The sequence below is a fragment of the Micromonospora violae genome, from assembly GCF_004217135.1.
Classification (GTDB): domain Bacteria; phylum Actinomycetota; class Actinomycetes; order Mycobacteriales; family Micromonosporaceae; genus Micromonospora; species Micromonospora violae.
The window spans coordinates 2,916,973-3,032,315 of record NZ_SHKK01000001.1 but is presented as its reverse complement, the minus strand read 5'-3'; the positions used below and the strand labels follow the sequence as shown (position 1 = coordinate 3,032,315).

General features: G+C 70.3%; 57 protein-coding genes (2 of these 57 only partly in view). 41 read left to right on the top strand and 16 right to left on the bottom strand.

All coding sequences use genetic code 11. From position 1 onward, the window contains the following. A protein-coding gene (locus tag EV382_RS33105) for a DUF3159 domain-containing protein (protein ID WP_208758399.1) crosses the window boundary here: on the top strand, positions 1 to 41 show its final stretch. Its footprint begins 355 nt before the window's first position; the window shows 41 of its 396 coding nt (coding positions 356-396); the start codon falls outside the window, past its left edge; it ends in the stop codon at positions 39 to 41. A 100-nt stretch (positions 42 to 141) separates the two neighbouring features. On the opposite strand, the gene EV382_RS13365 is transcribed toward EV382_RS33105, so the two are convergent. Next, positions 142 to 2,421, bottom strand: a complete 2,280-nt coding sequence (locus EV382_RS13365) for a glycoside hydrolase family 44 protein (protein ID WP_244236665.1) — start codon at positions 2,419 to 2,421, stop codon at positions 142 to 144. A gap of 589 nt (positions 2,422 to 3,010) precedes the next feature. Here EV382_RS13365 and EV382_RS13360 point away from each other — a divergent pair. The 7 genes from EV382_RS13360 (at position 3,011) to EV382_RS33100 (ending at position 17,188) form a co-directional block, all read left to right on the top strand. Beyond that, the gene (locus EV382_RS13360; RefSeq protein ID WP_130401954.1) at positions 3,011 to 5,992 is read left to right on the top strand and encodes an AAA family ATPase; all 2,982 of its coding nucleotides are present in this window, start codon (positions 3,011 to 3,013) and stop codon (positions 5,990 to 5,992) included. Between the two features lie 151 nt (positions 5,993 to 6,143). After that, positions 6,144 to 7,193, top strand: coding sequence for a hypothetical protein (locus EV382_RS13355; RefSeq protein WP_130401952.1), 1,050 nt, complete (start codon positions 6,144 to 6,146; stop codon positions 7,191 to 7,193). Between the two features lie 138 nt (positions 7,194 to 7,331). Beyond that, entirely contained in the window at positions 7,332 to 9,608 is a 2,277-nt protein-coding gene (locus EV382_RS13350; RefSeq protein WP_130401950.1) for a TOMM precursor leader peptide-binding protein, read from the top strand. Between the two features lie 73 nt (positions 9,609 to 9,681). Further along, positions 9,682 to 11,145 (top strand): SagB/ThcOx family dehydrogenase, encoded by a 1,464-nt coding sequence (locus EV382_RS13345; protein ID WP_130401948.1) that lies wholly within the window; start codon positions 9,682 to 9,684, stop codon positions 11,143 to 11,145. Next, positions 11,142 to 11,951 (top strand): HlyD family efflux transporter periplasmic adaptor subunit, encoded by an 810-nt coding sequence (locus EV382_RS13340; protein ID WP_124773590.1) that lies wholly within the window; start codon positions 11,142 to 11,144, stop codon positions 11,949 to 11,951. The genes EV382_RS13345 and EV382_RS13340 overlap by 4 nt, the downstream gene beginning before the upstream one ends. Beyond that, positions 11,948 to 14,131, top strand: a complete 2,184-nt coding sequence (locus EV382_RS13335) for an NHLP family bacteriocin export ABC transporter peptidase/permease/ATPase subunit (protein ID WP_130401946.1) — start codon at positions 11,948 to 11,950, stop codon at positions 14,129 to 14,131. The genes EV382_RS13340 and EV382_RS13335 overlap by 4 nt, the downstream gene beginning before the upstream one ends. 24 nt (positions 14,132 to 14,155) lie before the next feature. Beyond that, positions 14,156 to 17,188, top strand: a complete 3,033-nt coding sequence (locus EV382_RS33100) for an ATP-binding cassette domain-containing protein (RefSeq protein WP_208758398.1) — start codon at positions 14,156 to 14,158, stop codon at positions 17,186 to 17,188. Positions 17,189 to 17,195: 7 nt separating this feature from the next. Here the strand turns inward: EV382_RS33100 and EV382_RS13325 are convergent, their stop codons facing one another. Beyond that, positions 17,196 to 17,975 carry a MerR family transcriptional regulator gene (locus EV382_RS13325; RefSeq protein WP_130401944.1) on the bottom strand — a complete coding sequence of 260 codons (780 nt, stop codon included), beginning with the start codon at positions 17,973 to 17,975 and terminating at the stop codon, positions 17,196 to 17,198. A gap of 324 nt (positions 17,976 to 18,299) precedes the next feature. Here EV382_RS13325 and EV382_RS13320 point away from each other — a divergent pair, with 324 nt between their 5' ends. From EV382_RS13320 to EV382_RS13295, 6 genes are all read left to right on the top strand, one after another. Then, positions 18,300 to 18,662, top strand: coding sequence for a hypothetical protein (locus EV382_RS13320; protein WP_130401942.1), 363 nt, complete (start codon positions 18,300 to 18,302; stop codon positions 18,660 to 18,662). Between the two features lie 146 nt (positions 18,663 to 18,808). After that, positions 18,809 to 19,183 (top strand): class IIb bacteriocin, lactobin A/cerein 7B family, encoded by a 375-nt coding sequence (locus tag EV382_RS13315; RefSeq protein WP_030328340.1) that lies wholly within the window; start codon positions 18,809 to 18,811, stop codon positions 19,181 to 19,183. Between the two features lie 27 nt (positions 19,184 to 19,210). Further along, positions 19,211 to 20,377, top strand: a complete 1,167-nt coding sequence (locus EV382_RS13310) for a YcaO-like family protein (protein WP_130401940.1) — start codon at positions 19,211 to 19,213, stop codon at positions 20,375 to 20,377. Beyond that, positions 20,370 to 21,767: a TfuA-like protein gene (locus EV382_RS13305; protein ID WP_130401938.1), complete on the top strand. Its 1,398-nt coding sequence runs from the start codon at positions 20,370 to 20,372 to the stop codon at positions 21,765 to 21,767. The genes EV382_RS13310 and EV382_RS13305 overlap by 8 nt, the downstream gene beginning before the upstream one ends. A 10-nt stretch (positions 21,768 to 21,777) precedes the next feature. Further along, the gene (locus EV382_RS13300) at positions 21,778 to 23,904 is read left to right on the top strand and encodes a B12-binding domain-containing radical SAM protein (RefSeq protein WP_130401936.1); all 2,127 of its coding nucleotides are present in this window, start codon (positions 21,778 to 21,780) and stop codon (positions 23,902 to 23,904) included. Between the two features lie 365 nt (positions 23,905 to 24,269). Then, on the top strand, positions 24,270 to 24,632 hold the full coding sequence (locus tag EV382_RS13295) for an STAS domain-containing protein (RefSeq protein WP_244236663.1): 363 nt from the start codon (positions 24,270 to 24,272) through the stop codon (positions 24,630 to 24,632). Here the strand turns inward: EV382_RS13295 and EV382_RS13290 are convergent, their stop codons facing one another. Together EV382_RS13290 and EV382_RS13285 are read right to left on the bottom strand one after the other, a co-directional pair. Further along, a complete protein-coding gene (locus EV382_RS13290; RefSeq protein WP_244236662.1) occupies positions 24,633 to 25,856 on the bottom strand; it encodes a PP2C family protein-serine/threonine phosphatase in 1,224 nt (407 codons plus the stop codon). Positions 25,857 to 25,959: 103 nt separating this feature from the next. Continuing rightward, entirely contained in the window at positions 25,960 to 26,427 is a 468-nt protein-coding gene (locus EV382_RS13285; RefSeq protein WP_130401932.1) for a MarR family winged helix-turn-helix transcriptional regulator, read from the bottom strand. A gap of 113 nt (positions 26,428 to 26,540) precedes the next feature. Between EV382_RS13285 and EV382_RS13280 the strand changes: the two genes are divergently transcribed. Then, entirely contained in the window at positions 26,541 to 27,617 is a 1,077-nt protein-coding gene (locus tag EV382_RS13280; protein ID WP_130408771.1) for an epoxide hydrolase family protein, read from the top strand. Between the two features lie 75 nt (positions 27,618 to 27,692). Here EV382_RS13280 and EV382_RS13275 read toward each other — a convergent pair whose 3' ends face one another. From EV382_RS13275 to EV382_RS13255, 5 genes are all read right to left on the bottom strand, one after another. Next, the gene (locus EV382_RS13275) at positions 27,693 to 30,905 is read right to left on the bottom strand and encodes a fascin domain-containing protein (protein WP_244236661.1); all 3,213 of its coding nucleotides are present in this window, start codon (positions 30,903 to 30,905) and stop codon (positions 27,693 to 27,695) included. Positions 30,906 to 31,019: 114 nt separating this feature from the next. Continuing rightward, a complete protein-coding gene (locus EV382_RS33095) occupies positions 31,020 to 33,197 on the bottom strand; it encodes a DUF5010 domain-containing protein (RefSeq protein ID WP_130401930.1) in 2,178 nt (725 codons plus the stop codon). Positions 33,198 to 33,330: 133 nt separating this feature from the next. Further along, a complete protein-coding gene (gene poxB, locus EV382_RS13265; RefSeq protein WP_130401928.1) occupies positions 33,331 to 35,067 on the bottom strand; it encodes a ubiquinone-dependent pyruvate dehydrogenase in 1,737 nt (578 codons plus the stop codon). A 77-nt stretch (positions 35,068 to 35,144) separates the two neighbouring features. Further along, positions 35,145 to 36,227, bottom strand: coding sequence for a DUF3533 domain-containing protein (locus EV382_RS13260; protein WP_130401926.1), 1,083 nt, complete (start codon positions 36,225 to 36,227; stop codon positions 35,145 to 35,147). A gap of 152 nt (positions 36,228 to 36,379) precedes the next feature. Continuing rightward, the gene (locus tag EV382_RS13255; RefSeq protein ID WP_130401925.1) at positions 36,380 to 37,177 is read right to left on the bottom strand and encodes an acetoacetate decarboxylase family protein; all 798 of its coding nucleotides are present in this window, start codon (positions 37,175 to 37,177) and stop codon (positions 36,380 to 36,382) included. 372 nt (positions 37,178 to 37,549) lie between these two features. On the opposite strand from EV382_RS13255, the gene EV382_RS13250 reads away from it, so the two are divergent. Continuing rightward, positions 37,550 to 38,488, top strand: coding sequence for an SDR family NAD(P)-dependent oxidoreductase (locus EV382_RS13250; RefSeq protein WP_130401923.1), 939 nt, complete (start codon positions 37,550 to 37,552; stop codon positions 38,486 to 38,488). A gap of 280 nt (positions 38,489 to 38,768) precedes the next feature. Next, on the top strand, positions 38,769 to 41,555 hold the full coding sequence (locus tag EV382_RS13240; RefSeq protein WP_130401919.1) for a helix-turn-helix transcriptional regulator: 2,787 nt from the start codon (positions 38,769 to 38,771) through the stop codon (positions 41,553 to 41,555). Between the two features lie 42 nt (positions 41,556 to 41,597). Here the strand turns inward: EV382_RS13240 and EV382_RS33800 are convergent, their stop codons facing one another. The 3 genes from EV382_RS33800 to EV382_RS13225 form a co-directional block, all read right to left on the bottom strand. After that, complete coding sequence (locus EV382_RS33800) at positions 41,598 to 45,131, bottom strand: right-handed parallel beta-helix repeat-containing protein (RefSeq protein WP_130401917.1); 3,534 nt, start codon at positions 45,129 to 45,131, stop codon at positions 41,598 to 41,600. Between the two features lie 78 nt (positions 45,132 to 45,209). Continuing rightward, on the bottom strand, positions 45,210 to 46,151 hold the full coding sequence (locus EV382_RS13230; RefSeq protein ID WP_130401915.1) for an RICIN domain-containing protein: 942 nt from the start codon (positions 46,149 to 46,151) through the stop codon (positions 45,210 to 45,212). Then, positions 46,148 to 47,605 (bottom strand): hypothetical protein, encoded by a 1,458-nt coding sequence (locus EV382_RS13225; RefSeq protein WP_130401913.1) that lies wholly within the window; start codon positions 47,603 to 47,605, stop codon positions 46,148 to 46,150. The genes EV382_RS13230 and EV382_RS13225 overlap by 4 nt, the downstream gene beginning before the upstream one ends. Before the next feature lie 652 nt (positions 47,606 to 48,257). On the opposite strand from EV382_RS13225, the gene EV382_RS13220 reads away from it, so the two are divergent. The 5 genes from EV382_RS13220 to EV382_RS13200 all read left to right on the top strand — a co-directional run bounded on the left by EV382_RS13220 (position 48,258) and on the right by EV382_RS13200 (position 58,575). Beyond that, positions 48,258 to 51,629, top strand: a complete 3,372-nt coding sequence (locus tag EV382_RS13220; RefSeq protein ID WP_130401911.1) for a S8 family serine peptidase — start codon at positions 48,258 to 48,260, stop codon at positions 51,627 to 51,629. 258 nt (positions 51,630 to 51,887) lie between these two features. Continuing rightward, entirely contained in the window at positions 51,888 to 56,255 is a 4,368-nt protein-coding gene (locus tag EV382_RS13215; RefSeq protein ID WP_130401909.1) for a S8 family serine peptidase, read from the top strand. A gap of 169 nt (positions 56,256 to 56,424) precedes the next feature. Next, a complete protein-coding gene (locus EV382_RS13210) occupies positions 56,425 to 57,243 on the top strand; it encodes an oxygenase MpaB family protein (protein WP_130401907.1) in 819 nt (272 codons plus the stop codon). 281 nt (positions 57,244 to 57,524) lie between these two features. Next, entirely contained in the window at positions 57,525 to 58,106 is a 582-nt protein-coding gene (locus EV382_RS13205; RefSeq protein WP_244236660.1) for a sigma-70 family RNA polymerase sigma factor, read from the top strand. Between the two features lie 136 nt (positions 58,107 to 58,242). Continuing rightward, positions 58,243 to 58,575, top strand: coding sequence for an anti-sigma factor family protein (locus tag EV382_RS13200; RefSeq protein ID WP_130401905.1), 333 nt, complete (start codon positions 58,243 to 58,245; stop codon positions 58,573 to 58,575). Positions 58,576 to 58,644: 69 nt separating this feature from the next. Here EV382_RS13200 and EV382_RS13195 read toward each other — a convergent pair whose 3' ends face one another. Continuing rightward, the gene (locus EV382_RS13195; protein ID WP_165435779.1) at positions 58,645 to 60,504 is read right to left on the bottom strand and encodes a ricin-type beta-trefoil lectin domain protein; all 1,860 of its coding nucleotides are present in this window, start codon (positions 60,502 to 60,504) and stop codon (positions 58,645 to 58,647) included. Positions 60,505 to 60,713: 209 nt separating this feature from the next. Between EV382_RS13195 and EV382_RS13190 the strand changes: the two genes are divergently transcribed. From EV382_RS13190 to EV382_RS13180, 3 genes are all read left to right on the top strand, one after another. After that, on the top strand, positions 60,714 to 62,162 hold the full coding sequence (locus EV382_RS13190; protein ID WP_130401901.1) for a hypothetical protein: 1,449 nt from the start codon (positions 60,714 to 60,716) through the stop codon (positions 62,160 to 62,162). A gap of 162 nt (positions 62,163 to 62,324) precedes the next feature. Further along, entirely contained in the window at positions 62,325 to 64,091 is a 1,767-nt protein-coding gene (locus EV382_RS13185; RefSeq protein WP_130401899.1) for a S8 family serine peptidase, read from the top strand. Then, on the top strand, positions 64,088 to 65,326 hold the full coding sequence (locus EV382_RS13180) for a S8 family serine peptidase (RefSeq protein WP_130401897.1): 1,239 nt from the start codon (positions 64,088 to 64,090) through the stop codon (positions 65,324 to 65,326). Before EV382_RS13185 ends, EV382_RS13180 begins: the two co-directional genes overlap by 4 nt. 61 nt (positions 65,327 to 65,387) lie before the next feature. Here the strand turns inward: EV382_RS13180 and eccCa are convergent, their stop codons facing one another. Continuing rightward, positions 65,388 to 69,410, bottom strand: coding sequence for a type VII secretion protein EccCa (gene eccCa, locus EV382_RS13175; protein ID WP_130401895.1), 4,023 nt, complete (start codon positions 69,408 to 69,410; stop codon positions 65,388 to 65,390). A gap of 181 nt (positions 69,411 to 69,591) precedes the next feature. On the opposite strand from eccCa, the gene eccD reads away from it, so the two are divergent. The 9 genes from eccD to EV382_RS13130 all read left to right on the top strand — a co-directional run bounded on the left by eccD (position 69,592) and on the right by EV382_RS13130 (position 101,968). Next, positions 69,592 to 70,986, top strand: coding sequence for a type VII secretion integral membrane protein EccD (gene eccD, locus EV382_RS13170; protein ID WP_244236944.1), 1,395 nt, complete (start codon positions 69,592 to 69,594; stop codon positions 70,984 to 70,986). Between the two features lie 3 nt (positions 70,987 to 70,989). Continuing rightward, complete coding sequence (gene eccB / locus EV382_RS13165) at positions 70,990 to 72,390, top strand: type VII secretion protein EccB (protein WP_130401891.1); 1,401 nt, start codon at positions 70,990 to 70,992, stop codon at positions 72,388 to 72,390. 142 nt (positions 72,391 to 72,532) lie between these two features. Next, positions 72,533 to 72,781 (top strand): hypothetical protein, encoded by a 249-nt coding sequence (locus EV382_RS13160; RefSeq protein ID WP_130401889.1) that lies wholly within the window; start codon positions 72,533 to 72,535, stop codon positions 72,779 to 72,781. 55 nt (positions 72,782 to 72,836) lie between these two features. After that, a complete protein-coding gene (locus tag EV382_RS13155) occupies positions 72,837 to 73,121 on the top strand; it encodes a WXG100 family type VII secretion target (protein ID WP_130401887.1) in 285 nt (94 codons plus the stop codon). A 114-nt stretch (positions 73,122 to 73,235) separates the two neighbouring features. Continuing rightward, positions 73,236 to 73,676, top strand: a complete 441-nt coding sequence (locus tag EV382_RS13150; protein WP_130401885.1) for a hypothetical protein — start codon at positions 73,236 to 73,238, stop codon at positions 73,674 to 73,676. Between the two features lie 136 nt (positions 73,677 to 73,812). Then, positions 73,813 to 75,873 carry a hypothetical protein gene (locus tag EV382_RS13145; RefSeq protein ID WP_130401883.1) on the top strand — a complete coding sequence of 687 codons (2,061 nt, stop codon included), beginning with the start codon at positions 73,813 to 73,815 and terminating at the stop codon, positions 75,871 to 75,873. A gap of 16 nt (positions 75,874 to 75,889) precedes the next feature. Next, positions 75,890 to 76,321, top strand: a complete 432-nt coding sequence (locus EV382_RS13140; RefSeq protein WP_130401881.1) for a YbaB/EbfC family nucleoid-associated protein — start codon at positions 75,890 to 75,892, stop codon at positions 76,319 to 76,321. Continuing rightward, positions 76,321 to 76,653, top strand: coding sequence for a hypothetical protein (locus EV382_RS13135; RefSeq protein ID WP_130401879.1), 333 nt, complete (start codon positions 76,321 to 76,323; stop codon positions 76,651 to 76,653). Before EV382_RS13140 ends, EV382_RS13135 begins: the two co-directional genes overlap by 1 nt. 82 nt (positions 76,654 to 76,735) lie before the next feature. Beyond that, positions 76,736 to 101,968 carry a toxin glutamine deamidase domain-containing protein gene (locus tag EV382_RS13130; protein ID WP_130401877.1) on the top strand — a complete coding sequence of 8,411 codons (25,233 nt, stop codon included), beginning with the start codon at positions 76,736 to 76,738 and terminating at the stop codon, positions 101,966 to 101,968. Positions 101,969 to 102,019: 51 nt separating this feature from the next. On the opposite strand, the gene EV382_RS13125 is transcribed toward EV382_RS13130, so the two are convergent. Together EV382_RS13125 and EV382_RS13120 are read right to left on the bottom strand one after the other, a co-directional pair. Continuing rightward, a complete protein-coding gene (locus tag EV382_RS13125; RefSeq protein ID WP_130401875.1) occupies positions 102,020 to 102,718 on the bottom strand; it encodes a response regulator transcription factor in 699 nt (232 codons plus the stop codon). Beyond that, positions 102,715 to 103,521, bottom strand: a complete 807-nt coding sequence (locus EV382_RS13120; protein WP_130401873.1) for a sensor histidine kinase — start codon at positions 103,519 to 103,521, stop codon at positions 102,715 to 102,717. The genes EV382_RS13125 and EV382_RS13120 overlap by 4 nt, the downstream gene beginning before the upstream one ends. Positions 103,522 to 103,712: 191 nt before the next feature. Between EV382_RS13120 and EV382_RS13115 the strand changes: the two genes are divergently transcribed. The 7 genes from EV382_RS13115 to EV382_RS13085 form a co-directional block, all read left to right on the top strand. Continuing rightward, positions 103,713 to 104,780, top strand: coding sequence for an ABC transporter substrate-binding protein (locus EV382_RS13115; RefSeq protein WP_208758396.1), 1,068 nt, complete (start codon positions 103,713 to 103,715; stop codon positions 104,778 to 104,780). Continuing rightward, positions 104,777 to 106,522, top strand: coding sequence for an ABC transporter permease (locus EV382_RS13110; RefSeq protein ID WP_130401871.1), 1,746 nt, complete (start codon positions 104,777 to 104,779; stop codon positions 106,520 to 106,522). Before EV382_RS13115 ends, EV382_RS13110 begins: the two co-directional genes overlap by 4 nt. Then, positions 106,519 to 107,667: an ABC transporter ATP-binding protein gene (locus tag EV382_RS13105; protein WP_130401869.1), complete on the top strand. Its 1,149-nt coding sequence runs from the start codon at positions 106,519 to 106,521 to the stop codon at positions 107,665 to 107,667. The genes EV382_RS13110 and EV382_RS13105 overlap by 4 nt, the downstream gene beginning before the upstream one ends. Positions 107,668 to 107,803: 136 nt before the next feature. Further along, the gene (locus EV382_RS13100) at positions 107,804 to 108,961 is read left to right on the top strand and encodes a hypothetical protein (RefSeq protein WP_130401867.1); all 1,158 of its coding nucleotides are present in this window, start codon (positions 107,804 to 107,806) and stop codon (positions 108,959 to 108,961) included. A gap of 171 nt (positions 108,962 to 109,132) precedes the next feature. Next, on the top strand, positions 109,133 to 111,532 hold the full coding sequence (locus EV382_RS13095) for a hypothetical protein (protein ID WP_130401865.1): 2,400 nt from the start codon (positions 109,133 to 109,135) through the stop codon (positions 111,530 to 111,532). Then, positions 111,529 to 114,825 (top strand): right-handed parallel beta-helix repeat-containing protein, encoded by a 3,297-nt coding sequence (locus EV382_RS13090; protein ID WP_130401863.1) that lies wholly within the window; start codon positions 111,529 to 111,531, stop codon positions 114,823 to 114,825. The genes EV382_RS13095 and EV382_RS13090 overlap by 4 nt, the downstream gene beginning before the upstream one ends. Positions 114,826 to 115,000: 175 nt before the next feature. Continuing rightward, a protein-coding gene (locus tag EV382_RS13085; RefSeq protein WP_244236659.1) for a sigma-70 family RNA polymerase sigma factor crosses the window boundary here: on the top strand, positions 115,001 to 115,343 show its 5' portion. The gene runs 239 nt beyond the window's last position; the window shows 343 of its 582 coding nt (coding positions 1-343); the start codon lies at positions 115,001 to 115,003; its stop codon lies off the right edge, out of view.

The window sequence follows — 115,343 nt, the reverse complement described above, 5'->3', positions numbered from 1 at the left end:
GTCGCGCGGATTATCGCCTCGACTACTGCCGGGACCACTGACGCCCGTGCTCTGCCCGAGAGCGAGGGGGGTCCGGGGTGCCGCGGCACCTCGGACCCCTGAAGCTGCTCCGCCGCTGGGACGGAGCAGGGGTCACTCAGGTCACCCGCAGCGTTGACCGTTGAGGGTGAAGGACGTTGGCGCCGGATTGGTGCCGCTCCACGTGCCGTTGAAGCCGATGCTGGTGGACGCGCCGGGAGTGAGTTTGCCGTTCCAGCTCATGCTGTCCGCGGTGACGCTCGTTCCGTTCTGTTTCCAGGTAGCCGACCAGCCCTGGGCGACCTTCTGGCCGGCGGTGGGGAAGTCGAAGGCGAGCTTCCAGCCGTCGATCGCGGTGGTGCCGGTGTTCTTGACCGTCACGGTCGCGGTGAAGCCCCCCGGCCAACTGTTCGCCGTGTAGCCGACCGTGCAGCCGACGGTCGGGGCGGTGGGCGCGGTCCGCACGGTCAGGCCGGGCGAGGCCGCCGAGACGTTGCCCGCCGCGTCGCGGGCGGTCACCACGAAGGTGTACGGAGTGTCCGGCGTCAACCCCGTCACGGTGTACGTGGTGCCGGTGGCGCTGCCCACCTTCACGGTGCCGGTGGCGTCGACGCGGTGCACGTCGTAGCCGGTGACGGCGGTGTCGTCGGTGGACGGCGTCCAGGTCAGCGCGACGCTGTCGCCGGTGATCGTGCCGGCGGTCGGCTTGCCCGGGGCGGTCGGCGCCTGGGTGTCACCGGGCGTGGTGTCGCGCGGCAGCACCAGGTGGGTGATCGAGTTGGCTGGGAAGGTGGTCGTGAGGCCGCTGGCGCTCACCGGAAGGTCTGCCTCCCGGACGACGCCGGTGAGGTCCGCACCGCTGTAACGGTAGACCTGAGCGGTGCTGGCGGAAGCGCCGGTGAGGGCGATCGGGCTGGTCAGGTCGTCGCCGGTCTTGTTCACGACGACCAGGGTGAGGGCCTTGTCGGCGCTCCGCTCAGCGGCGTACACGGCCAGTTTTCCCTGGTCGGCGCTGGTCGCCTGGACGGAGGTCTCGCCGAACGCGCCGCCCTGGCCGTCGTAGTTGCGGTAGATACGGAAGGCGTTCGCCACCGGCTGGTCGGCCGTCGGTGCGGTCCAGAGGGTGGCCAGGTCGAGCCCTTCGCGGCCGAAGATGCCGAGCACGTCAGCGTGGGCGAGCGCGCCGTTGAGCGACCCGAATCCGCCCCAGTTGTACTCGGTCATCGCGATCTTCGTGCCCGGGTAGTGCTGGTCGACCAGCTCGCGCATGCGCGGGATGAACCGGACCGGGCTGTTGATCCAGCTCTCGTCCACGTAGGTCGGGTCCCACAGTTGGCGGGTCGAGCGCAGTCGCAGTGCCTGGGTGGCGGCGTCGCCGGCCGCTTCGCCGAGCACGCCGGACTGCTGCGGGTAGAGGTGGACGTCGAAGTAGTCGAGGATGCGGGTGCCGTGCTGCTGCTCGTACTCGCGCATCCGGTCCAGGTACCACGGGCCGAGGTCCTGGCCGCCGTGCGCGGCCTTGTCCGGCGGGTTCGACCAGCATCCGGTGCGCGAGCAGGTGTCCTGGTCGAGGCCCGAGAAGATGATCGAGTTGAGGCCCCAGCCGACCGGACCGAGCGTCTTCGCGCCGGGGTCGGCGGCCTTGATCGCGGCGGCGTACTCGTAGGTGCGGTCGCGGAGCTCGTCATAGCCCAGCCCGGTGGGGCGGACGTCGCGGTGGGTGGCGTGCCACAGGTCCGGCTCGTTGTCCAGGTTGTAGAACTGGACCCCGCCGTCGGCGGCAGCACCGAACTGCCCCTTGAGGTGGTTGACGAAGTCCGTGGCGTACTCCGGACCGACGGCGACGCTGGTGTCCTCCGGATCGTTGCCGGTGACCGGTGACCCGTCCGGCTTCACGCCGTTGCCGCAGTCCGGTGCCCAGGTGTCGGTGGACTGCTGCGGGCCGTACTTGGCGACGCTGAAGCCACACGCCCGCGACCGGTCCTTGGCGATCCAGCCGAGCATTGGCATCGTCATGACCGTGGCGGCGCCGGTGGCCTTGTTCTGCTGCACGAACCGGTCGCTCTCCGAGCCCTCGGGGAGGTCGTCCGGGTTCGGGTTGTCGTTGGGGATGTTCTCGAAGAACCAGTCCGACGCGCGGTTGGTGGTGTCGGCACGGAAGTTGTAACGGGTGGTGGCGTTGCCGCCGTAGCGGTGCACGGGCAGCCGCAGGTCGCGGGCGAGGGCCTCGTCGGCGAAGTTCATGCCGTAGACGTACGGGCTGATCTGGTGGCGGGCGGCGGTGGTGTCGACGGCCAGCGCGGGGCCGGTCGCGGCCAGGGCGGGTTCCGGCAGGGCCAGACCACCGAGGGCCGTGGCGAGCACGACCGGGAGTAGAGCTGTGGTGGTGGGACGCACGAGCATTCCTTTCACATAGGAGCTCGCCGATGGGAGCGCTTCCACAGGGTTGCGCTTTCCTGGCTACGAGTCAACCGGAGCGCGACCCGACCCTCAGCAGGTGCCACGGCTGCCGGCTACCTGTTCCGTCGCCCCCGTTTCCGTCAACTGGATGCGCCGCTGACCTTTCTCGGGTCGCCTCTTATGTGCTCGTCGCATGCATGTTGCTGTTGGCATGTTGAAGATTGGCGGCGGGCGGCCAATTCGAGGTGCTACTCCAGTCATTTGTCACCGTGGGAACGACCGCCGACGGCTCGATGAGGTGGGATGAGCGTCAGAGTTGGAGGTTGAGGTACTGATATGGCCGCTTCGGGTGATTCACTACAGGCGGCCATGATCGTGGCGATATCAGATTAGGCGCGGCCTTCCGGTGAATGTCGAGTCCCTGGCCGTAGCCCGACAGGCCCGGCAGCGGCTCGAGGTTGTTGCTGCCTGCCTAGGCCGAGGGGGTGGCATCCGATTTATGGGCATCATTCCACGATTCTGGTTGCCGGTCCTTTTCTGCGAGTTGCGGTGCGATGCCGGAAAGAACCTGCATCTCGGCTCTAATCGTTGAATGAGGATTGGTCGCAACGTATGTTTCGACACTTGGCGACGCTCCGGTATAGTGCGACCAATTCCCCTTGAGTGTGGCGGAAGGCGTCTGGTCTGTGTGATGACACCTGGGCTGGAAAGAGCACCATCGAGCCCGCGCTTCGTCGGGCGACGAGAACAGTTGGCCCGTATCGGGAGAGCCCAGGCCACCGTGCTGAACCGTGGCTGGCAAATGGTGTGCGAGGTGGTCGGGGAGCCCGGCATCGGAAAGACCTGGTTTGTCCGCGAGGCCCTGGAGCGGTGCGCCCCCACCGTCCCCTGGGCCTTCGGGACCTGCTCGCCCGATGAGCGAGGAGTCCCCTTTCATGTCTTTCGACACGCCTTCACGCAGGGGCGGACACCCCGGCGTGTGGTGCGTGCCGGACGGCCCACTGAAAAGAGCTGGGCGGAGTCCGTCGCCGCGGCACCAGCGGCGCCGGCGCGGGTATCGGACGCCCGGCGGTTTCGGACCTACCAGTTGGCCCGCCGGCTGATCGGCGTGGCGGCCCGGGACGGTCTCGTGCTGGTCCTCGACGACCTGCACTGGGCGGATGCCTCCTCGACCGGCCTGATCGCCCACCTCCTGCGGTACCCGGTGCGCGCCCCGCTGCTGCTCGTGCTCGTCTACCGCCCGCGGCAGATGGCGACCCCGATGCCGTTCGGGCCACCGGATCCGCCCGATGGGCACACCAACACGCAACCGACGTCACACGACCGGGTCGAACTTCGCCCGCTCAGCCTCGCCGAGGTCGCGCTCCTGCACCCTCAGACCGACCAGGTGGAGCTGCGCGCCCGGTACGACCTGACCGGCGGCAACCCCGGTTACCTGGCGGTGCTGCCGAACGGACCTACCCCGAGTGGGTCGGACCCGACCGGTGAGGCACACGGCGCCCGGCTGTCCGACGCGGCGGTGGCCGTGCTGCGCCGCGAATGGGCGGACCGGCCCCCCGTCGAGCTGGCCTGCCTGCGGGCCGGGGCGATCGTCGACGCACCCTTCACCGCGGATCTGCTCGCCGAGGTCGCGCAGGTCCCGGTGTCACTGGCGGTCGAGGCCGGTTGGCGGTTGGCCCGGCTTGACCTGATCCGCCGCGTACCCGGCACCGGGCGGTTCGCCTTCCGGCATCCGGTACTGCGGATGGCGGTCGCTCAGGACACCGACCCGGCGTGGCAGGTGCAGGCGTGCGCGCGGGCGCTCACCGCGCTTGTCGACCTGGGCGCGCCACCTGCGGATCGGGCCCGCTACGCGGAGCGCCTGCTCGCCCTGCCGAACGGCGGCTGGGTCGACCGCTGCGTCAACGTGCTCTGCCGGGCCGCGCAGGAGGTCCGGTGTGAGACGCCGGACCTGGCCATCCGTTGGCTGCGGCTGGCGCTGCGTGCGCTGCGGCCCACAGCCGGGCTGGCGCAACGTCGCCAGGACGTGTCGCTCGCGCTGGCGCAGATCACCGGGGAGGCGGGGGATCTGGCCGAGAGCAGGGCCCTGCTGCAGGAGATCGTGCCGCTGTTCCCCGCCGACCCGCAGGGGCGGCGGGTGCAGGTGGTGGCTCTCTGGGCGCGCGTGGAACGTCTGCTCGGCAACTACGCGGAGGCGGCGGCCATCAGCCGACGGGAGTTGGCCGCCCTGCCAGCCGGTGCCGGCCCCGCCGACGGCTACCGACTCGCCACTGAGATCGGCGTCGCCGGCATCCTGGCCGGCCACCCCGTGACCGAACTGCCCGACGTCCTCAACGGAGATCGTGGCGGCTCCGACGCGGACCGGGCCAGCCTGCTGGCCGTCCGCGGTCTGGCCGCCGCGCTCGACGGCGTCCTCGACGACGCCCGGGGTCTGCTCGATGCCGGCGCCCGGATCGTCGACTCGCTGCCCGACCGGGACGTGCGGGACCACCCCGACTGCCTCACCGCACTCGGCCTGAGCGAGTTGTACCTCGAACGGCAGGCCGACGCCGTGCGACACCTCGACCGGGGGTTGACGCTCGTCCGCGCCGCGCACCGCGACGACGGACTGTGCCAGTTGCTGCTCGGTCGTAGTCAGGTGGCCTACCAGTGCGGGCAGCTGAACACCGCCATCGGATTGGCGACCGAGGCGGGCATCGTCGCTCGACGGATCGGCAGTCACCACCTGCTGAGCTTCGCCCTGGCGTTCGAGGCGGAGGCGACTGCGTGGCGTGGTGGCCTTCGGGACGACGAGCGGGCGGTGGCGCTGGCCCGCAGCGCCGTCGGAATCGCCACCGACCTCGCCACCTGGTGCGGTCGTACCGCCGCGACGGCGCTGGCGACCGGGGCGCTGCTGTCGGGTGATCCGGCGACCTGCACCGAGCTGGTGCTCTCCGCTGGCGGGGACAGCAGACTCAGTCGTCTCCAGGCGTCCCTGCGGCCCCGGTGGTACGAGCTGCTCTGCGCCGCCGCGCTCGCCGCCGGCGATGTGGCTGACGCCGAGCGGCAGGCGCGGCTGGCGATGGCCGAGGCGGATCAGGTTGGTCTGCCCGGGCAACGGGGCTTCGCCGAGTCGGCGTACGGCGAGGTGCTGCTCGCCTGCGGCGAGGTCGGGGCAGCGCTGCCGCACCTGGAGGCGGCGGCCGGCCTGTTCCGCGCCAGCGGGATGGTGCTGCGGCGCAGTCTTGCGCTGGCCTCCCTGGCCCGGGCGGCGGACGCCGCCGACCAGACCGCTGTGTCGGCGCGGGCCCGCCGCCGGGCGCTGGAACTGGCCGCCTGGTGCGGAACGGAACGGGTCGGCCTGCGACTGGCCCGTCCGGTCGGCCCGCGCGAGGTCGCCGCCCTCACCGACCGGGAGTGGCACATCGCGCGGCTGGCAGCGACCGGGGCCACCAGCCGACTGATCGGCCGGCAGCTGAACATCAGCCCTCGCACGGTGGAGGCGCACCTGACCCGCATCTACCGTAAAGCGGGCGTCGCCTCCCGATCGGGTCTGGTCGCCTGGGTCGCCCGGGTCGATGACACTGATCGGTGACGACGATTCAGGCCGGATGGCGTCGTTCGGTGCAACGCCGACAGGCCGCGCAGCACGAGCCCGCGCCGCCACCGTCCTGGCCGGACAGCCGCTCACATACTCGACTGCATCCGGCGCGATTCCCGTGGGCCGGTGGTGGATGGAGGACGAGATGCTGCGCAGAAGGTCCGTCAGGAGCCCGCGTACCCTCGCCGTGCCGGTGCCGGTGCCGGTGCCGGTGCCGGTGCCGGCGCTGCCGTTCGCCGCCGCCACGCTGGCGCTGCTCGTGCTGACTGGCTGCGGTGGCGAGCCGGTGGACGCGGCGACCCCGGCGCCCCACGGTTCGGCCGCGTTCGGTCGGGACCGGGCCGCGCTGGTGCTCACCGCCTTCGACCAGGCCGACTCGGCCGCCTCGGTGGCCGGTGACGTCGAGGCGCTGCGGGCCCAGGAGGTTTCGCCCTCGCTGGACCTCAGCATCGCCGCAATCCGTCGGGCCGAGTACAACCAGCGTCCACAGCCGTCCTTCCAGCACATCAACCCGGTCTTCGCGGTGCCGCCTGGTGAACCGTCCTGTTTCCTCGCCACCGCCACTCTCCGGCTGACCGGATCGGAGCTGGCACCCACCGACGTCAGCCAGTTCGTGCGCGGCGCCGACGGCCAGTGGAAGCTCAGCCACAACGTCCAGGTGACCCAACCTTCGCTGGTGGTGGCCAGGAGCATCGACGGGCAGGCGGCCACCGCCGGCGGCACCGCCCTGGACGAGACCAGCCGCCGTGCCCTTGCCGCCGAGGTGTTCGCCCGCAGCATCGGGTCCACGACGGGCAACCGGTCCCTCGTCACGTCGAGCCCGCTGCTCGACGGCCAGTTCGCCGGCGGTTGGGAGGTCTATGGGCAGCAGCTCTCCGGTGTCGGCGCGGCCGTGCAGCGGACGATGGACAAGGCGGAATGGTCCGACTGCGCGGTCGCGGTGCCCACCGGCACGCTCACCTTTCTGACGATCCACGCCACCGACACCCTGCGCCCGGCGCCGGGCGGCCCCGCCACCGTCCGACTGGAGCCACAGAGCCCGGACCTGATCGCCACCGGTCACCGCACGGCGGCCACCGGAAAGTCGATCCGGGTCACCCGGGTGGAGACCTTCGTGCTGCTCGTGCCGGCGCAGACCGTCGGCGCATCGGTGCTGGGGCTCAACGACACCGCCCTGACCGTCACCGTCGACTGACCCCTGCCGCGCAGCTTCCACGGCGACGGCAGAAACCCATGGCATCCCTCGGATCGGGGCGCACCGGACCGCGACGATGGCAGCAGCCGTGATCAGGGCGGGACCCGTCGGTCCGGCCACCAGGCTCGGGAGGAACCCATGTGGCGTCCGCGCTTCCGAACGGACTACGTGCCGGTGCGGCTGCCTGACGGCCCGCTGGTGGTGTTGGGGGAGACCCGCAGCCTCCTCATCGACGACCCGGTCGCCGCGGACCTGGCCGACCAGCTCGACGGGGACGCGTCGCTGGCCGACGTGGTAGCTCGGCTGGCCACCCGACACCCGGTCGCCGCCGTCGCCGCGGCCCTCGCCCGGCTGCGCGACCACGGTCTTCTGGTGTCCGGCCCGGCGCACACCTCGGCAGCCGAAGCCGCAGGCTGGGACGCCCGGGGTGTCCCGCCCGACGCCGGCCGCCGGTGGATGGCCGGGGGGCCGGTCACCATCGTGGACCTCGGCGCGCCCCGGGTGGTCGAGACCGCCGACGCGCTGCGCGCCCTCGGGCTCACCCCGACAGTGGTCGGGCCGGACGCACCGGACCCCGGCCCGGCCACCGCCCAGGTGCTGGTGCTGCCGTCGTCGATGCTCGACCCTCGGCTGGCGCTGATCAACGACCGGCAGCTCGCCGCCGGTCGCGCGTGGACCCTGGCCCGGCCACACGGCAACGTCGTCTTCCTCGGCCCCCACCTCGTGCCGGGCCGCACCGGCTGCTGGGCCTGCCTGCGGCAACGTTGGCAGGAGAACGAACAGGTGAACGCCTTCCTCGACGGGCAGGACCTGGCCGCTCCGCTGCCCCAGCCCGGCCGCGCGGTCCTGCCCGGACTCGCCACCATGGTCGCCGGGCTGCTCGCCGCCGAGCTCGCCGTGCTCGCCGTCCGCGGCGCGTCGCCCCGACTCACCGGGCGGCTGGTCGCCCTGGACACCCGGGACCTGAGCACCGAGAGCCACCAACTGGTACGCCAGCCGCAGTGCCCCGCCTGCGGCGACCCGGACCTCGTCCGCAAGGCCGAGCCACGGATCGACCTGCCACCGAGCGGCACCCAACCCAGTCGGGCCGGGGACGCCCGCACCAGGGAACCCGCCGAGGCGTACGCCGCGCTCGCCCACCACGTCAGCCGGTACCTGGGTGTGGTGAGCAGGCTGACCTCCCTGGAGGCGACCGACAACGGGGTCACCCACACCTACTCGGCCGGGCACAACTTCGCCCAGCCCCGCCAGCTCGCCGCATTGCGCCGCAATCTGCGCGGGCAGAGCGGCGGCAAGGGCCGGACCGACCTGCAGGCCCGGATGAGCGCGGTCGGGGAGGCGGTGGAGCGCTACTGCGGGGTGTGGCGTGGCGACCGCCCGGTGCACCGGGCGTCCTACCAGCAGTTGGGCCCGGAGCGCGCGGTGCACCTGCGTGAGCTGCTGCTGTTCTCGGAACGCCAGTACGCCGACCGGGACCGGCTCAACCGCGACCTGGGCCACCTGCACCGCATTCCCCACCCACTGCCCGACGAGGTGGAGCTGGACTGGACCACGGGTTGGTCGCTGACCCGGGAGACACCGCGCGAGCTGCCCGCCGCGCACTGCTGGTATGGGCATCCGGAGCTGACCGGGCTGGCAGTGTCCTCGGCCGACTCGAACGGCTGCGCGGCCGGCAACACCCTGTCCGAGGCGATCCTGCAAGGCTTCTGCGAACTCGTGGAGCGCGACAGCGTGGCCCTGTGGTGGTACCACCGATCCCGGATACCTGGCGTGGAGCTCGCCTCGTTCGCCGACCCGTGGATGGCCGCCTGCGTCGACCACCACGCCACCGCGCTGCGCCGCGAACTGTGGGCCCTCGACCTGACCGCCGACCTGGGCGTACCCACGTTCGCCGCGGTGTCCCGTCGGGTCGACGGCGGGCCGGAGGACGTCCTGGTCGGCTTCGGCGCGCACCTGGACGCGCGGGTCGCGCTGACCCGGGCGCTCACCGAGGTGAATCAGTTCCTGCCCGCCGTCGCCGGGCCCGCCTCCACCCGCAACCGGTACGGCGTCGACGACCCGGACACCGCGCGCTGGTTCGGCACCGTGCGGGTGGCCGACCAGCAGTGGCTGGCCCCGGATCCCAGCCGGCCGCCACGTACCGTGGCGGACCACCCGGCACTGACCACCGGCGACGTCGGGGATGACGTGCGTCGATGCGTACGTCGGGCGGAGCGTGCTGGCCTGGAGGTGATCGTCGTCGACCAGTCCCGTCCGGATGTCGACCTGGCGGTGGTGAAAGTCGTCGTGCCGGGACTGCGGCACTTCTGGCGCCGGCTCGGTCCCGGCCGGCTGTGGGACGTGCCGGCTCACCTCGGCCGCAGCCCGTTGGCCGTCGACGAGACGTCGGCCAACCCGCTGAACGTCTTCTTCTAGCCGGCGATCCCGGAACCGTGGGAAGGATGTGGGGGATGACCACCGTGGTGGACCCGGCCGGTCGGCGACCGTCGTGAGCGGCTCCGTCGGCGGTCCGCCGATTCAGGAGTCGTACCGGCTGCGCCGTGACGCGGAGCTGCGGCTCGGTGAGGACGGCGCGCTGACGCTGCGGCAGACCCGCTTCCAGCTCACCCTGGAGCAGCCGGGCATGGGCCGGCGGGCGCTGCTGCTGCGGCTCGCCGCCGACTGGGTCAACGACGTCGAGGTCGGTCGGCTGATCAGCGGCCTGGAGGGGGAGAACCGGGTGTTGCCCGCGCAGTTGCTGCTGCGCCGGCTGCTCGCCCACTCCTGGCTGGAGCGCCGCGTCCAGGTCGACGATCGGCCACTGCTCGACCTGGTGCCCACCGGCCTGGGCCGGGGCAGTCTGCCGGAGACTCGCCTGCACACCCCCGGGGTCCGCTACCGGCTCTCCCGCTTCGCCACCCTTCAGCACGAACGGGGCATGCTGGTGGCCGCGTCGCCGCTGAGCACCCTCGTCGTCGGGTGCGCCGACGCCGCCCTCGGTGCGGTGCTGGCCGCCGCCGTGCCGGGCGTCGGACCCGACGCGGTGGCCCGCACCCTCGGCGTGCCGCTGGACGTCGCCGGACGGGTGCTCGACGAGCTGGCCACCGCCCGGGTCCTGGTCACCGACGCCGAGTTCGAGGCGGAGTGCGACGAGGCGCCGCTGGCCTACTGGTCGCCGGAGGAGTTGCGGCTGCACCACCGCTCCCGCGCCGGCCGGCACGCGCTGCCGGTGGGCGGCACCTACCGGATGCGGGAGCGCTTCGCCCCCCAACCGCTGCGCCGCCCGTACGACGGGAGCCGGGCGGTCGAACTGCCACTGCCGGACCTGGCGCCGATCGCCAAGGCGGACCCCTCGTTCAGCCAGGTCGTCGCGGACCGGCGCAGCGTGCGCGACCACGACGACGCGGCGCCGCTGCCCCTGGACCGGCTGGCGGAATTCCTCTACCGGTCGCAGCACACCACCGCCGTCGGCGAGGCCGGCGGGCAGGAGGTCGGCCACCGGCCCTACCCGGGCGGCGGCGGCGTCTACGAGCTGGAGATTTATCCACTGGTCGCGCGCTGCGCCGGGCTCGATCCGGGGCTCTACCACTACGACCCGGTCGGGCACCGGCTGGAGCCGGTCGCCGCCTGGGGAGCGGCCGCCGACCGGCTGCTGGCGTACGCCCGGGCGTCCGGCGCGCTACCTCGGCCGCCGCAGACGGTCCTGGTGGTCACCGCCCGGGTCCAGCGGCTCATGTGGAAGTACGAAGGGATGAGCTACGCCATGATTCTCAAGGACGCGGGTGTGCTGACCCAGCAGATGTACCTTGTGGCCACCGCCATGGGGTTGGCACCGTGTGCACTCGGAGCCGGGGACTCCCAGGCCTTCGCCGAGCTGTCCGGGCTCGACCCGCTGGTCGAGCCGAGCGTGGCCGACTTCCTGCTCGGCTCGTGCCGAGCCACCGGCCCGGACGCGGCGCGGAGCCGGCCATGAAGTTCCGACGGCAGGCGCTGCGCCAGTTGGAGGCGCCCGAGCAACTGGACCGGGCGGTCCGGCTGACCACCGTGCCGAACTGGCTGGCCACCACCGCGCTGGTCATCGTCGTGGTCGCCGCGGGGGTCTGGTCGGTGCGTACGGTGGTGCCCCGGACCGTCGAGGCGGCCGGGGTGCTGATCCACTCGAACGGGATCTCCGCGCTCGACGCGCTCGACGCCGGTCAGGTCACCAAGGTGTGGGCGTCACCGCACCAGCGGGTGCCGAAGGGCATGCCCCTCTACAGCCTGCGCACCACGGACGGCAAGGTGCGGGTGGAGACCGCGCCGGGTGACGCGTACGTCGTCGCCTGGCTGGTCTCGGAAGGTGAGATCGTCACCCCGGGGACACACCTGGCCGACCTGGAACGGCTCGACACCGCAGGCGACGCGTTGCAGGCCGTCGTCTACGCGCCCGCCGTCGCCGCCCCACTGCTGCAACCCGGCGTGTCCGTCGAGGTGGCCGCCGCCGCCGCGCCGCGCAACGTGTTCGGCACCCTGGCCGGCCAGGTCACCACGGTCGGCGCCTTCCCGGAGACCGAGGCCTCGCTGCGCGCCTTCCTGGGCACCGGGCCGGACGTCCGGCGGCTGCTCGCCCGGGGCAGCGTGGTGCGGGTGACGGTGGCCCTGGAGCCCGACCCGGCCGCCCCGGGCGGTCTGCGCTGGACCAAGTCCCCGCCGCCGTTCCAGCTCAACTCGGCCAGCGAGGTCACCGCGTGGTTCACAGTGGACCGGGAACACCCGATCGACTGGTTGCTGCGGCGATGAGCGCGCCGACGACCGCCGCCAGCGCAGCGCCGGAGCTGCCCAGGATCCGGCGTCGACGGGTCCGTACCCCCACCCTGATCCAGATGGAGGCGGTGGAGTGCGGTGCCGCCGCGTTGGGCATCCTGCTCGCGCACCACGGTCGGCACGTGCCCCTGGAGGAGCTGCGCCGGGTGTGCGGCGTCAGCCGGGACGGCTCCACCGCGGCCACCGTGCTCAAGGGTGCCCGCCGGTACGGGATGGTGGCCAAGGGTTTCCAGATGGACCTGGCCGGCCTGGCCACCGTGGCGCTGCCGGCGGTGCTGTTCTGGCGGTTCGAGCACTTCGTGGTGCTGGAAGGGCTCGGCCGTAAGGTCTTCATCAACGATCCGGCCACCGGTCCCCGCGCGGTGAGCTGGGAGGAGTTCGACGGCGCCTTCACCGGCATCGTGCTCACCATGGAGCCCGGCCCCGAGTTCCGACCCGGCGGCACCCGCTACCGGCTGGTGCGGGCGCTGGCCGAGCGGTGGCGCGGCCCGGGTTCGGCGATCGCGCAGATGTTGCTGCTCGGCCTGCTGATCGCCGTGGTCGGTCTGACCATCCCGGTGATGGCCAAGGTCTTCGTCGACCGGGTGCTGCTGCAGGAGGATCGGGCCGCGTTCGCCGGCCTGGTGGCGGCGGTGGCGGTGGCCACCGTGCTGACCTTCCTGGCCAGCCTGCTTCAGCAACGCCTGACCGTACGCGCGGAGACGGCGCTCGCCCTCTCCAGCGCCGCCCGGTTCTTCCGACATCTGCTGCGGCTGCCGCCGACCTTCTTCGACCAGCGGCAGGCCGCCGACCTCAGCCAGCGGGTCCGGGGCAACGAGGTGGTCGCCGAGGTGCTCACCCGCCGGACGGCCACCACTGTGGTGGACACCGGCCTGGTGCTGGCGTACGGGGCTCTGCTCTGCCAGTACGACCTGCTGCTCGGGCTGTGCGCGGTGGTCCTCGCCGGGCTGAACGTCAGCGTGCTGCGCTATGTCGCGTCGACCCGGTCCACCGCTGTCGCCGGCCTTCAGGCAGATCGCAGCAAGTTGGTGACGACCGTCTACACCACGGTTCAGATGATCGAGACGGTGAAGGCCGGCGGGGAGGAGGAGCGCGCGGTGGCCCGGTTCGCCGCGCGCCATGCCACCGTCGCCACCCGGCAGCAGCGGCTGGGGGTGCCCACCGCGGTGCTGTCGGTCCTGCCGGCGCTGCTCGCCTCGGCGACCACAGCGGTGCTGCTGGGGCTGGGCAGCCGACAGGTCGTGGCAGAGGCGATGAGCGTCGGCGTGCTGGTCGGCATGCAGAGCCTGGCGGCCGCCATGAACCGTCCGTTGGGCAATCTGACCGCGCTGGGTTCGCGGTTGCAGGACATGAGCGCCGACCTCAACCGGCTGCGCGACGTGGAGCGGTACCCACTGCCCTCGGCCCAGGACCGATCCGCCCGCCCGGTGGCACCGATGGAGGGGCATCTGCGCATCGAGGAGGTCACCTTCGGTTACAACCCGTTGGGCCGTCCGCTGCTGGAGAACTTCAGCCTGGACCTGCCGCCGGGTGCCCGGGTGGCGCTCGTCGGGCGGTCGGGCAGTGGCAAGTCGACGGTTGGTCGGCTGGTCGCCGGGCTCTACCGTCCCTGGACCGGACGGGTCACCGTGGACGGCCTTGAGCGGGTCGCGGCCGACGACGGCCTCTGGGCGGCCACCGTCGCGATGGTGGACCAGGACCAACGGCTGTTCGAGGGGACGGTGCGGGACAACGTCACCATGTGGGACCTCACGGTCGCCGATGAGGACGTCGTCGCCGCGCTGACCGACGCGTGCCTCTACGACGAGGTCGCGGCCCGCCCAGGTGGCCTCGGCAGCCCGGTGCGGGAGAACGCCCGCAACTTCTCCGGAGGGCAGCGGCAACGGCTGGAGATCGCCCGAGCGCTCGTGCGCAACCCCCGGGTGCTGGTGCTGGACGAGGCCACCAGCGCGCTGGACGCCGAGACCGAACGCCGGATCGACAGGCACCTGCGCCGGCGGGGCGCGACCTGCCTGATCGTGGCCCACCGCCTGTCCACGGTCCGCGACTGCGACCTGATCGTCGTGCTGGACGGCGGTCGGGAGGTGGAGCGTGGCACCCACGAGCACTTGGTCGCTCAGGACGGGGCGTACGCGCGCCTGGTCCGGGACCACTGACCACGACGATCCGAGGAGACGCTGATGGGTGGCGCGGTGGAGGATCCGTCGGCCGGCGGCCTGATCGGCTTCTGCTCGGACGGCGTACGCCAGGTCTGCCGTCTGGACGGCCCGGCGGCCGGCTGGCTGGTGACCGGAGGTGAGGCCGACCTGTTCGCGGTTCGTCGGGCCGGGATCAGCCCCTCGCGTCGGCACCATGTGGCCCGGCTGCCGGCGGGTGGCCTGGTGCCGACGTCCACCGCGATCGGCGCGTGGCAGTTGATCCTGGTGCCGTTGCCCGGTACGGAGTTGCGCGGGCTGTCCCGGCGCGACCTGTCCGTGCTGGAGCGGCATGTTCGGCTCGGTCGAGTGGCGGACGAGGGGGCGTCGCTGCGGGCGCGGGCCGCCGCGGTGGAGCTGGTCGCAGCGGTGGACCGGGTGCTGGTCACCGTCGCTGACGCGTTGCGCCGCGGGCAGGCGCCCCGGCAGGCGTCCACCCTCCGCGGACGCGAGATCATTTCGCTGGCGCAGGGGAGTGCCCTCACCTCCACCGGCGGGGCGTGGTGGCTGCGCAGCGCCGGTGGGCAACTGCGACGCAATGACGGTGGCCCGGCGGAGATGTCGGGGGAGCGGGAGTTGCTGCTGGTCGCCGAGCGGGACTGGGTGGTGGCCGAGTCGCCGTGCGCGGTGGAGAGCCACGGCAGCTGGGACCTGCTGGTCAACGGTCAGCTTCGGTCGGCCGTCGACCAGCATGTGGCCCGGCTGCTGCGGATGGTGGAGACCCGGATCGAGGAGGCCGACGCGGCCTTGCTGAGCGCCGTGCGGCGGCGCCGGGAGACCGACGCGGCGATGCTCGCGGCGGCGGCCCGCCGGTCGATCGGGGTGATCGGCGCCGGCGGTGCGGTTCCGGTTCCCGATGACGAGGCCGGATTCGACAGGTACGGGCGGGCGGCGTCGGTGGTGCGGGTGGTCACCGAGGGGATGGGCAGCCCGATCAACGAGCCGGCCGACCGCAGCCGCGCCCCGCTCGACGACCGGGCGGCGGTGCACGCGGTGACCCGGGCGTCCAGCCTGTTCCTGCGTGAGGTGCGGCTTCCGGAGCGATGGTGGCGGCGGGACCTGGGACCACTGGTGGGGTGGCGGGCCGGCGATGACCCGGAGCGGCCCGTCGCGGTGCCGCTGATGTTCCGCCGGGGCCGCTACCACCAGGTCGACCCGGACACCCGGGCGTACGCTTCGATCGACGCGACAGCGGCCGCCACGTTCGCCGCCGAGGCGACCGAGGTGCAGGCGCCGCTGCCGCCGGCCGCTCGGATGCGCCACCTGCTGCGGGCCGGGCTGGTCGGTGCGTCCCGTGACGTGCGTGGTCTGGTGTTCGCCGCCATCTGCGTGGCACTGCTGGGCCTGGGCGTGCCGCTGGCCACCGGCGAGGTGCTCGGCCAACTGGCCCGGCAGGGCGAGGTGACCGGTCTTGTCGGTTTTCTGGCGCTGATGCTCAGCGCCGCGGTGGTCGCGGGGCTGGTGGGTGTGGTGCAGAACCTGCGTCTGCTGCGGTTGGACGGCCGGATGCAGTCCGGCGCGCAGTTGGCGATCTGGGACCGGTTGATGCGGCTGCCGGCCCGGTTCTTCGCCGGTCGCAGCAGCGGCGAGATCGCCAACTCGATGTTGGGGATCTCGTTCGTCGGTGAGTCGTTGAGCGCGCTGCTGCCGCAACTCGTCACGGCGGCCGCCACCGTCGCGGTGACCCTCGGCATGCTCCTGGTGGTCGAGCCCGTGCTCGGGCTGTGGGGAGCGGGGATCGTCGCCGTCACGATGCTGACCTTCGGCGGGTTCGCCGTGCTCATCGTCCGCCAGCAGCGATCCGCGTTGCCGGCCGAGCACCGGGCGGCGGCGATGACCAACCAGTTGCTCGGCGGCATCGTCAAGATCAAACTAGCGGCCGCCGAAACCCGTGCCCACGCACGCTGGTCGGAGGTGACCGCGACGGCCCGAGCGGCGCTGCAACGGGTCCGGCAGAGTCAGGCGGGCCTGGTCGCCTTCGGCACCGTGCTGCCGATCGCCGGTCAACTGGTCCTGTTCGCCGTGCTGATGGGGCCACTCGCCGGTCGGGTCGCGCCGGCCGACTTCTTCATCCTCAACGTTGGTTTCGCGATGCTGCTGGGCGCGCTGTTGGTGCTGGTGTCGGCCGGGGTCGAGGTGATCGCGGCGGTGCCCCGACTGGGCAGCCTGCGGGAGATCCTGCGCGCCGACCCCGAGGCACGGCCGGACCGGGTGGACCCGGGCGAGTTGCGCGGCGAGATCGCGCTGCACCGGCTCACCTTCGCCTACCAGCCGGACGACCCGCCGGTGCTCACCGACATCGACCTGCACGTCCGCCCGGGTGAGTTCGTCGCCATCGTCGGACCGAGTGGCTGCGGGAAGTCCACACTGCTGCGGTTGCTGCTCGGCTTTGAACGCCAGCAGCAGGGCGCCGTGCTCTACGACGGCCAGGACCTCTCCGAACTCGACGTGCACGCGGTCCGCAGGCAGTGCGGCGTGGTCCTGCAGGACGGTCAGCTCTTCGCCGGCTCGGTACGCGACAACATCTGCGGCGCCGGCAGCTTCCCCCTCGACCAGGTCTGGGAAGCGGCGCGGATGGCCGGCCTCGCCGACGACCTGGAGGCGCTGCCGATGGGGATGAGCACGATGGTGCCGTTCGGCGGCGGGACGCTCTCCGTCGGGCAGCGGCAACGGGTGCTGATCGCCCGCGCGCTGGCCCCGCTACCCCGGATCATCTTCCTCGACGAGGCGACGAGCGCCCTGGACAACCGGACCCAGGAGGTGGTCAGCCGGAGCACCGCGGCCCTGGCCGCGACCCGGGTGGTCATCGCCCACCGGTTGTCCACGGTCCGTGCGGCGGACACCATCGTCGTCCTGGACGCCGGGCGGATCGTCCAGCGGGGCACCTTCGACGAGTTGATGAACCAACCCGAGGGGCTGTTCCACCGGTTGGCGCGGCGGCAACTGCTCACCGAACCGGAACGGTCCGACACAGTGCCGGAGAACCAGCGGGCGGACGGCCAGCCCGCCACCAGCTGACAGCCGGTCAGCCGATGTCGATGACAGTGCTGTCCTCCAGGCACACGTCCGCGTCGAGGTGGTTCTCCAGCAGCTCGGCGATGTGCGCCTCCGACTGGTTCTCCACGGCGAGCCGGAACGCCTCGGTGAGCACGTTGACCACGCCCTGGGTCAGCAACAGGGTTTCCCGGTCGAGATCGGCCCAGGACGACCGGGCGTCGCTGCGTACCAGCTCCGGGGCGAGGGTCAGCAGCCGGGCGGTGACGGCGGCGACCAGCTCGTCGGCGACCGGCCGGAGGCTGTCCAGCACCTCGCTGAGGGTTTGCAGGGCCGGCACCGTACCCACTCGGACCCGATGCAGGTCCAGGGCGGCGCGCAGCGGGCGGGGCCGGACGGTGCGGACGGTGCCGTCGGTGGTCCGGCCGATCACGCCGTGCCGGGTCAGCGCGTGGGCCAGCGCGGGACGGTCGGCGGTCAGGCGTTGCAGCATCGCGGTGAGCCCGTCGGGCGCCTCGTCACTGGCCCGGACCCCGAGCATCGCCTCGATGGACACCAGGTTGAAGCCCTGTCGTTGCAGGGCGAGGATCGCGTCCAGTCGGCGGACATGGGAGTCGTCATAGAGCGCGGCCCGACCGTGCCGCACCGGTGGGGGCAGCAAACGGCGGGCCTGGTGGGCTCGGATGTTGCGCGGCGACATCCCCACCTTGCGGGCGAGCTCCTCCACGCTGTACCCGACCGGGCCGCCGGGCGTCGTCGTCACCTCGTCGATGGTCACGGTGGCCTCCGGCAGCACTCGGTGACGGAACACGACAACCCCGTCGAACCGCTGTCACGCTGGGCGGTCCGCCGATCGCAGCGTAAGGCTGGGCACCGGGCGGGTAACAGGCGAGGAATTACTACTTGTCCAATGTGGTGACAATCATTAGGATCACCATCCGCCGCAAGTCGCTGATTCCCAATTACCCGACTTTCGCCGCAGCGCGACCTTTTCGCGGCCACATTCGATGAAATTCCCGCTCTCCGGGCGGACCGGATCCACCGGTGACCCACGATGAAACGAAACCGGCGGCCCGGAACCTCCCGCGCTGCCTGTCGCCGCCCCGGGGCGGTCGACCATCGAAGGGAGCAGGGTGTGACACCTGTCGATCGAGCGGTCTTCGTGGCCGCGTACAGCCGGCTGGTCGCCGACGTCTGGGCCGACCCGGCCAAGGAACAGGCGCTCGACCGGGACCCGCGCGGCTTCCTCGCCGGCTACGGGCTCCAGCTGTCCGAGGACGTGCAGGTCCGGGTCGTCCGGGACGTCACCGACGCCGATCCGGACCTGGAGGTGCAGATCGAGTCCTGGCAACAGGCCGGCAGCACCGGCACGTTCGTGCTCTTCGTGCCGTCGCTGCTGCCGGTGGCTCAGGCGGAATTGGCCGAGGACGAACTGGACAGCGTCGTCGCCGGGCTGGACCCCAGCTGCGCCTGCTGCTGCCCGTGCTGCTGCACCTGACACCGAAGTCTGCCGCCCATTGGTCGGCGCGGCAGATTCTGATGGCAGTCAGCCGAAATCGTTGATTGTCGAAGCTCGATCTTCGTAGCGTTCTCGCCACGGCGCTCACACCCCGTCTTACAGCCACCCGAGGAAAGGACCGAACGATGAGCAACGACGAACAGGAATATGGCGCGAGGTTCGTGACCAAATACTCGGAACTGGTCACCGCAGTGTGGCGCAGCGACGAGGAACTGCAGCGCCTGCTCGCCGACCCGACCGGCTACGCGACCGCGGCCGGCCTGCCGGTCACCCCCGGAGCCCGGGTCGAGGTCGACCGCGCCCAGCCCGCCACGCTCTACACCAAGGACCAGATCGTCGCCGACTGGGCCGGCACGCCCGGCCTGCACATCCTGCACGTGCCCGAGGTGCCGCTGGTCGACCTCAACGAGCTCACCGAGGCCGAGCTGGAGACGGTCGCCGGCGGCGTGGCCCCCATCGCCGACAACAACGTCAACATCATCGCCGTCCTCATCCTCTGAGTTCCCCACCCCCCGCCGGGAGCCTCGATGACTGACACGACCGAGACCATCGCCTTCCGATCCGGCACCTACCGGACGGCCACCGTGGAGCAGACCTGGGAGCGGGTCGGACACCTGCTCGACCGGTTCCGGATCACCCGGGTCGCCGACATCACCCGGCTCGACGAGATCGGCCTACCGGTGCACGTCGCCTACCGGCCGGTGGGAGCCACCATGGCGGTGAGCGTCGGCACCGGCGCCACGGCGATGCAGGCCCGGGTCAGCGCGGTCATGGAGAGCATCGAGTCCTGGCATGCCGAGAACCTCCGGCCGGGGACCGTCGTCCGGTCCCCGGCCGAGGCGCTCGACCTGCCCTACGACGTCCGGTGGCTGCACCTGGCGGAACGGTCTCCCCTGACCCCTGCCGTCGAGCTCGACTGGGTGGCTGGCCGTGGGCTGGTGACCGGCACAGGTTGCCTGGTGCCCCGCGCCACCATCGAACTCGATTTCACCATCCGGCGTGGCTGGGACCGCGCTCTGTTCACCCCCAGCAGCAACGGGCTGGCCACCGGGAACACCTTCGCCGAGGCCAGCCTGCACGCTCTGCTGGAGGTCGTCGAACGCGACTGCATCGCCCCGTACTGCACCGCACCGCTGGCCGAGCGCACCTACGCCGACCCGGGCACCGCCACCAACGCGATGACCCGCACGGTGCACGACGCACTGCTGCGGGCCGGTTGCTGGGTGGAGGTCTGCGACATCACCAACGCCGTCGACGTACCCTGCTACGCCGCCTCGATCTGGTCGGAGGACCTGCCGGTCACCTTCGGCGGCTTCGGCTGCCACCTGGACCCGGAGATCGCCGTCGGTCGCGCCATGGCGGAGGCAGCGCAATCGCGGCTGGTCATGGTCTCCGGAGCCCGGGACGACATCGACGCCACCGCGTACCAGGATGTCGGCGGTCCGCCGGTGCCGCCGCCCACCGTCGACCGGCCCGTCCGGCCGGTCCGCCGGGACCCGCCACCGGTCGGGGACGTGACCCAGGTGCTGCGCGAACTGGCGTCGCGGGTGCAGCGGGTCACCGGCGTCGAGCCGTTCAGCGTCGACCTGACCCACGACGACATCGGCATACCGGTGAGCAAGGTTTTCGCCCCCGGCCTGCGGATGTTCGACGAGCGGGCCCTGAGTACCCGACCGGGAGTGCCCCGTGACTGACGTCGTCTTCATCGGTCCGAGCCTGCCGGTCGACGAGGTCGGTCGGCTGCTGCCCGACGCGGTGGTGCTGCCGCCCGTCGCGCACGGCGACCTGCTCCGCCTCGACGTCGCCCCCGGCGACCGGGTCCTCGTCATCGACGGGTTCTTCCTGCAACACCCGCCGGTCCGCCACCGGGAGATCCTCGACCTGCTGGACCGTGGCGTGACCGTGGCCGGGGCCGCCAGCATGGGCGCACTGCGCGCCGCCGAGCTGTGGCCGTTCGGTATGCGTGGTGTGGGCGAGGTGTTCCAGCTCTACCGCGACGGGGTCGTCACGGGCGACGACGAGGTCGCCGTCGTGCACGGGCCCGCCGAGGAAGGCCACCGCGCCTTGAGCGTCCCCCTGGTGAACATCAGGGTCGCGCTGCGCCGCGCCGTCGCGGCCGGCGCGCTCAGCGACGCCGAGGCTGCGCTGCTGCTGACCATCGGCCGGGACCTGCCGTTCCGGCGGCGGTCGTACCGGGCGCTGGAGCGCAGCGCACCACCCGAGGCGGCAGCCATGGTGGACCGGTTCCTGACCTGGCACCGGCAGGACCCCTGCGACACCAAGGGCGCCGACGCGCGGATGCTGCTGTCGATGGCGGCGGACAACGCTCCGGAGCTGTGCCCAGCGCACGCCGGTGACCAGCCGATCGACAACCTGCACACCCGCTTCCTCGACAGCTGGCGCTCGCGGTTCGCCGGCGAGTCGGTCGGCGGGCACTGGGCCAGCGACCGGGAGGCCGCCGCGGTGCTGATGCTGCTGCATCCCGAGTCGGCGACCTGGCACCGGCGGGGGGTGCTGGCCGGGCTGGCCGAGGTCGACATCGCCGACCCGATGGTCGAGGAGCGCGCCGGCGAGGTCGCCCGTCGGCGCGGGCTGATCGGTGCGCCGCGGAGCGGGTGGGACTGGCTGACCGACCGGGAACGGGGTCTCGACGACCGCGAGGCGGTGCTGCGGCTGCTGGTGCGGGCGTTCGGCACCACGCCGTACCGCAGTTTGGCGCTGTGGATGGTCGCGGCGCCGTTGCGTACCCCCGCGATGCTCACCGCGGCGCGGCAGGTCGCGGCGACGGCGGCGTCGCTGAACGAGACGCTCGTCCCGCGTACGACGGGGAATCGCCGCCCGGGTGGTCGGCTGCACTTCCGCACCGAGATCGTCGACGCGTGCTTCGCCCGGCTGTGGGGCTGTGCCGTCGACGAGGTGGAAGCGGCGGCGTGGGACCGGGGCTTCGTCGACCTCGCGGCGTTCCGGTACGCCGCCGAACCGTTGGTCGCATACGTCAAGGCGTTCGGTGCCCCGCGACTGCCAGCGGTGGGCACGCAAGCGCAGGAGGACACCCTGGCCGGTTCAGCGGCCCGGGTCGGCTGAGGAGGCATCGATGAGCGGCACGGTGAAGGCGGCACTGATCTACCCCCCGCTGACCGATCCCACCTCGGGATACCACTCCCTGAACTACCTCGATTCGTACGCCCGGGCCCAGGGACACCGGCCGGCGGAGATCATCGACGCCAACATCGAGGCGTTCCACCACTCGTACACCCCATCGGCGTACGACTGGCTTCGCAAGGAGCTGTCCCGGCTCTCGATCGACGACCTCAGCGGCCCGGACGCGCTGATGGCCCGCGCGAACCAACTCGGCCTGCCCGACCCGGATCCGGAGCGGCTACGTCGGTCGGTTGCGGTCCTGCAGGACCCGACACTGTTCTACGACTACCGGCACTACCAGGACGCTGTCGACGGCGTGATCTCGTGGATGGACGCGCTCGGCACGGTCGGGTTCCCCGGGCAGTTCCACGCCGGCTTCCGGCTCCACCCGCCGCCGATGATCTCGATCGGCTCGGTGGCCGCGCTGACCGACGAGGCGCTGCTCGCTCGGCTCAACCGGCCCTTCCTGCCGTACTACGAGGACGTGCTGATCCCCCGGCTGGCCGCCGGTGGGCACCAGGTGATCGGCATCAGCGCCACTTACCAGTGGCAGCTGCCGTTCGCGCTCTGGATCGCCCGACTCGTCCGGCAGGCCTGCCCGGACGTCTTCCTCATCGCGGGCGGCACGGAGATCTCCGACGTCTGGAAGTGCGCCAGCAAACCGGAGTACGTCTTCCAGGTGCTGGCCGACTTCGACGCCATCGTGGTCGGCGAGGGGGAGAGCGCGTACACGGAGATCCTGGACGCGGTGGCGGCCGGCACCCTCCCGGCCGGGCACCCCAACGTCCGGCTGCACCCCAAGTACGGCCGCCAGCGTCACCTGCCCCTGCGCTACGAACGCCTGGCGCAGGTGCCGGTGCCGGACTTCTCCGGCCTGCCCTGGGACCTCTACCTCAGCCCGGAGCGGTTCGTCTACTACTCGCCGACCCGGGGCTGCTACTGGAACAAGTGCACGTTCTGCGACTACGGGCTGAACACCGACGGTCCCACCAGCCCATGGCGGCAGGACACGGTGAGCACCATGATCGCGGACGTCACCGAGTTGTCGAAGTTCGCCAAGTTCATCTACTTCTCGGTCGACGTGCTCGCTCCCGCGACCATCCTGCGCTTCGCCGAGCAGGTCGTCGAGCGAGGGCTGGACTTCCGCTGGGGTGCCGAGATCCGGCTGGAGAAGTACTGGTCGGACGAGCGCTGCGAGTTGCTGCGGCGCAGCGGCTGCGTGGCCATCTCGGTCGGCTTCGAGTCCGGCAACCAGCGCATCCTCGACCTGATCGACAAGGGCACGAAGCCGGAGCAGGTACGCCGCACCATGACCGCGATGACCAAGGCCAACATCGGTGTGCAGATGATGGGCTTCACCGGTTTCCCCACCGAGACCCGCGAGGAGGCGCTGGACAGCATCACCTTCCTGCGCGACAACCCGGACCTGTGGACCCTCGGCGGGCTCGGTGACTTCATGCTCACCCCGGGCGCCATCGTCGCCAAGGAACCCGACCGGTTCGGCATCACCAACGTGCGGCCGGTGGAAGGGTCGGACATCGTCCGGATGCTCCGCTACGACGAGCCGGTGACCGAGGCGGCGCAGGCCGAGATCGCCCAGGCCAAGGCTGGCCTGAACCCCGGGCACTACCACCGTCCGTGGCTGGGCAGCACCGACACCCCGCACACGTTCTTCTACCACGACCGGTACGGCACGGCGGTACGCGGCGTTCTCGCCAACGACCGGGTCCGGCACGACACCGACGACCAGACCGAGTTCCTCGCCAACGGCGCCTTCGTGGACCGCGACGACGAGCAGGTCTGGGAGGCGTACCGGCGGATCCGGTCCGACGAGCAGGAGGGCACCCCGGGCGACCTGCCGGCGGACCGGCACCTGTTCCGCCGGGTCGACGGTCAGGTGTTCGCCCTCAACCGCAGCAGCCGGCTGTTCCTGGATCTCTTCAGCGCGCCGCTCACCCTCGCCGAGGCACAGCGTCGGCTCTGGATTGTCGAACCGACCGTCGCGGACCGGGTCTGGCGGACCTTCATCGGGCAGCGGTTGATTCGCCGGCATCGGCTCCCCGCCGAGCCGGCGCGCTGATCCGAGCCCTCGGGGCGCCGAGCGAGTGCGGCGATCACACGCCGGACCGGCGGTCGGCGAGACCGTCGCTGGCGTCTACCGCGGCGATGACCCGCGATGCGACGTGGTGGCACCTGATCTGACGGAATTTCTCGACCGGCTACGTGACACGGTCGAGGTGTTCGCCGCCACGGGCACACCCGGCGACCTGTAGAAACGACCAACGATGGCCGCCGGATATTTCGCCTGGCGAACTGACCGAGTGGCTGGCGAAACTGAGCGCGGCTGGGTTGCCGACGAAACGGTGAGGTTCGACCTACGCCGGCAAACGGCGGTTCACCTGTTCGCGCACTAGGCTGAGCGGGATCATGGGTGGGGAGGATGCCGTGGATCTGCTGATGTCGGTCCGGCCGGGGCGGGGTTGCACCGTGCTGGAGGTGCGCGGCGAGCTGGACATGGCGACGTCCCCGCAGCTGCGCGACGGTCTGCAACGGCTGGTCGACGGCGGCGACCGGCACATTGTGGTGGATTTCGCCGGGGTGGGATTCATGGACTCCAGCGGGCTGGGCACGCTGGTGGCGATGTTCAAGGCGCTGCGGGATGTCGGGGGGCGGTTGTGCCTGGCCGCGGTGCAGCCCGCTGTGCGCAGCGTGCTGGCGGTCACGTCGGTGGACCGGGCTATCGACGTCTACGACAGCGTGCCGGCGGCGGAAGCGGATGTGCGTCCCACCGACACGGCGGGCCGGTAGTCAGTCGGGCAGCGCGGTGCTGGCGCGTGCCTGGTCGGCGCCGGCGCTGGTGTGGCGGTCCTCGCTGTGCCCGCCGTGCCAGTCGACGATGAACAGGGTGGCGTCGTCAGCCAGCGTCGGTCCGCTGACCTTCAGGACGGCGTCGGCCAACGCCCGGACGGCCTCGCGCGGGTGCAGACCGGCGAGCGACCGCAGCATGGTCGGCAGATCCAGGCTGGCGGCGTTGCGCTCCCGCACGCCGTCGGTGACCACCACCAGGCGGTCGCCAGGGCGCAGCGTGATCTCGCCGGCCTGGTAATCGGCCTCGGCGAACATGCCCAGGGGAAAGTTGCCCGGCAGCGGCACCGCCTGGGTGTCCCCGTCGCGTACCAGCATCGGCGGGACGTGCCCGGCGTTGAGCAGGGCGCACACCCCGCTGCGCAGGTCGAGGCGGCCCAGCACCGCGGTGACGAAACTGCCGGGCACGGCGCTGTGCCCGGCCAGGTCGGCACTCGCGGCCGCGGCCTGTTCCACCAGGCCCACCCCGCGCCGGCGACCGTTGCGCAGGCTGCCCACGCCGAGGGTGGCCGTCAGCGCGCTGGCCACCCCGTGACCCATCGCGTCGGTGACGCTGAAGTGCAGCACGTCGCGGGCGAGGCTGTAGTCGAAGGTGTCCCCACCGACGCTCGCGGCGGGCTCCAGCCAGCCGGACAAGGTGAACGCGCTGGCCTCACAGGTGAACGAGCCGGGCAGCAGGCGGCGCTGGATCTCCCCGGACAGGGTGAATGGGGTCGTGCGTTGCCCCCACTCGAAGAGGTCGGTGTGCCGCCGGTTGGCGATCACCACGAACGCCAGCACGTGCGCGGTGCGGCCGATCTCCGCGAGTTCCCGCGCGTCCGGCTCGTTCGGCAGGACCATCTGTAGCAGGCCGATCGCCTCACCGCGGTCGGTCACCGGCGCCCACACCGTCCACCCGTCTGACTGCGCCATGACGCGCACCGTCTGGGTGCGCAACGACTGCTCGGCGGGGCCGCCGTCGAAGGGCAGCACGGTGGCAAGTTCCTCACCGTCGCGGCGCCCGGCGCCGGCATCCGTGAACGGCACGTGGGCCAGCCGCACCAACGCCCGGCCGCTGAGGTCCGCGATCAGGAACGCGACGTTGCGTGCTCCCAGCGCCGCGCCGAGTTCCCGGGTGACCGCCTCGACCGCCTCGACCGGCGAGGCGTTCTCCGCCGCATCCAACATGTGGGCCATTATCGGGCCCGGACCGCTCTGCACCCTCGGAGCCTACGAGAGGCGGCCGGCCGCCGCCGAGCCTACGACGACCGTCATCGTCGCGGTGCCACGGCTACTCGGGGGTGCCGGTTCGCCGGTTGTGGTGGTTCAACAGCGTGGACAGCAGCTCGGTCAGCCGCTGCCGCTCCTCGGGTGACAGCGGGGCGAGCAGTTCGTCCTGGGTTTCGGTCAGCCGCTGCTCGAGTCGCCGCAGCTGCCGATTGCCGGCGGCGGTCAGGGTGACGATGTTGCGCCGCCGGTCGGCGGGGTCGGGGGCGCGTTCGACCAGTTTCTGGTCGGCCAGTTCGTTGATCGCCGCCACCATGTCGCTGAGGTGGATGCCGCTGCGGCGGCCGAGCGTGGCCTGGCTGGCCGGGCCGAACTCCTTCAGCGTCGCCAGCAGCCGGTAGTGGTAGCCGCGGGCGCCGACCGACGAGAAGCCCTCGGCCACCAGGCGGTGCGCATGGCTGGCGGTCTGGGTGAGCAGCCAGCTGGGCAGGTTCTCCCAGGTGGTGGGCGTCTGGTCGGGTGGGTTCTCCATGTGACAAGCCTAACGAATCGTTCGGAGCGCCAATGATTGCGATATCGTTCGGGCAGTAAACGTTAGCGACCCGAACATTTGAACGTCGAATGAACAGCGCTGGAGTCAAGAGCATGATCAAGCCGTTCCGCATCGACATCCCGCAGGCCGACCTCGACGACCTGACCGACCGACTCGCCCGCACCCGTTGGCCCAACGAGGTCGCCGACGCCGGGTGGGACTACGGCTTCCCGCTGGGGCGGCTCAAGGCGCTGGCTGAGCACTGGCGCACCGGTTACGACTGGCGCGAGCACGAGGCCAGACTCAACGAGCTTCCGCACTTCACGACCGACATCGACGGCCAGAACATCCACTTCGTCCACGTCCGGTCCTCGAAACCGGACGCACTCGCACTGATCCTCACCCACGGCTGGCCCGGCTCGTTCCTGGAGTTCCTCGACGTGATCGAGCCGCTGTCGCGCGACTTCCACCTGGTGATTCCGTCCATCCCCGGCTTCGGGTTCTCCGGCCCGACCCACGAACGCGGCTGGGACACCGTCCGGGTCGCGCGAGCCTGGGCCGAGCTGATGCGCCGCCTGGGGTACGAGCGCTATGGCGCGCAGGGCGGTGACTTCGGCGCGGGCATCTCCACGACGCTCGGGGCGGTGGCACCCGAGCAGGTCGTCGGGGTCCACGTCAATTACCTGCCGACCCGGCCCGACCCCGACGTCGAGGTGTCCGAAGCGGATGAGGCCCGACTGGACAAGGTCCGGCAGCTGATGGCGAACCGTCCGCCGTACCAAGCTCTGCAGGCGCTCACCCCACAGACCATCGGCTACGCGCTGACCGACTCCCCGGTCGGGCAACTGGTCTGGATCGCCGAGCGGTTCGCGCAGTGGACCGACCCCGCCACGCCGGTCAGCGACGATCGGATGCTCACCGATATCTCGCTGTACTGGCTGACGGCGACCGCGGCCTCGTCGGGCCGGTTCCACCACGACGCCCCGCGGGGGAGCCAGCAGCCGTGCCGCGTGCCGCTCGGCGTGGCGGTGTTCGCCCACGACATCACGCAGTCGGTGCGCCCGCTGGCCGAGCGGCTGTACGACATCCGGCACTGGTCGGAGTTCGACCGCGGCGGCCACTTCGCCGCGATGGAAGTGCCGGACCTCCTCGCCGAGGACATCCGGGACTTCTTTGCTCACCTTCAGTAGGTGACGTGGTTGTGCGGCCCAGGGCCAGGTGTGGCACGGATTCGTCGTGCCACACCTGGCCGTCCAGCTGCCGGATCAGCCGTTGAGAAGGGTGAACTTCTCCCAGGTGTCGATCGCGTCGCGGTTGGCGATCAGCGGATCAGCGCCGTAGTTCGGGGCGGTGACGTACTTGCCGTTCACCGCGGCCCGCAGGCTGACCGTGCCGTCCGAGTTCCGGATCAACGCGAACGTCTCCCACGTGCCGATGGCCGCCTTGTTGGCGATCAACGGCTTGGTGCCCTTCTCGGCGGCGGACACGTACTGGTTGTTGATCCGGGCGCGGAGGGCGACGTTGCCGTTACCCAGGTCGATCAGGTCGAGCCGTTCCCAGACGCCGATCGCGCCGGCCGCGGCGACCAGTGGGCCCGCACCGGCGTCCGAGGCGCTGACGTACTTGTTGTTGACGACCGCGCGCAGCACGACCGGCCCCTGCTGGCTGGGCGTGGGCGTCGGCGTGGGCGAGGCCGTCGGAGTCGGCGTCGGCGTGGGGGAGGCCGTCGGCGTCGCGGTGCTGGTCGTGCCGACGAGGATCCGCAGTGCATCCACCATGCCGATGCCCGACGGACCCTTGTTGACGATGCGGATGGTGTGCGTGCCGTTCGTCATTCCGGTGCGGCTGAACACCACCTGCTGGACCTGCCGGCCCGTGTTGACGTACAGGTTGATGTTCTTCTGGAACACGTCGTCGATGTAGACGTCGACGGTGCCCTCGTCGCCGTTGCGCTCGGTGATGTACTCGACGCCCGTGCCCTGGAAGGTGTACGACGCGGTCGCGCCGACCACGGAGGTGTAGTGGACGTCGTCGCTGTAGTCGCCCACGCCGCGCTTGTTCGTGAGGAGCCAGTTGCTGTCGTACGTCAGCAGGGTGTTGTTGACCATGGAGCTCTTCGCGTCGAGGCCGAGCGTGGAGGCCGTGCCCGCGAGGTGCTTCTCCACCTGGTTGGCGGTGCCACGCAGGGTGGTGGCGGTGTAGCCGGAGAGCGGCTTGGCGGTGCGCTCGACGACGTACGTCGTGTTCGCCGCGGTGGCGAAGCTGATCTCCGCGGCGGAGCTGGTGGTCAGGATCGCGTTGTCCGAGGTACGACGCACCCGCAGCTGCTGGCCGCTCCACGGGTTGACGACCTTGGCCTGCTTTCCGTACAGGCTCTTGATGCCGATGTACTTGACATCGCCGGACTCACGCTCGGAGCTGACCTGGAAGCCGTCCTTCGCCAGCAGGGTGAACTTCCCGACGAAGCTGGAGTCGGTCGGCACGGCCGGGAAGACCCGGATCTTGTCGTTGTACGACTGCAGCAGCGACTCGTTGATCGCCATCAGGTGGTTGCCGAGGTACTCGAAGACACCGTTGTCGTTGGCGGTCAGGCCGTTCGGGTAGTTCTGGTACCGCTGCGTCAGGTACTTCATGCCCTGGAACGCCTCGTTGCCCAGGCCCAGCCGGGCGGCGTGCACCTGGTCGTTGGCCCAGATGTTGTCGTACGGGTGCGGCCGCGTGTTCCAGGTGTTGATCATCGTCTGCTGGTCGGAGTAGCCGATGCCGCTCTGGTCGTTGGGCCAGAGCACCTCGAGCGCGACGTTCTCGCCGTTGCGGATCGGCGAGGTCGGCGGGTCGTGCGGCAGGTAGCTGCCGTTCTGCACCTGGTACGGGGCGAGCTTGCTGACAATCGTCTGCCAGTTCGAGCGCAGCCCCGAGTCGAGGCCGAGCTGCTGGCTGGCCGCGACGGTCAGCGGGAAGAGCATCCGGACCGCGGCGAGGTCACTGATGGCGTTGCGGACGTCCCAGTAGGTCTCGCGGGCGTTCGAGGACGCCATGTAGTACTGGTCCTTGGCGGCGTCGTAGGAGAGCTTGTCCTCGTAGAACTTCACCACCTCCCGCATGAACGGGTACGCGGTGTTGCGCAGGTACGTCTCGTCGTTGGTGTACCGGTACTGCAGGTACATCTGGTAGGCGACCTCGGGGCCGGTCGAGTAGAGGTCGTTGACGAAGTCGCTGTTGATGGTGCCCCGGGCGTTGCCGTCCCAGCCCATCGTCTCCGGCACCCAGAGCCCGTCGCTGCCGTACCGGGTGGTCGTGTACGCCTTCAAGGCGTCGTAGTTGCGGCTCCAGAGCCGGTTGGAGGTCGCCACCAGGTCGGCGTGGTTCGAGGCGAAGAACGAGTTGTAGATGGCGCGTTGGTTCCAGTGCCAGTACGCGTTGGTCCACTTGCTCTGATCCTGCGTCGCCCGGAACACACCGTTGATGAAGTGGAACGGGTAGTTCCCGTAGCCGCCCGCGGCGATCATGTACGTCGCCAGGTAGTAGACGTTCTCCAGGTAGTCGGCGTCACCGCTGGCGTTGGAGTACTGCACGAAGGACTTCGCCCAGAAGTCGTGCCACCAGGTGCGGTAGCTGCTCAGGGTGGTCGTGTACCCGGTGGTCTTGACCGTGGCGAGCTGGTTACGCGCCTGGCTCACCGAGTCGAAGCTGGGAGCGTTGACGCGGCTGGCCGCGGTGAACCAGATGGTGTAGCTGTTCGTCGGGGTGATGTTCAGCCGCACCCGCCGGCCGTCCACGACCTGTGAGGTGAAGGCAGCCCCCTCCACCGTCGCGGCGAGGGTGTAACCGAAGTGGTTCGGGTCGGCCTGGCCACGGCTGATCCCGACCCCGGAGGCGTCGGCGAAGGTCGAGTACGTGCGCCAGGTGTTGAGGTCGGGCACGTCGGCGATGTTCTGGACCGTGTTCGGGTCCCAGAGACTCAGGTCCAGGCCGATGCTGCTGACCCCGGTGCGGGTGTCCTCGACGTGGATGCCCATCACCTCGGAGTTCGGCGAACCCATGACGGTGACGGTGCGGTTGCTGTCGTACTTCGTGGTCAGCGTTCCGTCGTACAGCGACAGCCGCTGCTGGAAGGTGGTGTAGCCGGTGTCGAAGCCGGGGTTGCTGAACAGGTTGACGGTGCCGGCCGCGTAGGTGGACTGCTCGGCCAGGTCCACCCCGGAGACCTGCATCGACAGGCCCTTCTCGCTCCAGACCATCGCGCCGGTCCGACCGTTGCCGACGGTCAGGCCGTGCAGCGGGTTGGTGTTGGGCCGGTTGTAGACGACGTCATGCTTGGCGAGGTAGCTCGCGTAGTCGACGTTGAGGGCGCCGGTGGCCGCGTTGAACGCGGTGTCCGTCGCCGCGGCCGGGGCCGCTTGGGGCGGGGCGGTGGCGACCAACGCTCCCGCGAGCAGGAGGGCCGCCGCCACACGCAGCGGCTTGGTGAACTTCACGAAGATCCTTCCGATGATCGTGCCGAGGCCGCCGGGAGGGGTCTCCTCCCGGCGGCCGGTTCGGCTGGTGTTGCACCGTGGTGCCGGAGTGGGGGCCCACGGCGCGCTCGGGCGTCAGGCGCTCGGCAGAATCCACTGCTGGTTGGCGCTGCCCGCGCAGTCCCAGATCTGCAGCCGGGTGCCGTTGGCCGAGCTCGGGCCGGTCGCGTCGAGGCAGCGCCCCGACTTCGGGTTGACCAGCCGGTTGTTCGCTCCCGCCTGCCACTTCTGCGCGGTGGTGCCGTTGCAGTCGTAGAGCTGGACCTGAGTGCCGTTGGCAGTGCCGGCGCTGGTGAGATCCATGCACTTGCCGAGGCCCCGGATGGTCCCGTCGCTGGCCACGGTCCACTTCTGGGCGGCCGTGCCGTTGCAGTCGTAGAGCTGGACGGCCGTGCCGTTCGCCGTCTTGGCGCCGGCGATGTCGATGCATTTGCCCTCGTACCCGACGATCTGGCCGGTACGGGACGCCGAAGCCGTTGGGGTCGGCGTCGCCGTCGCCGTCGCCGTCGCCGTCGCCGTCGCGGTCGCCGTCGGCTTCGGCGTGGCGGTCGGCGTGGCGGTCGCCGTCGGCTTCGGCGTCGCGGTCGCGGTGGGCGTGGCCGGCGTCGTCGTGACCGCCTGCCAGTAGTTGACGTTCAGCGAACCGCCGAGGAACTCCAGCCGCACGGTGTGGTACTTGCCGGCGGGCAGGGAGAACGTGCCCGCGTCGACGGTCTGGTAGGTCTGCCAGTCGCCGGTGTTCGGGGTGGTGATGGTGGGCCCGGCGATGCCGTCGACGACGAACCGGAACCGGGTGTCCGGGTTGGGGGTGGCGACGCGCGCCTTCAGCGTGACCGTGTTCTGCAGCGGCACCTCCTGCCACTGCAACCACTCACCGTCGGTGACGGAGCCGACGTTCCAGCCCCCGCCCGCGTCCAGCGACGTCTGGACGTCCAGGTCGCCCGCCCGGTACTCGCTCCACAGGTTGCCGGGCGTGCTGTCCTGGTGACTGTCGGCGGTCTCCGCCTCCACCCGCAGGTCGGCCGGGAACGGGTTGCGGGAGTAGCGGCGCAGGACGTTGAGCATCTGGTTGGGGTAGTCGACCAGCCGCTCGGCGTACGTGCCGGCCGCCATCCGCCAGACCGCCGCGTTCTCCTCCCAGTCGGTGAAGCCCTCCACCAGGGTGGCCGCCGCGCCCGCGTTCACGGTGGCGTTGAGGTTGTTGGCGAACGTCTGGCCGTGGTTGGGCTCGATGACCATGTTCGTGGTGTCGCGGACCATGCGGAACCCGGGCACCGCCACCCCGTAGCTGCGACCGTTGAAGGTCACCAGCGAGCGTCCGCCGTTGGGCATGTTGAACCAGGCGTTCATACCGCCCGCCACCGTGCTCACCGTCGGGTCGAGCTGCATCCAGGTCTGGTCGAGGTTGAAGAACGGGTCGGCGCCGAACTCCGCCTTCGCCCGGTCACGGACGTACTGCAGCATCTTCGCCGCGTTGCCGTTGCCCTGGTTGACGAAGAAGGTGTTGCTCAGCGACCACTCGTAGACCACCGGACGGCCGTCGATCTTGAAGCGCAGGTTGTCCGGTACGGCGGTGAAGAAGGCGCGCAGGTTGTTGTCCCAGATGTACTGGTAGCCGCCCTCGCCGGTGCCGGTGGTGTCGGCCAGGTCGAAGGGCGGGTCGTAGCCGCCGCGGTTGTGCACGGCCAGGTTCTTCCGGTCCGTCATCGACGCCGGGGTGTCGTCGAACGCGGCGATCTTGAGCTGGTCCGCGACGCCCCGCCGGTTGATCGCCTGCACCAATTCGGCCAGCAGCCGGGGGTCGCCGCCGCCGTTCGGCACCGCGGTGCCCGGGGTGTAGCCCCGCAGGACGGGGGCGACGAAGTCGACGCCCGCGGAGACCAGCTCCTCGACGTAGTTGTCCCAGAACTTGGTGCGGTCCGCGCCGCCGAGATACATCGGCAGGTTGAAGATGGTGTTGCCGTACCCGTTGTACGGGCCACCGTTGCGGGTGCCGTCACTCAGTCCGAACGTCACGCCGACCGGACCGGTCGCGGTGGCGCTCCGACCGGGCAGGCTGGTGCCGCCGGTGACACTGACCGGTGCGGCGGCGGCGGTCGCCGTGCTCACGCACAGCGCGCCGGCGGGGAGGAGCAGCGCGAGGCCCAGCGCGACAAGCGGGCGCGAGAGCGTCCACCGCCGCCGGGGCCGGTCGCCCGTCGAGGGAGGTGGGCTGCCGTCGGGGGTGGAGCTGGGTGATCGGCCGGAGCGCATCGGCGGGTCGTCCTTTCAGTGTTGCGTGTTGTCCGGGTACCACGACGGGTTACGAATGGGTACGGTTCACCGCAATGTGCGACGAGGCCGACCGGGCATCGCCCGGCCGACCTCGACGAGGCAGCCCCGCGCGTCAGATGAGCGGAAGCTCGTGCAGGTTGGTCTTGACCAGCTCGACGATCTCGTCACCCCGGCCGGACAGCACCGTGCGCGTCGCGAACAGCGTGAAGCCCTTGAGCTGCTCGTACGTGATCTTCGGTGGAATGGAGAGCTCCTGCCGGGCGGTGCGGGCGTCCACGACGGCTGGCCCGTCGTGCGCGAACGCGGCGCGCAGGGTCTCGTCCAGCTGGTCCGCGCGGTCCACCCGCGCCCCGAACAGCCCGGCGCCCCGGGCCACCGCCGCCAGGTCGACGTGGTCGAGCTCCGTGCCGTAGTTCACGATGCCGGAGGCCTTCATCTCCAGCTCCACGAACGAGAGCGCGCTGTTGTTGAACACGACGACCTTCACCGGCAGGTTCAGCTGACGCAGCGTCACGAGTTCGCCGAGGAGCATGGTGAGGCCGCCGTCGCCGCACAGGGCGACGACCTGCCGGCCCGGCTGCGCGGCCTGGACGCCGATGGCCTGGGGGAGGGCGTTCGCCATGCTGCCGTGGCTGAACGAGCCGATGAGCCGCCGACGACCGTTCATGCTCAGGTAGCGGGCCGCCCACACCGTCGGCGTGCCGACGTCGGCGGTGAACACCGTGTCGACGTCGGCGATCTCGTCGACCCGCGCGGCGACGTACTGCGGGTGCATGGGCCGGTCCGGCGGTGTCGGTGCGGCCAGCCGGTCCAGATTCGCGCGTACGCGCCGGTAGTGGCCGGTCATGGTGTCCAGGAAGTCGCTGTCGACCTTGGGTCGCAGCAGGGGCAGCAGCGCCCGGGCGGTGTCCTTGACCGTGCCTACCAGCGGCACGTCGACCTCCGTGCGTCGCCCGATGTGCTCACCCCGCACATCCACCTGCACCACCGGGACCTGCGGTTTCGGGTAGAACTGCCGGTAGGGGAAGTCAGTGCCGAGCATGAGCAGCGCGTCGCAGTGCTCCATGGCCCGGTAACCGGAGCTGTAGCCGATCAGCCCGGTGAGCCCGACGGTGTACGGGTTGTCGTACTCCAGGTACTCCTTGCCACGTAACGCGTGCACGATCGGGGCCTGCAACAGCCGCGCGACCTCGACCGTTTCGTCGTGCGCGTCGTGGCACCCCGCGCCGGCCAGGATGGCCACCCGCCGCGCGGTGTTGAGCACGTCGGCGGCGCGGGCGAGGGCGGCATCGTCCGGGACCACGTGCGATGAGGTGCCGGTCACCGGGCGGGGCCGCGGCGCGGGCGCGGCATCGGCGAGGAACAGCTCGCCCGGGATCACCACGACGGCGACCCCGCGACGCTCCAGGGCATTGCGCATGGCGATGCGCAACAGCCGCGGCACCTGCTCGGCGGTGCTCGCCATCTCGCAGTAGACACTGCACTCGCGGAAGAGTTCCTGCGGATGCGTCTCCTGGAAGTACTCGCTGCCGATCTCCTCGCGCGGGATGTGCGCCGCGATCGCCAGCACCGGCACCCGGCTGCGCTGCGCGTCGAACAGCCCGTTGATCAGGTGCAGGTTTCCCGGCCCGCAACTGCCGGCCGTTACTGCCAGCTCCCCGGTGACCGCGGCCTCGCCGGCAGCGGCGAAGGCGGCGGCTTCCTCGTGACGCACGTGCGCCCACTGCACGTCGCTGCGACGTAGGGCGTCAGTGAACCCGTTCAGCGAATCACCGGGCAGACCGTACACGCGCTGCACACCGGATGCTGACAACGTGGCGATGATGGCGTCGGCCACTGTCCTGGCCATGGTTTCTCCCCCTGATATCGGTAGCACTCGTCGCGGGGTAGGCCCGCCGACCGGGTGCGGAATCGTGATCGGTACGGCTACGCCTGGCTCGGCGACGCCGCCGAGCTGACCTGTGCCTTCCCGCGGCTGGCCACGAGCGCGGCGACGGAGCCCACCACCGCATATCCGGCGAGCACCCAGACCGAGTGGGCGACGGCGTGACCGGCGAAGTAGACGGTGTTGCGGACCGCGGTCGTCGCGGCGCCCGGCGGCAGCCACGGACCGATGCCGCTCCAGAACGGTGGCAGCAGGCTGTACGGGTAGGCCCCGCCGGCGCTCGGATTGCCCAGGACGACGAAGAGGGTGACGGCGACGCCGACGCCGATGATGCCCATCAGGTTCTGCAGTGCGACGGTGGTGGCCGCGGCCGCGAAGACGACAAGTGAGCCGAACAGCCACAACGCACCGAAGTGCCCCGGCAGGGCGTTCATGACCGGGCCGACGATGACGGCTCCTCCGAGTCCGGACCCGAGCGCGTAGAGCGCGAGGACGCCGAGCCGGATGACGGTGCGGTGGACGTTCGCCGGGCGCGCTCCGGCGGCCATGCCGAGGATGGCCGCGGCGAGATAGCCCCCGACGATCCAACCGAGGGCCAGGTAGAACGAGGACATCCCCCGGCCGTCGCCGGCATCGGGCGGCCGGATGTCCACCACCTGCAGCTGCCGATGCTGCTGGGCCTGCACCGCCTGCGCGATCTGCTGCACGGTGGTGGAGACCGCGACGCCACCGGCGGACGCGACCAGCAGGGTGTCGGTGGTGCCGCCAGCGTCCACGACGATGGCCGCCTCGACGCTCCGGTCGAGGATGAGGGCGCGTGCCTGCTGCTCGCCGGGGATGCCGCGCGCGAGGAGCGGCTCATCGGGCAGGCGGTTGAGCTGCGCGACGGCAGCGTCGGACACCGAGGCGGGTGCCACCACCGCGATGGGAATGTGGTGCGGTTTCGGCGCGTGGAACGCGCCGATGTAGGAGAGGACGAACCCCATCTGCACCGCGAGAACGGCGACGACGAGCAGGATGGTGCGCGCGCTGACCGCGTCGCGTAGCTCGGCGCCGAATCGTGACCGGGGTGTGGTCGATGCCGGGCCGTCGGTGGTGTCGGTGGATGTTGTCGTGGTAGCCATGTCGTCCTTCGTCGCTCAGCGCCAGGGAGGCAAATGCGGAAGTGGTGCCGGGCCGGCACAGGGGTTCGCGCGACGTCCGGCAGACGAGGGATCCGTGCCCGGTGGTCGGGCGCGGGGCCCTCGTCCGCCGTCCGGCGGGCCTGCCGTTCGGGTCAGGCGGTGTAGTCGATGAGGGTCTTCAGGTCGGTCACCGTGTAGGCGAGGTGGAAGCGGTAGCCGGCACCCGTGCGCTGGATGTTGAGGTCGGCGAGCTCCTCACCGGGCGCGTCGGGGAAGGACAACTCGCCGGTGCCGGCCCAGGCCTCGGCGACGGCGAGGTCGTCGAGGACGGCCAGCACCAGTTCGTGCACGGCCGGCTGGTCCTGCCGCTCCTTGGCGAGGCGGGGGAAGTGGCGGAGGTTGACCACCGGTCGCAACGCGAGGGCCCTCGGGTCGGCCACCGGCTGCTGCAGCGTCACCCGAGCCTCCGCGATCCGCCGGCCGGAGGCTGAGGCGGTGGCGCCGAACTGCCCACCGGCCGCGACGGCCGGGGTGGCGGGCTCGCCGATGGGGTAGGCGCGCGTCTGGTGGACGCTGCCGAGCTTCTTCGGGAAACCCTGGACCCAGCCGCGGGCCATCGCGGCGTCGTTGTCGACGTAGATGTACGGGCACCACGCCACCGGGGTGTCGTTCCACCGGGCGTCCAGCGTGACGAAGAACTCGTGATACTGGGCGCGGGCCGGGTCCAGGTACTCCTTACCGGTCGAGGAGTACTGCCAGTCGATGAACAGGGCCACACCGTGACCCGGCGTGTCCGGGTCGAGGACGAGCCCCTCGGGCAGCGTCGCCGCGGCGGCGGCCGGGTCGGCGAAGAACTCGACGGCAACCACGGTGCCCGCGTAGTGCCACGGCGGGGTTGGCGCGAGGTTGGCGACGCCGCGCGGCGACAGGGGAACGGTGTAGCCCTGCATGGGTCACTCCTTGTGGTAGCGGACGTTCACGGCGAACCGTTTGGTCGTCGGTGCGGACGCGGGCCACGGCCGGGTGACCGGTGGCACCGACGCGGACAGTGTGTGACCGTCGGGTGAGCCGGATCATCGGGCGAATGACTGCCGTTGCGACCGTGATTGAGCAGCGCCGTCGTCGCCACACCCCCGGCTGCCCGCTGCCGACGGCGGCGTCTCACCCGACGACCCGGCGGGACGCGAACGCGAGGAGCAGCTCGCACCCGCCCGGGCGGGCACCACCACCAGGGAGACAGTCATCTGACTGATGCCGCCCGCGCCGATCCCGCAGATACTCGCGGTTCGACTGTCATCGGTGTGAGTGGTGGTGGGGTACCCATGTCCAAGGTTGTTCTGGTGACCGACGCCGGCGGTGTGCTGGGGGCGACGCTGGCGCGAACGCTGGCCGACGGTGGCCACCGCGTGTTCGCCGGGGTCGACCCGCAGCGCGAGGGGTACCGGGCGGCCCTGACCGAGCACGCCGCGTATGCGCGGGAGCATGCAAAGTCCCTTACCGGCGTCGACCTGCCGCTGGGAGATCAGCGCGCGGTCGAGGGCGGGGTGGCCACGGTGGTACGGCAGGCCGGGCACATCGACACGGTGGTGCACGTGACCGAGTGCGCTGTCACAGGTCCCGTCGAGTCCTTCACCGCCTACCAGCTCACCCAGATGTTCGACCGGGCCGTCCTGAGCGGCCAGCGAGTCAACCGTGCCGTCCTTCCGCACCTGCGGGATCAGGGGTCCGGCCGGATCCTCTGGGTCAACCTGCGCCCGGCCACCGCGGGCCGCCCGGACGTCGGGCTGGTCTCCGGGTTCAGTGCGCTGAGCGATCGGATCGTGGCCGGCTACGCCGATGAGCTGACGCCCCTGGGAGTCGAGGTGTGCGCCGTCACGGTGGAGGTCGACCGCATCCTCCTGCACCCCGAGCTGCCCGCCGACCGGGGGGTCGCCGAGGCCTACGCGGCCTGGCCGGAAAGCGGTGCCCCGGCTGCGGCGGGCTGGACCACACCGGCGGGCCGGCCCGCCGGTACCGGGCCGGAGACGACGGTCGCGGGCCAGGACGAGGTGGTCGCTGCCGCGATCGCCCAGGCCGTCGTCGGTCTGCTCGGCCACGCCGACCCGCTGCCGTGCCACGTACTGCTGGACGGCGAGGGGCGGCCTGTCATGAATGTCACCGGAAGATCATCAGGGCGTTGGCGGTCCGGGACACCGACCCGAAGGATGGGCCCAGCGTCGTCAAGGCGGTGGCTGGACTGTTCCGAGGGCGTCGGTGATTAATCCCCGTCAGCTGGGCCGGGCCGGTTCTTGGCGATCCACGCTCGAACGGCTTTGCCATCCCAGACGCGACCCATGCTCAAGGTGGCGAGAGGGTCAGGGAATGGCCGCGCCGGTGGGTGTCGTGCCGCCCTCCGATACCCACGTGACGCATTGCGGTCACCTACGGACGCTATGATCCCGCCTCGTGTCGTCGGGCCGAAGTGACGTCTGAGCGTTATGCAAAAGACGTACCCCTGGTCGCGGCGCGTGCACAACGGTTGGCGCGGGGGAGAGGCCGAGGGTGAGTGAGGCGGGGCGACGCGACGTCGACGCAGATCTGCTGGGGCGCGACGACGACCTCGCTCTGATCCGCGGCTTCCTCCTGGACGACGCGACGAACTCCCTGGTGCTTCTCGGTGAGCCAGGGGTCGGCAAGACCGCGCTGATGGCGGCGGCGTCCGTGACCGCGACAGACGCCGGGATGCGGGTGATACGGGCCTCCGGTGTCGAGTTCGAGGCCGACGTCGCCTACGCGGTCCTGCACCAACTGTTGTTTCCGCTGGCCGGGGAAGTGGACAACCTCGACCCCGAGCACCGCGTCGCGCTGCGGGTCGCCCTCGGTTTCGGAACGGGTCCGGCGCCGGATCGGCTGCTGGCGTCGCACGCGGCGCTGATGCTGTTGCAGCGCGGGGCCGCCGAGCAGCCCCTGCTGCTGCTCATGGATGACCTGCAGTGGATGGACCGGGCCAGCGTCGACGTCGTCGCGTTCGTCGCCCGGCGGCTGTCCGGCACCCGCGTACGCTTCCTCGGCGCGATGCGGACGGGAAGCTGCGGGGTGTTCGAGAACAGCGGCCTGCGCCGGCACGTGGTGATGCCGCTGCGGGAGACGGCTGCCCGGCAACTGCTCGACGCCCGCCACCCCGGGCTGACCCGTACGGTGGCCGACCGGGTCCTCGCCGGGGCGAAAGGTAACCCGCTGGCGTTGCTGGAGTTGCCCTCGGCCCTGAGCCGGGGGCAACGTGAAGGCAACGTCGACCTGCCCGCAGTGCTTCCACTCGGTGATCGGTTGGAGGTGCTGTTCGTCCGCCGGGTGGCGAACCTGCCGCGCCCGACCCGCGAGCTGCTGCTGTTGGCGACGCTGGAGGGCACCGGCGATCTGGGCGTGTTGCAGGCGGCGGCACAGCGGTTGGCCGACCCGCCGGAGCTCGCCGACCTGGTGCCGGCGGAGGCGGACCTCCTCATCTCGGTGGACGAGTCGAGTGGCGTGCTGACGTTTCGCCACCCGCTGACACGCTCCGGAGTCATCCGCGCCTCGACGAGCACCGACCGTCGGCGCGCCCACACGGCGCTGGCCGCCGCGACCAACCACTCCGAGCGTCGAGCCTGGCATCTGGGGCAGGCGACGGTGGGCACCGACGAGCCGGTCGCCGCCCTGCTGGAGGACGCCGCGCGGCAGAAGGCGACCCGCGGCGACATCCGCGGTGCCGTGGCCGCGCTGATCCGCGCCGCCGAGCTGAGCCCCGCCGCCGGCCGAGCCCGCCGTCTCGCGGAGGCCGCCTACCTCGACGCGCACGCGGCGGGGGATTTCCACAGCGCCGCGCAGCTGCTGGCGTCGGCGCGGCACGCCCAGCCGCACGCGACGCCGTCGCTGCACGCGGCCGCGGCGACGACCCTCGTGGTCATCAACAACGGCGGCCACCTGGACACCGCCCACCGCTTGCTGGTGCACGCGATCGAGTCCGGTGACCACGGCTTCGACGCGCGTGAGCCGGCCCTGACCGAGGCGCTGCACCTGCTGCTCCTGCTGTGCTTCTTCAGCGGGCGACCCGAAGGGTGGGCGGATTTCGCCCGACTGCTGGCCATGGTCCGGCCGCAACCCGAACACCTGCTGGTGGTGGCCGGCGCCACGGTCCTCGACCCGGGACGCGTCTCAACGGAGATGATCGAGCACCTGGACACCCTGATCGCCGGCGTCCACCAGGAGACCGATCCATCCCGCATCCTCCGCCTGGGTCTCGCCGCCCAGCACACGGACCGCCACGGCGACATGCGCGACGCCCTGTGGCACGTCATCCGTCAGGGCCGCGACGGCGGCCCCGCCCGACTGCACCTCAGCGCGCTGCTGCAGCTCGCTCGGGACGACTTCAAGATGGGCCTGTGGGCCGAGGCCGACGAGCTTGCCGCCGAAGGGCTGCAGGTGTGCGAGCAGTCGCAGTGCCCCTTCTTCACCTGGTACTTCGAGTACATCCAGGCGCTGCTCGCCGCCGGCCGCGGCGACACCGCCGCGGCGATCGAGCTCAGCGAACGGATGATCAGCATGAACGCCGCCCGCGGTGCCCAGACCGCTGTCCGCTGGGGCCACCACGCCCGCACTCTGGCCGAACTCGGCGGCGGAGACTACGAACAGGCGTTCCTCGCCGTCTCGCGGATCAGCAAGCCCGGGGAACTGGCCGCACACGTGCAGGTCTCCCTGTGGGCGGCGATCGACCTGGTGGAGGCCGCACTGCGGACCGGACGCCATGCCGAGGCCGTCGCACACGTGGCGACCCTGCAACGGGCCGGCGTGGCACGGATCTCTCCGCTGCACGGATTCCTCATGGTGGCGCTCGCCGCGATGGTCGAGCCGGACGATGAGCGGGCGCTGACGTCGTACCAGCGCGCCGTGAGCGAGGACGGCGCCCACCGGTGGCCCTTCGACCTGGCCCGGGTGCGGCTGGCCTACGGAGAGCGGCTGCGCCGTGCCCGCGCCACGAGCGAGGCACGGGGGCCGTTGATCCAGGCGCTGAAGGTGTTCGAGGAGTTGGGCGCCGTGCCGTGGGCGGAACGGACCCGGGTCGAGCTGCGGGCCGCGCGCTGGGTCGGGGACCAGGACGACGTGCATCCCGACGCGGTGCTGACACCACAGGAGCGGGAGATCGCACTGCTGGCCGCCTCAGGGCTGACGAACCGTCAGATCGGCGAGCGACTGTTCATCTCCCACCGCACCGTGGGCGCCCACCTCTACCAGATCTTCCCCAAACTGGGGATCTCGTCGCGGGTCGCGCTCCGGGACACCCTTGTCGACCTGGACAGCCGCAGCCCTGGGTGACGGCGAGCAGTCGCCGCGCGGTGACGGGCGTCCACACCCCGATCAGGATCTGGTCAGGTCCTGTGGCAGCAGGCGGACGAGGTCTTCCCGGCTGGGGTCGGGAATGCCGCAGACACGCCCCGACTGGTGCAGGATCATGTTCTCCAGCACCCGCTCGGCGAGGCGGCCATTGCGCAGCCCCGGCTCCCCGCTCGGCGCGGCGAAGTAGCCGAGCAGCGCCGTGCGGGTCTGCGGGTCGACCTCGTACCCGGCCGTGCCGGCGTGCTGCTCCACGATCGTGACCAGCTGCTGCGGGCCGTAGTCCGCGAAGTGGACCGTGCGGGCGAACCGGGCGCTCAGGGCCGGGCTCGCCTCCAGGAAGGCCGTCATCTCCGCGTGCTGGCCGGCGGCGATCACCACCACGTCGTCGCGGCTGTCGTCGATCATCCTGACCAGCAGCTCCCGGGCTTCCCGGGCGACGTCCGCACGCCCCTGATCGGGGGACGCCAGGGCGTACGCCTCGTCGATGAAGAGCACCCCGCCGCGCGCCCGCTCGAACACCTCGCGCATGCGCTGCGCGGTACGACCCAGGTACTCGGCGACCAGGTCGGCCCGGCTGACCTCGACGAGTTGCCCGGTGGGGAGCACGTTCAGCGCGGCGAGCACCTGGCCATAGAGACGGGCGACGGTGGTCTTGCCGGTGCCCGGGGCACCGCAGAAGACCAGGTTCCGGGCGAGCGCCGGCAGCGGCAGGCCCGCCTCGGCCCGTCGGCGCGCGATGGTCAGCAGGTTGACGCTGTTGTCGATCTCCTGTTTGGCCTCCGCCAGGCCGACCATGCCGGTGAGCTTGGCGCGCAGCTGCGCGAGTGTGGCGTCCCGGGTGGAGTCGACGCGCAGTCGCCCGGCGGCCGGCGGTCGGACGTCCTGGGCGCGCAGGGCGCTCAACTCGCCGGCGGGGATCACGGCCAGCTGCGACAGCCGCTGGGCCTGCCGGCCGATGGCGTCCTCGAACACCTTCCGGGCCGTGCGGCCGTTGCCGAACGTGGCGTCGCGGGGCATGTGGGCGAAGAGATCCCGCAGCGCGCCCGTCGCGGTGCCGTCGAGCGTGTAGCGATGGCGCCGGCAGAACCCTTCGACGATCGTGACCAGCTCATCGTCGGAGTAGCTCTCGAACTCGATGGTCTTGGTGAACCGGGAGGCGAGGCCCGGGTTGGACGACAGGAACGTCCGCATCTGCGGCGAGTAGCCGGCGACCACGACGACGATGTCGTCACGGTGGTCCTCCATGAGCTTGACCAGAGTCTCGATGGCCTCCTGACCGAAGGACGGGCCGTTGCCGAGGCTGTCGTCGGTCAGCGCGTACGCCTCATCGATGAAGAGAAGCCCACCCAACGCCTCCCGGAACTTCTCGGTCGTCTTGATCGCCGTGCCGCCGACGATCTGGGCGACGAGGTCCGCGCGGGCCACCTCGACCACATGGCCCTTGCGCAGGGTGCCCAGCGCCCGCAGGATCTGCCCGTACAGGCGCGCCACAGTGGTCTTACCGGTGCCGGGCGGGCCGGCGAAGACGAGATGCCGACTCATCGGTGGTGGTGGCAGCCCGGCGGCGGCCCGGCGGGCGGTCAGCAGGTGCAGGTCGACCAGCATGGTGACCTCCTGTTTGACCCCGCTCAGCCCGACCAGCCCGTCGAGTTCGGCCAGCACCCCCGCCAACGCCGGCGCCGCCGCGGCGTGGCCGGACTCGCGGATCGACGGTGAGCGCTCCTCGACCTCGACGACCGAGGGTGACTCGTCGTCGTCCGCGTCCGACGGCCCGGCCGTCCCGGCTTCCGGCGGGTACGCATCCTGTCCCTGGGGGTGCGCATCCTGTCCCGGCGGGTCGGCGTCGACCTCGGAGTCCGGCGGCAGGTCCGCACCCTCGTCCGCGACCACCTCCGGGGAATCGGTCGGCGCGGGAGGCTCCTCGGGCGTCGGGCCGACGACCACCGGTGGCTGTTCGGCCAGGGCGGCGAGGGCGTCGTCGTGCTCGTCACTGACCGTGTCGTACCCGACCGGCTGCGGGCGTGGGGTCACCTCCGCGCGTCCGATCGCGACCGGGTGTTCCGTGTGGGGCGGCGCGGCCGGGCGTTCGCCCGGCTCCGGGTCGTGGTCGGTCTCAGCGTTGTCGTGGGTCGCGAGGCCGGTCACCGTCAGCCCGCTGTCCGCGACCGCCCGACGCAGGCCCCGGCCGCCGTTGTGGTGCGCCGAGCCCTCCTCGATCGAGCCGGCCGGGAGGCCGTCGATCCGGATGCCGTCCGACGTGTTCTCGAACACCTCGCAGCGCAGGATCCAGGCGGTGGCCGCGTCGTCGACCCGGACACCCAGGTCGCCGTTGCGGCGGATGGTGCAGTCCTCCAGCATCACCTCGCCGCCACTCAGGACGGACACACCGTCGCGGCCGGACTCGCCGATGTCACAGCCGCGGAGGACGGCCACCGCGCCGTCGTCGGCGACCACCCCCGAGTCTCCGGAGTTGGTCAGTCGGGTGCGGACCAGCTCCGGCGCGCCGCCGTGGGCGACGTGCAGGTTCGCGCTGTGCGAACCGTCGACCGTCGAGTCCTCCCACCGTCCATGCCCGTCGGAGTCGACGGCGATCCCGTGGCTGCGGCTGCCGGTCACCGACAGCCGCTGGAAGACCGGGTCGGCGCCCTTGAGCACCGTCACGCCCGCGCCGCTGTCGGCGATGGTGAGGCCCATGTACGTGCCGGTGGCGTTCCCCGTGACCACGAGGCCGTGGGTGGCCGCCTCGGCGATCGAGCCGTTGACCAGGTGGGGGTCGGCACCGCCGTCGACGACGATGCCAGCCCCGCCCGTGCCGGTGATCCGGCACTCCTCCACGACAGGGCGGGCCCCACCGGTCACCAGGAGCCCGACGTCGTACGTGCCCCGCACGACGGTCGAGCGCAACACCGCGTTGCAGGCACCCTCGACGGCGATCGCCGGGCCCGTCATGCGGGTGACGGTGCAGCGTTCCACCGTGAGCCAGGACTGGTCGGTGCCGCAGACGCCGTTCCCTCCGGCGTCGGCGACGACGCTGTTGCGCAGCACCATCGTCGCCGAGTCCCGCACCACCACCGCGGAGGTGCGGACCTCGGTGACGCTGCTGTCCCGTACCAGGACGGCAGCCTCGTCGACCGCGATGATCCCCGCGCCGCCGGGGTTGCGAATCTGGCAGCCCGTCACGGACAGGTTCGACGAGGCGCGAGCGTAGATCGCGGCACCCGCCTCCGCCTGTATCTCGCACGTCGCGAGGCGCAACCGTCCACTCGGCACGTCCAGCACCGCGAGGTCCGGGTCGACGCCGGTGAGCGTCAGGCCGTCGAGCACCACGTCCTCGGCCTGCGACACCACGGCGCTGCCGGCGGACGCCGAGACGACGACTGTCCCTGATCCCTGGGCGGCTCGGATGGTGCAGGGCGAGCCGACGGTCAGCGACTCCGGGTAGGTGCCGGGCTCCACGTCGATGATGGCGTCCGGTGGTGCCGCCTGCAGCGCTGCCGCGATGGTGCGGTGGGAGTCCTCGCCGGTGGCGGAGACGGTGAGACGGGGCTGGTTCAACTGGACTGCCGTTCACGATGGGGTCGGCTGGGCGCGAGCAGCGGGATCAACCCGGGGCGGTGGGGTTCGACAGGAGGGCTACCGCCAGCTCCATTTCTGGTTGTTGGCCCCCGTGCAACTCCACAGCTGAACGGCGGTGCCGTTGGCGGTGCTGAAGTCGCGGACGTCGACGCAGCTGCCCGACTGCCGGCCGACGATGTCGTGGGCGGAGTTCAGGGCGAACTTCTGCGCCGAGCCGCCGTTGCAGCGCGCGACCTGGAGGGTGGTGCCGTCGGCGGTGGCGCCCCAGGGCGCGTCCAGGCAGAAGCCGCCGGTCCTGAGCGTGCCGTCGGAGCCGACGCTCCACCGCTGCGCCGCGGAGCCGTCACAGGACCAGATCCGCACCGCCGAGCCGTCCTTGGCCGCGGCCTGGAGGCACTTGCCCGAGTCGTGGCTGGCGATCGGGCGACCGGTCGACGCCGCAGGGCTGGTCGTCTTGCCCGGGGACGGTGTCTGTGCCGGCGTGCCCGGCGGCGGAGCAGGGATGTCCTGCGGCGGGGCCGGGGTGCCCGGTGGCGGGGCCTGCGTGGTACCGCCCGGTGGCGGGGCCACAGCGGTGCCGCCCGGTGGCAGGTTGGGTGTGCCCGTGATCGGCACCTGCGGGGATCCGCTGCCCGCCGACGGCGTGCCCAGCGGTGCGCCCGGCGACGGACTGGAGGTGGAGTTGCCCGCCAGATCCACCTGATTCGCCGGGTTCGGCGGCGCACCCAACGGCAGGCCGCCGTGGGCGGCCGCCCCGGACGTTCCCGGCGTCGCCACCGGGTCACCGTCGGCCGAGCCGCCACGGGGGAGCAGGATCGCCAGGGCGATGACGGGGATCAGGGCCAGGCCGACAGCGACGAGGGCTTTCCCCTGCCAGCGGCCCATGCTGACGACGGCCATCCCGGAGTCGCCGCGCAACCCCGCCAGGAGGTAGGGGCGCGGGATGGCACCCGGCACGTCGTTGGGCTGGCTGTCGCTGTCGGTGGGCACGGCGCTCACGGGTGATCCTTGGTCCGATCGTGGTCGGTTGCGGGGGAAGCGGTCGCCTCGGCGGCGGTCGGCGGGGCGCTGACGTGTTCCGTCCGTCCGATCGGCGTCGGCGCCGAGAGGACCGGCTGCTCCGTGGGGACCAGCGGGGGGTGCGGTGCGAGAAGGGGCTCGACGACGGGCAGGGACGGGCGGGGCGCAGCGGCCGCGACGGCCGGTGTCGCCGGGGCTGTTCGCGTACGGGGAGCCGGCGGGACGATCGGGGTCTGCCGGCCCACACTCTGCGGCGACGACGAACGGGGCGACGCCGTCTGAGTGATCTGCGTGACGCGCAGGTTGCTGCGGACGTCGGCCGGAAGACGTGCGGCGAGCCGGTGAGCCAGGTCGAGCGACTCGGCACCGGACGCGGAGACCACGAACTCGGTGCCGCCCACGACCGTGGGTCGCAGCCGCACCTCGTCCGGGGCGGAGGCGCCGGCCTCGCGCAGCCAGTAACCGCTGCGCACCACCTCCAGGATCCACCGGCCGTCGACCTCCACGACCGGTGAGCCGGTCTCGACGCGCTGTGTCACCGGGCTGATCCACGACTCGACGCGAGGTGCCGGGTCGTTGGTGACATAGGACATCGTCTGCGCCGGGGACCTCGCCCCGATCCCGCCGGCACGGTTCACCGGCACGTAGCACGTCGTGTCGCGGACCCGCACCGGAAGCCCGGCGGTGCGACGTACGGTGACGTGCAGTTCGGTGCTGAGGTGGGTGGCGACCTCGTCGAGCAGGGCGTCCCAGGGGCCGTACGGCATGAGAGTCAGCTGACCCAGGGTGCTCTCGGGCAGGTGGGACAGCCACCGGTACAGCCGTCGCGCGGACGGCGGGCGGCGGTCCGGCTGGCCGACGAGGACCACGACCCGGTCGTTGTCGATCTCGATCGCGAAGGCGGGGTCGTCGCGGGCGACGGACGCCCAGCGCGCGCTCGTCACCCAGTATCCCGCCGGCAGGATCCGGGCCGACAGCCGGCCCGGTCGCCGGCCCGGCCGGCCGGGCAGCGGGGTTCGCCACGGCGGGGTGGGATGGCGGGGCATGTCGAGGACCTTGGTGGCCCTGCCTCCCGGCCGGTGGATGCGCCAGGCTCCCAGACCGGATCTGCTGGCGACGAACAGCGCGCCCGGCGCGACCAGCATGGTCGGCCCCGCCGGGGCGACGACCTCGATTCCGGCCCGATCGGCGAGCCGCTGCGCGACAGCGCCGGCGCGACCTCCGGTCGATGCGAGCCGGATCGACGTCGGGTCCTGCAACTCGCTGCGGATGACCTCGTCGACGAGTTCGGGTGCGATCGGTTCGTCGCCGGCCAGCAGCACCATGTGCCGACCTCGCTCGCGGGGCAGGGCTGCCACCAGGTCACCGGGGAGCCGGTCGTCCGCCCCGATCACCAGGGTGGTCCCGTACCACCGTGCTCGCGCGTCACCCACGTCAAAGGCCTCCTGGGAAAGGGGGTCCCGGCGCGGCCGGCCGGGCGGGGAAGACCCGACGGGCGCCACATTCGCGGGTTCGGCCCTCGACGACCGCCCGACCTGTCGCCGCGATCAGGCCGGAGCAGCGGGTGACTTTCGCTCTCGTCCGCCTCCGGTCTGCTGGTGGCCACGCCGCCACGACACCGCCGGAGCAACGCGATGATCTTCCGGTGGAGAGCGTCGGGGCCTTATCTGAACAAACGGTGAACTGCCGGTGTCGGGAAGGGGGCGACCACGTGAACGTCAGGGGCGCACCGCGAGGTCGCGACCCCGGCCTCCCGCCGCCGCGAAACGTGGCCGAAACCCTCGGCTGACGAGTCGACGTCATCGAGCATCGATCCGCATCCACGTCGTGAGCTGGGGTTTCGTCGATGGTCGGACGGCACGGAGACGATCGGCCCGCGCGGGCGGGTCACCCGCCGACACGAAGCTGTGCCACTCGGGAAATGATCTAGAAACGCGGCACCGCAAGGGTGCCCAGGCGGCGCGGTGTGGCGCCGGCGGAGGGGAGAGGGCCTCTCCCAGGGCCCGGATCCTGCTCCGGCAGCCCGTGTGACCCGCGCCCCGCGGCGTGCTGAACGCGCGCCGTCACCATCGTCAAGGGAGCAAGATGTTCAGGAAAACGCGATGGCTGCTGGCCATCGCCGTCACGGCGACGGCGCTCGGCGCCGTACCGGCGCCGGCCACAGCCGACCCCGGTGAGGCCGCCCTGGCCGGCGCGTCCGACACCGCCGGCGGGACCACCCACACCGTCACCCTCCTGACCGGAGACGTGGTGACGGTCCAGACCACCGGTTCGGGATGCCCGCGGGCCACGGTGCGACCCGCCGACCCCGATGCCGTGATCCGGCAGACCTGCGGGCCGGACGGGCACCTGCACGTGATCCCCGCGAAGGTCGCGGCGAAGGTCGGCGGTCTCCTGGACCCCGACCTGTTCGACGTCAGCGCGCTCATCGCCGACGGCTACGACGACGAGAACAGCGACACGCTGCCCGTCATCGTGCGGTCGGCCACGCAGAACGCGCGCGTCACCGGCCTCGACGACGCGCTGACGTTGCCGAGCATCAACGCGGTGGCCGGCCACGTACCCAAGAAGACGAGCGCCACCGCGAAGCGGGCCGGCGACGCGCTGCTCGCCGGTGCGACGAAGGTGTGGCTCGACCGCAAGGTCCGCGCGACCGCGCTCACCGGCGGTGGCCACGGCGCGGCTCCCGGTCGTGGCCTCGACCGGAACCTGGGCCAGATCGCCGCGCCGGAGGCGTGGAAGGCCAGCTACACCGGCAAGGGCGTCCGGGTCGCGGTCCTCGACTCCGGCGCCGACTTCACCCACCCCGACCTGGTCGGCCGGGTGGTCGACCGGGCCGACTTCACGGTCGAGGGCGGTGACGCCGTCGACCACATGGGACACGGGACGCACGTGGCGTCGACAATCGCCGGCACCGGCGCCGCCGCGAACGGTGACCGCCGCGGGGTGGCACCGGACGCCAAGCTGGTGATCGGCAAGGTTCTCGACGACCACGGCTTCGGCGACGACTCCGGCATCATCGCGGGCATGGAGTGGGCCGCCTCCCGGGCTGACGTCATCAACATGAGCCTCGGCGGTGAGGACGGTGACGACGGCAACGACCCGCTGTCGCTGGCCGTCGACGCGCTGAGCCGGTCCAGCGGCGCGCTGTTCGTCATCTCCGCCGGCAACAGCGGCGCCGCCATCTCCTCGCCCGGCTCCGCGGCGACCGCCCTCACCGTCGGCGCGGTCGACGGTGACGACAAGCTCGGCTACTTCTCCAGCCGTGGGCCGCTGGTCGGCGGGAGCGTGGCGAAGCCCGAGCTCGTCGCACCGGGCATCGACATCATCGCCGCCCGCGCCGCCGGGACGAACCTGCAGGACCCGATCGACCAGTACTACGAGGGCTCCACCGGCACGTCGATGGCCGCCCCGCACGTGGCCGGCGCCGCCGCCCTGCTCGCGCAGCGGCACCCGGACTGGACGGGTGCGCAGCTCAAGGCCGCTCTCGTCGGCGCCGCCGACCCGCTGGCCGGCAACGACCCGTACGCGGTCGGCGCGGGACGGCTCAACGCTCTCCGGGCCCTCGACGGCCCGGTCAGCAACCAGCCGGTGGTCAACCTCGGCACCTTCGCCTACCCGCAGTCCGGCGTCAGCGAGACGACGCTGACCTGGAGCGGCGACAAGACGCCGGCGACCGTCAACCTCGATCTCGACGTGACGGTCACCGCCCACGACGGCGCTCCGGTGCAGCGCGGCGCGGCGTCGCTGTCGTCGTCCCGGCTGGCGCTCAAGCGCGGCGGCCCGGACGGCGTGAGGCTCCGGCTCAACCGCCCCGCCCTGGCCGACCACCCCGGCTACTACGTGGCCACTGTCACCGCTCGCGGCCCCGGCCACAAGCTGGTCTCGACCACCCCGGTGAGCTTCTACGTCGAGCCTCCCACCTACGACCTGACGATCCACACCAAGCCCATCCCCGCGGTGCGGGAGGACGCGGACAATTCGGTCTTCGTCGAGGTGACCAACCTGAAGGACCCGCTGATCTACGCCGGCATGGTTGCCGGAGCGCCGGGCGACACCCTCACGGTGCGGGTGCCGGCCGGGCGGTACGCGTTCATCGGCGCGTACATCTCGTACTACGGCGGCTGGACCACCGAGCAGCAGGCGGCGGTCGTCGGCAGCACCGACGTCACGGTGACGGGCGCCCGTAGCCTGACCCTCGACCCGGCACAGGCCCGGCCCGTGCTCGCGAAGGTCGACGGCGTCTCCGCCAACCCCTTCCAGGTCGACTACACCATGCTCCGGACCGCCGCCAACGGTTCCTCGTGGCTGAGCCAGGTCAACGGCGTCGGCCCCGCGGCGAAGGTGTCGGTGGGGGAGCTGCCGCAGCCCGGCATCGGCTCCCAGCGGGCCTGGTCCGCCGTCAGCCTGGAGTCGCCGGCCGCGGTAACCACCCCGTACCACTACTACCTCGTGCACGAGTACCCGAAGGGCGTGCCGGCCGACCCGGCGTTCCGGGTCACCGCGGCCGACCGGGCCAAGCTGGCCCGGATCGACGAGCGGTTCCACCAGGTCGACCTGGAGTCGATGGAGACCCAGCTCCTGCGCGGCGGGTACACCGAGGACGGGATCCCGGTGGCGCAGACCTCCGAGGGCGGCCTGACGGGGAACCGCACCGACTACCTCTCGCCCGGTGTCGTCTGGCGCGACCACGGCACGTACGGCGGCACGCCGGCCCACGAGCCGCCGCGCACCTACCTGCCGGGCAGCCAGCAGACCAAGATCTGGGCGCGTCAGCCACTGCACCCCGGCTGGTCCGACAACCCGGCCGGCACCGGCTACGGATGCGCGAGCAACCCGACCGCTCCGTCGCGGACGCGCGGCAACCTGCACGTCGACCTCGTCACGTTCATCGACCAGCACGACCGCGTCGACTGCCTCCGGGGCAAGCTGATCGGGGTGACCCGCGACCTGGCCCTCTACCGCGACGGCAAGCTGGTCGCCAAGGGCAGCGGCCCGTACGCCGACTTCGGTGTGCCGCAGCAGGCGGCCGACTACCGGCTGACCTACGACGTCGACGCGAGCCTGCTGCTGCCCGTCTCCTCCCGGACCAGCACCACGTGGACGTTCCGGTCCGCCGGACCGTCGGGAACCGGAAGCGTGGCACTGCCGCTGCTCGCGCTCGACTACGCGCTGCCGTTGGACCTCGCCAACCACCCCACGGGTGGCACGGCGGAGTTCACCGTCCGGCAGTCCCGCGTCCTGTCCGCGCAGAAGGTGACCACCTTCCAGGTGTGGACCTCCACTGACGACGGTGGCACCTGGCAGACGGCCCGGGTCACCCGCAGCGCAGACAGCTACCGGGTCGAGCTGCCCACGGTGAAGACCGGCAAGGCCGTGTCGCTGCGGGTGAAGGCGGAGGGCGACGCCGGTAGCGGCATCGATCAGACGATCATCCGGGCGTACCAGGCCGGCTGACCGTCGCGCCCGGTGCGGCCGACCCGACAGTCGGCCGTACCGGGCCCATCGGCACCCACCGCGTGCCGTGCGTTCCTCCCCGCCACGAGATCACGATTTGGACGTCGGTTGAACCGAAAACGTCCGGCGATCGACGTGCAGATGGCAACTCGTGTGCGACGTGGCACTCCCGGACGACCGGGAGCGCCGCGGCGCGGACCCCGAAACCCGCGACCCGGGGCGTCGGTCGAACTGGAGGAACGCTTGTCAACACGACACATGCGATGGACAGCCGGTAGACGAAGGACACGGCGCGCGCTCGTCCTCGCGACGGTCGCCCTGCTCGGTCTCGTCGCGCAGCCGGCGGCGGCGCACGCCGCCCCATCGGTGGCCACTGTGGACACTCAGGTGACCACGGAGGCGGCGGCCAAGGGCAGCACCACGTTCCTGGTCTACCTCAAGGAGCGGGCGCACCTGGACCAGGCGGCGAAGGTACGCGGTGCCGACGCCCGGGCGACCGAGGTGCACCACCAGCTCAGGGACACCGCCGATCGCACCCAGGCGGGCCTGCGCAACCTGCTGCGCACGAAGCGGGCCGCGTACACCCCGTACTGGATCGCGAACGCCATCCAGGTGACCGGCGATCGTGCGCTGCTCGACGCGATCGCCGCCCGCTCCGAGGTGGCGCGGATCGAGCCGGTACGCCAGTACCCGGTGGTCAAGCCGACGCCCGGCACGGAAGCCAAGGTCGCCACGGCCGCGGCCGAATGGGGCGTCACGAACATCGGGGCGGACCGCGTCTGGGACGAGTTCGCTGACCGGGGCGAGGGCATCGTCGTCGCCAACATCGACGGCGGGGTCCAGTACGACCACCCGGCACTTGTCGACACGTACCGGGGCAACAACGGTGACGGCACCTTCACCCACGACTACAACTGGTACGACCCGTCCGGGGTCTGCGGCGGCGACGCGCCCTGCGACACCGCCGGCCACGGCACCCACACCATGGGCACCATGGTCGGTGACGGCGGTGCCGGCAACCAGGTCGGCGTCGCGCCGCGCGCGACATGGATCGCGGCGAAGGCCTGCGAACGGGCGTTCTGCTCCAACAGTTCTTTGATGCTCGCCGGTCAGTGGATGCTCGCCCCGACCGACCGCAACGGCCAGAACCCGCGGCCCGACCTGCGGCCGGACGTGGTCAACAACTCGTGGGGCGGCGGCCAGGGCGACCTGTGGTACCAGCAGGTGGTCGACGCGTGGCGCGCGGCCGGCATCTTCGCGGCGTTCGCCGCGGGCAACGAGGGCCCGGACTGCAACACCGCCAACTCACCGAGTGACTACCCCACGTCGTACGCCGTCGGCGGGTACAACGCCGCCAACCAGGTCTACGAGTACTCCAGCCGGGGCAGCTCCGGGGCCGACGGTGGGATCAAACCGAACATCTCCGCGCCCGCAGAGAACGTCCGGTCCACCTGGCCCGGTAGCGGATACGAGACGATCAGCGGCACCTCGATGGCCACCCCGCACGTCTCCGGAGCGGTGGCGCTGATCTGGTCCGCCGCGCCGAGCCTGCGCGGTGACGTCGCGGCGACCGAGAAGCTGCTCAACGAGACCGCCACGGATGTCGACGCGACCGAGTGTGGTGGCACGGCCGCCAACAACAACGTCTTCGGTGAGGGGCGGCTGAACGCCTACCAGGCGGTGCTGAAGGCACCCCGGGGCGCTGTCGGGCGGGTCAGCGGCACCGTCACCGACGCCGCTACCGGTGCGCCCCTGGCTGGCGTCGCCGTCGCTGCCGGTGACGTGCACGCGACGACCGGTGCCGACGGCGGCTACGCGCTCGCACTGCCGGACGGCACGTACTCGGTGACCGCCCTCAAATACGGTTACGGGAGCCGGACCGCGACGGTGACGGCCGTCGCCGGCCGCTCGCACACCGAGAACTTCGCGTTGGCGCCGCAGCCGGTGGTCACGGTCTCCGGAAGGGTCACCGACGGCTCCGGCCACGGCTGGCCGCTCTACGCCAGCATCGAGGTCGGTGGTCGTCCCGGCGGGCCGGTCTTCACCGACCCGATCACCGGCAAGTTCTCGTTCACCGTGCCGGCCGACACCACGTACGCCGTCGGCACGACGGTGCGCTACTCCGGTTACCGGAAGGTCTTCAGCACCGTACGGGTGACGGATGAGGCCAAGACGCTCAACATCAAGGTCCCCGTCGATCACGGCTGCACCGCCGCGGGCTACTCGGGAAGCTTCTCCGCGCCGCTGGTGGACACCGAGACCTTCGACGCGGCCACCGTTCCGGCGGGCTGGTCGGTGCGGGACCGGACCACGTCCCCGGCCTGGGCGTTCGACGACCCCGGTCACCGGGGCAACAACACCGGCGGCAGCGGCAACTTCGCCGTCGCCGACAGCTTCCGGCAGGGCAGCGAGCCCCAGGATTCCGATCTCGTCTCCCGGACGTACGACCTCAGCGGCACGCGCGCCCCCTACCTGCGGTTCAACAGCGATCTGCTGGCCACCAGCCCGGAGGACATGGGCGACGTCGACCTCTCCCTCGACGGCGGCACCACCTGGCAGAACGTCTGGCACGGCGACGACTACCGGACGGGCCCGAGGCAGGAGGTGGTCCCGCTGGAGGCGGCCGCGGGCGCGGCGAACGTCACGCTGCGGTTCCGCTACCAGGGCTACTACGGCTGGTGGTGGGGAGTGGACAACGTCGAGGTGGTCGACCGGGTCTGCGTACCGACGCCGGCCGGGCTGGTGGTGGGCTTCGTCACGGACAAGAACACCGGCAGTGGGCTCGTCGGTGTGAGCGTGGCCAGCCCGGCCGCACCGCAGCAGCGGGCGGTCACCGAGGCGACGCCGCAGGACGCGAGCATCGGCGACGGGTTCTACTGGCTCACGACCAGCCTCACCGGAACGCACGCGTTCGAGGCCGCCAAGCGGCCCTACCAGGCGGTGGCCAAGGACGTCACGGTGGTCGCGGACAAGACGACCAGGGCGAACATCGCCCTCACGGCGGGACGCGTCACCGTCAACCAGAGCAGCATCGAGATGAACCAGCCGTACGGCGGCACACGGTCCACCACCGTGACGGTCAAGAACACCGGCAGCGCCCCCGCCACCGTCGAGGTGCTGAAGCGGGCCGGTCAACTCGACGCGCTCACCGCGCAGAAGGGGACGCCGCTGATCGAGCAGCGGGTCGCCGGTGTGACCAACTCCCGCACCGGCGTGTCCGCCGGGTCGATGGCCTCGGTCAGCCAGCCCTCGGGCGGTGACCCGGCGTGGAGCAGGATCGCGAACACCCCGGCGCCGATCTACGACAACGCCGCCGTCACCTTCGGTGGCAAGGTCTACTCCCTGGGTGGACAGGGCGCGGAGCGGTCGCTCTGGCGCTACGACCCCGACACCAACGTCTGGACTGCGCTGGCCGAGATGCCCAGGGGCCGCATCCAGCCCTCAGCGGCGGTGGTGGACGGCAAGATCTACGTGCTCGGTGGCTGGTCCGCCACGGGTGCCCCGATTCCGACCGTGGACGTCTACGACCCGACGGCGGGCACCTGGAGCACCCTGGTCGGCGTGTTGAGCCCGGCGCCGCGAGCGGCGGCCGGCACGGCGGTCGTCGGCGGCCGGATCGTCCTGGTCGGCGGCTGCGTCGACAGTGACTGCGCCGAGTCGGACGATGTGCTGGTCTTCGACCCGACCAGCCGTACGTTCAGCAGCGGGGCCCGATACCCGGTGACCGTGTCCTTCGTGTCCTGCGGTGGCATCGGCAATGGTGTCTACTGCGCCGGTGGCACCAACGGGCAGACCCTGCGCAGCACCTACGGGTACGACCCGGCCGTGGACGCCTGGACGCAGTTGCCGGACCTGCCCGTCGAGGTGTGGGGCGCACAGACCGCCGTCGCGGGCGGAGCACTGATCCTGTCCGGTGGGCTCAGCAGCGACTCGACCAGCGTCACCAACCGGACCGTGGCCTACGACCCCGGCACCCGCATCTGGAAGCAGCTGCCCAACGCGCAGGTCGCCGCGTTCCGTGGTGCCATGGCGTGTGGGCTGTACAAGATCGGTGGTGTCCGGCCCGCCGGGAGGCTCAGCGACGCCGAGCACCTGGGCGGATTCGGCGGCTGCGACACGGTGGACGCCCCGTGGCTGGCGACGACGCCGGCGGCCTTCACCCTGGCGGCGGGGGAGTCGAAGAAGATCACGGTCACCGTGACGGCCGCCCCCGAGGCCGGTATCAGCCAACCCGGCACCTACCGGGCCGAGTTCGGTCTGCTGACGGACACCCCGTACCCGGTGCCCGCCGTCGACGTCGCCGTCGGTGTCTCCGTCCCCGCGGACTGGGGGAAGATCCAGGGCACCGTCACCGGTGAGAGCTGTGCCGGGCAACGGCTGCCGCTGGCGGCCAGCGTCCGTCTCAACCTCGCCGGAACGGGCGGCAAAACCGGTTACACGGTGCTGGCGGACAGCCAGGGACGCTACGTCCACTGGCTGCCGGCCGGGACGTACCAGGCGGTGGTCAGCAGGGACGGCTGGACTTCGGTCGCCAAGCGGCGGACGGTCGAGGCCGGGATCACCCTGACGTACGACGTCGCCCTGGCGCCGGCGACGCCGTGCGGCAGCCGGCTGGGTGGAATCTGATACGCCCGGTTACCTGACGGCGATGGCCGCCTACCCCACGGGGTCGGCGGCCATCGCCGTCTCGTCCGCTGGGCAGGTTCCGCATCGGCGACCGTCGCTACCTTCGGCGCATCTTGGTGGCCCCGCAGGCCGTTGACCTGCCATGTGATCTTTGCGACACGAGACTGTTGTGAACTTTCCGCAGCTGCGTCGCGTCGAGAGGGGCGTCGAGTTTCCCTGCCGGAGGATCAAATTGCGCAGCCAGTCGCAGCCCTTGTTGCCGTATCCGGATGAATCAGGTGCCCACCGGGCCGGGTCGCCGGTCATCAAGGAGCTGAACTCCCTACGACTGCCGGTTCTGGGTGGAATCTGGACAGCGGCGATAACGCTTTTCGCGTACGAGCCGATCGCCACGTCGATCGCCCGCGTCGTCCGGGGCGACCGCCATGCCAACCCCGTCGAAGAGCTGCTCGAACTGGCCATGGCCGGCGTGTTCGGTGATGACGAACAGTGGCTGCGGCTCGCGCGAACCTCGGAGCCCCAACGAAAGTTCGGGTGGCGGAAACAGCGCACCACCTCCACATTTCTCCAGCAGGATCCGCTGCATTCGACAGCCGTCTACACCATCGTCGTGTACAGCCTCATGCGCGCCCAGGAGTTGTTCGGCCGACGGCTCACCGACCGTGACCGAGAGGCCTATTGCCGCGATGCGACGCAGGGCATCGGCGCGGTACTGGCCCCTCGCGGGCGAGTCCCGCAGAGCTATGAGGAACTGCGATTCCACTACAGCCTGATCGTCGAGCGGCAGTTGAAATTCGACACCCGGTTCACCGAGCTGTATGAGAAGTCCCGCGATCGCGACATCGCTGGCACGCCGTTGCGGGATCTGACCGTCCTGGCCGCCCGCGCGCTTCCGTCGGCAATGCTGGGTGTGCTCCAGCTGACCGAGATCCCGGGCGACCTGATGCCGCAGACGACGGCCGACCGCCGGTTCGACGCGCGATTCTGACGACGGGGTGACGCGCGTCACCGCCCCGCATTCCCAGCCCGCACATGTCGGCAGCTGCCCGGGATCTCACGTGTGACGAGTGGCGAACACGGCACGACGAGGATGTAACCGTTGGGTGAACGCGGGTCGAAGTTCCTCCGCGTACGCCAGTGTTTGTGTTGGTTGTGTAAAGTTTTCGTCTTCCGACCGCACCCCGACCGTATGCTGCATCGAAGCTTCCGGCGACCCCCTGAGGGTCCATCGTGGGAGCGACAGATGATGGCAATTGGGGAGGCGGTTCGTTGTTGCTGGAACTCAGCGACGCCGGCCGGGCTTTGGACAGCGACGTTCGTGGCGAGGGTCAGCCAGACGAGTCAGTGCTGGCGACGGCCCGGATGCGTATGGTCTACGCGGAGCATTCCGACGCGCTCTTCCGTTTCCTGCTTCGCCTGAGCTGGGGCGAGCGGCAGCTGGCGGAGGACCTCCTGCAAGAGACGATGCTGCAGGCCTGGCGGCACTTTGATCGTCTGCCCACGTCGTGGGAGTCGACCCGCCGCTGGCTGTTCATCGTCGCCCGCCGGATCGCCATCGATGCCGCCCGCGCCCGTCAGGCCCGCCCGGTCGAGGTCGGCTTGCAGGATATCGGCGACCTGCCCGCCAACGACGACATCACCGACTCGGTGGTGGCCGCACAGACGATCCGTCGGGCGATGCCGAAGTTGACCCCGGCGCACCGTGCCGTGCTCATTGAGCTGTACCACCGCGGGCGCTCCACCGGCGAGGCGGCGCGGCGGCTCGGCATACCGGAGGGAACTGTGAAATCCCGGGCGTACTACGCCTTGCGAGCACTGCGTGCCGCAATTGGCCGAACCACCGTCGACTGACAGTCTGTAACCGACTTTCCCTGCGCCGCTGCTTACCTGACTCGCCCCCGACACGTAGAGTGTTGCTGTTCAGCAACTCGCCCGGACCTGCGCCGCCTACACCGGCCTGGGTCAACGAAGCAGATCAGGCACGCCAATGACGGACGACGGCCTTGAGGTCATGTGTGACCGCTGCGGGCCATACCTGCTGGGTGAGCTGCCCCCGGATGCCGTCGTGGACTTCGAGGCGCACCTGCTGGACTGCCGTCGTTGCCAGCGGGAGTGCGAGGAGTTGGGCCCGCTGATCAGCGTCATGCTGGGGCTGGGGCCCGACGACGTCACCGAGCCGCCGGGCGGCCCGCCGCTGACCGGCCGTCGTCGTTACCCGGGCAGGTCGCTGAGACCCGGCGTGTTCCGCCGGCTGGGTCGGTTCTGCCCCGGGCCGGGCCACCCCCCGCAGTCTCGGTGGTTGGGTCATCCAGATCCGTGATCGGGGCACCGGCTGGGTGACGGACGCGCCGCTGGTCCAGGTGGTCGTGTCGTCATGCCCGGTGGCGCCTCATCGGCTCCACTTCTGGTTGTCGGTGCCCATGCACGTCCACAACTGCAGCCGGGTCCCGTTAGCGGTCTTCTTGTCCTTCACGTCCACGCACTTGTCGGCCTTCTTGTTGACGATGTCGTGCGCCTTGTTCAACGCGATCCGCTGCGAGGAGCTCCCGTTGCAGGTACTCAAGATGATCTTGGCGCCGTCCGCGGTCGAGCCCCCCGACACGGTCATGCACCGGCCGAACGCCCGCAGCGTTCCGTCGCTGTAGGCCGTCCACGCCTGGTTCGGACCGCCGTTGCACTCCCAGATCTGCAACTGGGGGTTGCTCGTGTACGCGCCGTCGGTCACGTCGATGCACTTGCCGCTGGCATGGCTGTAGATCTGGACAGCCCCGGTCAGCGGCGTCGCACCCGCCGGCGTCGTACTGGTAACCGGCGGTTTCGTCTCCTGCTGGGTTCCGCCGGAGGTCGTGCCACCGCCCGAGGTCGTGCCGCCACCGGAGGTCGTCCCACCACCGGACGTCGTGCCGCCACCGGAGGTCGTGCCGCCACCGGAGGTCGTGCCGCCACCGGAGGTCGTGCCGCCACCGGAGGTCGTGCCGCCACCCGAGGTCGTCCCGCCCTGAGCCAACACACCCTCCGGCGCCTGCTGCGCCGGGGCGTCAGCCTCGCCGGGCGTACGCGACGGACCGCCCGCCGCAGTGGTGGGTCGGGGGCCCGGCAGCCGCGAGTCGCGCTGGTAATCGGCGAGGTAGGCCTCGGTCAGGGCGATGAAATCGCGTACCGCGGGGGAGTCCGGGACGCCGCCGGCACGCTGCACCGCCTCGGGTCCCCACTGAAACGCCGCGAGCGCCTTCTGGTACGGGTCGCCCTCGCCCACCTGATCCAACTCCTCGACCAGGCGGCACATCACCACGCCGAGCGCGGCGATGGCCTGCTGCGGATACCACGGCGAGGTGATCGCGGCATTCGGCGCGTACTCAGCCCACACGGTGGGGTTGAACTGCGCGATGCCCTGCGTCCCGTCGGCGCCGAACAGATTCGGGTTGAACGCCGAGGCGGCCATCAGCTGGGCGGCGATCCGCGTCGGGGGCACCGCCACGCAGGTCTTGCCAGCAGCCAGGATCGCCGGCAGGTACGCGTCCGGCACCGGGACCGCCGGCGTGCCCGCGGTCGGCGCGACACCGCCCACCGGGCCCGGCGACCTGTCGGTGCGGCGGAACTCGGGCTGACGGGCGTACCAGGCGGCGTAGCCGGCCACCGTGCCGACGTACTCCTCGGCGTGATCCGGTACCCCGTCGGCGTCGCGTACGGCCGGCACCCCCGAGTGGTACGCGGCCAGCGCCATCCGCCACTGCTCACCCTTCGCCGTGTGACGGACCTGGCCGGAGAGGTCACACATGTAGTGGGCGAGCGCCACGATGTTCGCCGTCGGGTCCTCCCGTCGCGCCGCGGCACCGGGCTTCCAGTCGGCCCACACCGCGTCGCTCAGACCGGCGACACCCTTGCCCCCACGCTCGGAACGCGCGGCCGGATCGAACCCCGACTCGGCCATCACCTGCCCGGCGAGTCGGGCCGGGGAGAGTGTCGGGCAGGCGAGCGCGGCCGCGGAGATCGCCTGAACCTGACTCGCCGGGACCGCCCGGCCGGTGCGGATCCCGTCGTCACCGAAACCGAAGCCGGAGATCGCCGCCACCCCCGACGCCGCGGACAGCGACAGCAGCACGGTGGCCGTGGCGATCCGCCGCCCCGGGGCGTCCAGCCACGCCAACCCGCGCCCGCCCGCAGGGAGCGGGTCCGGGCGGCGTCGAGCGCGCAGGGGCCCGTCGACGAACAGCCTGCGCAGCTTCGACCCACTACCAGCGCCGGGCATCGATCGCATTCTGGTTGTTCCTCCCTGCGGGCGGGCAGTCTCCGGATGCACGACGGCCCGCAGAGCGTGACGGTTCACCGGCCGGACGAATTGCTTTCGGACCAATGTCGCCGTGGGACCGGGCGGTGACGTGGTTCGTCGAGCCTGGGCGGATCGCGTACGGTCTTGCCCGTTCCGGCGGGTGGATGTTCGGCGAGGGATGGTGCGCGATGGGCAGGCGAGTCGGGAGCCGACGTGGTCGACACGGGAACCTGCGGGTGCTCCCGGTCGGCGCCGGTGTCAGTCGGCTGCGCGTCGGCCTGGTGCTACCGCTGCTCGGCCTCGCCGCTCTGCTGGGGCCACTGCCGATGGTGACGGCGGCGTCGGCCGCGGCGCCGCCGAGCCCCGGAGTGTCCGGGCCGGCCGGCAGCGTCGCCGCCGCGGCCAGCGTCGCGCCGACCCCGGGCACATCGCGGTACTACGTGGTCGGAGCGCCCCGGGATGGCCAGCGCGAGTACCTGTACCAGATCGCGGTGCAGACGCTCGGCGACGGCAACCGCTACCGGGAGATCTTCGAGCTCAATCAGGGCCGCCCCCAGCCGGACGGCGCCCGCCTCACGGACCCGCTGGCGGCGCTGCGACCCGGCTGGGTGCTCGAGTTGCCGGCCGACGCGGAGGGCACTTCGGTGCAGGTCGGCCCGCTCCCGACACCGCCGGCGACCCGGTCGGTCGAGCCGACCGCTGGCAGCGCCGCAACGAGCGCAACGCCGTATCTCATCGGTGCCGCGGTCCTGGTGGCGGTCGGGCTCGCCGTGGGGCTGTGGCTGCTGCACAGTCGCCGCCGGGCCCGCACGCCCCGACCGGCCACCGCTCCGGCTCCGGTCACGCCCCCGACGGTCGACGCCGCTCCGCTCGACACCGCGACGAGCCAGGCCGACACCGCGACGAGCCAGGCCGATACGGTGCCGAATCAGGTCGATGCCGGGCTGAGTCAGGCCGATACGGTGCCGAATCAGGTCGATGCCGTGCCGAGCCAGGTCGATGCCGTGCCGAAGCAGCTCGATGTCGTGGTGCGGCAGGTTGACACCGCAGCTGTTGTGCCCGCCCAACCGGTGTCGGCGATGGGGGAGTCGAGGCGCGCCGTCGTCAACCTCGAGTCGTTGACGGGTGCCCCACCGGACCGGCTCGACGTACGCCTGATCGGCGTCGCCACCGGCTTCGCCGCCGGCGTACCCTGCGCGTGGCTTCGGGACGAGCCGTTCCCGGCCGCGACGCTGCCGCTCGCCCTCGGCCGCCAGGGCGGACGGCGCTTCGTCGCCGACCTCGCCGCCGCCCCCGACATCCTCACCATCACCGGCACACCGTCGGCCGCGCACCGGCAGGCACGCGCGATGGCCGAGCAACTCCACGCGGGCGGGTTGATGGTGACCGTCGTCGGCGACCTGTTCGGCGCCGACCTTCCGCAGGGATTCCGACAGGTTGCCGCCTTCCCGACCGCCGAGCCCGACATCGCGCGACTGCCCGGGCCGGGCATCATCGTCAGTGGCGGCCTCAGCGGCGTGGAGTTGACCACCGCGCGGGGCCTGGCCGCACGCACCGGCCACCGGGTCGTACCGGTGCTGGTCGGCGAGGTGGTGCGGACCCGCTGGTCAGTTCGGGTCACTGAGCCGCAACCCTGACCCCGGCCACGCGGACGGCCGGAGGCCGACCGCCCGGGGTGAGGCCGGTTGCGGTGAGAATTGAACCAACGGGCCTACCGCAGCGTCGTCGGGTAGGGCGACTCTGCGGCGTGACCCACAGCGTCGCCTTGCGAGCACACCGCGAGGCGAAGGAGACCGTCTGTGACGGCGAAGGTACGGGCCTTGTCCAGCGTGCTGGGCTGTGTCGCCCTGATGGCTGCCCTGACGCAGGCGGGCGGAGCGGACGAGCTGCCCGGCGGGACGGTGTCGGCGTCCCGCCCGATGCCCGTTGCGGTGGTGTCGACCCCCACACCGTCCACGACCGACGGGCCGACGCAGAACGACGCGTTCGTCAAGTACTACACGGTGGGCACCGGTCAGGACAGCCCGGAGACCCTGGCCGCGATCGCCAAACGGCTCCTCGGCACCGCCAACCGGGCTGAGGAGATCTACCAGCTCAACGTCGGCCGAGCACAACCGGACGGCCAGGCGCTCACCGAGTCGAGGCAGCTGCGCGCCGGCTGGTCGCTGATCATGCCGTGGGACGCGATCGGGGACGGCGTACAGGTCGGTCAGGTCCCCACCGGAGCGCCCGCCGGTGGCACGCCCTCGCCGCCGCCGCCCCCGGCACCCCCGCGCAGCGGGCCGAAGTCGGGGCCGTGCGCCAACTCCCTGCCGACGCGGACGGACGCGGGGTGGGCCCAGGATCGGATGACGCCCGATCAGGCATGGGGTCGTACCCGTGGCGACGGCGTGCTGGTCGCGGTGGTCGACTCGGGCGTGGACGGGCGCACCCCGGCACTTGGCGGGCGAGTCGCGGTGGGGGCGGACATCCCGGCCGGTAGCGGTCGCGGCGACATCGACTGTCTCGGCTCGGGCACCGCGATGGCGAGCATCATCGGCGCCCGTGTGCCCACAACCGACGAACGGGGCACTCCGCTGATCGGCATCGCGCCCGAGGCGATGATCCTGCCGCTGCGGGTGGTGGGGGAGACGCCGCAGTCGAGCCCGGCCGACGCCGCCACCGCGATTCAGGTCGCGGTGTCCGCGGGCGCCCGGGTGATCGCGCTCGGCTCTTTCGTGGACCTCTCCGACGCCGCGGTGGTAGCGGCGGTCCGCCAGGCGTCCGACCATGACGTCGTTCTGGTGGCTCCGGCCCCGGCAGCCTCCGACGCGTCGAGCGCCCCCACCGGACCGGACACGGTGTTGCGCGTCGGTGGGTTCGGCCCCGAGGGGCAGCCGGCGGCGAGCTACCAGCCCGGTGGGGTGGATGTGGCCGCACCGGGGATCGACGTGGCTGCCGTCGGGGCCAACGGCTCGGGGATGCGCTCCGGCAGCGGCTCCCAGTACGCGGTCGCGTTCGTCGCCGGCGCGGCGGCCCTGGTCCGCTCCGCCTACCCCGATCTGAAGGCCGCGCAGGTCGTCAACCGCATCAAGGCGACCGCCGACCACGCCGGACGTACCGACCCCGATCCGGTCACCGGGTGGGGGATGGTCAACGCGAACGCTGCGGTCACGACGGCGCTCGCCGCGGAGGCGAAGCCCGCGCCGCGCGACGGCGGTGGCGCGCCGACCGGGCGGATCCTCAGCGTCGCCCTGCTGGTGGTGTCCGGGCTCGCCGGGGCGGCGCTGCTGTTCCGGCGTCCGTCCCGGCCGGAAGCCACCGGCGACACGGCGGCCACCGACCCGCCCGCCGGGCCGGTGGTTTCGGCCACGAAACCGGGCGGAATCGATACGGACCTGGGCCGCACCGCCGATCGGGTGCGCGGTGTGTACCACGTGGACGCGCTACCCGACCTCGCTCAGCCGGGCCCTGTCGACGACGGCATCATCGCCGGCGGAGCCCCGGCCGGGAACGATGCGCAGGCGCGGGCGGCTGCCACCGGTACGCCCGGGTCACGCCCGACCGGCTCCGCCGCCCGCGGATGATCCGGCCCGGCCGCGCGCTCGCGTGCGCGCTCCTGGCGGCGGTGCTGCTGCCCGGCGTCACCGCCACCGTGCTGTCGGACCCGGCCCACGCTGGCGCCGCGGGGGTGGTCGAGGAACAGGTCCTGGCGGCCCGGGTGACCGCCGAACCGCCGCCGTTGCCCAAGGTGACCAAAGGCTGCGTGGGTCCATCACCGACGGTGGCCGAAACCCCGCCATGGGCGGTACGTCGGATGGTTCCGTCGGCGGTCTGGCCGTTGACCAGAGGCGACGGCGTGGTGGTGGCGGTGATCGACAGCGGGGTGAGCGCCGGGGCCACCGGGCTGAGCGGCGCGTTGCGCAACGGCACCGACGTCACGAGCTCCGGTCGCGCCGACCGCGACTGCGTCGGTCGGGGAACCGCACTGGCGGGGATCGTGGCGGCGCGACCGATCACCGGCAGCGGCTTCGTCGGGGTCGCCCCCGGCGCGACGATCGTGCCGATCCGGGTGGTGAACAACAAGGGCGAGGTACCCGACGGGGCACTGGCCGCCGGCATCCGGGCGGCGACGGCGGCCAAGGCCGACGTCATCCTGATCGGCTTCGGCACCGAAACCCCGACCGCGGATCTGCGCCGCGCGGTACGGGAGGCGATCAGCCGCGACATCGTCCTGGTCGCCTCGATCTCCGCGGAGAAGGCGACCGGCACCCAGAGCCCGGCACCCTGGTATCCGGCCTCCGACCCCGATGTCCTGGCGGTGGGTGGGTTCGACCTCACGGGCGTACCGACCGAGCAGGTCGCACCGGAAGCCGGCGTCGATCTGCTTGCCCCCGGAGCCGCAGCGGTCAGCCTCGCACCGAAGGGCCCGGGCCACTATTCGGTGACGGGGCCGGCGGTCGCGGCGGCGCACGCGGCCGGGGCGGCGGCTCTGGTGCGCGCCTACTATCCGAACCTGTCCCAGGCGGAGGTCCGGCACCGGCTGGAGTTGGCAGCCGAACACCCGCTCGGCACCTGGCCCGTCTCCCCGGTCGGGTACGGCACCCTCGATCTGTACAAGGCCATCACCGCTGTGGAATTGCGGGAGGCGACACTGCCCACCCAGGCGCCGGTCACCCCGGTGCTGCCGGCCGTCCCCCCGATCGATGCGCGGAACGTGATCGCCGCTGTGGTGGCCGTCGGTGTGATCGGGCTGGCCGGCATCGCGCACCTGTCGATGGTCACTGTCCGCCGGGGTCGCCGCCGCCGCTGGCGGGCGTGACGGCGGGTGGCCTCAGGCCAGCGCGGTGCCCGCCGGATTCGACGGGCACCGCGGGCGGGGCTCAGACGGTCACCGGCTGCTCCTGCGGCGGAATCCACGGGGTCTGGATCAGGCGGGCGCCGCGCCGCGTGCAGAGCAGCGCGCGGCCGGGCGGAAGGTGCCGGGCCTTGGTGTTGCCGAGCAGCGGCCCCTCGTTCGGGGGGCAGGAGAGCGCCAGGTCCGGGCTGTTCGTCTCCTGCAACCGCCTGATCAGCGGGTCCATCGACATGCGGATCACGTTCGACGCACCCCGGGTCAGCACCAGGTGGAAACCGATGTCCGCCCCCTGGGACAGGTACGGCAGCAAGGGCAGCAGCGGACTCTCGTGTCCGGCGAGCAGGTCGTAGTCGTCGACCAGGACGAACAGACGCGGCCCGGTCCACCAGTCCCGCCGGCGCAGCTGCTCCGGCGTGATGTCACTGCCCGGCACTCGGGGCGCCAGACCTGCCACCGCGTCGGCCACCGTCGCCTTGGTGGAATCCGCGGAGACGGAGTACCCCAACCGGTACTCCTGCGGCACGGAGTCGAAGAGCTGCCGACGGTAGTCGACGATCAGGATCCGGGCCTCTTCCGGGGTGTACCGGGTCGTCACCGCCCGGGCGAGGTGGCGGAGCAGGTTGGTCTTGCCGCTCTGGCTGTCGCCGAGCGAGGTCAGGTGCGGCAGTTCGGCGAAGTCGTGCCAGATCGGCTGCATCGTGGCCTCGTCCAGGCCCAACGGCACCTGCAGATCACTGTGTGGCGCGGGCATCGACTCGACCGGCAACACCGCCGGCAGGGTACGCACCGGCGGGGCCGAGTCGCCCGTCCAGAACTCGCTCACCATGGACACCAGCGTCCGTACCCCGTCGGAGAGGTTCTCCGGGTCGGCTTTGCCGTCGATGCGGGGCAGCGCGGCGAGGAAGTGCAGCTTGTCCGCGGTGAGGCCGCGTCCGGGCAACTGCGGCACGGTGGCCGCCATCCGCAGGTCGACGGTCGAGTCGACCGGGTCGCCAAGGCGTAGCTCCAGCCGGGTGCCGATCTGGTCCCGCATCGCGTGGTGCACCTCGGACCAGCGGGCCGCGGTCAGCAGCAGGTGGAATCCGAAGTTCAATCCCTGCGCGGCGATCTGCCGAACCGACATCTCCAGCTGTTCGAACTCCTGACGCAGCGTGAACCAGCCGTCCACGACGAGGAACACGTCACCCAGCGGGTCGTCGGTGATCCGACCCTCCGCCCGCCACTGCCGGTAGGTCTCCATGCTGTCGACACCCAGCTCGGCGAAGCGCCGTTCCCGCTGGCCGATCAACCCGGCGACCTCGGCGATCGTACGGCTCACCCGTTCGGTGTCGAGGCGGCCGGCGACACTACCGACGTGGGGCAGCTCGGCCATCGCGCTGAGTGTGCCGCCGCCGAAGTCGAGGCAGTAGAACTGCACCTCCCGGGGACTGTGGGTGAGCGCCAGAGCGCTGATCAGTGTCCGCAGCAGGGTGCTCTTGCCGCTGCGCGGCCCGCCCGCGATGCCGACGTGCCCGCCGATGCCGGCCAGGTTCACCACCAGCAGGTCACGTAGCTGCTCGAATGGTTTGTCGATGAAGCCCACCGGTGCGACCAGCCGGCCGTTGCCGGGCCAGTCGAGTGCGGTGAGACCGAGGTCCGGATCGGGCGCCAGCGTCGGCAGCAGCTGGTCGAGCGTCGGTGAGTCGCTCAGCGGTGGCAACCAGACCTGGTGCGCCGGCGGCCCGTGGTCGACCAACTGGGCCACCACCGTGGAGAGCACGCTGCGCTCCTTCGCCGTCTCCATCGCGGACATCCCGGCCAGGGCCTCGGAGCCGCCGTCGTCCTCGGTCGCCTCCGGCGCGCCGTCACCGTCCGCGGCGACGGCCGCTACCGGTTCCGGCGGTGCCACCGCCTCCAACCGGTACGGCACGACCTGCTGCTGCACCACCTCCGGCCGGGCCCGGACGACCGATTCCTTGTAGGCGCCGGAGACATACCCGGCCTTGAAACGGATCAGCGTCGACACATCCGTGCGCAGGTAACCGTTGCCCGGCGAGGAAGGCAGCTCGTACGCGTCCGGCACACCGATCACCGAGCGGGACTCCATGGCGGAGAAGGTCCGCAGGCCGATCCGGTACGACAGGTGCGATTCGAGCTGGCCGATCCGGCCGTCGTCGACCCGCTGACTCGCCAGCAGCAGGTGCACCGCGAGCGACCGGCCGAGGCGGCCGATCATCACGAACAGGTCCATGAAGTCCCGGTGCGTGGCGAGCAGCTCACTGAACTCGTCCACCACGACGAAGAGCGTGGGCAGCGGGTCGAGCGGCGCGCCCTGGGCACGTGCGCGTTCGTAGTCGAGCACGGAGCTGTACCCGCCCGATTGGCGCAGCAGCTCCTGCCGGCGGACCAGCTCACCGTGCAGCGCGTCGTGCATCCGACCGACCAGCGCGGCCTCGTCGGCCAGGTTGGTGATGACCGCCGACGTGTGCGGGAGCTGGTCCAGGCCGAGGAAGGTGGCGCCGCCCTTGAAGTCGACCAGGACGAAGTTCAGGGTCTCGGAGGAGTGGGTGGTGGCCAGAGCCAGCACCAGGGTGCGCAGCAGTTCGCTTTTGCCCGAGCCGGTCGCACCGATCAGCATCCCGTGCGGGCCCATGCCGCCCAGCGCCGACTCCTTGATGTCCAGCTCAACCGAGTGACCGGCGGCGTCGATGCCGATCGGCACCCGGAGCCGCTCCGAGATCGAGCGGGGCGCCCACAGCTTCGCCAGGTCCAACCGCTTGACATCCGGAATGTTCAGCATCGTGCCGAGGTCGAAGTCGGAGGCGAGGGTGTCCGCCGCGGTTTCGGTGACGACACCGATCCGGTACGGCGACAGCAGCCGGGCGATCGTCGTCGCCCGGGGCACGCTCAGCCGGTCCGGGCGGGCCAGCCGGGTGCGTACCTCGTTCCCGACCCGGTCCCGCCGGACCATCAGCAGGTCGTCGCCCTCCACCGCCAGGCAGATCGCGCCCTTGCCGGTGGTCGGCGTCGGGTCGTCCAGATCGATCAGGACTGCGTTGCGGTAGCCGGCGGTCGCGAACCGGCTGTTGCTGCCGAGCCGGCCACCGTCGCGGATCACCACCACGAACGGCTCGTCGCGGCTCGGGACCGCACCCGACTCCCACCGGGGGCGCGTGGCGAAGGCTTCGCCGAAGAGCCGCTCCACCGCCTCGACGCTCTCGCCCACCACCCGCACAGCGCCGGCGGCGTCATGGTCGCTGTGGTGTTGCAGGTGCGGCAACCATTTGGACCACTCCCAGGTGGCCACCCCGTCGTCGGCCACGCAGAGCCCCAGCCGCACCTCCTCCGGCGCGTGGAACGTGACCACCTGACTCAGCAGCGCGCGGACGAACGCCCGCCGTTCCTGCTGCTCCCCGGCGAGCCGCACCTGCGCGAAGCCACGCAGGAACAGTGCGATGGGCTGGTCGGCCAGCGTGGTGTAGGCCCGGATGAACCGGCGCAACGATTTCGCCGACAGCGGCTCCAGATCTTCGATCGGCTTGGTCTGCATCGGAGTGATCCGCATCGCCAGCCGCTGCTCACCGGTGCCGACCCGAAGTTCGAGGAAGTCCGGGTGGGTGGGGCGGCGTTCCCACCGTCGCGTGGTCATCACCAGCGACCAGAGCGAGTGCGGATCCGGGTGTTGCCAGTCGTTGGCCTCCTGTTGGCGGGCAACGTCCTTGCGGACCCGTTTGCGGTTCTGAGCCAGGTAGCGCAGGTACTCCCGCCGGTCACCGCCGAGGCGTCTCTTGCGCTCGATGCCGCCGGCCAGGACCTGGCCGAGCAGCATGCCGACCATGGCCACCGCCATCAGGCCCAACATCACGAAGGTGAGTGGCCCTCGGGACATGGTGATGTACATGAGCATCATCACGCCGGACATCAGCGCCATCGGCAGCACCATCAGCGCGTGACGCATGCCGTTGCTCTGCGTCTGCGGCAGCTCCGGCGGCTCTTGCAGGGTGATGTCACCGGACGGCCTCTCCGGCCCTACACGTCGCGCCGGACGTCGGAACAGCTGCGTACTCAAAGGGATAGCCTTCCGCTCCGCGGGAGAACACCCGCCTCCTGGACTGGCGCCGAGGTGGCCGTACCGAGTCCGACCATTACGACGGATGCCGCCCACGATCGGGTCAACGTGTCGCCGGGGTGAGGCGAATTTCGTTCGGTTCGTTTTGAACCCGCTGCCCGGGGACCACGTCGTGGTTGTCATGACTGTTGCCGCCACCGACATGTGCCGCCTCGTGGTCCACGGACCGCAGCGGCAGCTGGAGGTTGCCGTACCAGCAGATGTGCCGGTCGCCGACCTGCTGCCGGTGCTGCTGACCCATCTGGGAGACGGGTTGGCCGACGCGGGGCTGGCCCACGGGGGCTGGGTGCTGCAACGGTTGGGCGAACCACCCCTGGCCGAGGAGAGCAGCGTCGCCTCCCTCGGGCTGCACGACGGCGACCAGGTCTATCTGCGTCCCCGCTCGGACCAGATTCCACCCGTGCACTTCGACGACCTCGCGGACGGACTCGCCACCGGAGTCCGTAGCCGCGCCGGCCTCTGGCGCCCGGAGATGATCCGGTGGTCCGCGCTGGGTGTGCTGGTTCTGCTCCTCGTGCTCGGACTTGTTGTCGTGGCGCTGCCCGGCCCGCCGATCGTCCGGGCGTTCGCCGCCGCTCTGATCGCGCTGATCTGCCTGGGCGGCGCGTTCAGCTGCACCCGGGCCGCGGGCGACCGTGGCTTCGGGCTGGTCGCGGCCTTCGGCGGGATCGCCTACGCGTTCCTGGCCGGCCTGATCGCACCGGACGCCACGCAGCGTGACGCGGCGCTCAGCCTCGGCTCGGCGCAGCTCTTCACCGGTGCGGTCGCCGCCGGGGTGATCGCGCTGCTCGCCGGGTTCCTCCTCGGCTGGGCCGGTCCGCTCACCGTCGGGGTCTTCAGCGCGGCGGTGTACGGGGCCGTCGGCGCCGGACTGGCCGCGTTCGTCAACCAGCCCGCGGGTAGCGCGGCGGCGGTCGTCGTGGTGCTCGCGACCGTGCTGACCGTGCCGGTTCCGCTGATCGCGTTCAAGCTGGCGAAGATCCGGCTCGCCCCGCTGCCCACCGAGCCGGAACACCTGCAGGAGGAGATCGACCCGGAGCCGAGCGACGTGCTGCTCGCGCAGACGGCCCAGGCCGACCGCTTCATGACCGGCCTCTACCTGGGGAACGGGCTTGCCACCGCGATCGCGATGCTCCTGTTGGTGCTGACCGACGGCTGGGCGGCGTGGACGCTCGCCGGGCTGGTCGCGCTGGTCCGGCTGCTGGCGTTGCGTCCGATGACCAGCGCCTGGCACCGGCTGGCGTCGGCCGTGCCCGCCGTGCTCGGGCTGGCGCTGATGGCGCTGCTCACCCTCGCCGACGCGGCGCCGCTGTCGAGGCTCGCAGTGGCGGCCGGCTCGCTGCCGATCGCCGGGCTGGCGCTCTTCGCGCTCGGCAGCAAGCTGCCGAACCGCCGGATCATGCCGTACTGGGGCCGGGTCGGCGATATCGCGCAGCTGCTCAGCACCGTCGCCATGCTGCCGGTCCTGCTCGCCCTGCTGGGTGCGTACGGCGCAGCCCGGGCACTGGCGGGCTGAGCCGTGCAGGCCCGTCGTGATCAAGTCCAGGCGCAGTCGTACGTGCTGGGCCGGTTGTCTGGTGCGCTGGTCGCGGCCGAGCCGGACGGGCTGGAGAATCCGAACCGGCGGATGACCGTCGGAACAATCTGTGGCTTGCTGGTCTCGGCCCTGGTCATCGTTGGGTTCGCCGTCTACGGGTACTTCGTCCCCGGTGGAGCCACCAGGTGGCGGACCCCGGGCGTCCTGGTCCTGGAGAAGGAGACCGGCACCCGCTACGCCTATGCCGGCGGGGCGCTGCACCCGGTGCTCAACCACGCCTCGACCCGGTTGCTCTTCGGCGGGGAACCGCGGGTCGTCTCGGTCTCCCGCAACTCGCTGAAGGGCGTGCCGCACGGCCAGCCGGTCGGCATCGTCGGTGCTCCGGACGCACTGCCGGCCCCCGACAAAGTAGCGGAGCAGGTCTGGACGGCATGCGCGCTCGCCGTGCGGGACCAGGCCGGCGCCCTGTCCACCGGGACCACACTCAGCATCAGTGGGCCCGCGGGGGCCGGCGGTACCGTGCTCGGCCCTGGCGAGGCGGCCGTCGCCACCGCGGGCGGGCAGACCTTCCTCATCTGGCAGGGCCGGCGGCTACGGGTGACGCAGCCCTGGCTGGCCCGGCTGTTCGGTTACGACAAGCGTGCGGTGCCGGTGGAGGCGAGCTGGCTGGACCTGGTGCCGGTCGGACCGGACCTGACCCCGGTGCCGGTAGCCGGGCGAGGCTCGGCGGGGCCGATGATCGACGGCCGGCAGGCCCGGATCGGCGAGCTGTTCGTGGCCCGTGATGCCGGATCGCAGGAGCGGCGGTACCTGCTGCTCAACGACGGCCTGGCGGAGCTGAACGGCTTCGCGTACACGATCGTCGCCGCCGATGAGGCGACCACGAAGCTGTACGGGGGACGCGCGGTGACGCCGTCGGAGCTGAGCCCGGCGGCGCTGGCCCGGTTGCCGGTCTCCACCCGTGCGGTGCTGCCCACCGGGGTGCCGGAGTCTCCGCCCCGGTTGCCGGCGCTGCCGACGGACGGCACCTGGTGTGTCCGGCACACGATGGCGGACGGCCGGGTCGAGGTGACCGCCGGACAGCCGGTTCCCGCCTCGGACGCGGTATCCGACAGCGCGGGCGTGACCCGCACGTCGCTGACCGCCGCCCGGATCACCGCCCAGTCGGGGGTGGGCGGACTGGTGCTGGCCGGGCGGCAGGACCAGGCGGCCGGCTCCGGCTTCTACCTGGTGACCGACGTCGGCGTGAAGTTTCCGCTGGCCTCCGCCCAGGTGGCTGGTCAGCTCGGATACCCCCCGACCGGAGCCCGCCCCGTGCCCCGCCGGCTGCTGGAGCTGCTGCCGACCGGTCCGCTGCTCGAGTCGGCCGTTCAGGGACGGTAGCCGCAAAGTTGGACGGTTCCGCCGGAGCCGTTTTTTACCGGACAGGAAAGGAAGAACCAAGGTGACGCAGCCTGGGATCAGCGTAGATGACCACACCCGGGTGGCCCTGGGGAACGCTCTCGGTGAGATGGGTAGTGCCCTGATGACCGCGAGGACCGCCATCGAGAACGCCAAGTCCGACCTCGCCGGGGACTACACCGGTCAGTCCGCCCGGGCGTACAACAACGGGTTGACCACCCTGAATGACGCGACCACCTGGCTCGAGAACACGCGCAGCGAGATCGAGCAGAAGGTGCTTGCCACCGGAAAGATCACCACCAGCGCTGAGGACGCGAACATGAGCGCCGCCCAGTCGGTGGGTGCCGGCCTGGGCAACTGGGCCTCCGCCTGATCTCCGCGCAAACTCTGCCAGCGAGCCCAACGCTTTCAACGGGAAAGGAACAGGAATGAGTTACACCGGTACTCCCGAACGCATGGAGACCACCGCGGCCCAGATCGCGAAGGTGCCGCAGAACCTGGAGCAGGCGTACGCCGCCCTGGAGAACGCCATGAAGATCTACCAGGCGGCGAACAACGGTGCCACGGTCGAGGCCTACACCTCGGCGCAGCTTCAGTGGGCCAGCAAGCACGGTGAGATCACTGCGGCCGGGGCCCACGCGAGCAAGGCGCTGCTGGACATCGCGGCGACCATGCGGCAGGCGGACCAGCAGGGCGCGAGCCTTTACCAGTGAGGTGTCCGGAAGGGGTGGCCCGGGCATCGTCCGGTGCCGCCCCTTCCGGGCCTGAGGTCGGCGGAGCGTCTGCTCCGGCGTACGTCGTCGTCCATTCCATGAAAGGAGTTCATCGTGCCCATGCCCAGTATCAGCTATAACGAGCAGCGGCTTGAGACGGCAAGAAACGGCATCAACCGGCTGCGCACTCACATCAACTCCGTCCGCGCCGGCTTCAATCCGGTCGATGTCGGCCATCCGCACGGGTTTCCGTTGAACAGCCTGACGGTCGCCGCCGGTGGTGACGCGTTTCCCAGTGGCGTCAACTTCAAGGCCAAGTTGCGCGACGTCGGCGGCGCTGTCGACACGGCTTTCACCGGCCACGAGGCCAGTCTGGGCAAGCTCAGTCGGGCACTGACCGTCAACCTGCGGCTGGGCCAGGACGCCGAGTACAAGAACGTCAACACGGCGAACACGGTGGGTCTGCCGAACACCACCACGCACACGACGACCCCCACCACGAACACCAGCACCAACACCACGAGCACCAGCACGAACACCACCAAGCCGAACTGACTCGATCTTTCGAGACCCTGCGCTAACCGAGTGTTTCCGCAGACGCCGGCACGCCGTACGCGCCGTTGTGCGGCCCACCCGGTAGCCAGACGACAGGTCGGTCCAGCTTCGATGTTGTGTTGATTGAGGAGTAACGATGACGCAGCCGACGCCGGCGACCGGCCTGGACAGCATCAAGTGGGAGGACGGGCTGCTGCAGATCCTGGGAATGCCGGCCGTTGACCGCACCCCATTTCTCAGCAACCCGTGGATCAACCTGACCAGTATTCAGATCGACATCAACAACCTCCCCGAGTTCGGGGACAATGAGCACTCACAGAAGAACAACGAGTTCTACTTCTTCCGCCGGCTGGGCACGACCGACGGCAGAAACCATTCCACGGACTACTGGTACCTGACTGTCCGGGCGAACGTCGCCTGGTTTGTCGGCGGGGAGGGCGAGTCTCTGCACGAGCGCTTCTACAAGGAGTTCTGGAACCGGTCACGGGACACCCTGTTCACACCCGCCACCCCGTTGGTGTTGGATCCGCAGTCGTTCCACACGGCAGCGGAGAGCATGTACAACGCGGAGACGTGGCTGAACCACGCGATCGGGGAGCTGCGGCGAGAGATCAATGACCTGGCGGGCGGCCAGTCGGGGTTGTCTGGCGCGGCGGCAACTGCGTACCGTGAGTCGTTGGAGAATATGCGGAAAGAATTGCAGGTCCTCCACGACGATCTCCAGTCGAGTCAAAACTGGACGGAGATGCTGCACAAGAACGGGCATGCCGCGCAGGATTTCTGGAATCAGGCGCGGCAGGCCTGGTCGAACTGGTCGGCTTATTGGCATCACCAGCCGAATGAGATCATCATTCGGGTGTTGGACCAGATCAAGGCCCAGGTGAGCGGCCCTGGTGACAACGCGATGTTCACCCTGACCATCGGGGACGGCATTACCGGGCAATACAATCTGGCCTTCGATTTCGAGTGGGCTCGGCTGAACCAGGACATGCATGCCGTCTTCCAGCGGGGCCTGAACGAGCTGGACCAGAACATGCGCACCATCTACGGTGCTCTCCGGAACAGCCTCGACGAGACTGTGACGAACATGCTGACCCCGTCCCAGGTGCCGACGGGCGGGGGCACCGGCGCCGGTGTTCCGAATATCGGTGGTGCCGGTAAGGGTCCGGACATCGGTGGTGCCGGTAAGGGTCCGGACATCGGTGGTGGTGCTGGTGACGGTCCCGATATCGGTGGCGCCGGTGAGGGTCCGGACATCGGTGGTGCGGGCGAAGGCCCCGATATCGGTGGCGCCGGCGATGGTCTCGGTATCACCGGTGGCCCGGGTAGCCCCGGCCTCGGTGATCTGCCGCCGCCGAATGGGTTCGAATCCGAGATCCCAGGGCTCGGTGATGGTGTCCAGTCCGGGACCGGTGGGGGCGCGGGAGTGCCTGATCTGGGGGTCCCCGGTGGTCCCACCGGGGATGGCCTGGGATTGGGTGACCCCCCAGGGCTGCCTCCCGGCTCCGGCCTCGGTGGAGTCGGCGGATCGACCGGGGGGACCGGTGCGCTGCCGCCGGGCGGGTTCGGCACCGGTGGTGGGCTCGGTTCGATCGGGTCGCCGACGGGTGGCGCCGGACGTCCGTCGCCGAACGACAGCAAGCCCGGCTCCGGTCTGATCGGCGGCCCTGCCGGTGACTTCGAGGGGGGGCCCACCACGATCGACACCGATGACCTGCCGGGCGGGAAGCCGCTGCCGGGGATGTTCGGCGGCACGGGCGGTGGGATCGGTGGCGACTCCTTCGGCGGGATGCCAGGCGAGCGCGCCACCGCTGGTGTGGGTGGGATGCAGATCGGTCCACTCGGGCCGGCACCCCTGGCGACGTCCACGGGCGGCATCGGTAGCGCCGCGATCCCCGCTGTCGGAAGTCCCTATGCCGCCGGATCGCCGATGGGTGGCCCGATGGGCCCGATGGGTCCGATGGGCGGCGGCGGAATGGGCGGCGGCGGCGAGGAGAAGGACCGCGAGCGGAAAACCTGGCTGGCCGAGGAAGAAGAGGTCTGGGGCACCGAACCAGACGTGCTGACCGGGGTGATCGGCCGAGACGACACCTTCGACGGACCCGAAGTGGACTCCACTCGACCCGCCGTCCCGCAGACGCCCGGCACGCCGTACGCACCGTCTCGCGGCACCAGCCGACAAAGCCGTGGTTACTGAACTGAAGGGAGCTCTTGTGTCCAGTCCGTTGAACAACCGGTTCGAACAGGCGTACGCCGAGTTCGAAGAGCAGAAGAACGCCATGGCCGAGTTCGAACGGCGGCTGGCGGAGAAGGCGTCAACACTGACCGCCAAGAACCGAGCGGTGAGCGTCACCGTTGACGGTCAGGGTGACGTCGTCGAGATCAGCTTCCCGACCGGGGCCTACCGGAAGATGGCCCCCGCCGAACTCGGCGCTCTGCTGGTGGAAACCATCGACGCGGCGCGGACGCAAGCCCGCGCGGGTACGACGGAGCTGCTCGACTCGTTCCTGCCGGGCGGTATGCCGGCCTTCGACCTGTTGAACAGCTCGGTCGAATTCGACGAGATCATGTCCCAGGCGATGCGTGCCGCCGACCGCATGTTCTCGAACCTGCCGTCGAGCGGCGCGCGGCGAGAGGAGTCCTGATGCCGAAGGTCGGCGCCGATACGGATCTGATCAGAAGCGCGGAGCTGGAGGGTTCCAGGACCAAGGTCGAGCAGGCTAACGCGAAACTGGAAAATGCCCTGCGGACCAACTGGCCTCCCGGTGAGCAGCACTGCAGCATGGACCGCGAGGTGGTGAAGGAGATGGGGCAGCCGATCGAGTTGCTCCGTGTCCTGGTGAAGGCGTTTGGCTCGCTCTCGAATGTCGACTCCAGGAGTGTCGACAACCTGCAGAAGGTTCTTCGGGACGCTGAGGACATGACCGAGAAGCTGGCCCGGAGCGTGGACACCAAGAACGTCCCGAACCGGACATAGGCAACTAACGATTTTCCTGGCGATGGGGCTGTGCCATTGGTTGGCCCAGCCCCATGTCGCTGCATGGTGAGAGGTTGACGCGGTGCCTGCTTTTCAGAGTTCTGAGGATCTGGCGGAGTTCTTCAAGTGGTTTTATGGTGAGGAGCTTCCGGGTCTGCAGCCGGAGCGTTTTTTCGCTTTGGCGCAGGAGTTGCACCAGGTCGCGGATTCTCTGGATGAGGCGGGTCTTGAGTTCCTGGACGGGGTGCGGACGATCCGTTCCGGGGTGATGGGCGCGGCCGAGGAGGCTTTCGTCGATTCGTCGGAGAATGTGGCGGAGTCGTTGGGGTTGGCTCCGGATTATGTGCGCACGTTGGCGCAGATGATGAATCAGTTCTCGGCGTTGTTCAATTATGTGATCATCACGGTGATGGCGATCACGGCCCTGTTGTTGTTCGAGTTGATCGTCGCGTTGAAGTTGTTCTGGATCAATCCGGCTCATCTGTTGGAGTGGTTGGCGAAGGCGCCGGCGGTTCGTCAGGGTCTTTTCCGGTTGTTCATGCAGCTCGCGGCGAAGGCGAGTCTGGGTGCGGCGTTCAACATTCTGTACGAGTTGTTGGTCGATGTGTTCGCGCAGTTGATGAACCGGGCCAAGCGGTATCAGCGGGGGTGGAACAACAAGAACACCGGTGACGCGGCGGCGTCGGGCGCGTTGGAGAGCCTGGTCGGTGGCCTGTTCGGGCTGGGCGGGTCCGGGATGCGCCGGTTGGGTCGCAACACCCAGGTCGGGGGTAAGAGCGTCACGGAGCATCTCCCGACGGGCAAGGGCGGCAAAGCGCTCGGAGCCGGGGCGGGTCTGGCCGGTAACGCGGGTGAGGAGGTCGCCACCGAGGTCATCGTCGGTGGCATCCTCAACGGTCAGATCGATACCAACATCCTGGGCCCGACGGCGGTGTCGTCGGTGCTCAACGGTGTCACGTTCGCAGGTATCGGCGCCGGCCGGGACGCGATCGGCGGTAGTGGGGGACGACGCGACGACGAGCCGCCGCGCACGTCGAGCACACCACCCCCGGCCACGCCCCCGGCTGCACCCCCGGACACCGTCGCGGACACCGACCCGGTACCCGCGTACGAACCACCACCACCGACGTACGAACCGCCGCCGCCGGCGTATGCCGAGGTCGATCCCGGCGCGGGTACGGGTGCCGGAGCAGGAGTTGCCGCCGGTGCTGGCACGGGCGGTGCGGGTACCGGCGGTGCGGGCACGGGTGGTGCGGGTACCGGCGGTGCGGGCACGGGTGGTGCGGGTACCGGCGGTGCGGGCACGGGTGGTGCGGGCACGGGTGGTGCGGGCACGGGTGGTGCGGGCACGGGTGGCGCGGGCACCGGAACCCGAGGCGAAACCTCGGACGGATCGGCGGGCACCCCCACGACCGGCGGAACCGTCCCGCCCGTTTCCGGCACACCGGACACGCAGACCGGCGCAGAGGTCGGCCCGCAGTCGGGCCTGCCGCCGGTCGTGCAGGTCGACCCCCAGTCGGGCCTGCAGACCGATGTGCCGCCGGGCACGCAGGTGAGCCCTCAATCGGTTACCTCCGTTGGTCCGCAGGCCGGTGGACCGTCGGTTTCGCAGGCCGGGACGCAGGTGGGTCCGGCGTCGGTTTCGCAGGCCGGGACGCAGGTGGGTCCGGCGTCGGGTTCGCAGACCGGGACGCAGGTGGGCTCCCAGCCGGTTTCGCAGACCGGGGTGGGTTCGCAGTCGGGTCCGCAGGCTGGTGGGCGTCCGGTGACGGAGCCGGTGACGGTTTCGAGTGTTCCTGGTGCTGCGGGTGCGGTGGCGGACGTGGTACGCACGCCGACGTCGGTGCAGTCCTCGTCTCCGGGGTTGGCGGTGCCGGCGCGGGTGGACGCGCCACGGCGGTCGGCCGCGTTGTTGGACGCGTCAACGGTGCGGGCCGGTAGTTCTGGTGCCTTGGCGGATACGAGTGCGGGGAGGGTGCGGGGTGTTCTGAACCGAGTGCGGGGTGACCGCGACGGCGCCACTGCTGGGCAGGGTTCGGACGCGTCATCGGCGGTCGCCGGTCAGTTGGGCGGCGGATGGCGCAGCGGTTCGCTGGGTGATCTGGAGCGGTTGCGTCCAGGCTCGGTGACCGCTGTCTGGACGCAGAAGAAACAGAAGAACCGGCCTGCGCAGGTCAACTTTGTCCTCGTGGAGCGCCTCGAGGACGGCCGGTTCGTACAGGTCGAGACGGTGCGGAAGAAGGCGGCCGTCCGTACGGAGTTCGACCTGGCGGGGTGGCGTGGGCCCGGTGACCCGCCGGCGGTCTTCTCCACGAAGTTCGTGGTCTTCACCGATGCCGATGAGTTGGGCCAACTGCCCATCCGCCCGGTGGGTGACGTGTCCCCGGTGGTGATGCCGGCCGGGACCAGAGTGACGCCCGGATCGGTGGCCGCACCGGTGACGAGTCGGCCAGCGGCGGGTGTGCCGGTGGCGGGCACGCCGGGGCAGCGTCAGGCGGTTCCCGGGGTGGTCGGCCAAGGGGCAGCGGGCCGGAGGGCCGCTGTGCCGGGTGCCGGCCCTGGTGCGTCGGTGGGCGGCAGTGGGACCAGGACCCAGCCGAGTCGCAGCGTGCAGCAGACCGATCGACAGCGGTCCGGCCCACAGCAGGCCGATTCGCAGCGGTCCGGCTCGCAGCAGGCTGGCTCCCGGCGGGTTGACGTGCGGCGGGCCGACGCGCGGGCGCGTAGTGAGTTCGGGCAGTTGCCGTACGCGCGGGGTCCACACCCGATGGATCTGCGGTCGGCGCCCGGTGGCAGGCGGGTCGGTCACGCGCCGGGTAATGCGATGTTCGCCAGCTGGATTCACGGAAATCCGTCGGACTCCGAGGCCAGGAAGACGTACCCGTGGTTGGCGGAGGTGAATCCACGAAACGTCTGGTGGCGGCCGGATCGAAAGGTATTCAAGACGAATTGTGTGGTTACGGCGATCGCAACGGACATGTCGTTGCGGACGGGCTTCGGGCACCAGGCGAGTGGCACGGACGACACGTTGGAACAAAACGACTTGATCAACTATCAGCGACAGCAACTCGGGCTTGCCGATGACGCTGAGGCGGTCAGGTATCGCGTCAAGGACATCCGGTCGGTCCGGGAGGCGATCAAGAGTGCCGCCGTACCGGCAAAGCAGCCTGGATCGCGCCGGTGGCAGGGACCACGTGGTCTCGTGGTGGTGGAGACCCCTTCGGATAAGACCGCGCACGTGTTCAACGTGGTCCGGCGATCCGACGGCAAGGTGTACTTCCTGGACGGGCAGACGGGTCGGGCGGCCCGTCTGCCCAAGGGGGAGTACACGATCGACTTCCTGCCGCTGACACCCGACATCCCGCAGCCGAGGGGTTCGGCTCGTGTTCTGGACCTGCAGCGGCGGACGCAGTTCGTGAATGATTTCCAGGCGACTACCCAGAGCCTCGTCCACCCCTGGCTCGATGCTCGGGTCAATAATCCATTCGAGCCGATCAAGAACCCGTTCCTGCGACAGCAGGTCGAATCGGCGCGCGGTGCGGTGGCGGCGGTCAATGCCCTGGACCCGACTGCGGACAACGCACTCTGGTGGGCGCAACTCGACAACGCTCGGGAACGGTTGGCGTCGTTCCGCGAGGCCGTGGGTGGTGGGCGCTCGACGTCGCAATCGGACGCGGCGCTGGCCGACCTGATGGAACGCGTCGATGACGCCCTCGCCGCAGCAACCGCTGAACAGGGGTCGTTCGGGCACCTCACGGTCGAGAACCCGAGCACCGTGCGGGTTGGCGGCGTGTCAGGGGTTGCTGAGTCTCGTACCGGGGGTGCACGGGAGCAGGGTGAGCCGTCGTCTTCGCAGGCCGACCATGCCCCGGCCACCCCGGCCACCCCGGCCACGGCGGTGCCGGACACGGACTCGGTGACCCCGGCCGCCGGCCCGGCGGTGCTGGCGACGGACTCGGTGACCCCGGCCGCCGGCCCGGCGGTGCTGGCGACGGACTCGGTGACCCCGGCTACCGGCCCGGCGGTGCTGGACACGGACTCGGCGACCCCGGCCACGGACTCCGTCACCCCCGCCGCCGAGCCGGCGGTGCCGGCGGCGGATGCGGGCGTGATCGCGGGAGGCTGGAAGCGGAGCAAGCCCGGGCGATTCGAGGCTGGTAGTACGGCCTCCCGGTGGCGGCATGCGCCGAACGAGGCGGAGCGGGAGAAGCTTCGGGAGCTCTCTACCGAGCTGCGGGGCGTGTCGAACGGGACGCAGCGTCCGCACAAGGAGTTGGTGGGCGCGGCGGGACAGTTGCGTGACGCGGGCGCGTTGCGGGATCTGCATGGTGGTGCGCATCGGGGTGAAGTGGTGCTGCGCGACCTCGCCCGGCGTGCCGTGCCGACAGGTACGGCGGAGCAGTTGATGCTGCACGTGCGCTCCAAGACCGGCAAATCCGAGGTGCTGGGCAGTGTGGATCGGGCGGTGCGCAGCTTCGTCGCGCAGCCCGGCATCGCGCAGCCGGGCATCCTGCAGGTGGGTGAGCTGCAGGTGGGCGAGCCGCAGGACGGTGAGCCGCAGGACGGCGTGCTGACGGTGGGCGTGCCGCCGGAGGGCTCGCAGAAGGTCGTCGCGGCTGACATCCAGCGGATTCGGGTGCGGGTGGTTGATCCGGGTGAGTGGGATCTGCCGACGCGCACGAGTGTCGAGGTCGTGTCGGTCAACGGCGAGCCTGAGTTGCGGGTGCGTGGCGACGCCAGCGAGGCGTCGATTGCGATCGGGATGGCCGGCGAGCTGACCCGGTGGGCGTATCAGCGGAAGTTCCCGAAGACCAGCCCCGAGGATCTGCAGGCGCGGTCGTTGTTGGCGCAGCACGAGGCGGTACGTCGGCTGTACTTCCAGGGCCGGCGTTTCGGGTTGCGGCGGGCCAAGCGGTGGGTGAAGACGTCCACCGGCTGGCTGACCGGCGCCGGTCGGGTCGTTCGCGGTGAGTGGGCCCGGATCGACACGCAGCTGCGAGAGCTGCCCAGCCTCAACCAGGACCGGCGCGATCAGCAGGGCGAGCCGGGCCAGCGCGACCAGCAGGGCCAGCCGGGCCAGCCGGGCCAGCAGCCGGGCCAGCAGCCGGGCCAGCAGCCGGGCCAGCAGCCGGGCCAGCGCGACCAGCCGGGCCAGCGCGACCAGTCGGGCCAGCCGGGCCAGCAGCGCGCCGCGGGGTTGAGTGACGAGGTGCGGCAGCAGGTCGCCGCCGCGGTTGGTCGGCGCGAGGGGATCCGCGTTCAGGGTCCGTTGTCGGACAAGCCGCCGTTGGTCGAGCACGTGGTGCGTCGCGGGTGGGCGACGGCCACCGTCCTGCAGACGGCGACCGCCGGTGTGTTGGCGGGTCGGTCACCGGGGTTGATCGCGAACAGCGCGGTCAGCGCTGGTGTCTTCAACGCCACGCAGGCGTACTCCGATGGTGCGGCGGCGAATATCGCCGCCGGTGGCGGGCCGCCGAAGGCCACCCTGGTCGCGCCGAAGGCCGGTCCGGCGGGCCGGTACGACGCGCCGGGCTTCGGGCTGCCGACTCCGCAGCTGACGAAGCGCTTCCCGGCGGCGAGCACGAGTTCGACGGCGGCGTTGCTGATGACCGGTGGCCTGACCGGCAACTGGGAGATCGGCGCCGCCGCCCTGGGCATGCAGGCCGGGCAGAGCCTGGTGGCCGGCGCTGGTTCCGACTGGGTGTTCGACCGGCCGGAAGCGGAAGCCAAGGGCAGATTCGATCATTACCGTAAGCACACCCCGGATCATCGGCGCAACATGTGGGCCGAGATGGCGTATTACCACACCCGGGAGATGTACGAGCGGTGGGTCGAGGCCCGTCGGCGGGAGGCGGCTGACGATCTGGACGGGACGTCGCGTCAGCAGCTGACCGATCTGGCCGCCGAGTTGGACGCGATGGACAAGGCCATCGAGGCGGAAGTCAATAACAAGATCGGCGATCTGAACGCGCGGCGATCGCTGTTGCGGCGGTTCTTTGCGAGTTTCGGGCCGGCCCGGCCGGAGCAGTCGGAGCCTTCGTCGGCCGAGCGGCAGACCTATGACCTGATCGATCGTGGGGTGCCCGAGGGCCGTCCGCAGGTGTGGCACAACGCCACCCGCGTGGGGGTGCAGCACGCCGGTGCGCAGGTCCCGGGGATGACCTTGGCGCATGTCCTCGGTAACGCGGTCGAGTTGGCCGACGCCGGCGTCATCGGTGCGGCGTTGCGCGGTGTCGGCTACGGCGCCGGGTGGAGCCTGGCCAAGGACATCGAGTTCCGCGACGCCGTCGCGTTGGCCGCCTGGGACGCGCGCTACCAGCTGCGCGAGACCAGCAGACTGCTGCGAGCGATGGCCGAGGGCAAGACCGACGTCGCGCTGCTTCCGTTGCCCGACGCGTCACAACGTCCGAACTGGCAGCGGCTTTCCGAGACGGCCGCCCTGGTCCGCCATCAGAAGGAGATCAACCGGGGCATCGGCCGGCCGAAGGAGGCCTATTGGTTCCACCAACTGGCTTACAAGCACATCCCGGCGATGATCGGGCAGAGCGTCGGGTACGGCATCGCCGCCGGAGTGGGCATCCTCGCCGGCGGGCCGGTCGTCCCCGCGCTCATCGCGACCGGCGTCGCCGCGCAGGCCGCGACGGCCGCCGGTGAGACGTTCGTACGCGTCAACGAACCGCTCTATCGGCAGGTCGTGCGTCAGAAGGCCGCCCAGGAGCAGGTCAGCCGGCTCCCCTGGACGACCGACGAATTCGTCGACAACATCACCCGGTACGGCTCCGAGGCGGTAGCCGAGAACAAGAAGATCGTCCCCGTCGCCATCCTGCGGCCAGACCACAACAGAAACATCATCTATCGCTTCGGGGACGCGTCACAGCAGTACCTGATCGGCACCAAGAAGTCAGCAACCGCCGGCTTCCGTCGGTTCAGCTCCCGCATCGCCGACATCGGGCACACCGGCGAACCCCTGCGCATGCTCACCCGCCGCCCCGAGCCCGTTGACGGCCGACGCCAGGACGCCGGCGGCCGGGCCCCCACCACCGTGCGTCTCACCGCTACCGACCGCGCCGCGGTGACCAGGCTCAACGAGATCCTCACCGACCTCGACGCCAGCGCCAACCCCCGCAACACCGCCCGCGAGGACCTCGACCCCGACCGGCTGCGCGCCGAACTCGCCGTTCTCCTCGACGAACTGGGACTACGCACCGAACAGCCGGGTTCAGCGGCCCGCTGGAACGCCGTGGTGGCCAACCTGCGCACCCACCACAACCGCGACGCCGTCGGAAACCAGCATCTCGACGAGCTGCGCGGCATCCGCCTGAACGACCAGGACACCGCCACTGCGGCACCACGCGATGCGATCACCAAGAAGCGAACCACGCAACGCGAACAGCTCTGGTCCGCGATCGACCAGGTCGAACAACCCCCGACCAGGAACCACATCTGGTACGACGTGCTCGCCGACGACCGGCTGCACGTCCGGGTCGAAGGCTCCGTCTCCGCGGCGATCACCGTCACCGCCGACCCTTCGGTGGCGCACGCCAGCATCACCCACCGCCCCGACGACGAGGGCAGGAAGGACCGCACCCCGTACACGCTGAAGGTCAACCCCACCGTCCTGGCCGACCCGAGCAAGCTGGCCCACGTCCTGAGCGGAGCCACCAGCACCATCCGGCACAACCGGCCCGGGTTGCCGCAGAAGCTCTCCCACTACTGGTCGTTCACCGCGCCCATCAACCCCCCGACCGCCACCACCGAATCGACCGCACCCCCGTCCCCGCGTCCGCGACGCCTGACCAAGCCCAACCCGCGTAACCGACAGCAGGACAGGACCACCTTCGGTCGACGCCAGACCCGGACCACCGACGCGCAGACGCGCACCGGACGAGGTGCCCTACCCCACCCGACCGAGTCGCACGAGATGACCAGCCCCACCGACTGGGGTAGGGGGCAGGTCGGTCACGGGTGGCAGCACTCCGGGCTCACCAAAGAGATCAACGGCAACCCGAGTGAGACGGACGTCCAGTCGGCGTACCCGTGGTTGCCGAAGGTGAATCCGAGGCGCGACCAGTCGGGCGGCTTCGCGACGAACTGTGTGATCACCTCTATCGCGACGGACATGTCCTTGCGGGAGGGCACGCCGTTCCAAGCCAGTGACGCCGACGTGTTGCCCGCCCAGGATCTGCTGAATTATCAGCGTCAGCAACTCAAGATCGCGGATGACGCCGAGGGGCGGCTGTACCGGGTCCGTGACATCGCCTCGGTGCGGGAAGCCCTCAGCAGCGCCGCGGAGGGCGAGGCCCGCGGGTTGGTGGTGGTGCGGAAGTCTCCGAAGGAGACGGCCCACGTGTTCAACGTGGTGCGCAACGCCAACGGCTCCGTGTACTTCCTGGACGGGCAGACGGGTCGGCCGGCTCGTCTGCCCAGCGGAAAGAAGGTGACGATCGATTTCCTGCCCCTGACCGCGAACATCGCCAAACCGGACGGGTCGAGGAGTCTCACCGGGAACTGGTTCAACTTCGACGTCGGCGTACGCGGGCAGCGCGGCGAGTCGTCGTTGTCGTCGTCCAGGTCCGCCGCGGGTGCCGTCGGGCACCAGACGCGGATGCGGGACGCGGGTGATGCGGTGGAGTTGATGGCGGAGCGGGTCCGGCCGCTGCAGGAGTATCTGCAGCACGTGGACAGCACCCGACCGGAAGTCGATCTTGTGTTGATGGCGTCCGGTGATCGGGTGTGGGCCGAGGTTCGGGTGCCGGGTCGGGATCAACCGGTCAGCTTCGGTCTGGATCCCACGGGCAGTTCCCTCCTCGACCCGTCGTCGAGGGTGCTCGCGACGATCCGGGTCAGCCCGGCGCAGTTGGCGGATGCGGTCTGGTGCGCCTTCGATAACTCCGGCCTCTGGATGAACTCGCTGCTGGAGGGCAACGCGGAGTTCGTGCGCAGGTTCGCGAAGGCGGCGGTGGGTCATCCGATCACCGACGCGCCGATGAAGGACTCGGTGTCGACGTTCGTCTCGGCGATGACGCCGCACTCCAGCCGGACGTGGTCCGATGCGGCGAACCCGGTCACCAGCTTGGACGGTTCCGACACGAGGCGGCTCGCGTCCGCCAGAGGCTCCCTGGCGTCGAGTGGCGAGCAGGGGAGCGCGGCCCTGTCCTGGGCCCGCTACCAGGTGGCGCTCGACCATCAGCGTCCGGTGGTGGGGCAGTGGCAGGTCACCACCGACACTCAGCGGGCCCAGTTCGGATTGCTCGACTCGTTCGCGGTGCTGGTGGCAGCGGAGTACGTTGCCAACGGCGAGAGCGCGGCGGCGGAGTTGTCCCAGCGCCTGGGGCAGAACTATGGCACGCTCCGCAACTTCACCCTGTTTTCCCCGCCGGGCGCGGAATTCGACCTGAAAGGCTCGCCGCCCCAGGAATGGGTGGAAAAGTTCATCGATCTTGCTCGGCCGTTGCGAGAGCATGTCGAGCGCGAGATCGACAACCCGGCGGACGACATCGAGCTTGTCCTGTTGGCCGCACCGTCCCGGGTGATGGCCAAGGACGTACCGTTCAGTCCGGGGCACGCGGTGGTCGCGATCCGGCTTCCGAACGGAACTCAGGTGGCCCTCGGGTTCTATCCGAACGAAGGCATGTTCGGTGCGAAGGGCGCGATTCACGATGATGGGCGTTACGTGTCGGCTCGGCATGCCCGGGTTCTCGGCACCTACCGCATCAACGCGCAACAGCTCCGGGATGCGTATCTGTTCGCGGCGGAAGGCTCCGACGCGAACTACCACCTGCTGAACAGCAACTGCGTGGTCTTCGCGACGAGGCTCGTCGGGGCGGCGCTCGGACGCCCCGTCGTCGATGCGTCGGTCACCACGCCGAATGCGCTCATCGCCGAGCTCAGCCCCGACTCGGCATCGAACTGGGTGGACAGCAGCACGACGGATCAGGTCAGGCTGCGGCCGCCGTACGGGGAACAACTCGTGTCCTCCCGGGCGTACCTCGACCTGGCAGGGCACCGCACCGACGCGTATCGCGACGCGTTCGCCTGGGCGAAGTTCCAGGTGGCGATCGACCACCAGCGTCCGCTGGTGACGCACGACCCCACCGACCGGCAGATCAGCCAGTTCGCGCTCCTCGACCTGTTCGCCACGCTCGTCGCCGCCGAGTTCCACGCCAACGGCGAAGACGCCGCCAGAGCGCTGTCGCGCTTACTCGGCTACTCCTACGGCACGCTGCGCCAACCGAACCCGCCCGGCAGCACCGTCAGCCAGGTGCTCGGTGCGGACCGTCGGCAGACCCTGTCAGTCGGCCCGCACCCGATTCAGCCGTCCGACGATGGTTCCGAGATCGTCTTCGACGCGGGCGACGCCTTCGACTCCGACGTCGAGCACCACTCCTCCGACCTGGCCGACGCATCCGGCTCTCCGCCGTCGTCGTCGACGCCGTTCACTGTGGCGCCGACGCGGGCGGGAGTCGGGGCGTCCGCGCTGAGCCGGCTGGACGCCCTGGCTGCGGAGTTGTACCCGTCGGGAGTGTCGTCGCTGCCCGGACCGGCGTCGGCGCCTGCGGCGTTCGCCAGCACGGAGCAGTGGGGTAGGACGCCGTCCTGGGCGGCCGTCGACTCGGCGGTGCGGAACGCGGGGCCGGATAGCACGGCGTTCGTGCTGGCGACGCGGCGGGACGGCAGCGAGCACGGCTTCGCCGTGCACCACACCTCGGACGGCGGGATCGTGCGTGTCGACCTGCCCGACGGCTCCCCGCAGATCGCGCGTTCAGATTCTCCGGCAGCGGCACGGGTACTGGTGGTCGACGCACAAGGTGACCCAGTCACGGGAGCACTCCCCTCGACGAGCAACTTCGTCGCCGGGACGTCAGCGGTTCCGGATGATGCGGCGGCGCGTCAGGCGTTCGACTGGCTTGATTCGGTGAATCCGGGCGAGTCCGTTACGAACTGCGTCTTGACCGCAGTGGTATCGGACATGAGCTACCGGGAGTCAGCCCGGATCCTGGCTCCGGTTGAGTCCCGGCAGCCCGAGGCTTATCTGGTGAACTATCAGCGGCAGCAGCTGGGCCTGTCGGATGAGGCCGAGCCGCCGGTCTTCCGGACGGACCCGAGGTCGATCCGGCAGGCGATGGAGCGGGCCGGGGACGGCGCGCGGGGCATCGTTCTGGTGCGGGCCTCGACGCCGGGTGGTGGTGCCACGACGGCACATGCCTTCAACGTGATCCGGCATCAGGGTGAGGTCGTCTTCCTCGATGGGCAGCGGGGTGGTCTGGCCCACCTGCCGGAAGGCTTCAACGAGTGGATTTTCCTTCCGCTGACCGGAGACATCCCCGAGCCTGGGAACTCTGATCGGGTCGCGTCGTCGGAGTTGAACGGCGAGGCGGGCGCTATCGGTCTGGAGGGTGAGGAGAACACCGCCGTCATCTTCCCGCCGGGTGCGGACCTGCCACACACCGGTAGCGTGTTGGCGAGGAGGAAATCACGCCCCGATGTTGAGCCCTTCTATGACATCGAAGCAACGGTGGACAAGCGCCAATTCTTCGTTGACGACGTGGATGGATTGCTATACGAAGATCCTTTCCTGGACGAAGATTCCGGTCTCCGGATGCGCAGCGGTGCGTGGGAAGATGTCTGGATCATCGAGACCGTCACCAGTCCGACGAGAGTCACCGCAGGTGACGCCGGAAGAGTAAATTGGTCTGATGTCTATTCCGGGTACCGGGAAGCTCTGTCGCGGACATTCGGAGCGCCACGGCTGAACCGGAAGGCGCCGGGGGCGGGTCTGCCAATCGAGGATGTCTACCGTCCCGAGGACGGTTGGGATATCACCCAAATGGGCAAGGGCGTCCAGTTGTTTGGGACTCACCCGACTGATCGCCTTTACGCGCAGTGGACCGTCGGTGTTCCGCTCGACGACGGTCTCGGCTTCGTGCAGTGGCTGCTGGAAGACGACCGTACCTTCATGCCGCTTCAGCGGCAGCTTCTGGAAGCTGGCTTGGAATTTGGTCGCACGGTCACCGCTGGCTACCTCGGCGTGCCGCCGGGCGATGTGGATAAATACCGGGACGCTCCTGGTGTCTCAGCGCTCTGGTCGTTCATGACGCACACCTACACGCACGCCGCAGCTCTATTCGTTGATGCAAACTATGATTCTTTCGGTCTTACGAAAAACCTGCTCGCGGTTGGTGTGCGGAACCCACTTTCGGTGATCAGGGCAGGACAGCGACCTGAGGTTGGCGTCTACCTTGAGTCTCAAGCCGATTCGATCAAGGCTGCTTTTGTCGCCGATTTAACCGAGCGCCGTGCGAGGCTTGACTACTCCCTTCGTAAGAATCACTTGGCCAAACCTCGAGCGATCAGTGATGATCGCGTTCTCGACGTAGCTCCACCTGGCGAGGAATTCACCGTCGGTGATTATCTCGACAATGCGCTTCTTGACGAACCCGGCATCATCCTGACGCAATACCAAGCCGTCGGATTGAACAACAATGAACACGCCTTCCTTCGTCTCGACACCAACCAGGGGCGCCTGGAGAAGTCGGTAATCTACGAGGTTCGGAACTTCCGGCGCCCTGAGGTGACGCCGGCGGAGATCGATGTTCATCGGCGTGAGCTCGTCGATCACATTCGTAGGCTCCGGGATCAGCGCGAGATGGCCAGCCGAGTGCCTTCGGGTGGTCCGGGGCAACAGGTTTCCCCGTCCCGGGGGCCGGGCCCGGTGCGGCCGACGTCGCCGCCCAGGCGTGCGGCGCGGCCGTTGCCGCCGCCGCCCGGCACGTCTGGAACGCCTGTCACGGCTGGTGCGACGACGGGTTCCCCCCTCAGCGCTGCCGACGAACGCATGCGACAGGCGCAGCAGCGGTCGGCTCTGGGACCGCTGCCGTATCCGTTGCCGGTCGCCGGTGTGGTCACCGACGCCGAGTTCAACAACGGCGAGTATCCGGATTCGCTGGACCCGTCGCGTGTGACGGGTCGGGGTGGTGGGCTTCCTCCTGAGGCGAGGGCGCCGAGGCGCCTGCCACCGCCGCCGCGCGGCCTTCCGGCACCGCCGCCGCGTGGCCTTCCGGCACCGCCGCCGGTGTCGGCGCCGCCGGTGTCGCCGCCGTCGGGTGGGGTTGCGGCCACCGTCGCCGGTGCCCCGACGGCGGGTGCGCAGCGCGCTCCTCAGGGCGGTGAGCGCAGGCGAGGTGAACGGGGGCCGTTGCCGCGTCCGCTTCCGAGTACGTCCGGCCTTCAGCCGGCCGGGTCAAGTGGTACCGGTGCGCCCGTACCGTTGACGAATGCGCCGCTCAGAAGCGCTGCCTTCGTGGCTGAGGTCAACGCCCTTCTGCCTGGTCTCGGGCGCCCGGGGGCTGTGGATGCGCAGACGGTGTCGAACCACGCCCAGGTGGTGGAGTCCCAGCTTGCGGGGCGGTGGGGCCAGCGCGAGCTAGCGCAGAAGACGGCATTCCACATCGCGCACGGAGAGTTTCCCCGGCTTCTGGGCGGCGCCCCTCAGGCCAGCGGCAGCGGCAGCGGCAGCGGTCATTCGTCCTCGGGGATGCCTGACCGCGACGACGCTGACGCGCTCTCTGACAACTCGGACGACGCGTCGGAGGCCTCAGCCTCCCTCCGGTCGGATTCTGATTCGGACCAGAGTGACGATGCCGTCGTGCGGGTTGAACTTCGCGTTGTCGAGGGCAGGCTGGTGGTGCCCGCTGCCGCCGAGGATTCCCTCATCCGGCCGGTGCGTCGATACGCCGAGCAGATGTGGCGCGACCGTGACGAGCCGGGGGCCGGGCCGGCGCTGCACTACTACTACCATCCGTCGATCGAAGAGCCTGGGGGAACGACCCACGTACAAGCCGTCGAGCGATGGATTGTGGGCGAAGTCCGGCAGCGGCTCCAAGATCTAGCGTTGTCCTCCGGTGTAGTCGACAACGAAGAAGACGCACGTGACTTGGCCGCGGAGTTGTCGGAGGACGTGTTCGGCGTTTCCCATCCTGATTCGGACGTGTCGGTGGGGCCGCTGTTTGTCGACTTCGGTGAGGTCTCTTCGCCGTCGAGCACCGACGACGATCCTGCGATGTCCGACAGCTCGGACATTGACGAAGCGGGCTCGGCGTCGGATTCGAGCGCCGACGTCATGGTGCGATTCGAGACCGATGGCTCTGCGGTCGGCAGTAGGCCTTCGATGACCAGTGCCTCTGCCGACGCCCTCGCCTCGCGCATACGGCCACTCGTCGAGTATGGATGGCGGCGTCGTCTGCATGGCGGACAACTGGGCCTTAACATCACCTACCACTGGTCCCTCGTCGCCGATGAGCGCTCGGTCGACGGGCACGCACCTGACCATCGGGCGATCGACGACACCGGCCTGGCTTTCACGGCGCAGCAGTGGATTCATGACGAGGCTGAGCGGCAGCTTCAAGAGCTGGTGTCGTCCGCAGGGATGGTCTACGTCGAAGAAGACGGCCGACAATTCATCGCAGGTTCGGCGAGCGTTCGGTTCTCTCCCGACTCACGCATGCCAGTCGGGTCCGTGCTGGTCGAATTCGACGACGCCGATGCGCGGACCGCTTCGGGTGGTTCGGAAGAAATCTCCGCCGACGATGCCGACGAAGCCCTCGTGTGGTGGCCGGATTGGGAGGAAACCGCAGGCACCACCGTTCCCGGTGCGGCGGGGCCGATTGGCGGCCCGGCGGGCACGGTTCAGCCGGCGAGCGGGGATGCTGCGCTGCGTCAGCCTCTGCGTCGTGTGGGCAGCCGGGTCTGGGTGGTGCCACCGCCGTTCGAGACCGACGGGCAGCGAGCGTTCGTGGCCCCGGATGGGGTGCCCGACGATGTCGTGCTGGTCGGCGCTGTCGTGCGCGAGCTACGCGGCGAAGCGGTGTTGCTGGGGTCTCACGCGACCGGTGGACCGCTGACTGCGGAACGTCTCCTCAATCAGTTGTCGCTCCGGGACGGCTTCCAGAGGGCGGTCGACGAGGACGGGAACCCGAGCGCGACTGATCTGCGGGTCCTCGTCCTGGTGTTGCACGGCCCGGAGGACGCGGTAGAGCGATTCGGCCGGAGTCTGCACGCCGAGATTGTTGACCGGCAGTACTGGGGCAGCCCGACGCCCGTCGGGCTGGTCATCGGCTCGTATCTCGGGCAACAACTGATCTGGCGGCCCTACCTCGACCACGAACGTGGGGAGCCAACTGTCTCACCGCACGACTCACTGACGGTGGCGAGGAATTTCGGCGTCGACGTGTCGGCGTTGGTGTACCGACGCCTGGCGGGCGAGGGAGTTGACCTCGATGATCTGATCCTGGCAAGTCTGGTGCAGGCGCGGTTGGGATGGGATTCGGTCTGGGACTCGCCACCTGCGCCGCCGTACGGGCCGGCCGATTCTCCTGCGGTTCTGCCCAGTGCCCTGGCAGAGGTGAGGGTGCCGCTGCCTGCGGGTCTACCCGGCCCTGCGGTGCTCAGTGAGGTGCGGGGTTGGTTGCGGGACGGGCGAGTGCTGCCGGTGGTGCCGGCGGGTGAGCGCACGGTGTCGGTTCGGGTCGGTCCGGGACTTGTCGCGCCGGTCTATCGGCTCCCCGCCACTGCCGACCATCCCTCCCAGGAGGTGTTCGTTCTTCACGGCACGGGAACAGGGGCGCAGTTCAGGGGGTACCTTCGGGCCATCCCAGTCTGGGTGAATCAGTTCGACGACGGTCTGGTGGTCGTCCCGACCATCGCGTCCGCGGCTGACCTGGGCCTTGACTACCTCTCACCCTCTGTCGAGGACCGACTCGTCGTCGAGCCGGGGGAGTTGAGCGAAGATGGCACGAAGATACGGAATTCGGCGCCGCGCGATCGTCGGGACGCGACGTGGCTGACCGCCGACGACTACCACCAGCGTCTGGTGCGTGGCCGGGCCGGGAGGCCCCCGATTGTGGTGCTGATCCGACCGTTCCAGTCCGCACACACAGCGCGCAACGCTCCCTTCATCGCTGACCTCGGCCGCCACGTGCTCGTGCTGTCGTCGCATCGGGAACGGCACGGGGGGACGCGAGAGCGCAACGGCGACGCGGTCCAGCCAGGGCGGCGCCGGTGGACGCTCCGGCGGCCCGGCATCGGGCGGGTTCGTGGGCGCGAGTCCGACAGCCTCCTCACGACGTTGTACGAAGCGGCTCACGAGGACTCGCTGGATCTCGACGCGGCGATGAACTCGTTCCTGAGGCAGACCGTGGAGCCTCGTGACGTGGCGTTGGCGCGCCGCGCCTTCTTCCTGGGAGAGCGTCCGACGGGCAGTGCGGTGACCATCCGCCTGGAAGTCGGCGCAGGGCAGGTCGAGGAGTGGCTTCGTACCTCGCCCCGGGCGGTGGTCGTCCCCAACCTCTCCGCGCGCGACGACCATTTCTCCCGGCGGGAACTGTCCAACCGGTTCTCCGGTGTCAGTATCACGATTCCCGCGCGGTATGTCGCTATCCCTCCCGGCAGGCCGGGCTTGTACGTGCTCGACACCGCGGCGTTGGCGAATGATCTGATCTCGATCGAACCTGCCCCGGGTGAGCGCTCGCGTCACATCGTCAATGTGCGCGGAGACGATCCTCCGGCGTACGAGGTGGGGGTGCCGGGTGGTGTGGACGTTCCTTCGCAATCCATCTTGGACGTGGTCAGCGATTCGCTGCCACCCGTTGCGGTCGAAGAGCCTCGAACTTTGGCGGAGGATCTCAGGCGGATACGACGGTCGCTAACGAACCTGGGGGCGCCGCCGCGAGCTCTGGAGGCTACCGGCACGCAAGCTTCGCTGGCGGACCTTCAGTCGCTGGCTGCCGGGGCGGTGACGATGGTACTGGCGACGTCGTCAGTTGGTGAAGAGCAGCTTTTCCTGGTGGTCCGGGAGGCCGACGGCCGGATCTACCTGATTGACGGAGATGCTCCCGCAGATTCTCCGGGCCGGTTCGTCGATATCACGGACGCTGTCGATGACGCGCAGTCGCCGCCGGCGGTGCTGGCGGGTGGACTGGAGCTGAATTTCGATGCCGGTGGTGGGCTGAGGCAGTTCGAGATTATCGATCAAGTTGTGCGGTCGCGCGTCGTTCAGGAAGGGCTCGACCGTGACGATTTCGTGAGCGATCTACGGGCCGGGTTGGCGGTTCCTGCGGGTGTCATCGCTTCCCAGGATCGACGTAACCACCTGGCGCGGGTCGAGAGCGCGATCGCGTGGTGGTTGGGCACGCCGCCCGGGGAGCGGCTTGACGGGTTGTTCACCGCGGTGCGCAGTCTCGAGGCGCGGCTCGGGCTGGGCGGGCCTGACCGGCCTTCGCTGCTGGACCTGCAGGACATCGCCGACGTGCTGGTCGGCGTCCACGAGGCGACGGACGCGGTCGGTCGGACCTTGACGGGTCGGGGCCTGGACCGCATCGACATGGCACTTCGGGCGCTTGACGATCTGTCCAACGACCTGCGGCATGTGCAGTCGCCGTCGCGGGACGTCGAGGAACACCTGCGGCAGGCGCGGCACTTCGCGCAGGCCCTGTCGTCCCAACTCGAGTCCGTGCGTGGTCGCCGGGGCATGCTCGAGGCGTCGGATGAGCGGCAGCAGGTCCGTGTCCCCGAGGGGATCCCCGACGCCGAGTTCGTACGCCAGGTCAATCGTCGCCTGGCGCGTCTGCGGCATCCTGCGGCGAGCCCGACGCGGATCGCCGAGGCACGCACCGCGGTTGAGTCGGCTCGCGGGAGGCGCCAGCCTGAGCACGACGTGGCGTACTGGACGGCCCAGCTCATCAAGTTCGGCGACCTGCCGGGGCTGGATGGTGGAAGCCGCCGCGCCGATTCCGGGGGGCAGATCCCCGACCTGGGCGGTTCCGCTGCTGGCCCGAGCACGGTGGCCGGTCCGCAGGGATCGTCGGTTCTGGGTGAGCAGACGGTTGATGATGCGGGTGTCGGAGCTGAGGGGGAGCAGGACGAAGCGTCCGAGTCGTCCTCTGACCACGGCGACACGCCGGGCGGGGAGCAGGAGTCGGACTCCGACTTGGACTCGGCGGAGCAGGAATCGGACTCGGACCGAAGCTCTGATAGCGATGAGTCCTCCTCCTCTGGGCCTCGGCAGCTCCCGCCGGTGCAGGCGGCGACGTTTGCGGAGTGGTCTCGGGAGCTGGAGTTTCTGTTCGGGGACCTATCGGGTCCGGCGCTGGCGTCGAGGTGGGATGCCGATACCGTCGGTAACCCAATCACAGATTCGTCGCATGATCAGATCATTCTCCGCAACACGAAGGTGTCCTGGCGTTTCATGTTTGGTGCCGGTACCGGTACCGACGTTGTCGCCACTCGCGTCGTTGGCTCGATGCCGGAGGACATGCTCTTCGGCCGGGAGTTCGAGGACCTTCTCGCCGATATGAAAAAGGTTGACCCGACGCTGACCCCGGAGGCGCTGCGGAGACAATTACGAGCTGGTGATTCAGCTGTCGGTGTGGAATTTGACGATCAGGGTCGCGCCGTGGTCAGTCCGGCCTATTTCGCGGGCGAGCTTACATACGACGAGCAGGCTGGTGAGTGGACGGTCAGTGACCGTTCCAGCGCGTACATGGACCCGTCGGTCCGTGACTATGCATTGGATCGGGATCGGCAGTGGTGGTTGTCGAACGTCGCCGCCGTGTTCAACCGCCGCCTGGGGACGTCGGTTCGCGCGCTGCCGCCGGCTTCGGGCCCGTCGTCTGCGCCGGACCGGCTGAAGGTCATAGACGAGGACCGGATCCGGTACGTGGAGCGGCAGGCGCAGGCGATCGCAGCCCGCTACGAGGTATTCGAGGATGACCGAGCGGAGATCGCGGCAGCCGCCGAGGAGGTGCTGCTCGACGTGAACGCGCCGGTGGACGCGGCGGTGACGGCCGCGGCGGAGAGGGCACGGCAACTTGGTATGGATGCGGCCGGGCCGCTGGCGCCGCCCCAGAACCCGCCTACAGCGGAGGAGGAGCTAACCCGGAGTCGGCAACGGCAATCGGCGATGGCCCACGGATATCTCGATGTCAGGATGCTTCGGCGGATCCGCAACAAGCTGTTCGCCGACGCCGGGTCGGACCTGCCCGAGATCACGCCAGACAGCCAACAGGCCAGCGCCATGGTGCATACCTTCGTCTACAAAGGACGCGTCAACGACGTGGCCGACGACGTACTCGATAGTCGTTCGGCTGCGCATGAATGGGCGCTGGCTGCGGGCGACGCCGTCACAGACGCGATGGAAAGCCTCTCCGGCTCTGACAGCACCGAATACCCTGGCACCGTCTACCTGCAGGTGCGCGACGATAGCCTCGGGTTGCTGCCGCCCGCGGGCGAGGTGCTGACGCTTCCGGGTGCGCTGCCCGCCACGACCACGCCACCGACGCCACTAGCCGGATACAGGGTGCTGAAGCTGACCGTGCGCGACGCGGTGAGCCTGGTGGACGTCAACATCGACGATGCGGTGCTCATCCGGGCGGATACCCATTTCACCATCGAGTCGATCGGTTCGGATGAAGCGGTCCTCAGTGCGATTCCGAGCCCGCGTATGGCGTCGGTGGATGGCCCGGCCGTTTACACCACCACCCGGACCTTGACTGTCGGGGTGACCCATGCGGGGACGCGCCTTCAGCTTCCGCGGATGTCCGCGGTCCCGGACAGAAGCCTTCTGGCTCCTGGCAACGACAACGTCACCCTCATCGTGCATCCGCTGGCGCCGCCACCGCTGAACGGGGAGCCAGTGTCCTTGGACCCACGCGCCAGTTACGAGGTGCACTCAAGCAAGCGGGACGAGACAACTGACGGGAAATGGGTCGTCGAGCTGTTGGAGGTGTCCGGGCCGGCACGCACCGCATGGGGCCAGCCAACCGAAATGCCGTGGCTGCCGCTGCGAGAAGGCGGGCCGTTGTCCACCGCCGAGGCGATGGCGTGGCACGACGAAAAGCTGGTGACCCAGGCGCAAAGCACCCGGCTACGCGCGCAGGGGCTACGGATGGTGCCTTCGGCGCTACTCGTCCAGAGTGGTGACCTGAACTCGGTGATGAACGCGAGCCTACCGCCGGCGGAGCACCGCACCGACTGGCGCGACGTCATTCAGGCGAACATACCCGCTCTTCAAGCGCGTGCTCAGGAGCTCGGGTTGCCGCCAGGTACCGATCTCGAGGAGATGCTGGATGGTCCGGAAGCGGTGGATCTGCTGCCGGCCCTGCTTCTCATGACCTTTCCTCATCTCTCGTTGGTGGTCATTCGTCCAGATGGATCTCTCGTGCGTTTCCGGTATCCGGGCCCGCAGCAGCAGTCGGAGATGGTGCTGGTGCAGACCTCAGCTGGGCTGCGGCCAGCGTTGAATGAACGGAGCGTTGTCGCCAGCGAGCCGGGCACGCCAGAGTCATATGAGCCGAGGTCCCAGATGGCGGATGCGTGGTTGATCGACCAGGCGTTCCACGTGTCTCCAGAAACTGTGCAGCTGGTGAACGGGTACCTCGCTGACCGGCACCGTCACCCGGTGAGCCCGGCTCGGATAGTGCAGGCGCGCAGTGCGCTTGAGCGGCGTAGTGGCGCGTTTGTGGTCAACGATCCGCAGCTGATCGCTGATCACATCCTCGACGCCGACAGTCTGTCGGTGCCGAAGTCGGACCTGCCCAGCCAAGCCTCGGTCGGGGCCAAGGCCTGGGACGCAGAGCTGGACCTCCGGTTCGGCGACCTGGCGGGTCCGTTGTTGGTGAAAGAGGGGGAGCGTGATGCCAGCGGTGAGGTTCGGGTCAATTCGTTCTTCTCGTCGTCGCTGGCTGATCTGTCGCCGTCGGTTGTCCGTGACAACCCGCAGGCGTACTGGAATTTCGCGGTTGGCGCGGACGGTATCATTCGGGTCGGTGGCGAGGTGCCGGAAGCGTTGATTTCCGAGCCGGCGCTCGAGCAGCTTCTGACCGGCATACGGGAAGCCGACCCCACGGTGACCCGCGACCACTTCGACCTTGGGCACCCGACAGTCAGTGTCGAGTTTGATGATCAGGGCCGGACCGTGGTCAGTCCGGCCCGTGTCGCTGGTGAGTTGCGTTACGACCAGGCGCGCGCTCAGTGGATGGTCAATGACGTCTCCGGCCGGTACATGTCAGAAGGCGTGCGTGATCATGCGCTTGGGCGGGACGTGCAGTGGCGGTTGTCGAACGTAGCCGACGCTTTCAGCCGCCACCTGGGGGTGCCGGTTGGTGTGGCGCCGGTGATGGCTTCTACTTCGGACTGGATGCCCGACGCCGCGGACCGGGCTCGGGACGTGCGGCGTCAGGCGGAGGCGATCGCTGCTCGGTATGTCGGTGCGTCCGACGCGGAAAGGGACGAAATTTCCAACGCCGCGGCGAGTGTGTTGTCTGACCCTAATGCACCGGTTATTGGGGCAGTGCAGGCCGCCGCGGCGAGGGCGCAGGCACTCGGCGTGCCCGCGGCACCGGAATTGACGGCGCCCGTGACACCGCCCACGGCGGCCGATTCTCATGCCCGCGCTATTCAACGTCAACTGGGGGTGGCTCGCGGATATCTCGATGTCAGGCGTGTTCGCCAACGCCAGGCCGATTTCCGAAGCCGACGGTTCCGCGGTGGGGTGCCCGGCAATCCCCAGTCGGAGGCGCAGTGGTTGCGGCAGGCCACCGCTTTCACTTTTCTGAATCTGCCAGCAGAAAATGTCTTCCATGATGTAGTCAATCAACGGTCGCCCATGCATGAGGCCGCATTGGCCGCGGGTGACGTCGCCAGCGACGTCGTGAAGGAGGACGACAACTGGGCACATCAGCGAACCGTTTATCTGCAGGTTCGTGCCGGCGACGTACCGGCCGACGGCGAGGTGTTCACGACGCCGGGCGCGCTGGTCGCCGCTGAGGTGCGGCCGGACCCCGCATCGGATCATGTGGTGCTTGAGATGCAGGTGCGGTCCGCAGTGGGCACGACGAGCGACTTCAGGCTTGGCGGCGTGCTCATCTGGCCGGGCAGCCAATTCGAGGTAGACGCGTCTGAGCGCGACGAGCCGCTCCTCGTTGAGTTACTGGGAACACACGTCGCGTCCGTGGATGGCCCGGCTGTCTACCTCACCACCCGGGTACTGGACCTCGGCACCCCGATCGAGGGCGATCGAGTTCAGCTTCCGGCGACGAGAGCGTCGCGGACCGAGCAAGATCTGACGCCGGGTGATGGCAACATCACACTTGTCGTGCACCCGCTGGCACCGCTGCCTCCGGGGGAGGGACCGGTGTCGCTGGACCCACGCGCCAGCTACGAGATCAGTTCCATCGCGTGGGACGACGATGGCCGGTTGCGGATCGAACTGGTGGAGGTGTCCCGGTCGGCGCCGGATGAGCGGGCCAACAAGCCGACTGAAATGCCGTGGATGTCGTTGCGGGCCGAGGGGCCCCTGTCGTCGGCTGAGGCCCGGGTGCCGCAGGACGCGGACCTGGTGACGGCGGCACAGACCACCCGGCTGCGCTGGCAGGGCTGGCGGATGGTGCCGTCGGCCTTGTTGGTCGAGGGTGACCTGAACTCGGTGTTGAACGCTGCCGGCGTGAACGGCGTCAGGGATCATCGGGACTTCCTGCGCGAGCGCATCGCAACCCGTGGTCTGTCTGCTGTGAACTTCGGGTTGCCGGCGGACGCGGATCTGGCCGCGATGCTGGACGGTCCGGAGGCTACCGACCTGGTGCCGGCTCTGCTCGCCATCTCTTACCCGCTCTCGGTGGTGGTTGTTCGCCCGGATGGTTCCCTGCTGCGGTTCGCGAACCCGGAGAATCCCCACGCACCGTCAGTGGTGCTGGTCCAGACGTCGCGTGGGCTGCGGCCGGCGTTGGCGGACAGCATGGTGGTGGCTGCCGAGCCAGCGACCCCGCAGTCGTACCAACCTCGTTTTCAAATGGCGGATCCGGCGTTGGTGAACGCCGCGTTCCAGGTGGAACTGGAGGCGGTGCGGGAGGTCAACCAGCACCTGGAGCGTCTGCAGCATCCTGCGGTGAGTCCGGCCCGGATCGTCCAGGCACGTACCGAAATCCAGGAACTCGACGGCCTGCCGGCAACTCCCGAGGACCTGAGCCAGTCGGTCGCCGGAGACATCCACCGTGGTGGCGGAGTCTCCACCACGGAGCCGGTGCAACCGGCGGGCGCGGTCCCTGACGCCGACTTCGTCAGCCAGGTCAATCGGCACCTTTCTGGCGAGTTCGGCCACGACGAAGTGAGTCCGGCCAGGGTCGGCGAGCACATGAGGTTGGTGGCTGGCCGGGCGCCGCGGGGAAGCAGTGGGTTGGCGTACTGGACGGCTCATCACATCAAGTTCGGCCACACGCCGGGGCTGAGTGGTGGGAGCCGCCGTGCCGACTCCGGAGGGCGAATTCCCGACCTCGGTAGTTCCGCCGCGGGCCCGAGCATGGCGGCGAGTGCCGGGCTTTCGCCGGACGATCTGAGAATCGTCCTGACGATCAACGATGACGGCCATGGGGAGGTGACCTTCGGTCGGAATGGTCCTCATCAACTGGACCCTGAGCACCCTGCGCACACATTTGTGCTACGCGAACTGATCGCAGCCAACCAAAGGGGCGGGCGCATCAGTCGACCGGTACTCAGCGAACGCCTGCAGGACGCCTTCGGGCCGCGTATCGACGTCGACCCGTCCATCCGCTATCTCAATAGTCTGGCAAGGGCAGCTGGCGTCAAGGGTAAGCTCATCCAGAGCGTACCCACAAAAGAGGGGACGACATGGGCGCTGAATGCGCCTGCGGCGATTTTCTCCGTCCCGTTGGCATCTAGCATCTCCGCAGTGAGTGACGCCGCGGGAAACGTGTCAATTCGCCGCCCGGATGGGTACGTGCCGCTGAATCTTCCGCAGTGGCAGACTCTGCGGGTTCTCACCTACGCCAAGGGTAAGCCGCTCACCCGGGAAGACATTCTGGCGAAGGCAACCAAGGGGCATTCGCTCTTCTCGGGCACCCGAGATATGATGCTGGGCTGGCTTAACGAGTTGACCACCATCCTGGGGCCCGGATTTGTGTTCACCGACGGGGCGCGGTGGTGGATGGAGCCCTACTCGTGGCGCCGGGTCGCGCCTGCCGCCCCCCATCCCCGATCCGGGAGCATGGCTGCTCCGGTGGCTGGCCCGGTTGCTGCTCCGGCGGCTGGCCCGGTTGCTGCTCGGGTAGCTGGCCCGGCTGCTGGCCCGGTTGCTGGCCCCGTGGTGGCCGTGGACCTGGACATCTTTTCGCACGTCGTTGAGTCCGACGACGGATCCTTGTTCGGCGGCGACGAGAGCAACGAGGGATCAGTGGCCGGCGACGAGAATCCGGAGCTCGACGTCCGGTCACCGGGTCTCATGTCCCGGCCTGCCGGCAGGCCCCTCAATGACTACGCCGATGTCGCGAACCAGATCGTCCTGGCCTCCTCTGATGGTTCGTCGGCGAGGCCAGCGCCACCCGGGGTGCAGATCCGGGTGCCCGCTGATGGGTGGTGCCTGCTCAGCTCCGCAGTGATGTCCGCGCCGGAGCAGGTTGCTGCACTGCTGAGCCAGCGGGACGTCACTGCTGATCAAGGTGACATCGACGCCGATCGCCGGGCTGTCGGTTGGCTCATGAACCTCGCCCAACACAGGAACGAACCACTCTCTCTGACGCGAGCCACCACCGATGCGTCCCTTCGCTTTGTGGTAGGCAGAGCCGCCACCCGACTGGCGCGTATGCTACGCAGTCCCGAAGCATTCAACGTCGACCCGCAGATATTCCCCCGCCGAACGATCCAGGGAGCGCGGAGGCTTCGCGTCAACGCGACGGATCAAACCGTCGGGGCCCCGATTACGGGCGACGATCGCAGCAGCCTCGCATTCCTTGTGGAGCGGTGGGGCGAGACCTGGAACTTCAGCTACGGCGATGGATATATCTACCTCCTTGCCAACGCGCTTGGCGCACCCATACGTGTCTACAGTGAGGGTGGCAACCACGTCATCGAGCCAGACCCGCCAGTCGGCCCACCCCGACCAGAATTGCACCTCTGGCGAGCCGGCAACCATTTTGACGCAATAATCACCAACCCGTCACACGGTCCTGACCATCGTTTCCATCCCGTTCCGCAGGAGTTGGCGCGAGAGACGTACGGGAGCCTGCCCGTCAATCCCAAGGGGCGATGGGTCAGGGTTTTCGACGCCGAGTACAAGCGGCGGATTCTGGCCGAGTATGAGCAGCTGGACCTGAAAGGTAAGCGTGAGCTGCGTGCGCGCGAAGATCTGACCGTGAATCAGCTCGCACGTTGGAAGGCGCGGCAGAAGGAAGATTCCGCTCGGCGTACTCCGGTCGGGGATGCCGTTGCAGACAGCCATGACGGCCCAACCGGACGGGGTGGGGCTTTCTGAGTGTCCCCTGGGGCAGACGGGATGGCAGCGGCGACGTATGTCGGGCAGGACTCAGGGGGAGGGAACGTCCGGCACGAAGTAGCCGACGCCGCGCAGGGTGCAGAGGTAGTTGCCGCCGCCGGGCAGCGCGGCCAACCGGGAGCGCAGCCGGTAGACGGTCGACTTCACCACGTCGCGGCCGCCGAGCATGTCCGGCGTCCCCCAGACCGTGCGGAGCAGGTCCTGCCAGGACTGCGGTACGCCCCGCTGGCTCGCCAGGTGGGTCAGGAGTTTGAACTCGGTGAACGGCAGGTCGATTCGCTGCTGGTGCAGCGTCACGCTCTGGGTGGCGGGGTCGATGACGAGCTCGCCGACCCGGATCACGCCCGGGTGGCTGCGCCGGCGGCGGATCAACGCCTGCGCGCGCAGTGCCACCTCGCGCGGGTGGAACGGTTTGACGACATAGTCGTCGGCGCCGTGCTCCAACCCGGCGATGACGTCCTGTTGGTGGCCGAGGGCGCTGAGCAGCAGGATGGGCGTTTCGGAGCGGGCCCGGATGAGCTGGCAGAGGGTCAGGCCGCTCATGGTCGGCATCATGATGTCGAGGATGGCGAGGTCGACCCGGTGGGATCGCAGCAGGTGCAGGGCGGTGGCGCCGTCGGAGGCGGTGAGCACGTCGAAGCCCTGGGTCTGTAGCGCGAACTCGACGATGATCACCATCTGTGGTTCGTCGTCGACCACCAGCACGGTGGGCCGCGGGGAGGTGCTCATGGGTGCCCCGGGAGGGTCAGCAGGAACGTCGTCCCATGGGTGGATGCGGTGTGCACGAGAATCTCGCCTCCGTGCAGTTCGACAATGATTTTGGTGATCACCAGGCCGAGGCCGGTCCCATCGACGAGCGGCCGACCCGTGGCGAAGCGCTGGAAGAGTCGTTCCCGCTCGGCCCGCGTCATCCCCGCGCCGTCGTCGGTGACGTAGATGGCGACTCCGGAGTCCACCACCATGACCCGCACGTGGATGCTGCCGCCGGTCGTGGTGAAGCGACTGGCGTTGGAGAGCAGGTTGGTCATGGCCTGGGTCAGCAACATCGGGTCGGCCAGGATACGCGGCATCACCTGTGGGGTGTCCAGCGTGATTCGCTGGCCGCGCTGCTCGCACAGCGACCGCATGCCGGCGATGACATCACGGACGATCACCGCCACGTCAGCCTTCTCCAGGCGGGGCGTGAACAGGCCGGCCTCGATCTTCGCCTGTAACAGCAGACTCTCGCAGAGGCCGATCACCTGTGTGGACTGGTTGTCCACCAGGCGGAGGAACTTCTCCTGCGCGGGGGTCAGCGGCCCGGGCGTGCCTTCGCGGAGCAGGTCGACCGCACCCTTGATCATGCTGAGTGGGGTGCGCAGTTCGTGGCTGAGCGCGTTGACCTGGTCTGCGCGCCGCTGCACCGTCAGCTCCAGCGTGGACAACTCGGCACGCATCCTGCTGCCGCGTCGGCGCAGCACCAGCGCGCACGCGCACGCCCCGGCGAGGGCGCCGACCAGCGCCATCATCAAGCCCCACCAGACGCTTGTCATCGCTGCCTCGGCCTCTGGTTCACACACCCATGTTTTCAGCCGCGATGTGTCGCCGGGACACCGCGTTGGTGACAGCGCTGTCACCTGCGCTCACGACGTCGTCACCGTCGTGACGTTCACGCGCTCCTAATCTGGTCGACACATCTGACTGCCATCTCAACGATCCACCACCGTTTGCGGAGGTCTCATCCGTGGTTTCCCTGCGTCCGCGTCGTCTCGCGGCACTGTCGATCACACTCATGCTCACCTCGATGACCATGGCGGCCTGCGCCAAGCAGGACTCCGGGGGTGACCACAGCGCGACCGACGGCAACGTCGTGCACGTGGTCTGTGGCGCCACCGAAGACTGGTGCGCGGCGACCACCGAGAAGTTCAGCAAGTCCACCGGGGTCAAGGCCGACTTCGTCCGGCTCTCCAGCGGCGAGGCGCTGGCCCGGGTCAAGGCCGGCAAGGGCAGCCCCGAGTTCGACGTCTGGTACGGCGGCCCCGCCGACGGTTACTCCGCCGCCGGTAGCGAGGGCCTGCTCGAACCGTACGTCTCCGCCAACGCGGCGATCATTCCGGACGCGTACAAGGACCCGACCGGTCTCTGGACCGGCGTCTACGTCGGCGCGCTCGGCTTCTGCAGCAACACCAAGGTCCTGGCGGAGCGCGGGGTAGCGGTGCCGCAGTCCTGGGCGGACCTGCTCAACCCGAAGCTCGCGAAGGAGATCGGGATGGCGCACCCCTCCACCTCCGGCACCGCCTACACCGCGCTGTGGACGCAGGTCCAGCTCGCCGGCGGCGACCAGACCAAGTCGCTGGAGTACATGCGCAAGCTGCACCCGAACGTGCTGCAGTACACCAAGTCCGGTTCGGCCCCGGCGCAGATGGCCGCCCGGGGTGAGGTCGCGGTCGGTGTCATCTTCTCGCACGACTGCGTCGCCACCGTCGAGGCCGGCTTCCCGGACCTGCAGGTCAGCTTCCCGGCCGAGGGCACCGGTTATGAGACCGGCGGTGTCGCGCTGGTCAAGGGCGCGCGGAACCCGGTGAGCGGCAAGAAGTTCGTCGACTGGGCGCTGACCACGGAGGCTCAGGAGATCGGCCCGACGGTCAAGGCGTACCAGTTCCCCACCAACCCGGACGCCAAGGTTTCGGACAAGGTCGTCAAGCTGCCGAGCATCAAGATGGTGACCTACGACGCGACGGTCGCCGGGCAGGCGAAGTCCGCGCTGAACAAGCGGTTCGACGCTGAAGTGGCGCAGGCGCCGAAGTCATGACGCTCCTGCTCCCCGAACGTTCCTCCACCTTCACCCCGCCGGCCGGCGCTCGCCGTCGGCGGGGTGGCGACCCGGCGATCCGCCTGCTGATCGTCGTCTGCGTACTGCTGGTGGCGATCGGCGCGGCCATCCCGCTCATCGCGGTCCTGGCCACAGCGTTCGCACCGGGCGCGTTGCCGCGCTACGCGGAGTTCTTCACCTCGTCGGTCGATCTCGAGATCCTGCGCAACACCCTGGTGCTCGGCGCGCTCGTCGGGGCCGGCGGTACGGCGCTGGGCTTCCTCTTCGCCTTCGTGCAGGCCCGCCTCGACGTACCCGGCAAGAAGATCCTGCACGTCATCGCCATGATGCCGATCGTCAGCCCGCCATTCGCGGTGGCCACCGCGACCGTCGTCCTGTACGGGCGGCGCGGCGTCATCAGCAACGGCATCTTCGGGCTCGAGTACGACATCTACGGCCTGGACGGGCTGGTGTTCGTCCTGTCGATGTCGCTGTTCCCGGTGGCCTACCTGGGTCTGCTCGGCATGCTGCGCGGCCTCGACCCGGCGGTGGAGGAGGCGGCCATGAACCTGGGCGCCAGCCGGTGGCGCATCCTGCGCACGGTGATCCTGCCGCTGCTGGCGCCCGGCCTGGTCGCCCCGTTCCTGCTGCTCTTCGTGGAGGCGATCGCCGACCTGGCCAACCCGCTGGTGCTCGGCGGCGACTACACCGTGCTGGCCAGCCGCGCCTACCTCTCGGTCACCGGCGAGTACGACCTGACCAGCGCGTCGGTCTACTGCGTCATCCTGCTGGTGCCGTCGCTGGCGATGTACTTCGGGCAGCGGTGGTGGCTCAACCGCAAGGTGCGCACCACGATCACCGGCCGACCGTCCGGCAGCGTGCACCTCATCACCGGCTGGGCCCGCTGGCCGATCTACGGCCTCGCCCTGCTGGTCGCCGCGGTGATCGTCAGCCTCTACAGCACCGTGATCATCGGATCGGTGACGAAGGTCTTCGGCGTGGACAACACGCTCACGCTCGACTACCTGCGGGAGGTCGTGGCCGGTCCGGGCGTCGAAGCGGTCCTGGACACCCTGCTGTTCGCCGCCATCGCCACCCCGATCGCCGGCGTCGTCGGCCTGATGGTGGCCTGGCTGGTGGTGCGGCACCTGCGGCACACCGCCTGGCTGCTGGACCTGGGCGGCACGCTGGGGGTCGCGGTCCCCGGCACGGTGCTCGGCATCGGTTTCGTGCTGGCCTACCGCCCGGACCGGTACGTCGGCGACGTGATGGTCTTCCCCAGCCTCGTCGGCGGCAGCTCGCTGGCGGCGGGGGCCGTCGTGATCGTGCTGGCGTACGTGATCCGCAGTCTGCCGGCCGGGCAGCGCACCGCGGTCGGCGCGTTGACCCAGTTGCATCCCAACATCGAGGAGGCCTCCACCGATCTGGGCGCCAGCGCGCTGCAGACCTTCCGGCGGGTGACGCTGCCGCTGATTCGCCCGGCGCTGCTGACCGGGCTGAGCTACAGCTTCGCCCGGAGCATGACCTCCGTCTCGACCATCGTGCTGCTGGTCACGCCGGAAACGAAGATCATCACCTCCCAGGTGATGAGCGCCGCGAGCACCGGTCGGTACGGCGTGGCGTTCGCCTACTGCACCGTCCTCACCGCCATCGTGCTGGCGGGCTTCCTGGTCATCCGAATCATCGTCGGCGCGGGCGCCGTACTGCACCGCACCGCCACCTCCGAAGGGCAGCAGAAATGACCGCCGCGCCGCACGTCGAAGCGCCAATCACCGAACCCGACGCCGCGCTGCGTCCCGAGAGCGGCTCCGGGCACCTGCGACTGGACGCCCTCACCAAGCAGTTCCGTGGCCGCACCGGGACGGTCACCGCCGTCGACCGGGTCGACCTCGACGTACTGCCGGGAGAGTTCATCACGCTGCTCGGCCCGTCCGGCTGCGGCAAGACCACGACGCTGCGGATGGTGGCCGGATTCGAACAGGCGACCGGTGGCGAGATCCTGATCGACGGCAAAACCATCGGGCACCTGTCGCCGCAGCGACGGCCGATGGCCATGGTGTTCCAGAGCTACGCGCTGTTCCCGCACATGACGGTGGCCGAGAACATCGCCTACGGCCTGCGGCTGCAGCGTGGGCAGCGGAGCAAGGACGAGATCGCCACCGCCATGCGGATGGCGGTGACCAGCATGAACCTCGTGGGGCTGGAGGAGCGCAGCCCGCACGAGCTCTCCGGCGGCCAGCAGCAACGGGTGGCGCTGGCCCGTGCGCTGGTGGTGCAGCCGAAGGTGCTGCTCTTCGACGAGCCACTGTCGAACCTGGACGCCAAACTGCGTAATGCCATGCGGGCGGAGATCCGCCGGATCCAGAAGATGTTCGGCATCACCAGCATCTACGTCACCCATGACCAGGACGAGGCGATGAGCATGTCCGACCGGATCGTGGTGATGAACAAGGGCAAGGTGGAGCAGGTAGCCCGCCCGGGCGAGATCTACGGGCGTCCGACCAGCGTGTTCGTGGCCGACTTCATCGGGCAGGCGAACTTCGTCGAGGCCGCGCCCGAGCGCATCCAGGACGGCGTGGCGACCCTCACGGTGCTGGGCCGGCAGCTCACCGTCGCCGCCCACCCGAGCGTCGCCACCGGGGCGAACGGCGCCGTCCTGATGATCCGACCCGAGACGGTCCGGCTCACACCGGTCACCAGCGGTGGCAACGGCACCGTGCTGCGCTCGACGTTCCACGGCCCGAGCCTCGATTACGAGATCGAGACGGTGGCCGGCACCATCACCGCCACCGAGCAGGGCGGCGACCCGAGCGAGGCGCTGGCGGAGGGGGCGTCGGTCGATCTCACCTTCGACGCCGACCGCGCCTACCTACTGCCACGCGACTGAGCACTGCGGCCGGCGCGCGAGCGCCGGCCGCAGCCAATTTGAACCGGGTGGACCTGCTGTCCGTCGTGAGGACGTCCGAGGCAGGTGACGGGACCGACCGTCCACGCACAACGTTGGGTACGGAGAGGGCGACGCGATGACACAGGTGGTTGAGGCGTCCATCGACGAGGTTGCCGCCTTTCACGCTCTGCTGCTGCGGATGTCCGGCCGGCTGCCGGACGAGTTGACCACCGCCGCGCGTCGGTGGCTGGCCGAGGGCGAGTTCGTGGAGATCGCCCAGTCGGTGCTCTTTGCCGCCCTGGCCGGTCGAATTCCGATGACGGAGGGTGACGTGAGCCTGCTCTCCGCGACCCTCGTCGCGGCGGGGGAGGACACCGAGGCGCTTGTCGACATCGAGCGCGCCGACGATGACCCGCTGCCGCCGTACGGGGTCGCCCCGGTCAGCCCCGATGAGCTGGCCGAACATGGCGCCGCGGTGCCGTACAGCATCGATCTGACCGTGCCGTACGACGGGCCGGGCGCCGCCGACGACGTCGACCGGGCGGCGGTCGACGCGGTCGAGGCGCAGCGGAACGACGGGGCGGCGGTGGTCGCCCTGTGGCGGGCGTGGCGGTTCCCCGCCATCGACGCCCAGTGGCCACCGCCGCGCCGGATCTACCTGCTGCAAAGTGGTGACGAGGCGGCGGTGCCGGCGCTGGCCGTTCACGTGCAGGACGCCCTGGAGGCTGTCGGCGAGACGGATCCGCAGGTCGAGGTTTTCGTCGACCCCGATGAGCTGCCGGCGTATCAGCGCAACACCCTCGGGTTCTCCACCCTGCTCTGGACCGCGGCACCGCCGGTCACGCCGCTGGTGGCGCGGGTGTACGACACGTTCGACCCCGAGCACGGGCCCGCCTTCGCGCCCGACCACCCTCGGCTCGAGGGCGACGAACGCGACCAGATCCTGGAATACCTGGCCGACGGAACGCCCCTGCTGATCGCGCCGACCCGGAGCCCGGACGTGGTCGATCCGGCCGCCGGCGAGGTGGTGCCCACCGGGTTCTTCACCGACGGCCACTGGATCTGGACCGACGCCGCGGCCTACTACCTGCGCACGTACGGGCTGGCGCCGGACCCTGACCTACTGGGCGCGATCCGGACAAACCACTACGTCGTGCCGGAAGTGGACGTTGTTGCTCTCCACCGGGCGCTCTCGACCCTCTACGCGCCGGTCGAGGAGGGCAGCCCGGACCAGGATGGCGAAGGATCTCCTGCGGATGCTCCTGGTGGCGAAAAAATTCCCGACAACCTTTGAACCCGCCTCGAGCGTTAGTCGTCGTGTATCCGATCTTGTAGGTGAGGGAGATTGAACAGTGGCGGCCACACCCGGCGGTGACGCGAACCAAGGGCATCGACCCCGGTGCGTGGTTTCCAGCCCGCGTCGGGTGCGGGCTGCCCTGACCCGACGGGCGCGGCCCTGACTGCTGTGCGTACCGCAATCTCCCCCGCGAGCGCCGACCCGCCGGATTCTGCACCCATCGTGGAGTACGTCGGCGAGGCGCTCACTGTGCGTACCGAGGCGGATCCGTCGACGCCGGCGCTCAGGCTGGCCGCCTCCCTGCCTGCCGAGCAGGGACGGCGGGCAGTGGTGAGCGCGCCGTCGATGACGGCCCGCCCCGATCTGTTCGAGCAGTTGGTGGACGCGCTGTTTGAGCACCTCGGCGGTGTCGCCACCGGGGTCCGGTTGGTGCCCCTCGGGTCGTACGCCCCCTCGGTCGATCTTGCCAAGGAGGTGCACCTCCTGGCCGAGTGGATCGGCCAGGAGGTTACGTTTCCGCAGACCGAGCTGACGGTCTCGGCCGGTGCCGTGCTCCAGCCCGTGCCCTGGCGGACGGTGGACCCGGAGGGCGCCGTCCGGTCCGAACCGCCCTGGCCACCACTGCCGTCCCCAGCACCACTGCCACCCCCGGCAGTGCCGCCGCCACCGGCGGTGCGGCTCTCTGTCGCCACACGCTGGCCACACGTGCTCCTGCACACGAACGGCGGTCTGGTCGATCTGCCGGGCCGACGCCCGCCCCGCGTTCTGTCGCCGGCCCGGCCCGCGCCCCGCGCCGGCCGCGGCTCGTCGGCGACCGCCGCCACCGTGCCCGCCACGATGCCCGGTGTACGCACCGCGGCGGGCTGGTCATTCGTGGACGAAACGGTGCTGGGCAACGCCCCGATCCTGGCCGGCTTCCTGGTCGAGATCTCGGTGCGGGTCACCGGATTCCGGCTGAACAACCGGCCGGTGCCGCCCCGCGCACTGGCGAAACTGATCGAGGTGTGTCGGGCCGGGGACACGCGACCGTTGGTGCTCGTCACCTACGGCGTCCCGGTGCGGGGAGGCGCCGCCGACCTGCTCTTCGGCGGTCTGGCCGACGCGCTCACGGCACCGCTGTACGTGGCCGACGGGCCGGTCACCCGTACCGCCACCGGGCTGCTGCGGACCACCGGTGGCTTCGCCCTGTGGGGCCGTCGGCAGCCCGGCGGCGCCTCCGGTCCGCGTCGGGTTCGGCCGGTTGGCGCGGTGTTGCCGCCCCGACCATCAGCGCGGGTCCGTCGACGTACTCCCCGGCCGGCACGTTCCCACCGACTCGGCACCGCCGTACCGACGATCCCGGCGCAGCCGACCGCCCCGGCTCAATCAGACGGCGCGGAACCGGTATCGGCACCCACCCCGATCGTCCCGGAGATCCTCGCCCTGCTCACGTCCGACCACTGGATCGCGCACCCGGGCTGGCCGGCGCTGCTGGTGCCGGTGTCGGACGGCACCCCTCAGCCCGGCGACACCGGATCGACCACCACCTCGCCGGCCGGCACCGCGGCAGAGGAGGTGCCAACGAGCGCCACGGGCCTCGGCCAGCCCGAGGAGCCGACGGCCGTGGTTGTGGGTTGGCAGCCGGAATCGCTCGCGGGCGTCGCCGGCGCGCTCGCGGCACCACCGTCGCCCGAACCCGTCGGGTCGCCGCCGCCGATCCACGCACATGGGCAGGCCCCGGACACGAGTGTGACCCCGTGGGCTCCGCGACCGGAGGGACCGTCCGGGCCGGCACCTCGCTGGCTGGTCGACGTCGATGGGCAGGAGGCGATCGCGAACCCGGGGGCGCTGCGCCAGGCGCTCGACGGCCGGTACGACGCACACGCCCGGGTGGTGGCCCGGACACTGGCACAGTCACCCGGGCTGCGGGCCGCGGCCGGCGGCTCCAGGGAACTCGCCGCCGGGCTGGTCGCGGTCCGGGCGTACTGCTGCGGCGAACGTGACCTGGTGAATCAGGTCCTGCGAGGTGGTGGCCCCGACGCCGAGGTGGACCGACTCCTGTTGGTGGCCCGCAGCGCCGGGTATGGGCTGCGCAGACTGCCGTCGGTCCTGGGGCCGGTCTTTCAGCACGGGCTCGTCGACCCGGGTCTGGCCGCCGTCTACCGGCCGGGTGACGAAGTGGTCGAACCGGCCTTCGTGGACGTCGACCTGACCCCCACGAGGGGTACGGGAACCGTGGTGCGGTTCGTCATCTGGTCGGTCACCGCACGGCGGTTGGACGCCCTGGACCCCCATAAGCCGGCCTCCGCGATCTTCCCGCCGGGCAGTCGGTTCCAGGTTCTCGCGGTCGACGACACCGCCCCCGACGGGTCGCCCCGGGTTCTGTTGCGCGACCTCAAGGCGTCGTACCGAGGCGGTCGGGACAGCGCCGAGCGGGTCCTGGACCGGTTGCGCGATGCCGACCAGGGCGGCGCGCCGGTCGCCGGCGACGCCGTACCGCTGTCTTTCGCACCTGGCCTGGACGATGCCGGCCGCCCCTACCCCGCACCGGCGCTCGCCCGTGCTGTCACGGCTGATGAGGATGAATGAGCGTGGCTAACATGCTGTCGGTTTCCGAGACCGAGCCGGGATGCGTGCCGAGCATCACCGCGGCGCTGGAACAGGCTGCCCCGGGTGCCATGATCGTCGTTCAGCCGGGCACATACCACGAGCAGCTCCGACTCGTCCGAGATGTCACAGTGGTGGCCGAGGACGGCCCGGGCACGGTGACCATCGACGGCGGCGACGGGGTGGCCCTGTTCGTCGCCGCGGGAAACGTGACGCTACGCGGGATCTCGGTGCGTGGCGGCTCGGCGAACCTGCCGGCGCTCCAGGTCGGGCGGGGCCTGCTCACTGCCACCAAGTGCACGGTCGCCGGGCAGGGGATCGTCGCGGTACACGTGCCTGGCGGCGCGGTGGAGTTGCACGACTGCCAGGTCAGCAACCCCGGCGGTGCCGGTCTCCTGTTCGAGCGCACCGGTGGCGGCACGCTCAGCGCCACGACGGTCCGGGACACGGGCGGCGCCGGAGTGGTGATCGTCGGCGGCGCGGACCCGGTGCTGCGCGGCTGCACGCTGACCGAGATCCGTGGCATCGGCGTGCACTGCAGCCAGGACGGGCGCGGCACGCTCGACGCCTGTGAGATCACCAGGGTCGACGGCTCCGCAGTGGTGGTCGAGGGCGGCACGCTGCGCGTGCTCCGCAGTCAGCTGCATGACCTGAGCGGGACCGGGGTGATCGTCACCGGGGGCCAGCCGACCCTGGAGGGTTGTGCGATCCGTACGGTCGGCGGGCATGGCGTGGTGCTGTCCGGCACCGCCGCCCCGGTGCTGCGCGGCTGCCAGGTGCACGACGCCCACGGGCACGGACTGCTCGTGCTGGAGGAAGCCACCGGCGCCTTCATCAACGGCGAGATAACCGGCGCCCAGGCCGCCGCGATCGCGGTCAGCGGGTCGGCCGCACCACTGATCGAGGGCGGCCAGCTGACGGACAGCCCGGGCGGCGCGCTGCTGTTCCAGGGCGAAGCCACGGGCACGGTCCGCGGGCTGACCGTGCGGGGTGGGCCCACCGGAATCGTGGTCGGCGGTTCGGCCACCCCGCTGGTCGAGGACTGCCTGCTCGACAACATCCAGGAGTACGGGGTACGACTGCTCGACCAGGCGCAGGCACGGGTGGAACGGGTCCGCATCGAGCGGTGCGGGTTCGGCGGAATCCTGGTCGAAGCCGAGGCGACCCTCAACGCTGACCAGGCGACGGTGCAGGGCTGCGGGGTCGGGTTGCTGGTCAACGGTACGGCGACAGTGACCGGATCGGATGTGGGCAGCGCCCGTACGGTCGGAATTCTGGCCCAGCGGGCGGCGAACCTGACCCTGCGCGGCACCCGGGTGCATCACAGCGGCGGGCCGGGTGTGCGGTTCGTCGGCGCCGCGTCCGGGCGGCTGGACGGCTGTGAGCTGATCGAGAACGTGGGTCAGGGCCTGCTCCGGGAGACATCTGAGCCGGTCGACGTGGCGCAGACCACGATGGTCGGAAACGGCGGTGATGGGGTGCGCCCGGGCAGCCCGGGTAACGCTCGGCCGGCGGACCCGGCGCTGGTCGGTCCCCGCACCCCAGGTGACCCTGCCGCACCCGGCAACGAGCTGCCGCGACCCGCCGCCGCCGCGGTGCCGGCCGGTCCCGGCGCCGGCACCGACCAGACCACCTCGCTGCTGGCCGAGTTGGACGCGCTCGTCGGGCTCGCCGGGGTGAAGCACGAGGTGGCGACGCTCGTCGGGCTGCACCAGATCAGCCAACGGCGGGCGGCCGCCGGACTGCCGGCGCCGCCGATGTCGCGGCACCTGGTCTTCGCCGGCGCGCCCGGCACCGGAAAGACCACGGTGGCGCGGTTGTACGGGCGGATCCTCGCCGGCCTCGGCGTGCTGCGCTCCGGTCAGCTGGTCGAGGTCTCCCGGGCCGACCTGGTGGCCGAGCACATCGGCGGTACCGCGGTGAAGACCACCGAGAAGTTCAACGAGGCACTGGGCGGGGTGCTCTTCGTCGACGAGGCGTACACACTTGCCCCGATCGAGGGTGGCAGCGGCCACGACTTCGGCCGGGAAGCGGTCGACACCCTGGTCAAGCTGATGGAGGACCACCGGGAGGAAGTGGTGGTCATCGTCGCCGGCTACTCGGCGCAGATGCGTACCTTCCTGGCCGCCAACCCCGGCCTGGCCTCCCGCTTCTCCAGAAACGTCGAGTTCGAGAGCTACTCGACCGACGAACTGGTGACCATTGTCGAGCGGCTCTGCAGCACGCACCACTACTCCCTGGAGTACGACACCAGGCTGGCGTTGGCGAGCCTCTTCGACGGCATGAACCGGGACGTGAACTTCGGCAACGCCCGGGTGGCCCGCAAGGTGTTCGAGGAGATGGTCGGACGCCAGGCGTACCGGCTCTCCCAGGCCGGCGACACCTCCGGCGTCGAACTGGCGCAGCTGCTGCCGCAGGACCTCGGCGCGCCGGCGACCAGCGGGGTACACGCCGGGGAGGCGCGTGACGACGACCTCAACCGCCTGCTCGCCCGGCTCAACAGCATGATCGGTCTGGCGGAGGTCAAGCGCGAGGTGGCCGACATGGTCGATCTGCTCGCCACCATCCGAACCCGGGTCCAGGCCGGGCTGCCAGCCCCGTCGGTCTCCCGGCACCTGGTCTTCTCCGGCCCGCCCGGCACGGGTAAGACCACGGTGGCCCGACTCTACGGCGAGCTGCTGACCGCGTTGGGTGTGCTCGCCGGCGGCCAACTGGTGGAGGTCGCCCGGGCGGACCTGGTGGGCGAGTACATCGGTCACACCGCGCAGCGCACCCGGGAGGCGTTCGACCGGGCCCGGGGCGGAGTGCTCTTCATCGACGAGGCCTACACGCTGGCACCGCCGGACGCCCGCCAGGACTTCGGCCGGGAGGCGATCGACACCCTGGTCAAGTTGATGGAGGACCACCGGGACGAGGTGGTGGTCATCGCGGCCGGGTACGAGGACGAGATCGAGGAGTTCCTCGCCACCAACGCCGGCCTGGCGTCCCGCTTTTCGCGTCGGATCCACTTCGCCAACTACGACGCGACCGATCTGGTGGCGATCTTCCAGAACCTCGCCGAAGCGAGTGGCTACGAGTGTCCCGGCCAGACGTTGGTGGCACTGCGTGAGCACTTCGAGCACATCCCGCGGACCCGTTCCTTCGGCAACGGCCGTTACGCGCGGCAGGTGCTCGATGAGGCGATCACCCGCCAGGCGGGCCGGATCCGTGCCCTGGTCAACCCGAACGTGGAGCAGCTGCGAACACTGCTCGTCGAGGATGTGACGCGGACGTGATCACGCGTCGACACCTCGGTGGTCCGCGCGGCGCCCACCCTGGCTGCACACATCATCGGCCCGGGGCGCACCGATCCGTCCCTGGGTTTCACCGGGCTTTTCGCACGCCTGCGTCGTCCTCGACCCGTCGCGGGACCGACGCGGGACTTGATGGCTACGGTTTGGGAGGTGACTCATGTTCGAGTTGGCTAGCACCGTCGGCACGGCGTACGCCGACGACGACAGTGACGCGGACGGGGCGTCGGACACCATGAGGCCACAGGCGCGCATGCGTTGGGTGTACGCCGCAAACGCCGAGCCGCTGCGCCGGTTTCTCCTGCGGCTGTGCTGGGGAGACCAGCAGCTCGCGGAGGACCTGCTCCAGGAGACGATGCTGCAGGCGTGGCGGCACATCGACCGCTTGCCCGACAACCGTGAGTCGATCCGCCGGTGGCTCTTCATCGTGGCCCGCCGCATCGCCATCGACGCCGCCCGGGCCCGCCAGGCACGGCCAGCCGAGATCGGTGTGACCGATCTGA

Bases quoted from the DNA above. Each gene is read 5' to 3' on its own strand.
- EV382_RS13365 (WP_244236665.1), bottom strand. From the start codon at position 2,421: ATGCTCGTGCGTCCCACCACCACAGCTCTACTCCCGGTCGTGCTCGCC.
- EV382_RS13360 (WP_130401954.1), top strand. From the start codon at position 3,011: ATGAGGATTGGTCGCAACGTATGTTTCGACACTTGGCGACGCTCCGGT.
- EV382_RS13355 (WP_130401952.1), top strand. From the start codon at position 6,144: ATGCTGCGCAGAAGGTCCGTCAGGAGCCCGCGTACCCTCGCCGTGCCG.
- EV382_RS13350 (WP_130401950.1), top strand. From the start codon at position 7,332: ATGTGGCGTCCGCGCTTCCGAACGGACTACGTGCCGGTGCGGCTGCCT.
- EV382_RS13340 (WP_124773590.1), top strand. From the start codon at position 11,142: ATGAAGTTCCGACGGCAGGCGCTGCGCCAGTTGGAGGCGCCCGAGCAA.
- EV382_RS13335 (WP_130401946.1), top strand. From the start codon at position 11,948: ATGAGCGCGCCGACGACCGCCGCCAGCGCAGCGCCGGAGCTGCCCAGG.
- EV382_RS33100 (WP_208758398.1), top strand. From the start codon at position 14,156: ATGGGTGGCGCGGTGGAGGATCCGTCGGCCGGCGGCCTGATCGGCTTC.
- EV382_RS13315 (WP_030328340.1), top strand. From the start codon at position 18,809: ATGAGCAACGACGAACAGGAATATGGCGCGAGGTTCGTGACCAAATAC.
- EV382_RS13310 (WP_130401940.1), top strand. From the start codon at position 19,211: ATGACTGACACGACCGAGACCATCGCCTTCCGATCCGGCACCTACCGG.
- EV382_RS13300 (WP_130401936.1), top strand. From the start codon at position 21,778: ATGAGCGGCACGGTGAAGGCGGCACTGATCTACCCCCCGCTGACCGAT.
- EV382_RS13290 (WP_244236662.1), bottom strand. From the start codon at position 25,856: ATGTTGGATGCGGCGGAGAACGCCTCGCCGGTCGAGGCGGTCGAGGCG.
- EV382_RS13285 (WP_130401932.1), bottom strand. From the start codon at position 26,427: ATGGAGAACCCACCCGACCAGACGCCCACCACCTGGGAGAACCTGCCC.
- EV382_RS13280 (WP_130408771.1), top strand. From the start codon at position 26,541: ATGATCAAGCCGTTCCGCATCGACATCCCGCAGGCCGACCTCGACGAC.
- EV382_RS33095 (WP_130401930.1), bottom strand. From the start codon at position 33,197: ATGCGCTCCGGCCGATCACCCAGCTCCACCCCCGACGGCAGCCCACCT.
- poxB (WP_130401928.1), bottom strand. From the start codon at position 35,067: ATGGCCAGGACAGTGGCCGACGCCATCATCGCCACGTTGTCAGCATCC.
- EV382_RS13260 (WP_130401926.1), bottom strand. From the start codon at position 36,227: ATGGCTACCACGACAACATCCACCGACACCACCGACGGCCCGGCATCG.
- EV382_RS13255 (WP_130401925.1), bottom strand. From the start codon at position 37,177: ATGCAGGGCTACACCGTTCCCCTGTCGCCGCGCGGCGTCGCCAACCTC.
- EV382_RS13250 (WP_130401923.1), top strand. From the start codon at position 37,550: ATGTCCAAGGTTGTTCTGGTGACCGACGCCGGCGGTGTGCTGGGGGCG.
- EV382_RS13220 (WP_130401911.1), top strand. From the start codon at position 48,258: ATGTTCAGGAAAACGCGATGGCTGCTGGCCATCGCCGTCACGGCGACG.
- EV382_RS13215 (WP_130401909.1), top strand. From the start codon at position 51,888: ATGCGATGGACAGCCGGTAGACGAAGGACACGGCGCGCGCTCGTCCTC.
- EV382_RS13200 (WP_130401905.1), top strand. From the start codon at position 58,243: ATGACGGACGACGGCCTTGAGGTCATGTGTGACCGCTGCGGGCCATAC.
- EV382_RS13195 (WP_165435779.1), bottom strand. From the start codon at position 60,504: ATGCCCGGCGCTGGTAGTGGGTCGAAGCTGCGCAGGCTGTTCGTCGAC.
- EV382_RS13190 (WP_130401901.1), top strand. From the start codon at position 60,714: ATGGGCAGGCGAGTCGGGAGCCGACGTGGTCGACACGGGAACCTGCGG.
- EV382_RS13180 (WP_130401897.1), top strand. From the start codon at position 64,088: ATGATCCGGCCCGGCCGCGCGCTCGCGTGCGCGCTCCTGGCGGCGGTG.
- eccD (WP_244236944.1), top strand. From the start codon at position 69,592: ATGACTGTTGCCGCCACCGACATGTGCCGCCTCGTGGTCCACGGACCG.
- EV382_RS13160 (WP_130401889.1), top strand. From the start codon at position 72,533: ATGACCGCGAGGACCGCCATCGAGAACGCCAAGTCCGACCTCGCCGGG.
- EV382_RS13155 (WP_130401887.1), top strand. From the start codon at position 72,837: ATGAGTTACACCGGTACTCCCGAACGCATGGAGACCACCGCGGCCCAG.
- EV382_RS13145 (WP_130401883.1), top strand. From the start codon at position 73,813: ATGACGCAGCCGACGCCGGCGACCGGCCTGGACAGCATCAAGTGGGAG.
- EV382_RS13135 (WP_130401879.1), top strand. From the start codon at position 76,321: ATGCCGAAGGTCGGCGCCGATACGGATCTGATCAGAAGCGCGGAGCTG.
- EV382_RS13125 (WP_130401875.1), bottom strand. From the start codon at position 102,718: ATGAGCACCTCCCCGCGGCCCACCGTGCTGGTGGTCGACGACGAACCA.
- EV382_RS13120 (WP_130401873.1), bottom strand. From the start codon at position 103,521: ATGACAAGCGTCTGGTGGGGCTTGATGATGGCGCTGGTCGGCGCCCTC.
- EV382_RS13110 (WP_130401871.1), top strand. From the start codon at position 104,777: ATGACGCTCCTGCTCCCCGAACGTTCCTCCACCTTCACCCCGCCGGCC.
- EV382_RS13105 (WP_130401869.1), top strand. From the start codon at position 106,519: ATGACCGCCGCGCCGCACGTCGAAGCGCCAATCACCGAACCCGACGCC.
- EV382_RS13100 (WP_130401867.1), top strand. From the start codon at position 107,804: ATGACACAGGTGGTTGAGGCGTCCATCGACGAGGTTGCCGCCTTTCAC.
- EV382_RS13090 (WP_130401863.1), top strand. From the start codon at position 111,529: ATGAGCGTGGCTAACATGCTGTCGGTTTCCGAGACCGAGCCGGGATGC.